Raw genomic sequence first — 114,402 nt, 5'->3', positions numbered from 1 at the left:
GTCTCTTCGTAGCGTGCGGATCGCGCCCGGGGTCGGGAGCGAAGCTGTCCCAGGCCGCCACGAGATGCGGGTCGACATGCTCCTCGTGGGTCCCTTTGCCGTAGAGGTAGTTGAGCAGACCGAACGTGGTCGAGCCGCGTTTGTGGACGCGCGGGATCATCCGGTTCGCGTTTCGGTGTCGAGGTAGTGCTGGATGAAGGAGTCCACGCGCTGGGTGACGCGCTGGACGGCGCCGAGTACGGCTTCGGCGTACGGGACGTCGGCACCAGAGTTGATGGCTTTGGCTACCTGGTTGAGGTTGTTACCGATGTGGCCGAGGTGCCGGCGCACAGCGAAGAGTTCGCTGTGGACTTCTCGTTGGGTGGCGATTTCCGCTGCTGTGCGGTCGAGGTCGCGGGCGGCATTGAGAGCGGCGTGGGCGAGGAAACTGGCGACGCTCATGTTGCATACGGCGGCTGCTCGGGTGAGGAGTTGGTACTCGTCGTCGTTCATGCGGCAGCTGGGCTGGCGTATGCGTTTGTTCTCATCGCGCAGGCGTTCACGCTGCTGCACATGCGGCTTGGAAGGGGCGGTGTGCGTGCAGTGCGCACTGTGGCAGGTGTGTTGGTCCTGCTTCCCAGGATGCGAGCCGCCCTCGGTCGCATCCTCACGGGTCGGCGCCCCCCGGTGCCGGTCCGCTCCCGCCGCTTCAGGAGCGGGGGACGCAAGAGCATTGCTCCCGACGGGAGCAATGCTCTTGCGATAACTTGCTCGCCCCGAGACCGAGTTGGAGCCGGGATCAGGTTCCGGGGTGGTGCCGTTCTTGCGTGCGTTCGTCATCGGGATTCGGGCCTCGTAGAGCGGGTGCGGTGCTGGATGGTTGCGGCCAGCGCGAGGACATCGGCTGGGCTGGCAAGGACGCGGACCGGTCTGCTGGGACGGTCCTGGACGAGCCACTGCCCGGTCGGCGTGAGGACGACGGCGTGGAGGAGTTGCCGGCGGACCAGGACGTCCGCCCAGGCATTGGCCTCGGCGGTGGCGGGCTGGGAAGAGCGAGGGGGACGCGGGGTCACGGGGTACCTCCTTAAGAGGGGCGGTGGCCCCGCGTGGGACCGGGCCACCTTTACGGGTACAGGCTTTGCTCAGAAGTTTTGCCAGCTCAGCCACACTCGGGGCAGCGCCCGACATGGCTGTTGAGCGCGCGAGCCATCCGCTGTTTCGCCGAGGCAGCCTGCTTCGCACTGGACTTCGCCGCCGGCCTGCCCGCATGCCGCTCGGAGTGAGCGAGCATGAATCCGATCTCTCGCTCGTACTCCGCACGGACGATCTTGAACTGGTGGCAGGTCTTCATCGGGCGGTGCTCCTCGTCGTTGTGATGTCCCCGTTCCGCAGCTCCTGAAGGACGAGGCCGAGTCGGTCGTTACCGACACCCGTCAGGCCCTGGCGGCGGATGATTTCGCGCAGCTGCACCCGAGTGATTGCGCCATTGCCGTCCCGTTCAAGCAGGGCGGGAACATGGGGGCGCACCTCACGGACAAGCTGGCGCTCGGACTCACCCAGCTCGCGTGCCTGGCGCTCCGTCTGCGGAGAGCGGGACCGGGCAGGCTTGTCCTTGTTCTTTGCCCGGGACGTCCTGGCTGGCTCCCGGCGAAGCGGGACCTTGTGTCCTCGGTCCTGGGTGGTCTCGGTCCCGGACTGTGGGGTGGCCGGTCCTCGGTCCTGGGTGGTCTCGGTCCCGGACTGTGGGGTGGCCGGTCCTCGGTTTTCGGTGGCCTCGGTTCCCGACTTTGCGATGCCCGGCCCCCGATGAGAATACGGGCCCTGAGCTGCTACTTCTTGCGTGTTGTGGTCGGTCCTCATGGCCGCTGCGTCCCGCGCTGCGGCTTCCGGACCGGCGAGTTCGGTCCCCGGGACCGCACCGTCTTCAGAGAGCTTGGTTCCCGCGGCCGTTCCCGTTGCGCCGGCCTTGGTCCCCGCGCCGACCTTGGCTTCAGGGTCCGCCTCCTCGGGGACCGGTCCCCGAGGAGTCCTCGGTCCTCGGTCCCGGACCGGCTCGTCGGAACCGTCGGGACCGGGGACGGGGACCGGCACATTCGATGTCGGCTGTGCGGGGACCGTGGCCGCCGATGCGCTGCTGTGCGTCGGGGACCAGGGAGAAGGGAGCGGGACCGTGGCGAGCGCGAGCGCGTGTCGCCGAGCGGCAAGTTGGTCGAGCATCTGCGCCCGCTGGAGGGGATCGGTGCCGACCGAAGCCCTGCCGACCGCCTTCGACAGGCGTCGCGTCAGCCGTCGGCCGCGACGGCTCTGCTGCTGCTCGGGTGTGTGTTCGGCGAGGCGGGCGGCGAGGGCGACCGCACGGGCGGTGGCCCGGTCCCGGGTGATCTGCGCGGCGTCGCGGTCTCGCGCGGCGATGCCCAGGCGGGACAGCAGCCGTTCGCGTGCCTCCCGGCCCAGGACAGCGATCAGTCCGTGCGAGGCTGCACCCGGGGTGCGCAGGCGCAGTTCGATGCCCATGGCCAGGTGCCACAGCATCGCCGCCATGACCGGTCCGACGAAGGCGCGGACCGTGCCGCCGACAGGGCCGCTCTCGGCGTAGGCGGGGATCACTTGCACCGTGGTGATCACCCAGACCAGCGTGCCCGGCAGGCCGGGAGCGCCCTGGACGGCGAGGTTCTGCCGTGCCATCAGCGCGGTGGCGAACAAGGCGAGTTCGGCGGCGGCGAACATGCCGGCGCGCTCGGCGGTACCGGCCATGTCCAGGTAGTCGGCGGCGAAGCGCCAGCTTGTGTCGGCGCTGTAGGCGGTGCAGCCCAGGGCGGCGACGGCGGCGACCTTGACCGCAGGGCCGCCGAGACGTTTCTGCGGGCGGGTTCCCCGGCGCCGGATCGCCCAGGCGGTCAGCATGAACGCGAGGGCGGCGGGCACGACGGCGGCGAGGAGGAGAGGGAGGTCCGAAGTAGCACCGAAGGCGAGGACGGGGTGGGTCATGCTGCCTTTCCGAGAGGGGCGGGCGCCGGGTTCGACGCTGCCGGGCGGCCTGTCGGCTGCTGAGCACCGGGAACTGCGGGCGCGGGGGTGCCCTTGGCCTTGGAGGTCTTCTTCCGCTTCTTCTTGGAGCGGGGCACGCCGTAATTGCGGTCGCGGTCGAAGACCTTGTTGGCCGCTTGCCGGAGCAGGTCGCGGGCGTGCTTGTGGCTGATCTGCAGGGCGGCGGCGAGCCGGTCGGGCTGCCAGCCCCGGACGTAGGCGTGGTCGATGACCACCTGCCGCTCGGCTTCCGTCAGGTGCACGTCGCGTCCATGGAAGAAGGCGGTCACACGCCGGTAGTCCAGGCGCCGGTGCAGGTTGTCGTGCAGCGGGCGCCGCTCGGCTTCGGTGAGCCCGCCCCAGACGCCCTCCTTGAGGACGTTCTCCAGGGCGAAGTCCAGGCACGCGCGGCGGACGGGGCACCAGCCGCACAGCTCCTTCGCCTCCGCGATCTCCTCGTGATCGCGGGGCCCGGGGAAGAACACGGCGTCGGCGTCCTCGACGTCCATGCCGTGGCACGCTCCGCGGGTGTGCCAACTGGTGTCTCCGATGCCGCGCAGGCCGGTGGTCGGCGCGTCGAGGGTGGTGATGTGGCGCAAGGCGAGTCTCCGATGTGCTGCCGCACCGGCCGGCTAGCGCGGTGCTCGGTGGGTGCGGCGTCGGGTGCCGGCTGCGGCGCGTGGGCGTGCGCCGCAGCCGGTGCGGGACGGTGATGTTGCGGCGGTGCAGTGGACGGGATGCACGCGCCGGAGGCGCCGGTCAGGCCAGGGCGGGTTGCTGGTCCTGTTCGGTGTGCTGGGCCTGCTGGGCGGCGAGGTCGAGGCGGCCGGGGTGCGGGGTGGCGCGCGGCGTGATGGCGCGTACCCCGTCGTTAGGGCCGATCCGGCGGCGGCGACACGGCTCGCCGACCGGGGCCAGGCACCACTCGCATCGCACGCTCAGGGCATCAGGCAGCCCCTGCGCGACAGCGGCTTCGCGTGCTGCCCGGGCGGGCCGGAACGGTATGAGAGCAGCTCGGGCGGCGGGCGGTATGCAGGAGCCGATCTGGTCCAGCCGAGCCTGCAGCCTGGGGTTGACCCCCTCCTGGCTGCTGGTGATGGCCCGGGCCTGCGTGGGCTGCGCTATGCCGGCGGCGACAGCGCGGCGGGTGCCGACCAGCTCTGCGGTCCAGGCGGCCTGGTCGTCCGGGTCCGCGGACGGTGTGGGGTCGGAGTGGAGGGCCAGGCGGTTGCGCCGGTAGCTCTCCCAGGGGCGGACCACGTCCGCGGGCTGGATCTGGTACGGCGAGGTGCGGTAGTGCTGGCGGGCGGCGGCGAGGGCGTCCCAGCCGTGCGGGGTGGCCATCGGCACATCACCGAGCAGCTCGTGCCACTGTGCGAGTTGATCGCGGGCCTCGCCCTCGTCGGTGCGGATGCTACGGGGGTCGAGTCGGCCGATGTAGGCCAGCAGGGCGGCGATTTCACGGCGGTCCACGGTCAGCCCTCCGTTCCGGTCGGCTCGTCCAGGGCGGCGAGAAGGGCGGCGGTGTGCTTCTCGGCCCGCGTCATGCCACCGGGCGCGGTGGTGTTCTGGCCGGGCACGGCGTAGAGGTTCGGGCGGCTGGGGGCATGCTCCCGGGTGATCCAGGAGCGCCAGTCGGCAGCCCAGGCTTCCGCCGGCCTCGGGGCGTGGGCCGCCCGGTGGGCACGCCACTTCGCGTCGGCGGCCTGCAAGCCCTGCTTGCCGAGGCGGTCGAGGTGTCCCTGCTGGCGGGCCCAGGTGTGGGTGGCGGGGTCGACCTGCCACTCGGCAGCCGAGGTGACCGCAGCACCACCACTGCTGTACCTCCGGTTCACATCAGGTTCACTACGGTTCTGTGTGCCGGTGGCCGGTACATCGCTGTACCGGTGGCCGGTACGCCGCTGTGCCGGTTTCCGTCGCGACCTGCCGGTTTCCGGTACTGCCGGATTCCGGATCCTCGCGGGGGATTCCGGCACCTCACGCGGGCGGATTCCGTACCGCCGCAGGGCCGACAGCCGGAGCTTCGCAGGGCCGGCGGGCTCGTCCGACACTGCCGTGTCGCCCGTTTCCTCCCGCTGCTCTCGAAACGCCTGGGCGACCGCTTCGGCGGCGAGAGGCAGGCGATAGACCGTGCTGCGCTGCGGGCCCACCAGGTCGTCGAGCTGTTCCAGCTCGCCGGCCAGGAGCAGACGCTCGATGGCTTCGCGCACCGTGGAGACCGAGGCGTGCGTGCGCTTGGCCAGGCCGGACAGCGAGGCCCAGGAGATGCACTGATCGTCGGCCACCCGGTCGGCGATCGACAGCAGGACCAGACGCGCGGCCCCTCGGCTGGAGCTGTGCTCCCACACCCACTCGCGGGCTTCGCTGCTCATCGGCCGCTCCCTGCAAGCGGGCGGGAGCGTCGGCTCGCCGGGGTCAGGGTGGTGCGGTCCGACTCGGGGCGCTGAGGCGCCGAGGCGGAGCTAGCTGCCGCGCAGGCCGGACGGAAGGGCCTTTTACGCAGGGCGGAGCGCATGCAAGAATCTCCTTTGGTGTTGCCACGCTGAGACGCCCCGTGGAAGGGATCAGCGTGGTGATGGTGGCGATCTCCGCCCTTGCCGGGGCGGTACAGCCGTTAAGCGTCCGGCGTCCGGGAGTTGCAGCTCTCGGGCGCCGTCGCTGTATCCAGGGACCTATGAGGCCCGGAGGTTGTGCACGTCATTGCTCCTGTGCTCGTCCATGCGGGCGGTCTGCCCGGCGGGGGACGACGAACATACGCACGGCTCCGCGTCAAGGTCGAGAGTTGGTTCTTAAACCCTGTAGAAGTCGCGTGAGCTGCTGCGACGAGGGTGGAGCGAGCATGGGCGAGTCCTAGCGCGTACGTATGCCGCGAAGGCCGGGCAAGGAGCGCTTACCGCGCCTTGTCGACGTCGCAACACTTCAGTGAAGCTGTGATCGAGAACCTACGCCAAAGTGATCCCTGTCTGTCAACACTGAAGTGAAGCTCCTCAGGCTTTGGTCTTAGGAACTACACTGCAGTACAGTCCAGGCTTCAACGTCTAGATGGGAGGAGTCGGTGATGGTGGAGTCCAGCGGACCGGCGCAGGCACCCGGTGGCGCCGCCGGCGCTCGGCGCTCATTTGCCGACAAGCTCAACCACCTGTTTCAGACCGTGACGAACCCGGAGACCGGTAAGCGCTACACCAACGCCGAGGTCGCCCGGGCGATCTCCGTGTCCGAGAGTGCGATCTCGCAGTTGCGGACCGGCGCTAAGCCCAACCCCACCTACACGACGGTGGAACGTCTTGCCGGCCACTTCCACGTCAAAGAGCAGTACTTCTTCTCTGACTACGACCTCGAGGAGGCCGAGAAGGTGCGCGCTTCCATGGAGCTGATCGAGGCCGTGGCCGACAGTGACGTGCGCGGCCTTGCGCTTCGAGCCAACGGCCTCTCGGCGGAGAGCTTGAAAATGATCACCGACGTGATCAATCAGGCGCGCCGATGGGAAGGGCTCGACAAGCCCAAGCAGTGATGTGACTGCTCTCACCGGCTGGGTGGATATGACTGGTATGCCGCACCCGGTCCTTCAAGATCGTCTTGGGTAACCGTCTATGCGTGTGCAAAGCTCTGCTGGAGCCACTCGGAGTGGCGGATTCCGGTTAGCGCAGGCCGTGTCAGCGCTCATTCGGGGGCTACAGCAAGGATCTCGTCCATGTTCAATCGGCAATTTGCGCGCAGAGAGGCGCAGCTGAGGCGACTGTGCGAGGAGCAGCTGCGGGGGATCGAGATACCTGATCCCTACGCGGTGGACGAAATATGTCGGCAGCTCGCCATCAAGCGTGGCCGCCCTCTGCACCTCCACGAATTGCCTGAAACCGGAGGGGCCAACTCTCCCTGTGGAATGGTCCTCTCTTTCGACCACGAGGACCACATCTTCCACGTCGCGGCTACCAGCGAACGGCATCGCGCGCAGATCGTGCGCCACGAGCTGGCGCACCTGCTACTCGGGCATGCCGGAAATAACGAGAGCGTCGTCAACTCCCTGCTGGCGATCCTCCCCGACGGAGTCGATCCCTCCGCCGTGCTCTCCGCTTTCGGTCGGACGAGCTACGACAGTGAAACCGAGTACGACGCCGAGATGGCTGCCTCTTGCCTGGGGGAGCTGTTTCAGGATCTCGCCCACTCGATCCGGGAACGAGGCCGGTCCGGCGTGGTGTCGCGGCTCGACGACGCTCTGGTCCACCCCCGGAGGAACCGCCGCTCATGAGTACATCCACCATCGTCGCCGGCGTCCTCTGGCTGGTGGCTCTGTGGCGACTGCCGTCCATCCGGCACTCCCACAAGCAGCGAAGCCTGGCGCTGACCCTGGTGACTCTCGCGGTTGCCATGACGTTCGAGGTTCCGCAGGTCAAAGAGGCAGTCGATGCCGCCGTCGGTACAGACGCCAGGCTGTCGCCGCTGCTGAAACACATGCTCGGCGTTACCTCGGCGGCGTACCTGCTCGACTTCGTCATCGCAGTTGTTCGACCGCAGGGCCTGGCGCGTCGCACCCGGCTGGTGGCAGCCAGCGTGACGCTGCCCCTCATGCTCGCCTTCTACGCCTTGGCCAACTGGACGCCGGGAGGGCCTGTCAGGCTCGGAGAGGGCCATGGTGCCCTTTTCCCTGTCCTCTACATGGCGGTCTTCACGCTCTACATCGGCATCGCCATGGTCGTAGCGACATGGCTGTTCCTCGGCGGCGTACGCCACAGCCGAACTCTCCTCGGGAAGGCCGGCCTCGGATTTCTGGGCTTGGGAACCCTGCTCGGAAGTCTGTACGCCCTCCAACGCATCGTCTTTGTGACGGTTCAGCTCGCCTCGGGCACCAACTACCCAGGCTTGGAGAACCTTCTCTCCACGACACTCAAGCAGGCCACGGTCCTGTCGGTCGCGCTCGGCGTCTGCTTGCCTCCTCTCTCCGTCGCCGTTGAGTACGTCGCGGCGTGGAGCACCCTGCGCAGGCTGCGGCCCCTGTGGGCGCAGCTCACGGAAGCAGCCCCGTACGTGGTGCTGGCGACCTCCGTGCGTAGAAGGCGCGTCCCCTTCCGGCTGGAGCGGTGCGTTATCGAGATCGAGGATGCCTGCCTGGCGCTTCGCGAGTACGTGTCAGTCGACACGCACGCAAAGGCTCGGAAGTTCGTCCGCCAGAAAGGGGTCGATGCGCAACACTCTGATGCAGTCGCGGAAGCCTGTTGGTTGCGTGCAGCCGTCCAGAGCGCCCGAAATGGGGAACGTTTGCGGGGAGTTGAATACCCATCCCTCGGCGTCACTGGGCGGGACAGAGTGAGTGAACTGTCATGGTTGCGCACCGTTGCCGATGCATACCTCTCCTCTCCAATCGTTTCGGAATTCGTCCGGCAAGAGCAGTCGACCATTTCCCACGGGCAGGGCGATTCGGAAAGGATCTCCTCACATGACAACTGATGTCCGCCGCAGCGAGTCGCGGCTGGCGCGCCGCATTACGGACTGGCTCGAGCCGAAGAACTGGATCATCGCTGTCACCCTGCTGGTCGGTTGGCACACCGCGCAATGGACAGGCGTTGCCTGGGGAGTGGTCGGCGCCCTTTTCGCCGCCGTCATCCCGATCGCCTTCATCAAGTCCGGCATTCGCAAGGGCCACTGGGGCGACAGACATGTCGGGGAGAAGCCGGCACGGCTTGTCGTGATGGCCGTCATTCTGCTCTCAGTAGCCACCGGCATCGTCCTGATGCTCGTTGCGGGGGCGCCGCGCACCATGGTTGGCCTCATAGTCTCGATGCTGGTGACGCTCGCGATCCTCACCGCAATCACCTTCGCCTGGAAGATCTCCGTTCACCAGGCCGTGTCCGCAGGCGCCTGCGCGATGCTCGTGCAGACCTACGGCCCGTGGATGGCCCTCGGCTTCCTTCTGGTCATCGTCGTCGGATGGTCCCGCGTTGAATTGCGCGACCACACGCGCAACCAGGTGATCGCAGGCACCATCCTCGGCACCATTGTCGCGGCGGCCGTCTTCCACCTGGCGCGCTGATCCGACTTCGGGGCGTAACCGAGGGAGCTGCCGGGACAGTGATCTCAGCGGCGGACATTACTGACGCGCGAGCGTGACATCCGTAGTTGGGGAGGTTACCTACAGTAATGGTGGGGCGCGGAGCCGTCGGCGTCAGCGTTCGGGCTTGGGCGGACGCTGCATCAGCGCGGCCGTGGCCTGCTCCAGCGTGACTTTGCCACTCAACAGTGCCGTAACGACGTAGGTGATCGGCATGTCGACGCCGTGGGCCTGCGCCAAGCCGAGAATCGCCTCGGCGCTCTTGACACCCTCGGTGGTCTGCCGGGTGGCGGCGGTCGCTTCTTCGACGCTCAGCCCTTTGCCGAGGTGCGTGCCGAAGGTGCGGTTGCGGGAGAGCGGGGATGAGCAGGTGGCGATGAGGTCGCCGAGGCCGGCCAGTCCTGCGAGGGTGGCGGGGTGCGCGCCCAGCGCCATGGCCAGCCGGGTGGTCTCTGCGAGGCCGCGGGTGATCAGCATGGCCTGCGCGTTGTGGCCCAGGCCCATGCCTGAGGCGATGCCGACGGCAAGCGCGATGACGTTTTTCACCGCGCCGCCGAGCTCGCAGCCGGTCACGTCGGTGCTGGTGTAGGGCCTGAAGCAGCTGGTGTGGCACACCTGCTGGACGCGGATGGCGGTGGCTTCGTCGGGGCAGGCGACGGTCGCGGCGGCGGGCTGTCCGGCCATGATTTCGCGGGCGAGGTTCGGCCCCGACAACACGGCCACCCGCTTGGCGGGGATGCCGGTCACCTCGGTGATGACCTCGCTCGCCCGCAGGTCGGTGTCGCGTTCGATGCCCTTCATCAGCGACACGATTACGGTGTCGCGTCCGATGTGCGGCGTCCACAAGGCGAGGCTTTCCCGAAGGGACTGCGCAGGGATGGACAGTACGAGGAAATCCGCACCGTCCAGGGCGGTGGCCGGGTCGGTCGTGGCCGTCAGCGTCTGGGGCAGGTCCACGTCCGGGAAGTAGCCGGGGTTGCGGTGCTCGCGGTTGATCGCGTCGGCGATCTCGCCACGACGGGCGTGCACGATCACGTCGGTGCCTGCGTCGGCCATGATCTTGGCAACGGCGGTGCCCCAGGACCCGGCAGAGAACACCGCCGCGCGGGCGAGACGGAGCTGGCTCACTGCGAAGTCCTTCCAAGAAGGGTGGACCTACCGCCGGGGCAGCGGTGGGGTCTGGCCACCCTATCGATTGGGCCCGATGTCTCCGGGCTCGCAGTGGGGCGGCGCCGAGTGAGCAGGACAGCCCGGCGGCCAGAGAGGGTGGGCAGCATCTCGTGTGCCTCCCCGAGGATGGCCAAAGCGCGTCGAGACCACCATCAGCCATCTCGTAGCTGTCCACGTGCACCAGGACCTCGACCGCCGCTGCTGCACCTGGACGCCGATCGCTGAGATCCTGCTCCGCGCCACCGAGACCGATTCTGTGAAGTCGCACTGTAGAGATACCGCTCAAGCGCTATAGGCGGCGGGCATGGCGATGCTGCTGCCTGCGGCTGTACGCAGGCGGCAGGTGTTCCAGAGATCAGGCCGGGCGAAGGAGCATCGCGTCGTACACGGGGGATTCGGGGGCGTGCTTGATGCGTCCCATGATCTGGTAGCCCCAGAAGAGATACGCACCGTGCGCCGCCAGCACGCGCTGCTGCATGTGGAGGTCTTCGACCCGCAGCCGCACGGCGAGCTGGTGGCCGCGCGGCCGGGCCCGGACGCCGAGGACGACCGCGGCCTGGAGATCGTCGAGGCTCTGTGCCTGCGCTGGGGCCGTCGGCCCGATGCCGATCGCGGTGGGTCGGTGACATGGGCCTGCCTGCCGGTCCCCGGCGCCGAACTGGCTCAGCACGATCGTGGCGCCGACCCGGAACAGTCCTGCGAGGCCGGTAATCTGCCTCGGCCCGTGGCCACGATGCCTGTGCACCCCGCACCTGTGCCGTTCGAAGGAGACCTCGTGCCGCCCTCCCTGACGTCCCCGCCTACGCTCTACGAGTCATGGGAGGTACTCGCTGACGGCCTTCACGTCCAGCGCCTCGCCCTGCACCTGCCGCAGTTGCACGAGCAGCTCACCGTGCAGACGGCGGGGACCGGCATCACGGTTGCTGCCGTGGTCGCCCGTCCTGCCGAGGCGCCCACCGCACAAACCCTGGCGCTCATCGACGCGGCTGGCTTGAGTGCCTGGGTAGATCTGCCCGCCGAGCACGGCCGGTCCGATGCCGCGGTCAGCCCTTTGGCCAGCGCCGCCGAGGACGTCCACGCCCTGCTTCTGCCCGGCGTCACCGACGACGCGCTGCGCGGCGCCGTGCGAGTGGTCGCCGCTGCCTCGGCCTGGTGGGTCGGTGCCTTCGCCGCCATCCGGCACCTCGGCGTGCACCACAGCAGCCTCACGCCCGTCAAGGACACCGTCGGCTCGGACACACTGCACGAGGCGGTCCGCGTCGTCGCACTCGGCACCGCTCAACGCGTTCTCGCCCAGCAGCTGCGGCACGACGCGAGTGAGGAAGCGGTTCGGCTCGCGTACTGCCGGGCCGTCACCGAAGGAATCGTCATCGAGCCGACGCTGCCGGCGCTCCTGGAGAAGCTGGGCGAGCTGCGGCTCGTGGACCTGGTGACCACGTCGATCCCCTGGCGCGGCCGGTTCGCTAAGTACGCCGGAGGCACCGGCGCCGGGGAGGTGGAGTGAGCCGATGCAGAACGCGCGCAACCCGTTCATCGTCGTCGAGGGCCTGGACGGCACCGGCAAGACCACCTTGCGCAAGGGGCTCTTCCGCCTCTTCGAGGGCCTGTACCGGGTCACCCCGCTCGCGGTGCTGACCACCAACTTCCTCGACGCATCGGTGGCCGCCGACCTGGTCGAGGGCAAATACCAGCCGTCCGCCGACAACCGGTACCGCTATCTGGCCGCGATTGCCGCGGACAAGCAGGCCACCGCCACCCGACTGATCGCGCCGTCGCTGCCGGCACGCCCGGTGATCGCGGACCGGTGGCTGCTGTCCGAACTCGCCTTCTTCGCGGTCAAGCACGACCGGAGCCCGAAGGAGACCTATCCCCACCTCGCCGAACACCTCGACGTCATCCCCGACCTCACGCTGGTCCTCGACATCTCACCCGAGGCCGCCATGGAGCGGGCCGCCGCTCGCTCCGGCGACGCCACCCGCCCGGACTGGGACGTCCTGGACATCCAGGCCCGCGTCCGCGAGGTCTATCAGACGGTCACCGACGAAGCCGCCGCCTACCCGGCCCTGGGCCCGGTGGTCCGCATCGACGCCGCCAACGACCGCGCCACCGTCCTGCACACCGCCTGGCAGGCCCTCGACCAGCGTGGCCTGTTCCCTGAACTGTCCGAATGAGCCCAGTGAGCACGCACACGGACGCGGACGCACTGCCGCCGCGCTGACCCTGCTCGACCCCGGTTCCGTCTTGCCGCCGGACGACGAGGACCTGCCCTTGGCCTACGCCCTGGCGCACCAGCGGCTTGAAGGCGCCGAGAACGCCGCATACCGCCGCGACGCGACCACCCTCGACTGGTACCACAATGCTGCCGGGCCCGCCCTGGCTCGCCTGGCCCACTCCTCTCGCCTTGGCCTGCGCAGCATCAGCCGCTACCGTCCAGGACGGCAACCTCGTCCCATCATGAGCCCGAAGTTGGAGATCTTCTTCCCAAGAAGATCTGGAGGGCGGAGTCCCTTCCCGCGCGCCCTCGTGCTCCTCGGCGGATACCCAGAGTTCCACGAGTACGCCCGCGCCCACTTTTGTCTCCTTCGACGGGAAGGCTGAGGTGGCGCGACAGGTACGTCGGTGCCGGCGTTCAGATCGGGCCGTTGCCCGGCGTGGCCGCTGGTCCGGATGCGAAACGCGTGAAGTGCGCGGGCGGGTGGTCGATGGGCAAGTCGGGCCGCCATGCGGTGAGGATCTGGGCGCTGCACACGAACAGGCCGTCGGGGAGCTGGTCGAGCGGGTACCACGCCCAGTCGCCGACGCTCTCGTCCGGTTGCGTGGTCGGCTGTTCTTGCCAGGCGTGGACGAGCGCGCCGACGGTGACCCGCAGGACACCTTCGACGTGATCGACGAGCGTGCCCAGGAGCCCCACATCCTCGGCGTGAGCGACCAGCCCGGTCTCCTCGGCGAGTTCGCGGATCACCGCGTCTTCGAAGGATTCCCCGGCCTCCACGCTCCCGCCGGGCAGTTCGAGGGTGCCGCGGCGGTGCCGGCCCAGCAGGATGCCCTGTTCGCTGAGCAGGATCGCTCCGACGCCGACGGCCGCATGGGTGGCTGGCGCCCGGGTGCTGCGGGGGCGGCTGGAGACGCGCGCCGGCCGGTCGGGCAGGCGCCGGGCGCGGATGAGCTGCTGGATGACCGAGGCGCTCTCATCGGGGTGTGGCAGCAGGTCGATGGCTTCGACGCGGAAGCCGTACTCGGTGAGCAGGTCCTCCCACAGCTGCGGTGCCAGGACCCACATCTGTGTCGGCAGGGGCGGGTCGTCGCGCAGCAGGATCATCTGCTCGCGCGGCGCCACCTCCGTGGACGGACCGCGGCCGTGCAGGTCGGTGTGCAGGAGCGAGAGGATCAAGGGGGTGCCGGGACGCAGTCCGTCGCGCAGTGCCGGCAGCGAGCGGTGCGGGTCGATGAAGGCGAGCGTCCCGATGGCGTACGCGGCGTCGAACGGCTCGGCTCCGGCCAGGTACTCGGTCACGTCTGCTTGGACGAACTCCACGCCGTCAACGTCCGCGTGGGCGGAGATGGCGCGTTCGTGCTGGGTCGGGGAGAGCTCGATGCCGGTGACGCGGGCTCCGTGAGCCTGGGCAAGGTGGACGGCGTGGTGGCCGGCTCCGGAGCCGATGTCCAGGACGCGGCGGCCGGTGACGTCGCCGAGGACTTCTGCTCCCGGTCCGATTCCTTCCCAGGGCGTCCAGCCGAGCCGGTCGGGGATGGGCGGGGTGTAGGCGCGGGCCAGTTGGCGCCGGCCGTAGATCTGCCAGGCGCGGGTGTTGGTGTCCTCGGCGGGCACGGTTGTCTCCTGGTGGGTGTGCTGGGGGTCAGGTGTGCGTGATCAGGTAGGCGGGGCCTTCGCCGCGCCGGGCTCGTTCGATGGCGTCGAGGCGGGTGAAGGCGCGCGGCGCCATCAGCTCCTGCCAGGTCGCGAGGTCGTGGACGGTCCGCATGTCGTGCTCGGCGGGATCAAGGCGGATCCGGCCGAGCTGGCCGGCGGTCAGCCGGCCTCCGTCGAAGATGAGCCTTCACCTTGTTCAGTGGCAGGCGCGGCCCGGCGTGCAGGAAGTGCGTCAGGAGCAGCCTCGGCGTTCCCAGGCCGAGTTCGAGGCCCGTCTCCTCGATCGCCTCGCGCCGGGCGGTCTGCAGGGGGTCCTCGCCTGGGGCGTCCAGGTTGCCGCCCGGGAACTGCCAGAGTCTCGAGCCGTAGACCGAGCGGAGCTGGATGGGCCGGTCGTGCTCGTCGCGGATGTACAGGCAGCCGTAGACCGTGTGGTGGGGGACGGTCTGCGTGTACTCCTCGGCCGTCAGCGGCATGGGGTGGCCGGGCCGGGCGGGGCGGTGATCGAATGCCAGGGCGAGAGCGCCGAGGGCTTCCTTGGCCGGCGGGTAGATGCTGCGGAGGTTGGCGAGCAGTTCTCCGGGCGGCGCGTCCGGGTCGATGCGCGCGGTGTCCTCCGAGCTGAGCAGGTCCTCGAAGGAGGAGTACGGGGTGATCCGCTGCACGATGACGTCGAGTTCCCGCCCGGTGTCCCGGTCGTGGAAGACGACCGTGTCACCGACTGCGACGGCGCGCTTGTTCGGGGTGGCCACCCTCACTTCGATCGTCTTGCGGCCTGCTTCCACTTGGAGGTAGTACCGCCCGAGCAGGTGCATGTGGTGCTCGTGTGGTTCGTCTCCGGCCGCCGGGCTCGGGACGGCTGGGATCGCCTGCTGGGTGTTGTCAGGCATACGTGCCTCCGTTCGATGCGTTCCGTCCGTTGCGGTCTTGGGATCGCCACCGGGCCAGGGTGCGGTGGTCACGCTCCTGTGTTTCCGGAGCGGCGTGGGTGGCGAGGAAGTGGACGAGGATGCCGGCGCGTTAGGGCAGTTCGATCGGTCCGTAGCGCGCGTGCGGCTCCTGCCGCATCAGCGCGTCGTACCGGTCCGCTGCCGAGAAGTGCCAGAACTCGGTTCCATAGTTCGTGAAACCTGCGTTCTCCATGGCGTTGAGCAGCAGCGTGCGGTGGTGGCGCGCGCGATCGCTGAGGTTCGGGGCGTGAGTGAAGCAGGCACCGTTGCTTTCCTCGGGGGAGGCATTGACGCGGGTGCCGAGGTCGAGTTCGTGGCCGTTCTGGTCGACGAGGGTGACGTCCACGGCCGCGCCCGCGCAGTGGGGCGCGATCTCCGGTGGTGACACGTACCGGCTGGCGGCCTGGTGCAGCTGCTCAGCCGTCCAGCCGGGGTGAGCGGCGGCCAGCTCGTCCCGGTACTTGGTGAAGTAGCGCTGCTGCAGGGCCGGCGGCCGGTAGCCCTCGATGAACAGCAGGTCGGTGCCGGCGGGCAGGAGCGAGCGGGCGTGCTCCAGCCGGGCCAGGACGCCCTCGCGGACGTGGGCGAACGCGCCCAGCGGATCGTGCTTGCGGGGATCGACGCGGAAGCCGTGGTCACGCACGTCGACGAGCGGCTTCCCGCACTCGCGCACCGGGACCGCGGCGACCCGCGGATCGGACATCAACACCGAACTGCTCATCAACACCGAACTGCTCATCGAGTCTCCCTGTGACGGCTTGCACTGCGGTGGCGGGATGGGGGAGGCAGGGGCCAGGTCGGTTTCGCGCAGGATGCGTGCGATGGTGTCCTGCAGCGTGCTGTCGGCCGGGATCACGGTCTCCAGACCGCCGGGCAGCAGATCCAGCCCGCGGTACCAGGAGGTGAGGTGGCTGTTGGTGACCTGGGCCAGGTACGCGGCATCCGCCTTCGACGCGTGGCGGACAAACGTCGTTTCCAGCGGCACGTCCAGGTAGTAGCAGCGAGAGACGCCGCGGTGGTCCCGTACCAAAGACGTGATCATGTGACTGTAGCGATCGGCGTACAGGATCCCCTCCAGCACTACGTGAAAGCCGGCGTTCAGTGCTTCGCGTGCGATTCTGCCCAGCAGGGCGATGTTGGCGCCGCGCGCGGTGTCGTGTTCCCTGAGCACGTTCCGGCGGATCACGTCCTGGCCGATGATCGCGATACCGCGGCCGTAGTGATCTCGCAGGCCCTGAGCCACGCTTGACTTGCCTGACGCCGAGTTGCCGCGGATCACCACGAGGCGGGTGTCCTGACGGCCGGCCGTGGTCGCAGTGGACACACGGCGGTGTGTGCCGCTTGGGGTGCCGGTCATGCGGACGCAGCGCCGAGCCACGCGGCATGCCGGGAAGCGGCGTACTGCCGGGCGGGCGGAGCGGGACGCGGGGTGACGTGATCTGAAGCGGAGACGGGAGAGGTCACGTGGCTCTGCCTTTCGGGCGGTGGACGGGTGGGGGTTCAGCGCGGACCAGCTAGGGAGAGCGGGAGGTACCGTTGTTCATCCGGTGCTGCGGCTCCCCGCCCTACCGGAGACGATCGGCCAGTCCACGGTGATGCGGGTGTGCTTCTTGGCGAACACGTGCGGCTCATGGTCCGTGTCCGCCGAGTCACGGCCGGCTGCTTGGGCGGGCGGTGATGAAGGGGTAGCGGGCGCCGCGGTGGTTGCGCTGCCAGTACGCGACCTGCTCGGCTGCCTCCTGCGCGGCGAGGTGTCCTTGGTCGCCGTAGCCGTGGACGACGAACTCGTATCGGCCCTTGCCGTCGTCTCCGTCGCCGATGCGCTCATGGGTCAGCCGGCCGAGGGAGGCCCCACGGACGATGGCGGCGGCGGGCCAGTGCTTGGGCGGCGGGTTCAGGACTCCGTTGTCGCCGTCGGGGTCGACTTCCAGGCGGCAGAAGCCGGGCGTTGCTCAGGCTGTCTTTGGGGGCGCCGTCGTAGCGGTAGGTGACGTCGCGGATCTCGAAGCGCTCCGGTACTGCGGTCACGGGCGTGGTGCCGCGGGAGTCGGTCATGGCCTGGCCGTGGGCGTTGTCGAGGAAGTTCTGCCAGTCCTGGACGTACCAGCCGGTGCGCACGAGGCGGGCTCCGCCGTTGATGATGCCGCGCACCGAGCCGGTGGCGGTCTGGAGGGCGAAGACAGCGCCGCCTCCGGCCGCCAGGCTCATCCGGCCGGAGGCCAGGAGCCACAGCAGCGCTGCCCACACCGCGGTTGAGGCGATGCCGCCGGCCACTGCTCCGGCCAGCCCCATCCAGGCACCGGTGTTGGCGGCCTTGCGTTCGGCGGCGTTGACCGAGGCGGCCAGTCGCCGGTACCGGCCGATCAGGAAGGGGCCGGCGAGGCAGGCGCGCATCTCCTCGCTGGACTCCTGAGAGGCCATGTGCCAGCGCTGCTTGCCCAGCATCCGGCGGCGCCCGGAGGTCTCCAGCCCGGCGAGGTAGATCACCCGCGCGGAGCGGACGTAGGCGGCGGCCTGCGGCAGGCACGCGAGGAAAAGCAGGGGGAGGAGCAGGGGGTGCAGGACGGTCAGGACGGTGGCGCCGGCGGTGAGCGTGGCGGTCGCCGCGAGAACGTCTTGGGCTTCTTCGACGAGGTCGGGGGTGACCTGGGCTCCGCGGTCGGCGATGTCGTAGGCGTCGTTGTAGCCGGGCTTGTTGTTGGCGGCCAGTTCCGCACCGAGCGCGGCCTCGATCATCGTCAGCTCCGCTGCCCGGCCGAGTACCGGGCGCAGACGGCCGGTCAGCCAGGCGACGGTGATGCCCAGCAGCGCGCGCAGTCCGGTGGCGGCGGCGATGACGGCCAGCTGCGGGGCGGCGTCCCACAGCCGCTCCGTGATGTCACCTGCGGAGATCAGTGCGTTGATCGTGCCCGTGACGGCCAGGAGGCCGAGCGCGGCGAGGACGCCGGTCCCGATCTGGCAGACCAGCAGGCCGATGGTCGCGCCGCGGTCGACGCGCCAGGCCATCTGCACCGAGCGCCGCACGAGCGAGGGCAGGCGCCGTGCCATGGTGCGGGAGGTCAGCTGTGAGCCGGCCTGGAGCCTCGACTCGTCGCGGTAGAGGTACTCCTCCTCTCGAACACTGGCCTGTTGCGGTTCGTCGTCCGGCACGGTTCCTTTGGGTGGTTGCGGCGGCTGGTCCTGTGTAACGGCCGAGGTCATCGTTCCCCCTAGGACGGTCGCTGCGGCAGAGTCGTGAGGTTCAACGACGCGGCTGCGATTTCGAACACACGTCATTCGGTCGTGCTGGATATCCCGCTGTTTCCTGCGTCGAGGAACCCCGAGGGCGCCGGAGCCCTGGTCTGGCTTTGGGCGGCTGCGAGCAGGAAATGGCCGAAACGCCGACACCGACAAACAGCATCCGCAGTACGGCGCGGCGCCCCAGTCGTGCCCTCCTAGTCGGGATCGGGTTCAGCCTGCAGCAGCGTTTCCAGCTCTGTCTCGGCGTGGTCGACCGCGCCCGTCAGAGCCTCGTGGTGGCGGGCGGACAGGACGCCGGATCCCAGCCCGGCCGTGGTGATCACTCTGTGGAGCGCGTCTGCCGCGCAGTCGTCCAGGGCGGACCCGGCGAGGGGGTGATGCAGCGCTTCTCGTGCGGCGTAGGCGTCGAGTCGGGCGACGCCGACGAGGCAGTCGAGGATGCGTGCGGTATGGCGTCCGGTGGGGTCGAGTTCCAGGGCTGACAGGCCCACCCGGGTCTGGAAGGCTGCGGTCGGAGGATCAGGGAGGTCAAGGAGCTGGAGGGCGGCTTCCAGGGTGCGGTCGAGGTCGGGTTCAGGCATGGGGGCGGCTGTGGGCCGGCAGTGGGCGTGCAGAAGGAGGGCGACGGTTTCCTCCCACGGCTCGGTGGGCTGGCTGGTGTCGATCAGGTCGCGGGCCTGCTCGTCCAGTCCCTGCTCCATCAAGGCCATGATCTTGATCTGGCGGCCGTCGAGGAGCCGGTTGCCGATGCCGCGGTGCTGGGTCATGGCGTCGGCGGCTTCGGTCCACCGTCCGATGCGTGCGAGGGCGCGGGCGCCGTCCACGAGCAGAGCGATGTACAGCTCCTGGCATACCGCACGGTGGTCCTCGTCCGTGCCGGTCAGGGCCGCGAGGTCGACGGTGCGGCCGTCGATGTCGGTCTTGTTCCGGTGCCGGGCGGCGTCGTTGAGGCAGTGCAACAAGCTGTAGGCGAGTTCGCCGTGGCCTGCGCGGGTCTCCAGCCGGGCGAGGTTGACGAGCGGCATCAGCGACATGAGAGCGACCCGTCCGCTCAGGCGGCCAGCGTCGGCGAAGACCTGGTGCTGGCGCCAGCACAGGTCCTTGGCCAGGCGGGGCAAGCCGACGTCGGAGGCGATCAGCGCGGCGTAGTTGAGGACCCCGCAGGCGCGGGCCACCAGGTCGTGGTGGCTCACACCTGCGGGCGCGACGGTCAGCCCGGTGAGGTGGTTGATGCGCTCCTCCAAAGGCAGCGCGGGCGCCTTGGTGCGGCGGACCAGTGGAATGCGGCTGGCTATCGCGGGGATCATCGGCTCAGCCCTGGCGCGCCCAGTCGACGACCAGTCGGCTGTAGGGCTTGTCGACGACGAAGCGCGGGTCGCCCGCAGTCAGCCGGTCACGCGAGTCGGCGACAGCCATCCGGAAGTCCGGCTCGGGGGCGTCGTTGCCACCGGTCGCGTCCCAGGCGCGGATCTCGTCCACGACGCGCTCGGCGAGGCCGGCGCCGCCCTCGCCGTGGCCGATCACGCCGACCTCCCAGTACCGGCCCTTCTCGTCCTCGCCCTCACGGATGGTCAGGTACGCGAGCGATCCGCCGTCGAGGGCGGCCATGGAGCCCCAGCCGAAGTGCGGGGTGAACCCGGGGCGCTGGCCCGGCAGGCGGGACAGGCCGTTGGGCAGCACGCAGGCCAGGTACAGGTACAGCCACTCCCACGCGGAGCCCTGGCGGAACTTCACCCCGGTGTAGAGCTTGGTCTGTTGCTGGTCGAGGACGGTACGAAGGCTGTCGCGGTCGACGTCCTGCTCGCTGAACGTCTCCAGGCGGACGTTGCCGTCGCCGGCCATGGGGACGAGGGTGTAGACGTCGTCGCAGACGCCCTTGCGCAGCGGGATGAAGGTGGCCATCTCGCAGGAGACGGTCTTCCACATGTCCCCGTCGCGTTCGAAGGCGAAGGAGCGGGAGATGCTGCCGCGGATGCGCATCGGCAGGACCAGGCGTCCGCCGGGGGTGAGCTGGTCGAGGATTTTCACGGGGACGTCGCCGGCGCCGACGGTGAAGATGATCCGGTCGTAGGGGGCGTGCTCGGGCAGCCCGGCCGCGCCGTCGGCCATCACCGCGGTGGCGTTGTCGACGCCGGCATCGGCGAGGTGCTTGCTCGCGCCGGCGACGAGGTCCTGGTCGACGTCGAGGGTCCACACCTGCCCGCCGGGCGAGACGATCTTGCCGAGGAGGGCGGCGTTGTAGCCGGTGGCGGCTCCGGCTTCCAGGACTTTGTGGCCGGGGTGGGCGCCGAGCTGTTCGAGCTGGGTGGCGACGATGGACGGCGCGGAGATGCAGGAGATCATCTCCCCGTGCTCGTCGTGCTTGATCGGGACCGCGTCCTCCTTGTACGCGGCCTCCAGGTCGATGCCGGGCAGGAAAGCGTGCCGGTTGATGGTGCGGAACGCGTTGATGGCCGCCTTGCTGCGCAGGTGGCCGCTGTCGACGAGTCGCTGGGCGAGGGCTTCGTGCAGCTGGTTGGGGTCGGTTACGGGTGGCATGGTGGTCTCCATTCGAGGGAGGTTAGGGTCCGCGGAGGCGGACTTGGGGATATACACGTCGGCTCCTTCCTGGGCGGAAAAGGCGACGTGACGGCCGAGCCACGCGGTGGCCGCCTGCGCGTCGGCTGGCACGCCCGCGCGGTTGAACGCGAAGATCGCGTGATGGGTGATGACGCCCCGGATTCCGCGTATCAGCCGGCCGTCGGCGGCGAGTCGGCGCAGGCGGCGGCCGGCGTCCTCGAACGCGGCGACGCGCTCGACCCAGCCGGCTTCCGCGTCGGGCCGGAGGACGGCGTCCGCGTTCATCAGCCGCCGCATCGCGGAGACGGCTTGCTCCAGTGCGGGGCCCTGGGGTGGGGTGACGGGGGGCCGCAGGGCGGCCCACTGGGCGTACACGTCTCCGGCTTCGAACGGGTCCAGCCCGGCCTCGCGGATCATGGCGGACAGCAGCATCACGCTGCGCTCGCGGGCGCCAGGGGTGCCGGTCTCGGCGAGCGCGGCCGGGCTGTCGGAGCAGAACACGTCGTGCGCGACCGCCATGCCCTCGGGGCCGCCGAAGGCATGGGTCTCCGGCTCGTAAATCCCGCCCATCCAGCTGGTGATCACGCGGTCGGCGACGAGCTGGTCCAGAAGACCAGTGGTGGGCTGTTCGGTGCGTAGGCGCACGCCGGCGTCCTTGCGCAGGAAGTGAAAGCGGTGGTTGGCCAGCGCGGTCGCCAGGGCTCGGGCGGCGTCCCTGTGCGGGGCGAGGAAGGCCACGGATGCGTGCCACCAGGACGTGGCCGGAGGGATCGGCAGGTTCTCGTCGTCGAAGGTCATAAGTAGGAAACTCCTTGCAGGGCGGCAGGTTTGGGGGTCAGGTGAGCAGGAGGGCGCGGCTCCAGCCGGTGGTATCGGCGGCCTGCAGGGCGAGTTGGGCGCCGGCGCGGCCTTCCATGAAGCCGGGCTTGGGCAGGTGCTCCCAGCTGATGGCCAGCCGTCGGTGCAGGTCCTGGATGATCGGGGTGAAGCGGTCGGGTGCGGGGCTGTCGGCGGCGACCGCGCGGGTGAGCATCAGCAGCCCGGCCCAGCCGTGGCAGAGCGTGGAGTCGGTGATCCGGGCGAGCCGCAGTGGGTCGGTCAGGATGGTCGCGACGGTGTCCTCGGCCGCTTGGCGCCGGGCAGGGTCGCCGAGGACGAGCGCGGCGAGCTGCTGTGCGCGGGCGATGCCGGGCTGGCCATAGCACCAGGACTGGCGGGCCGGCTCCGACGCGGGTGGCTGCTCGGCGTCCAGGTGCGCTGTAGTGGACCAGTAGTGGACGCCGTGCCGGTCGAGCCAGGTCGCGAACGTGCCGACGGCTTCCTCCTGACCGGGGACGCTGACGCCGGCGCGCAGGGCGAGGGAGAGCACGGCCAGGGGCCCCGCGATGCCGTGAGCCATGCCGTTGTTGCCGTGCCCGCCAGCCATCTCCTTCCCATCCGGGCCGACCGCCGACCACCACCCGGGCAGCATCCGGCCGTCACCGCGGGCAGGGTGTGCGAGCGAGACGAGGCATGCGAGCACGTCAGGCAACCGGGGCGCGGGCGGTTGGCGGGACAGCAACAGGGCGGCGAGTCCGGTCAGACCGCGGATGAGGTCCCATTCGGTGAGGTGGGGCAGCGCGCCGGCCGCCTGACGGCGGTGTGCGGCGGCGAGTCGGGCATCCACGACGCGGTCTACGGCCGAGCGGACGTCGTCGCCGGCCCCGTGGACGCGTGCCAGGACGAACTCCAGGGCGGGCGCGCCGTGGAAGAGGCTGGCGTTGCTTCCGGTGCTGACCCCGCGGGCGGTGGCCTGGGCGAGGTGGCGGCGGGCGGTGGCCAGGTTACGGCGCTCGAGGTCGAGCAGGGCCATCCCCAGGGGCCCCTCGGACAGGTCCTGCGTACGGGGCACGGTCGTCGTGGTCATGAGCGCCTGGCCAGGGGGACGACGATGCTGTGGGCCCGGCCGCCGATCCACCCGTCGGCGTCCGGCGGGGGCGCTTCATGCAGGGTGGCGATGCCGAAGGGGCTGGCGTCCAGGTGCGCGCGCAGGAGGTCCAGGTCGACGTCGCGGCTGAGGTCGAGGGGCAGCTGCTGGTCGTCCTCGGCGAGTAGAACCCGCTCCGGCACCCGGAACCGAAAGCGCCAGGCATGGAGGTGGTCCGCCCACTGCTGGATGGGGGCGGTGCGGGCGGGCAGCGTGCGGCTGCGGATCTTCCACCGGGCGGCGGTGAGGATGGTGCGCCGGTAGGTGAGGGCCGGGGTGAAGGGCAGGGTCCAGGCGGCGCCCCAGTCGAACCAGGTCACCTGAGGGGAGGCGGCCCGGCTGATCTCGCCGAGGAAGCGGGCCATCGGCGGGGTGTAGTTGTTCCACAGGAAGTTGATGGCTGTGGGGGCCAGCAGCTCCAGCGGCTTGCCCGTCGCCGTCTCCACCAGCTGGGGGCGACCGTCCGCGAGGGTGACCGACAGGTCGCGGGGGAAGAGGACGTGCGGGGCGGGGCGGCGTAATTCGCCGACGCTGACGACGCGGAGCAGGGCCTGGGGCGCGCGGGTGAGCAGGTCGGCCGGCACACGCCCGGCGTGGAAGGAGAGCTGCGCGAGTTCCGCCTGCGGATCGACCGTGGGCAGGTTCGCGTACGCCGTCTCGATGCCGGGGAACAGGTGCCAGAACCGGCCGGTCATCGATCCGGCCGAGCGGGAGACGGTCAACACGCACAGCCGGAAGTCGCCCCGGTCCAGGGCCGGAACAGAGGGCGCGTGGACCTGCGCGGCCAGTTCGAGGTGGGGCGCCAGGTCGTGAGGTTTGGCGCCGGCCGCTGCTTCCAGTTCCTCGATCATCGCCCCGGTCACCGTGACGGTGCGGCTGCCTTCGGCGGCGGCGGTGCCAGCCAGCTCCAGCAGCAGACGGTCACGCCGGGACATCGGCCGAGGCGGTTCGCTCGCCGTCACGAACCCGGCCGGGAAGCCCACGCCCCGATCGGGATCCGTGGCCACCTCCACCGGCACCGTGGTGTTCTCGCCGTAGCGTTCGGATAACTGTTTGATCCACCGCCGCCAGGTCGGTGTCCCGTTCGGATGGGTGACCAGGCGGGCCAGGATGGTTGCCGCGGTCTCCGCTTCGGTCAGCACCTGTTCGTGCAGCCGCACGTCGGCGTCCAGCCGCAGGTCGCACGCGGTCCGCAGGCTGGCTGCCTGAGTGCGTGCTGCGGGCGGTAAGACGTCGGTGGGGTCGGCGACGGTGGCGGGCGCGCGCAGCGAGGAGCGCAGCAACCGCACCCGCAGCAGTTCACCGAGAAGCTGATCACGCGCGGTGCCGCTCACGGCGGGGAACTCCGCGGCCAGCTTGGCGGACAACTGGCGGTACCCGATCGGTGATCGGGCCAGGTCGAGTACGAGACGCAGCGCAGGGTTGAGGGCAAGGCGGAACTCGGCATCACCCTCGGACGGCACGTGGATGTGCTGGTCGCGTTGCCGGATCAGGGTGTTGACGCACACCTCCGCGTCGGCCATGCGCGCAGTGTCGCTCTCCCAGGTGCTGAGCATCTCCTCGAGTTCTACCGGTTCGGGGCGCGCCACAGCTTGGTGCTCGTCGCCGATGCGGACGGACGTGGCCTGGTCGAAGTCGAGCGGGGCGACGCCAGCGAACAGGCCGTAAGGGGTGGAGCGGCGTGCGTAGCGGATCGCATAGCGGGCGGTGGACAGCGCCGCCCGGCGCATCCGGCGCACCTTCGGTGTACGGCCGTCGATGATGGCCTGCACCTGCTCGACGAGGTGAGGGCTCGCCTGCGACACGGTCCGGCGGAAGTCGGTGTCGGACCAGACCGTGCTCAGCCACGCGCGCCACTCTTCCGCAGGCGCCGTGTGCGTCGGCCAGGGTGGCATGGCGGGTTCGGTCGTGTGTACCGCGGCGCGCAGCATGGCCTGCCCCGCGGCCTCGTACAGGCTGGGCCGGTGCCGTGTCATCAACGCTCTCCTCAACTTCTGGCGTGACGGGCGGGGGCGGGCCGGACGAGGGGAAGCCTCGTCCGGCCCGCGTTGCCGGGGTGATCCGGCTTATGAGGTGGTGCAGGCGCTGGGGCAGGAGCTGCCGCAGGTGTCGCCCGTGCTGCACATCAGGACCGTCTCGGTCGCCGGCGTGCCCTCGATGAAGGTGATGTCGAGCCCGAACGGGTCGTCGTCGGTCTTCACGAGGTCCGTCTGCGCGGGAGCGGTCGGCCTCTCGGCCTGGATGGCGGTCATGCATGCCTCCTGGGAGTGGTGGATGGTGCAGGATCCCGGAGCCCGGTAGGGCCCGGAGTTTGCTGCCAGACGGCGAAGGCCGGCGAAATTTCCTGAGCAGTCGCGTGTCCGGAGGTTGGCGTGCCGTGTCGTCAGGCTGCCGCGGGCTGCGCCCGCGAGCGGTTCTTCGCGGCCTGGTCCAGTACGCGGGTGAAGTGTTCGGCCCGCTCGTCGCCTTCGGCTTCCTGGGCGCGGAGGTCGCCGAAGCGGGCCCAGTACCGCCGGCAGACATCGCTCTCCATCAGCTTCGCGGCGTACCACGGCAGATGTCCGGCACGGACGAAGCCGAGGCGGTCGCGCAGGCTGAGCATGCAGATGAGCTGGTTGGCCTTCAGCAACTGCATGTACTCATCGGCGTCCATGTCCTCGGGCGCCCAGAGCTTGGCGAAGTCGGAGTTGGTGGACAGATGGTTAAGCCAGTCGAGTTGGTTCCGGGTGAGGACCACCTCGTTCCGCTCGGCCTGGTGCCGCGCGTCCTGCCGGAGCCGGGCGGCTCCGACCACGGCAGTGGTGAGGGAGACGGCTGCACCGGCAGCGAGGACGGCGTTGGTGAGCTTCATCTGTCAACAACCCTTTCGGAGAGTGAAGTCGCTGCCGTAAGCCGACTGGTGTTGAAGCTTGAGTACTGCTTCTTCACGTGGCCCCCGCGAGGACGATGGTCGGGGCTTTATCGGCAGAGCCGTCGGGCGTGTACCGACGGCGCACGGCCTTCAGAGCGACAGCGATCGGCGGCAGACCGACGGTGGCCCTGCGTGCGTCGACTGACTCCGGCGCGCGCAGTGGGCACAGCTCGATGCCGTCGGCGCACAGCAGGAGCTGGGTGCCGTACTCCTGGTCGCGCCCGCTGGTGACGAGGGCGCGGTCGTGCAGGTGCGCCCAGTGTTGGACCAGGGCGTCGTCGGCCTGCACCGCACGCCCCAGCAGGGTGGTGGCGGCACGCTGGAAGGCGGGATCGTCGTCACTGTGCAGGGCGATGCTCCACGCGGCACGGGCCGCGTCGGGGCCGACGAGACGGTGGCCGGGCCAGTCGTGCTCGGCCAGGATGCGGCGCAGCACTTTGGTGTTGGCGTGGTCGGTATGCCGACCCTGTCCGAGTTGGACGGCGTCGAGCTGGTCGCGTACGCGCTCGGCCCGGTGCGCGGCCGATTCCGTGGCGCGGGCGATCAGCTCGCGGGCGAGGTCGAGCCGCTGCGGCTCGTCGGTTGTCATGCGTTGCTCCGATCGTCCGGGGCCGGCTGAGGCGCATGGACCTGGCAGCTGATCAGCGCGCGGAGCCCGGGGCGGTGCTCGGCGAGGAGTTCGAGGCGGGCAACTCGATCGCCGTCGCGTCCGGGGCCGGATCCGCCCACGTCCCAACCGGTGTCGGTGAGCCGACGCAGGAGGGCAGCGAGGGGTTCGGCTTCAAGGGCATGGCGAGCCAGGGTCTCGGCCCGTACGACGTGGAGGTCGAGTCGGGCGGCGAAGTCGGACGCCCACAGGGTGATCAGGCGGGTGATGTCGTCGGACTGGCCGGGAAGGGTGTGGACGCAGCCCAGGAAGAGGCAGGGCCCCTGGCCCCATCCGAGGTCGGGGGTGTGCTCGAGGATCATGCAAGACAGCAGCCTCCCGTCCTCGAACAGCCCGGCGGACAGGGTCTGGGCCTCGCGGAACTGCGCGGGGATGTTGGCTCGGGCGGGTACGGGCAGGCCGTGCAGGGTGAGCCAGCGTTGGCGGTCCTGGACGAGGGCGGCGGCTTCCTCACGCTCGGCCGCGGTGCTCAGCATGCGCATCTCGTAGATGGCGGCCGGCGGCGCCTGCGTGAACGGGACGGGGGCGGAGCGGTCCTCGCTGGCCGTGGGGGTCGCGGGCCGGGTCACTGGGTCGCCCCGCTTCGCGTCGCGTGGGCGGCTTGCTCGGCCGACAGCAGCTGCCAGCTGTGCGCCAGCACCACCAGCTCGGTGCTGTCCTGTGCGTCCGTGTCGGCGAGGAGCTGGTCGAGTGCGTCGCGCACGTCGGCCGGGGCGAGGGCGGCGGCGAAGGCGATGTCGCGGGGCAGGGTGTGCTCGGCGGCGGCCTTGAGCAGGCTGATCTGCTCGGGGCTGAGATCCGGAGCGGGCCGCTGCGGTGTCGGGGCGGTGATCTGGCCGGAGGCGAGGAGGCGGTGGGCGACGACGGCGAGGGAGCAGCGTTCGGGACAGGCCAGCTTCCAGCGCACGGTGCGCAGCGTGGAGTGGACGGTGTTCGGCTTGAGCTGGGTGGCGGCTGCGATCTCGCGGGCGTCCAGCCCTTTGATCACGTGCTGGGCGATGCGCTGTTCGGACGGGGTGAGGGGCTGTGTTAGGGCGAGGGCGGTCATGGCAGGGTTCCTCGTTGAGGGCCGGTCAGTCGGTTGTCGTGGGGCGCAGCAGGACGGGGACGCTGGTGTGCCCGTTGCTGATGAGGCTCGGCAGGCGCTGCAGGTCCTCGCGCCGGGTGGTGAGCTGGGCGTTGGGGAAGCGCTCGAAGAACAGGCGGAGGGCCGTGGCGACTTCGAGGCGGGCCAGCGGGGCACCGAGGCAGAAGTGGACGCCGTGCCCGAAGGCGAGGTGCTCCTTGCTGATCCGGGTGGCGTCGAACTGGTCGGCGTCCTGGTGCAGGCCGGGGTGCCGGTTGGCGGCGGCGTAGGAGGCGAGGACGGCGTCGCCGGAGTGGATGATCTGCCCGTCAGGGAGCGGGATGTCGGTGAGGGCGTAGCGCAGGGGCAGGTGCTTGACTGCGGGCTCGTGCCGCAGGGTCTCCTCGACGATGTCCTGCCAGGTGCACCGTCCGTCCCGTACGTGGGTGAGCTGTTGCGGGTCGGACAGCAAGGTGGTGAGGGCCTGGTCGATTACGTTGACGGTGGTCTCGTATCCGGCGCTGATCATCAGCAGGAGCGTGTCGCGCAGTTCGGCGTTGTTGAGGGTGGAACCGTCGCCTTCCTCGTCGCGGGTGGCGATCAGCAGCGAGGTCATGTCCTCGCCGGGTTCGGTGCGTTTGGTGGCGATGAGGGCGTCCAGCTGACCGTAGAGGGCGGCGGCGTTGGCAGCCTGTTCTTCGGCGGTGAGGTGGGTGGCGAACACGTTGTCGACCACGGTGCGGAACTCGGCGCGCTGGTCGCCGGGGACGCCCATGAGCTGTCCGATGACGGCGATCGGCAGCGGGTAGGCGAGGTGCTCGCGCAGGTCGGCACTTTCCCCGGCCGGGATGGCGTCGAGGTCGTCGAGCAGCCCGGTGACCAGGGTCTCGATGTCCGTCTGGAGGGCGGCGGTGCGGCGGGCGGAGAGGGCGGGGGCGACCATGCGGCGCAGGCGGCTGTGGTTGGCGCCGTAGGCGGTGAACATGTTCTCCACCGCGACCCACAGGGCCAGCGGCCAGGTGGGGACGGTCTCGGCGAAGGCCGGCCAATGGGCGCGGCCGTCCTTGGAGACGTCCTTGCTGGTGAGCAGTTGCTTGAGGAGGGCCGGGTCGGAGACGGACCAGGCGCGCACGCCGAGGATGTCTACGAGGGTGGCAGGGCCGCGCTCGCGTAAGGCCCGGTGTTCGGCGCCCGGGTCGCTGCCGGTGGGGTCGAGGACGAGTATCTGCTGTTCGGGCACGTCGGGGTCTCTTTCAGATGGCGGGGAAGGTGACCGGCAGGGTCACCAGGGAGCGGTGGAAGGGGCCGGGGCGCCAGGTGAGGTCCTCGCGGCGGGTGGCGAGGTCCATCTCGGGCAGCGCGTCGAGGATGTGGAGGATGGCGGCCTCGGCGATGAGGTAGGCGTGCGAGCTGGCCGGGCAGCTGTGCGGGCCGGCGCCCCACGCGAGATGGGCGCGGTTGCCCAGCGGCGCGCGCCCACCGAGGTCCGGGTCGTTGTTGCAGGCGGCGTAACTGATGACCACCGGCTCGTCGGCCGGGAGGAGGTAGCCGCCGACGTCGGCGGGCCGGGGCGGATAGCTCATGGAGAAGTTCGCGAGCGGCGGGTCGCGGTACAGGACCGTGTCCAGGGCTTCGCGGACGGAGGCGTCGCCGGCGTGCAGGTCCCCGGAGAAGTCGGGGTTGGTGAGCATCTCCAGGAGGGTGTTGGTGATCAGGTTGGTCAGCGGTTCGATGCCCGCGCCGTAGAGGGTGATGAGCTGCTGGCCCATCTCGTTGTCGTTCAGTCGCGCGACGTGGACGAGGAGCCTGCTGGTCACGTCGTCGCCGGGATGTGCCCGGCGCAGGGAGACGAGGTCGGCGACGGCTTGGGCGAGGATCTGGTTGCCGCTGGAGGCGTTGACCCCGTCGAAGATTTTCGACATGCCGTCCGCGATCCGCCGCCCGACCTCGTCGGGGCAGCCGAGCAGGTGGCTGAGCGTGTTGAAGGCGAGCGGCCAGGCGTACTGGGCCAGCAGGTCGGCCTTCCCCTCGGCAGCGAAGGTGCTGATGGTCCGGGCGGCTACCTGTTCGACGTGATCGCGTAGCGCGTGCTGGTCGACGGTCTGCAGGGCGGCGGTGTTCGCGGCCCGGTAGCGGGCGTGCTCGGCGCCGGCGGAGCGCAGGGCGTTGGGCCGGTACTCCATCATCGGCCGGATGGAGCAGGTATCCGGGACGGTGGTCTGCCACCGGCGCGGGTCGGCGGGGAAGCGCTGCGGGTCGCCGAGGATGTGGCGGGCCGCCTCGTAGCCGACGACCAGCGTGGCGGGCACGCCGGGCGCCAGGTCCACCGGGACCAGGGGCCCGAACTGCTCGCGCATGCGCCGGTAGGAGGCGTGCGGGTCTTGGGCGAAGTCCGCCTCGTACAGGGAGATGCGAGGGGGCGCGGTGCTCACGGTCGGGGCTCCAGACGGTGCGCGAGGTGGGCGAGGTATTCGGTCAGATGGATCAGGGTCTGCATGCACGACGCCCGCTCGCGGGCGTCGCACACGCTCAGCGGGGTGTGTTCTTCCAGGGCGAGCGCCTCGTGGATTTCGGTGAGCGGGTAGCGGGGTGCGCCGTCGAACTGGTTGACCGCGACTGCGTATGCCACTTCGGTCTCTTCGAGAAGGGTGAGGATCTCGTGGGAGGCGTCCAGGTCGCGAGGGTCGACAAGGACCAGGGCGCCGAGGGCACCGACGATCAGCTCCTCCCACAGGAACCGGAACCGGGCCTGGCCCGGGGTGCCGAACAGGTACAGCACCAGGTCGTCCCCGAGGTGCTTGCGCCCGAAGTCGATGCCGACGGTGGTGGTCGACTTCTCCGGCGTGCGGGCCAGGTCGTCGACCAGAGCGCTGGCCCGGGTGATGGTCTCTTCCATGTGCACGGGCGGCACTTCGGAGACGCTGCCGACGAAGGTGGTCTTGCCCACGCCGAAAGCTCCGGCGACCACGATCTTCGCGGTCGCCGTCACCGTCGGTGCGACGAACCGGTCAAGCGTGAGCGCGGAGGCCATGAAGGACCCTTTCGATCAGTGAGGCGGGAGGGCGTTCGTCGTCGTGGCCTTGGGCGAGAGTCATCAGTCCGAGTCCGATGAGGTCGGCGACGAGGATGCGGGTGGTCGAGGGCGGCAGGGCGAGTTCGGAGGCGATCTCGGCGACGGCCAGACCGCCGCCGCGGGAGCCGGCGAACAGAGCCAGCAGGCGGCGAGCGTCGGCATTAAGTCCGGGGTGGGTGCCGGTCGCGGCGAAGACCACGCTCTCCAGACGCACGTCCGTGCTGGGGCGGGTACGTCCGCCTGTGCGGACGTAGGGCCTGACCAGGTCGGGATCCTGCCGCGGCCTGCTCATGCCGGCGGTGCTTCCACGCCGCTGGTCACCCGGGTCTTGACGCCCAGTTGGTCGCCGACACTTCCCGCCAGCCGCAGGGCGGCCTCGCTGATGACGCCGATGTCGACGTGGGGGCTGCTGGTGCGGACGGCGAGCATCGTGTTCTCCCCGGCCGGGATGAGCAGGGAGATGTGGTCGACCGACTCCATGACGAACTGGCGCACGCCCCCGCCGCCGGTCTCGTGGTCGTAGGCCCGCGACGCCGCCCACAGTGTCGAGGTGATGGCGGCGATCTTCTCCGCCTGCTCCTGCGGGAGGCGGGGCGTGTAGTCCGGGCTCATGCCGTCGGCCGCGACGAGCACGGCGTACTCCACTCCGTCGGTCTCCTCCAGGCGCTCCAGGAGCCAGCCGATGTTCTTCTCGCTCATACCTCGTGTCCTTGCTCGTCAGGGGTCGGGGAGGGGGCGGCGTCAAGTTCGGCGCGTGCCGCCTGAGTGCCGTGGGCCCAGGAGACGATCACGCTTGCGCGTCCCGGCTCCGCGTTGACCGGGCGGCGGGCTGGAGCAGGTGCCGGGGTGCCGCGCCGGTTACGCCGTGTCAGCCCGCTGGCTGTCGTCCCGGCAGCGGCCGACGCATCGAGGCGCTCCTCTGCCGGCGGGTGTGCCGGCACGGGGACGGGCTGCGGTCCTCGCGCGGGCTGGGCCAGTGCGAGGCGGCTCTCCGGGACGGGGGCGAGCGCGCCTTGCGGGACGCTGTGCGCCGCAGGGGCGGGTGCAGGTGCGGCCTCGGCCACGGTGGTGAGGAGGTCCTGGGGAAGGGTGAGGAGCGCGCGGGTGCCCAGCAACGCGTTTGGGGCCTGGACGTCGATCCGGAAGCCGTAGGCGCGAGCGAGAGCGGCGGCGACCCGGAAACCGGTCTTGGGCAGGGCGCCGAGCTGTGTGATGTCGTCGGCGCGCTGGCCGGTGAGGATGTCCCGGGCCTCATCGAGCTGCTCCGGCGTCATCTGCAGGCCGCTGTCGTCCACGATGACGGTGACCCCGTGGTGGCCCTGCTCGAAGGAGACGTGGACGCGGGACTGCGGCGGGGAGAACCGCAGCGCGTTGTCCAGCAGAAGAGCGAGGGTGTGTACCACGGGCCCGACGACATGGGTCTTCACCGCCAGGGGCAGCTCCTGCGGCGCCACGCGCTGGTAGTCCTCGACGTAGCCCATCGCGGCCCGCACCACATCGGTCAGGGTCGTGGTGGTCCAGTGCCGGGTCAACTTGCCGCCGGCCAGGACGGTCCAGCCCTGCGCGACCAGCAGTGTCTGCTGGACGGTGCGATCGATCCCGGTCAGTGTCTCGAAGGCGGCGTCGTCCTGGTGCGCCCTGACCCCCTCGCTGACCCTGCGGCTGGTCCGGGCGGCCATGCCCACCAGCGCCGACGATACGCTGCGCACCGCGGCCTCGGTCGACCGCACAGCGTTCGCCTGCACGCGGGCGATCTCCGCTTGCGCGTCGGCGTGCGCACGGCGCAGCTCCTCCGCCCCGTGCGTCTTGATCTGTTCGATCTCCTGGTGCGCGGCGTACCGGATGTCGTGGACGATGGCCTGGGCGAGGCCGGCGGTGGCCTTGGCCGCGAGCTCCAGCCGCTCGCCGACCGTGGTGCCGGTCAGCTCCGGTGCCGGAATTGGCGGAGCAGCCCAGCCGCCGGACGTGTGGATCTGTGGCAGCACCTCTTGGACCAGCCGGTCCAGGGCCTGCTCGGTGGCCCGCTGTTCTCGGCCCAGGAGATGGGCCTGATGCCGTGCCGCGAGCCAGCGGCGACGGGTGACCCAAGCTGCCGCTCCGGCGATGACGGCCGAGAGGGCGAGCAGGACGAGGGTGGTGATGGCGAGTGTGTTCATCAGACGCTCGCCGCCACGAGAACGTCCGCCTCGGCCGCAGACGCACCCGCGCCGAGCTGCTGCAACAGGAGCGCGGATCCGATGACCCCGATGTGGCTGTACGCCTGCGGGAAGTTGCCCAACTGCCGCCCGCTGGTGGGGTCGTACTCCTCGGCGAGTAGGCCGAGGTCGGTGCGCAGGGCCAGCAGCCGATCGAACAGTGCACGGGCTTCGTCCAGGCGGCCGGTCAGAGCGAGCGCGTCGACCATCATGAACGAGCAGAGGAGGAAGGTCCCCTCGTTCCCGGTCAGGCCGTCGATCCCAGTGCGCTTCCCGGCGGTGCGGTACCGGTGTACGAAGCCCTCGGGGGTGGACAGATCCCGGCGCACCGCTTCCACGGTTCCGATCACGCGCGGGTCGTCCGGCGGCAGGAAGCCCACCCGGGGGATCAGCAGCAGGGCGGCATCGACCTCCTGTGATCCGTAGGACTGGGTGAAGGTGTTGCGGACCGGGTCGAAGCCGCGCGTGCACACCTCGTGGTGGATGGCCTCACGCAGCTCGATCAGCGCGAACAGATCGGCTTCCATGGCACCGGCCTCGACCAGGCGGATGGTGCGGTCGACGGCCACCCAGGCCATGATCTTGGAGTGGACGAAGTGCCGCCGCTCTCCACGCACTTCCCAAATCCCCTCGTCGGGCATCTGCCACCGCTCGGCCAGGTGCTCAACGAGCCGCTGGTGGAGAACCGTGGTGTCCCCGCACGGGGCGACGCCGCTCTCGTGCGCGAGGCAGAGAGTCTCGATCACGTAGCCGTAGACGTCGAGCTGCACCTGGTCGGCCGCGCCGTTGCCGATCCGGACCGGCGCGGAGTTCTCGTATCCGGGCAGCCACCCCAGCTCCCGCTCCGACAGGTCCCGCTGGCCGGTGATGCCGTACATGATCTGCAGGTTCTCCGGATCGCCGGCCACCGCTCGCAGGAGCCATCGGCGGAAGGAGCCGGCCTCCTGGCGGAAGCCCGACCCGAGCAGCGCGGCCAGGGTGGTGGAGGCATCGCGCAGCCAGGTGTAGCGGTAGTCCCAGTTCCGTTTGCCGCCGAGTTCCTCGGGCAGCGACGTGGTCGGCGCGGCGACGATGCCCCCGCTGGGCGCATACGTCATCGCCTTCAGGGTGATGAGCGAACGGAGGACGGCGTCGCGGTAGGGCCCGGTGTAGGTGCACTGGCTCGTCCAGTTCTCCCAGAACGCCAGGGTCGCCTCCAGCGCGGCTTCGGGCTCCGGAATCTCGGGCGGGCAACCGTGTGACGGGCTCCAGCTCAGTACGAAGGCCACGCTGTCGCCGGCGGCGACCGTGAAAGAGCAGACGATCGCCCCGTCCTTCTCCCGCTGCTCGGTGGCCGTGTCCAGCCACAGTGCGTCCTCGCCGCCCTCGGCCACCATGCGCCCGCCCGCCTCGTGGACCCACGGACTGATGCGGCCGTAGCCGGGGCGGGCGCGCAGCGCGGACACCATGGAGACTTGACCGGCCGTGCCTTCCACGATCCGGATCACCTGCGGGGCTCTGTTACGTGGCGGCATGAAGTCGGTGACCGTCACGCTGCCCGAGGAGGTCGTCCACACCGTCTCCAGTACGAGGGACTCACCGAGGTAGCGCCGCTCGGCACTTGCTGCTGCGCCCTCCTGGTAGGCGGCGGCGGGGGCTATGCGCCATGCCCCGTGCTTCTCCGAACCGAGCAGGGCCGCGAACGGGGCCGGCGAGTCGAAGCGGGGCAGGCACAGCCAATCGATCGAACCGTCATCGCAGACGTGGGCGCTGGTCTGCATATCGCCGATCAGGCCGTACTGCTCGATGCGCGGAAGCCGTTTCATCGTGTGGATCTCCGTGAACCCCGCGGGTCCGGGGCGGTATCGGGGCCGCCGCAGCGGCCGGGAACGGTGGGCAGAAGGCAGGTCGGTGGTCACCGGGGTGAGGGAGGAGCGTTGCCGGGCGGCGGCAGGTCGTCGACGGCTCGTGCAGGACCGGCCGCCCGCTCACCGCGAAGCACCAGCCAGGCCGTCGGCCCGAGGACCAGAGCGATGACGACGGCACCGGTCACCGTCATGTCCGCGGCACCGAAGCGGCGAAGACCAGGCAGGCCAGGGCGAGGGCGAAGACGGCCCCACGCAGCACGTTGACCGTGGGCTTCCGCCAACGCCGCCCGCTCTCCACGCTGATCGGCCCGGGACCGCCGCGTTCCACGTGTGCCATCAGCTCCTGGGTGGCCTCGGCGAGCCTGACCAGGTACACCCGGCTGGGAATGAAGCCCTCGGGGAGGCTGTCAGAGCAGAGCTGCTGCGTGCGCAGCAGAGCGGGGGTGCCTGGAGGAGTCCGAGCGCCCAACTGGGCGACGTGGCCGCGCAGAAGGCGAACGAGGTCCTCCACATCGGCAGCGCTCCCGGGCAGTGGTGAATCCTCGCCCAGTACCAGCGTCACCGTCTCCGACGCGGCCACCACGTGATCGCGCTCCGGCGCCGGCGCCTCAGTGACGGGTGCTCGCCGCCCGCGCACGCTCGCGAGCTGGTTGCCGTCTCGGCGAGGGTCCAGCGAAAGGCGCATGACACAACTCCTGTTCGGATCAAGCCAAAGTGAGCCGAGACCACCGGTCGGAGCCGACGGCTGGCGTGCGAAGTGAGTGATCTGGCAGCTACGTTGAGCGAACCGCGAATCCCGCCCGAGGGGTATGCCTACGCGGACGGGAAGGCCGCCAAAGGCGCCAAAGATCATTTCGGAACCGAGGGGCAGTCCATGGCCCGTGAACGAAACGCCGCCCTCGCCGCACTCCTGCGTGAAGCAGGCTGGTCCCAGCCGCAAGCAGCCTCTGCCGTCGCCAGGGTGGCCGCGGAGTGCGGAGTGCATGAGCTGGAGGCGATCTCCCGCTCGCACATCTCCATGTGGGTGCTCGGCACGAAGCCGAGTGGCGGAGCGCCGCATATCCTGCGCGAGACGCTGTCCCGCAGGCTCGGCCGCCGCCTCTCCCTGGCCGACCTCGGGCTGGAAGAAGAGCCGACAGGCACGACCGACACCGGATCCGACTGGAGCGTCGACCCTCTGACCGCACTGGCCGAGCTGGGAAGCGACGATCTCGACATGCACCGACGCAAGCTGCTGGCTACCGCCGCCTACTCCGCAGCCGGTCTCGCCCTGCCCACCACCTCGTGGTGGGCAGCTGCCCCCGCCGCAGCGGCGAGCCGCCGACCGGCCTCGTCGCGCTCGGTGACCCAAGCCGACGTTGACGACGTCCGCGACCTCACGGTCTACTACTCCGCGCGCGACCAGCAGCGAGGCGGCGCATCCGGCCGCAAGGCCCTGGCCAGCCACCTGCTCGACGAGGCGGTACCGCTGCTCGGCGGCCGATTCCGTACAGATCAGCTCCGCCGCGACACGTACTCCTCCGTGGCGGAGATGACGTACCTCGCCGGCTGGATGGCCTTCGACGCCAGTGAACACCGCACCGCCCAGCGCTACCTCACCATCGCCGCCAGGATCGCGGCGGAAGCCGGCGACGGACCGCTCGGCGGCCACGTCCTGCGCGCCCTCGCCCACCAGGCCGTCGACCTCGGGCATTCGCGCAGGGCGCTCGCCCTGGCGGACGCCTCGATGTCCCGCGACCGCTACGGCCAGGCCAGCCACCGCGAGAAGGCGCTGCTGGCGATCGTCCACGCCCGCGCACTCGCGGCCGACGGCGACCGAGCCGGCACCCTCGCGGCCATCAGCCGCGCAGAGCGAGACCTCGCTCGGGCCGACACCAACGAAGCGCCCGCCCGCGTCGGCTTCTTCCAGGAAGCCTCCCTCGCCCACGAGACGGCCTGCGCTCTGCGCGATATAGGTCAGCCCCTCGACGCGGAGGTCCACTTCAAGCGGAGTGTGGCCACGCGCCGGCGTCAGCAGTTCGCCCGTACCCACAGCGTGACGCTCGGCTACCTCGGCGCAGTCCAGGTCCAGCGGGGAAACCTCGACGAGGCGTGTGCAACCTGGAACGAGGCACTCGACGCCATGACGGGCGTCCAGTCCGGCCGGACGCGTGACGTCATCGTCCGAATCCAGAGCGATCTCTCGCCTGTCCGGCAACGCGGAGGCCGCCATGTCACCGCGCTGGACCGCCGAGCACGCGGCATGCTCCGGGCCATAGGCTGATCGCGACGCGGACGTTCGATGCTCCATGGCAGCCCGCGGACCAGCTTCGTCCGAGGAAAGGAACCAATACCGGTGACGACGTACGAGGTCGAATCGATCGCAACGGTCGTCGGCGGCCACACCCGCGTCCAGGACGATTACCAAGGCGGGGTCCAGTCGGTGATCCGACTCAACGAGGCATACCCCCTCGAAACCCTGCAGGGAATCGACGAGTTCTCCCACCTGACTGTGACGTGGCGCTTCCACCTGGCACAGCCCGAGGACGTGCAGCTCCACGCCCGCAGCCCCAGGGGCAACGTGCGGTGGCCGGCGACCGGAACCTTCGTCCACCGAAACCATCGACGTCCCAACCAGTTGGCTGTCAGCTACCCGAGGCTGCTGAGCGTGGACGGCCGCGACCTTCTGGTGACCGACCTCGACGCGGTCGACGGGACGCCGGTGATTGACCTGGCCCCCTACTTTCAGGAAATGGGGCCTCGGGGTTCCGTCCGCCAGCCGGCCTGGCCGGGCGAGATGCTCACCGACTACTGGCGCGACGCAGCGGAGCGCCCGTAGGCAGGCCTGCCGTAACTCCACGACGCTGCAGCCACTGCGGGTGTACACCACGCTCTGCCCGCGGGGACGCGGAAGGCAGACCAGGAAGTACGAGCGGCCTCGCTGACGCCGCCCTCCCAAAAGAGGTCTCGCGTGAGGGCCGTGCCTCAACTCGAAGCTGTCATTCGATTCTTCCGAGCGCAGCATCGCAGACGATGAACCGCCGTCGGCCTTCGTGTCGGCCCCGGGGAACGCCGTCGAATGCCGGCACATGATGGTGGTCCTTTCGGGTCTCGTCAGAGGCAGGGGAAGCGACTACGCAGAGTGCAGGATCGTGACCCAAACGTCTTTGCCGTGGGCAGTGGACGAGCAGCCGTATCTGTCGCTGAGCGTCTTGATCAGCATCAGGCCGCGACCGCCCTCGTCGTTTTCGCCTGCCGAGACGGCGGCTGGGAGCCAGGGGTCCGGGTCACTGACGCACAGGAAGAGCCCGTCGGGGGTCCGGGTGAGGACGACCTTCACCGGAACTGAGGACTCATCCTCCTTGCGGGCGTGCTGAAAGGCGTTCGTCAGTAGCTCGGACGCAGTGAGAGTGACCCGCCAGTCGAGTTCGGTCAGGCCCCACAGACGGAGGCACGCGCTGACGAGGTCACGCACGCCCGAGACGGCAGCGTCTGTCAGAACGACGTCGATTTCGCATGCTCCGGAACGCGTCCGGACCGCAGCGCTTGTGCCATCTGAAACGGGCTGTTGAGCCCCCATCAGGTCTGCCTTCACGGGGAGTCCCTCGTTCGACGAAATCTCTCCAACCGGCGCCGGATGCGGTGTGTACTGGGGTGGCGGCCGTGAGCAACCATTGAGCCAGGCCGACAGGACCGCGTGCAGATCTTGATTCGGAAACCTCGATCTTCCGTTTCGCGAGCGAGGGACAGCCCATGCCAAGACCCGAGAAGCAATTGACTCCGGACGCGTCCCCGCGTGACTGGTTCGGTCATGAACTGCGGACCTGGCGTAAGGAGCGCAGCCCTCTCACGCACGCCGAGTTGGGCGTGAAGGTGCAGGTCAGCGGTTCACTCATCGAGAAGATCGAGAAGGGGACTGCTACCTGTTCGAAGGACTTGGCTGAGCGCTTGGACGAGGTCCTGCAGACGGGCGGAGTCCTCACCCGGGCGTGGGGGATGGTGTTCGGGCAAACGGAAAAAGCCCGCCCCGAAACGGAAAGTGCACCCCCCCGGCAGGGCGGAGGTGCCGGTTCAGATCCATGAAGGCCGCATCCTGGGTAGAGGTAGCACAACACCTCCGAGCGGGAGCCCTGCCCCTGTGGACCGTCGCGCCTTCCTCGCCACGAGCGGCCTTGCCGCCATCGCCCCCATAGACCTCGTCCACCTCGTGACGCCAGCAGCCCCCCGGGAGATCCCGACTCAGATCCGCCCACGCGAGATCAGGCAGTTGAAGTCGCTGGCCGATGTCATCCATCGTCAGGACAACGAGTACGGAGGCGGCGGCGCGGTGCGAGAACTGGCCCGCGGTGCCATCATGTGGGGTGCCTCCCTGCTGCCGGTGCCCTGCCCCGAGTCCCTGCGGCCTGAACTCCTAGCCTCTGTCGCTCGGTTGGGGATTGTCGTCGGCGCCTCGCAGTTCGACGCGTACGCCCACGACGATGCCCGAGTCAGCTTCCGGCTGGCCGCTGAGTGCGCGGAAGAAGCCGGGGAGTGGCACCTGCGCGCCAAGACGTACTCGTTCATGGCCCGGCAGGAAATCTGGGTCGGAGATCCGGATACTGGCCTGACCCACGCAGAGAAGGGTCTGGTGCGTTCCGACCGACTGACCGCGACCGAGCGTGCCATGCTGCACGCGGCACGCGCCCGAGCCTTCGGCAAGATGCGCGACGTAGCCAACACCCTGCGCGCGGTCGGAGAAGCCGACGCCGCGTTCGAACAATCCGACCCGGCACAGGATCCGCCGTGGATGGCCTACTACGACCACGCGCAGCACCACGGCGACACCGCCCACGCGTTGTTCGACCTCGCGGTCCACGCGGACCAGGACCCCGGGCAGGCGGCCCGCCGATTCGAAATCGCGGTGAAAGGACACGGCAACGCCTTTGCCCGCTCGCGCGCCATCTCCGAGACGAAACTCGCTTCCCTGGTAATGGCCAAGGGCGACGATCCGCGGCACGCGGTCGTACTCGGCCACCGAGCGCTGGATGACGTCGGCAAGCTGACCTCCTACCGGGCCGCCGAGGACCTGCGGGAACTCGCCCGGTTCGCAGGCCGGCACCGGAACCTCTCCGAGGCCAGCGACCTGCGCGAGCGCATCGCGGCTACGGTGCGGGCGTGACTACTTCGCCCACGCCGACCCAAGCCGTACTTGAGGAGGCGTGCCTCGCAGCCGGCCTCGACGCGACCAACGCCCAACCGATACGGATCGCCGAGAACGCCATATGGCGTCTGCCCGGGGGAGTGGTGGTGCGAATCGCCCGGCCCGGACAGTCTGCCGCCGCAGCGCGCGAGGTTCAGGTCGCCCGCTGGCTGGCCGCCGAAGGCGTGCCCGCCGTACGCGCCCTTGACCTGCGGCAGCCGGTAGTAGCCAGCGGGCACCCGGTGACGTTTTGGCAAGAGCTGCCACCACACGAAATCGGGACCGTCACCGACGTCGTCGTTCTCCTCAAGCAGCTGCATGCCCTGCCGAAGCCAGGCCTGCCACTGGGTGAGTTGGACCCGTTCGTCCGGCTGGTTGAGCGCATCGACGCAGCGATCACAATTTCTGACGATGACCGGCTGTGGTTGAAGGGCCGGCTTGAGGATCTCAAGCAGCAGTGGGCTTCGAGGCCGAAGGGCCTGCCGGAATGTGTAGTCCACGGGGATGCATGGGTCGGCAACGTGGCGCGCACGGAGGCCGGCCCGATGTTGCTCGACTTCGAGCGCGCTTCATTCGGCCCCCCGGAGTGGGATCTCGTATCGACCGCGGTGAAGCTCACCACGACCGGCGCGGTGTCTGCGGAGGAGTACGCCGCGTTCTGCGAGACCTATGGCGCTGACGTCACGGAGTGGGAAGGGTATGAACTCCTGGCTAAATCACGCCAGTTGCGTATGGTGACTTACGCCGCGCAGCACGCTGCCAGCCGCCCGAAGTGGCGGCGCGAGGCGCAATACCGCATTGACTGCTTGCGCGGCCGGGCCGGGGCGCCGCCGTGGCGATGGAAGGGGATCATGTAGCCCACTACCAGCTACTCGCGAGCAGCAACTCGTTTTGTGGCGCAGCTTTGACGCTCGTGCCCCATCAAGGTGGGGCACGGAAACGCTGCACTTCCAGTGGCGCCCACCGGACTAGAGGATCCTTGGATGACGAACCCGAGCATGTCGAGAACGGACGGCAGCCCGATGAATCGTGATGCGGGCAAACAGCCTTTAGCTGCCGATGAGCCAGGCGGTGCCCAGTGGTGCGCACCAGGGGCCTCGTGCTGCACGGGGCCTGCGTTGCCGTCGAGCACCCTCAGCGTGCCAGCAGGAGCGTCAGTGACACAACAGGGGCGGAAGGCATAGCCGACGATCGCCGGTTAGGAAAACCGGCGATCGTCCGGATGCTTGTACCCCGTTGGTCGAATGAAGCCACAGGATCTCAACGCCGGCATCGAACAGAGGGCGTCAGCGAAGTGTGGACTGCTCGCTCCCCGGCTCAGAGGAGACCAGACCTGGCGGAGGAAGGTGGCATGTGCCGTGGCCGCTGGCTTGAGTTGCACTCCTTGACAACAATGATTGCGCTGCACGCCAAGGACACAGTGATGTGAGTCTGGCACAGTGAAGCGATGGCATGTGAGTGAGCTCGGACCGGCCGGGCTGTGTCCTTGCAGATGGTGTACGTGCAGCCTGCATGGCAAGGCATGGCGCGCCGCCCCAGGCGCACGGCTTGTCGGCGTGAGCACCGGCCGGTCGTCTCCCGGGCTCAGCTGTGGATTTGGTGCGGAGTGGACGGAGGGGGACGTTGTCGACTGCGCTCGGTCCGGATGACCCGGAGCGCCTTGGCGGATACTGGCTTGCCGCTCGGCTCGGTTCAGGTGGCCAGGGAGTGGTGTACGAGGCGTATGACGCACAGGGGGCCAGGGTCGCGCTCAAGGCCCTGCACCGCGGCGCCGAGCCGTTCGTGCGGCAGCGTTTCGGTCGCGAGGCCACGGCAGCGCGTCAGGTCCCGCCGTTCTGCACGGCTCGTATCCTCGACGTCCACGTTCCCGGCACCCCAGTCGGTCAGGGGAGCGATACGACAGCCGGGAGTGCCGGCGAAGCCGTTCCCTTCATCGTCAGCGAGTACGTGGCAGGTCCCACACTCGCCGCCCAGGTCCGGGACAACGGTCCGCTGGACCCTGATGCCGGGCTGCGTCTTGCCACTGGAGCGGCAACTGCGCTCGCCGCGATCCACAGTGCCGGTGTGGTCCACCGTGATCTCAAACCGGGCAACATCCTGCTCGGCCCGGACGGCCCGCGCATCATCGACTTCGGTATAGCCCTCGCACCGGACATGTCGGTCACGGCGCCCGGCGCCCTGATGGGAACGTTCGGCTATATGGCTCCCGAGGTTCTCTCAGGACAACGGGCCACACCGGCGTCCGATGTCTTCGCCTGGGGCGCGGTCGTGTTGTACGCCATGAGCGCTGACGAGCCGTTCCGTGGTGCTCATATCGGGGAGGTCGCTCACCGTACCGCTTCCCTCGATCCCGACTTGTCCAAAGTGCCCGTGCGTTTCCGCCCCCTCATCGCCTCCGCCCTCGCAAAGGAACCACAACATCGGCCTACCGCACAGGAGCTGCTGCTCGGTCTGATCGGTGAACTGCCGAAGGCTGCCGATCCGCGCCGTGCCTTGCTGCGGGAAGGTGCGCGCCAGGCAGTGGCAACGGACACGCTCACCGACACCGGGACGGCTGTTCTCCCGCTCGGCGACCGTGCCGAGGCGGCGTTCTCCGCTCTCGGCTCCGCCGCGCAACTGGCGGCTCGGGAAGTGCTGTTGCGCACGGTCGTCCCCGGTGACGCGTCCGACGGCTCGCAGGACTCCGTACGCACGGTCGACCGGCCGGAACTGTACGAGCGGCGCCCGGAGTCCGAGCAGAGGTCGGTGAGGGAGGCAGCGGACGTCCTGACGGCGGAGGGCATCCTGGAGACCGACGAGGAGGAATCGGTACGTCCCGTCAGTGCGGCCCTGATACCGGCCTGGCGTCGGCTGCGGGAATGGGTCGACGACGAACGCGCCGGTCTGTCGGTCCACCGCAGGCTCGGCGAAGCGGCCCGCGGTTGGCAGGCTCATGGTGAACACCCTGACGACCTCCTGCGTGGCACCACACTGCGCACCTGTCTCGACTGGCTGGCCACGGCGCCTTTCCACCTGCGCCCCAACCCCTTGGAAGCGCGCTTCATCGTGACGGCCCGCACCGCGGCCGCGCGCTCGGTCCGCCGTCGCCGCCAACTGCTCGCCGGCCTCGCCATGTTGACCGTGTTCGCTCTGCTTGCCGGCCTGTTCGGCTGGTTCCAGGCACGGGAGAGCCGGAACCAGCGGGCCGCAGCCGAACTGCGTCGTGCTCAGGCGGCCGCGCGATCGGTCGCGCAGTCTGCGGAGAGTCTGCGCGGCAGCCGGCCCGACACGGCGCTCCTGCTCAGCCTCGCGTCGTGGCGGGTCGCACATACGCCGGAGTCCCGGGCGGCGCTCACGGCGGCCGCGTCCCAGCAGCAGACGGCCGTGATCGATCTGCCTCAGCCCGCCCACGGCATCGAGGCGACACAGGTCCTGCTCGGTGGAGGTCGGAGCCAGGTGACCGTGACCCCGACCGGGTCCAGCATCTGGGATCTCAGCAAAGGCAGGGAAGGGGCGAGGAATCCTGTCGCCACCTTCGACGGAAGTGTGGGCATCGGGCCGGCCGAACCGCCCAAGGTCGTGGCCAGCCGGGACGGCCGTCTGCTGGTGGTGCCGACGAAGTCGGGGAAAAGGACCGCGTACCGGATCGTGTCCACCCGGGACGGGCGTCCCCTTGGGAAGCCGGTGGCCGACCCGGGCGGAAGCTTCCTCCCCGACCAGTTGACGGACAAGGGGGACGTGCTCTTCAGCAGCCCGAGTGGAGATTTCCGACTCGTCGGCAGTTCCGGTGAGCCGATCGCCTCCTGGTCCGAGGAGGGGAGCATCTCGGTCGTCTCTCCCGACGGGAGGTACTACGCGACATGCGTCCCCGAGAGCCAGGAGTTCACGGAAGTATGGGCGATCCGCCCTGGGACTCCGGACGGCGTTCGCTACGCCTTCAGCGTCGACGCCGACCCGTCCGAGGCCATCGACTGCTCATCGGACATCGACTTCAGCTCCGACGGCGGCCGCGTGGCGCTGAAGTACAAGGGCCGCGTGACCGTGTGCCCCACGGCCGTCGGCGGCGAGAAGTGCAGTGACGTGGACATCGGCGATTCGGACGTCACAGGGCTGAGCAGCAGCGGCACATACGTCCTCGCCTACTCCTACAACGGTCGGATCGAGGTCTTCAGCAGTGACGGCGGGCCCGCCCTCTTCCGCCGGGCGGGCGTGGCACAGGACGACGACGAGGGATGGCTGACCGATCAGGTGATCCTCGACGAACGGGCCAAAGCTCTCGTGTACCGGTCGCTGCAGGGGAATCAGATACTCCGGTTCGATCTGACTGCGGCTCTGTCCGCAACGGGACGGCCTCCCACTGGTGAAGGCGCGACGGTATCTCCCGACGGGAGTGTAGGCATGTACCGCACCGGTTACCCGAATCCCAGGTTCCAGCACCTGGTCGACATGCGCACCGGTGCGAAGCTCGGCCCGGTGATCCGCCAGCGCATCCCGGAGTTCGATGTGCCGGACGTGGACCAGCGCAACGCGCTGTCGGCCGATGGCCGCCGTCTCGCCTTCATCGACTTCGAGGGGCCTGGGCTGAAAGGGCTGTCCGTCGTGGTGTGGGACATCGACCGCGACCGGGAGCTGTACCGCGTTCCCGTGCCCGAGGGTCGCGTCGTGCTCGGTCTGTCGATCGCTCCCGACGGCCGCCACGTGGCGGTGGGGCACCACGATCCAGGTGTCGCGTCCGGGAAAGGCGGCACCATCGAAGTCTGGGACGCGCAGGAACACCGACGTGTACACCAGTTCGCGAACCTGGACGGCCATGGCGTCTTCAGCCCTGACAGCCGGCTTCTGGTCACCACGCGCGGAGACATCCTCGACCTGACGACCGGCCGTACCCGCCGCGTGGGCTTCGACCAGGAACGGACCAGCGACCTCGCCTTCTCGCCGGACGGCGGGCAACTCGCCGTGCTGAAGGGATCCGGCTGGGCGGAGGTGTGGGACGGCGCCGTCCGCAGACGCCTCGCACGCATGCCGCGCGGCACGGTGCAAGACGGCGTCAACCCCCGTGGCGACTTGTATCACCCGACCTTCTCGGCCGACGGCACACTGCTCGCTGCTTCCATCAGCGACAGCCACGTGCAGATCTGGGACGTATCTGCACATCTGGCCTTGGGCGGCCCGATCGATCCGACCGCTACACAGATCGACGCCATGGCCTTCGACGGTGATGTGCTACGGGTTCTCAGCGGTACCCGCGCCCACGCTCTGGATCTGAACCCCGACCGTCTCATCAGCACTGTCTGCCGCAAGGCCGGCCGTGACATCACGCGTGAGGAATGGCGGAGCTACGTTCCGGATGTGCCTTACCACAGCGTGTGCTGAGGCAATCGCCGGGGGCTGGGATGCGCCGGGGACGGACCTAGGGGTGGACACCGACGCCTCCTCCGGCGAAGAAGGCGCCGTGATGGCCGTGCTTGGGCTTGCCATCACGCTTGAACGCGGAGAACGGGCGAGGGTAATGACGCCCCGAAGGCCTTGGATCGTTCGGCTGTCAACGGTGAGCTGGAGCAGCAGCCCAGCGGGTCATCGGTCCCGCGCGGGCAGTTTCAGTGGCACACCTGCGGATTCGATGTTCCGGTCCTCAGTCATCGCGGCTAGTTGGAGCCGGCTCGGCGGGCGAAGTGACGTTCCCGGACATTCGCGGAGATGGAGGTAGTGTCCAACAGGGCCTGCTTCGAGCAATGCTCAAGACCTGTGGATCATCTCGGGGAGGACGTACCTTCCCGTGTGATTGATCGATAGGTCACCGAGCAAGACCGGTGTTCGCAGCACCGGCCGGGAAGGCACGTCCGTGCTCAGCGTAGTGAACGACGACGGCACCACCAACGGCTCCTCCCTGATCGACGAGATCGTCCGGGAGGGTGCGAGAAGGATGCTGGCCGCCGCATTGGAGGCCGAAGTCAACGCCTACATAGCCGAGTTGGCTGATGAGCGCGACGACAAGGGGCGCCGCCTGGTGGTCCGGAACGGCTATCACCAGCCCACACAGGTCACCACCGCAGCCGGCGCGGTCGAGGTGAAGGCGCCGCGGGTCAACGATAAGCGCGTCGATGAGGCCACGGGCGAGCGCAAGCGGTTCTCCTCCGCGATCCTGCCGCCCTGGTGCCGCAAGAGCCCGAAGATCAGCGAGGTTCTTCCGCTGCTCTACTTGCACGGCCTGTCCTCGGGCGATTTCGTACCCGCGCTGGAACAGTTCCTTGGAAGCTCGGCCGGGCTGTCCCCTGCCACGGTCACCCGGCTGACCCAGCAATGGCAGGCCGACCACGCCGCCTTCATGGACCGCGACCTGACGGAGGTTGACTACGTGTATTTGTGGGCCGACGGCATCCACCTCAACGTTCGCCTGGAGGAGGCCAGAGCCTGCGTGCTCGTCCTCGTCGGGGTGCGGGCCGACGGCAGCAAGGAGCTGGTCGCGCTCAAGGACGGCTACCGTGAATCGGGCGAGTCATGGGTGGACCTGCTGCGCGACTGCGCCCGCCGGGGAATGCGTGCCCCGGTCCTGGCGGTCGGCGATGGGGCTCTCGGCTTCTGGAAGGCTTTGTCCGAGCTCTTCCCCGCCTCCCGGCATCAGAGGTGCTGGGTTCACAAAACGGCCAACGTGCTCAACGCTCTGCCGAAGTCGGCCCAGCCCGGCGCCCGCAAGGCACTTCAGGACATCTACAACGCCGAGGACCTTGACCTCGCAGCCAAGGCGATCAAGACGTTCGCCCAGCTCTATGGCACGAAGTTCCCCAAGGCCGTCAAGAAGATCACCGACGACGAGGCCGAGCTGCTGGCGTTCTACGACTTCCCTGCCGAGCACTGGATCCATCTGCGGACGACCAACCCGATCGAGTCCACCTTCGCCACCGTCCGCCTGCGCACCAAGGTCACTCGCGGGGCCGGCTCCCGCACCGCCGCCCTGGCCATGGTCTTCAAGCTCGTCGAGTCCGCTCAGCAGCGGTGGCGAGCCGTGAACGCACCCCACCTCGTCGCCCTCGTCCGTGCCGGGGCCCGCTTCGAACGCGGACAACTGGTCGAGCGCCCCGCCACCGTCGCGGCATAGGGTCTGGTGCACCATGACCGACCACCACACCTACGGCACCAGCACCCACACCGCCGACGAGCTGGCCTGGCTTGTCAGCGACCGCCTCGGGCTGGTCTTCACCGAGCGCGACAGCGATTACCGGGGCGTCTACCATCTCGCCAGCAGCCCCAACGGACGGATCGAGATCCAGCCCAACCCCATCCCCGGCGACGACGGCGAAGACGACCTCTACGCTCCGGAACACTCGTCGGCCCAGGTGCTGTTGCTCACCACCACCACCCCGACCCCGGACCCCGCCCTGCACGCCCGCCTGGGCTCCCTCGAAGGGCTCATCCACCTGAACCACGAGACTGCGTGAACAGCTACTGATCCACAGCTTTTGACAATTGCTCACATGTGTGTGTCGACGGGCAGTGGTTCCCTCATGGATCTCACCCTAGCCGGTATCCCGTTGGTGACCAGGGTCTTCGATAGCGTCCGTGAACTGGCCCGGGCGCAGGGGCGCTGGCCCTGAACAGAGGCGGTTCGTCATGAACCTAGTGGTTTTCGGAGCCGGCGGTCGGGCGGGGCGACAGGCTGTCGCGGAGGCACGATGACGCGGACACGAGGTCACCGCGGTGGTGCGCGACCCTGCGGGCCACCGTGACCTGGCCGACGTGAGGGTCGTGGCGGGCGACGTCACGGACATGGCGAGTATCAAGCATGCGGCCGCTTCGCATGACGCCGCCGTCAGTGCCGCCGCGGACCTGTCCGTGCCACCGCACGAGTTCTTCACCGCGTCGTCCCGTGCCTTGGCGGCCGGTCTGGCCGGTGCGGGCGTGCACCGCCTCGTGGTGGTCGGGCTCACACCGGTCTTGCTCGGTGCGTCCGGCGTTCCCCTGATGGACGAGCCGGGCTACCCGAATGAATACCGCTCCTTCTTCCTCGGCCGTGCGGCAGGCCTCGACGAACTGCGGAAGTGTGATCTGGACTGGGTCTATGCGGCCCCGGCGGGCGATTTCGACCATGAAGGCGTGCGCACCGGCCGGTACCGGATCGCCGAGCACGGTGATCAGGTCAGCCGGATCACGTACGCGGACCTGGCGGTCGCACTGATCGACGAGATCGAGGCGCCCCGCCATCACCGGGCCGCCATCAGCGTACGGGAGGCGTGACACCCGAGGTTCACGGCAGTCCGGACCGTGGGAGCTGTCGACACAGAGCAGTCACATCCGTGAACTCGCCGGGACGCGCGTCGCACAGCGAGCGGCCGCGGGAATGCCTGAGCCGAATGAAGGGGACATGCCGTCGTCGGGCGATACCCTCTCGGGGTGACTCAGCGACCCCTACCCGACGAGCGGCGGCCCGCGAACGACGGACGCCGGGTCGCCGCCCGTAATCGGGCCGCTCTCGTCGCTGCCGCGCGAGAGATCTACGCGGAGTACGGCCTCGACGTCCCGTTGTCGGCGATCGCACGTCGGGCCGGAGTGGGGCAGGGTGTTCTGTACCGGCACTTCCCCGACCGGGCCGCCGTCGCCACCGCGGTTCTGGACGAGAACGTCGGTCAGATCGAGCGGGCAGCGGCGGCGCCGGGCGCGGACATCGCCCGTGTCCTCGGTGTGCTGACCTGGCACCAGACCCAGTCGACAGCCTTCATCAACATCCTGCACGCCGACGGGACGGCCAACCGCTCAGGCATCCCCGCGTACGCTTCGGCGCTCTCCGGGCGGGTCGAGCGGGCCCTGCGGGCGCTTCTGCCGGACGGTCACCGGCTGGCGGCGGAGGAGGCCGATCTCATGATTGCTGTCGCCATGGTCTCGGGTGCCGTCACCGGCCCCACTCGTGAGCTGCGGGAACACCGGGCACGCGCCGCGTGGCGACTGCTGGGTGTCGAGGTGGGGCCGGTGCGGCCCTTCGACGGTGACGAGGGCGGTCAGCCGCCGTTGGACTGACGGACGCCCTTCGCCAGTGCGTCGAAGGTGTACAGATAGCCTCCGGCGGGACCGCTGACGGTCATGTACGCCTTGGTCCCTCCGGGCGTGATGGCCACGTTGGTCGCCGACTCGAGCCCCTCGGCGGCGCGGGCCGGGACCTCGATGGTCGCCAGGCGCTCGCCGTGCCGGTCGTACACCGCCATGGCGGGTCGGCCGTGCAGGGCCTGGTAGAGGTTGCCGTCCGCGTCCACGGCGATCGAGTCGGTCTGCGCGATGCCACCGTTCACCCGGATGGCGGTGTGCTGGGACGCCACCTCGCCCTTGCCGTCGAGGAGGAGGTAGGAGACTCGGTTCTGCGTGAGTTCGCTGACCCACAGTCCGCGGTACTCCGTGTCGAACGAGATGCCGTTCGGTGCCGCCAGTTCGTCCGCCAGGACGGTGGCGTTCTTCCCCTCGCGGTCGATCCGTATCACGCGTCCCTTCGCCTCGCCCTCGGACATGCCGCGCGAGTCGCTGACGTACAGGTTGCCGTCCCGGTCGAAGGCGAGGTCGTCGGGGTTCATCGGTGCTCCGTCGACCTCTCCCGAGAAGAAGGTCCGCGGGTCACTGCCGTCGGGGGCCAGGCTGACGATCTCGCCGTGGGAGAAGTCGGTCAGGTAGATGCGTCCGTCGTAGGGGCTGAACTGGGCCGAGGTGTAGGTGCCGCGGTCGTCGGTGTGCAGCGGACGCGACGTCTTCCTCCTGACATCGACCCGCAGCACCTTGGGCTCGCCGGCCGGTGCGGTGACATCGACGACGAGCAGGTTGCCGTCCGCGTCGAAGGCCGGGCCCTCCAGCAGGGTCATGCCGGTCTCGGGGTGCACCTTCGTCAGCCGCATGACCTTCTGGGCGCGGACGGTCCTGTCCGCGCCGCCGGCGGCCGCGGGGGCCACGCCGGCATTGCTTGTCTGTGTACCGCACCCGGTGAGGGCCAGCAGGCCGATCGCGGCAAGCCCGGTGAGGGATCGGATCGGGAGTCGTCGCATGGGGGTCACTCTTCCTGTCCGAGGTGTGCGGAAGCTCTCTCCGCCTCAACCGGACAACACTGTCCGGTACTTGCTACGGTAGTGCATGCCCGCCCAAGTCCGTTGACCACGAGACCACTTGGCGGACAGGGCGGCTTCCTGGCAGTGCACCGGAAGAATTGAGGTCCCCCCACATGACGAACCCGGCAACGTTGTCCTCCGAGGAACTGGCCGAGCTGAGGCGGCGCTACCGCATCGAACGGGAGCGACGGGTGCGCCCCGACGGCAGTCGGCAGTACCTTGCCGCCGACGCCGAGTTCGGCTACTACGCCGACGATCCGTACGCGCGGGAGACGGAAGAGCGGGAGCCCCTGCGCGACCGGGTGGACGTCGCGGTCATCGGCGGCGGATTCGGCGGCATCCTGGCGGGCGCGCGATTGCGCCGGCGGGGCATCGGGCGGGTCCGCGTCCTGGAGAAGGGCGGTGACTTCGGAGGGACCTGGTACTGGAACCGGTACCCGGGCATCCACTGCGACATCGAGTCGCACGTCTACCTGCCGATGCTCGACGAGACCGGGTACGTCCCGGAGTGGAAATACGCTCCCGGGGAGGAGATCCGCCGCCACGCGGTACGGATCGCGGAGAAGTTCGACCTCTACGCGGACGCCGTGTTCTCCACGGCGGTCACGTCCTTGACCTGGGACGAGACCTCGCAGGCGTGGATCGTCACGACCGACCGGGGCGACAAGTTCCGGGCCACCTACGTCGTCACGGCGACCGGCACCATGTCCGAGCTCAAGCTCCCCGGCATCCCCGGCATCGAGAACTTCAAGGGGCACACCTTCCACGCGTCGCGCTGGGACTACGCCTACACCGGCGGCACCCCGGACGGCGGGCTGACCGGCCTCGCGGACAAGCGCGTGGGCGTCGTCGGCACCGGCGCCACCGGCATCCAGGTCGTCCCGAAGCTGGCCGAGGACGCCGGACACCTCTACGTCTTCCAACGCACCCCTTCCACCGTGGACGTGCGCGCCAACCGCCGCACCACCGCCCGGGACGTCGGCGCCGACCACGACGGCTGGGCCCGCGAGCGTCGCGACAACTTCCTGCGCATCACCTCCGGCGAGCCCGCCGAGGAGGACCTCGTGGCGGACCGGTGGACCGCGTCGGCCGGCCTGCTGGAGAAGCTCCTGCCGAGCTTTTGCCGCCCGGCGGACCGGCAGGCCTTCGAAGCGGTCTACGAGGTCGCGGACGCCGTCAAGATGAACGAGGTCCGCGCCCGCGTCGAGCGGATCGTCGCCGACGCGGACACCGCGGAGAAGCTCAAGCCCTGGTACCGGTACGCGTGCAAGCGCCCCACGTTCTCCGACACCTACCTGCAGGCGTTCAACCGCGACAACGTCACCCTGGTCGACACCGCGGACACGCACGGCATCGAGCGGATGACCGAGCACGGCGTCGTGGTCGGCGGCACCGAATACGCACTCGACTGCCTGGTCTTCGCCACCGGGTTCTCCGTCGGGGTCTCCGGTGTTCATTCCGGCAGACTGCCCGTCAACGGCCGGGGCGGCGTCCAGTTGCTGCACGCCCTGGCGGAACGAGGACCGCGATCCCTGCACGGGTTCACCAGCAACGGCTTCCCGAACCTGATCCAGCTGGGCGCCACGCAGAGCGCCAGCAGCGTCAACTACACGCATGTGCTCGACGAGCACGCCGTGCATGCCGCGGCGCTCGTCGCGGCCGCCGAAGCCAAGGGCGCCGTCATCGAACCGTCCCGGGAGGCGGAGGACGCATGGCTCGCGGTCATGGCCGAGGACGCCCCCGACCACGAGTGGTTCCACGCCGAGTGCACACCCGGGTACTACAACGGTGAGGGGCGCGGCCGGCCGAACGCACCGCTCGCCTATCCCCATGGCGCGTTCGCTTTCCACGACCTCCTGAAGCGCTGGCGCGAGGAGTCCATGGACGACGTCCTCGTGGCACGGAAGGCCGCCGAAGCCTAGGGGCACACACCGCAACGCGGTGCGATCCGGGGTCCGGCCGCTGCCGGCCGGGCCCCGTCCGGAGCGTGGTCCGTCATCGGGTGAGGTGCCGCGCGCGCTCACGACGCGGCACCTCGGTACCCCGGTGAGCGTGACCGGCACCGTGTCAGACAGCGGACCAGCCGTCGTCGACGGGCAGGATCGCGCCGTTGATGTTGCTCGCGGCGTCCGAGGCGAGAAACAGGATCACTGAAGCCTGTTCCTCCGGCTGCGACACGCGACCGAGGTTGACGAAGTGCGGGCCGAGCGCCGCCGGACCGTGCGCCGTGCGGTCGGCTTCCACCGAGATGGCGGTGGCGGTGCCGCCGGGGCAGACGGCGTTGGCGCGGATGCCGCTCCTGCGGTACATCACGGCGAGGGACTTCGTCAGGCCCACCACGCCGTGCTTGGAGGCCGTGTAGGCGGCGCCCGCCGCGCTGCCGCGCAGGGAGGCCTCGGAGGCGGTGTTCACGATGGCGCCGCGCCCCGCGGCCAGCATGTGCGGCAGCACGGCGCGGGAAAGCAGGAAGGGCGCGGTCAGGTTGACCCGGATGACGCGTTCCCACTCGGTGTCGCTCACGTCGGCCAGGGCCGACATGCTGTCCATGATCCCGGCGTTGTTCACCAGGACGTCCACGCCGCCGAACCGCTCCACCGCCGTCGCCGTCACCCGGTCCACGACGGCCTGTTCGCTCAGGTCGCCCGTGACGGCCACGGCGGTGCCGCCCGCCTGCTCGATCTCCTCGACGACCGTGTCGGCCCTCTCGGCGTCGAGGTCCGCCACCACGACGCGGTCACCCTGCGCGGCGAAGGCGAGCGCGGCCGCGCGGCCTATGCCCGATCCCGCTCCGGTGACGATCACGCTGCGCCCGTTCAGATCGCCGGTCATGAAGTGCTCCGTCCAAGAAGTGCTGTGCTGCGGACTCGTGTCACACCGCGCCGGCACCCTACCGTTTTTGTCTCTGAGAGACATAAAGTCTTGGTGGAGAATGTGCAGGTCATTGACGACTGAAGCCGGAGGGGCAGATGACCGCAGCCCGCGGACGGACGGGGCGCCCGCCCCTGACCGAGGAGCGCAAGGCCGCCGTCCGGCTGGACATCGCCCGCGCCGCGGTCGACCTGTTCATCGCCCAGGGCGTCACCGCGACGACGGGGGAGCAGATCGCAGAGGCGGTCGGCGTCTCGGCACGCACGGTGTGGCGGTACTTCCCCACCAAGGAGAGCTGCGTACGACCGCTCTTCTCGTCCGGCATCGACACGATCGCCACCACGCTGCGACAGTGGCGCCCCGGCGAGCCTCTCCAGGAAGCCCTCGACCAGGTATGGTCCACCGGCGCGGTCCTGCCCGGCCCGGACGTGGGCGCCCTGCTGCGGCTGACCCGGACCGAGCCGGGCCTGCGCGCGGTCTGGCTGCAGACCCATGACGAGGCGGAACCGGCCTTCGCACGCGCCCTCGCCGAGCGGGCCGGACTGCCCGCCGACGACGTACGGCCGGCCGTCTGGGCCGCCATGTTCAACGCCGCACTGCGCGCGGCCGTCGAACACCACGCCTACCGGGCGACCGAGCCGGGTCCCGATCCCGCGGCCGCGCGGGCCGATCTCGCGGAGACCCTGCGCACCGCCCTGGCCATCGCGGCGGCGGGCCTCACCTGAATCGCCGAGGCCCGCCTCCGCTCTCCTCCCGCGCTTCCGACGGACGCGGTCAGCCTGCCGACGGCTTACGGCCCTCCAGCGGCTTCCAGCGGGAACGCAACGCGTGCGCGGCGGTCTTGGGACGTCCAACCCGCGCGCCCGCCTCCTGGACGGCCCCGACTGGGACGCGGTCGAGGAGGACGTGCCGGCCGGGCTGAGCCTGGACATGCCCGTCGAGCAGCGCTTGGCGGAGCCGGTACGTGGCCTGGACACCGGGTGGAAGCAGCTCGTCGAACGCCTGGAAGAGGCGGGGCCGGCGGCGAAGGCGTCCATCGAGGCGGCCGGTGACGGGCGGGTGAAGCCGAACGTCGACAAGCTCGGCGCGCTCGGCGAGCCGAAGTCGCTGACCCGGCTGCGGGGGCGGATCGAGAAGATGCTCCCGAAGATCGACCTGCCGGACCTGCTGTTCGAGGTGAACGCCTGGACCGGCTTCCTCGACGCCTTCGTCCACCTCGGCGACGGCACCACCCGGATGAAGGGCCTGCCCACCTCCATGGTCGCGCTCCTCGTCTCGAAGGCGTGCAACATCGGCCTGGCCCCGGTGGTCAACCCCGCCCACGAGGCCCTGACCCGGGCCCGGCTCGTGCACGTCGACCAGTACTACCAGCGGGCCGACACCATCGCTGCGGCGAACGCCGCGCTGATCGCGGCCCAGGCCGACGTCCCGATCGTGCAGTTCTGGGGCGAGGGGCTGCTCGCCTCCGTGGACGGGCCGCGCTTCCAGGTGCCGGTACGCACCATCAACGCCGCCCCGTCGTCGAAGTACTTCGGGTTCAAGCCGGGCATCACCCGGCTCAACGCCGTCAATGACCAGGTTGCGGGCATCGGGCAGATGGTCGTCCCCGGGACCCCGCGCGACTCCCCGGACATCCTGGACGCCCTGCTGAACCTCGACGGCGGAGTGAAGCCGTGCGGACACGTCGACCACCGCGACCGCGGATGCTCACACTCCTTGAGGAACGACTCCATCCCACGAACCAACGAATTCCGCCCCATGGCCGACCGACTCCCACGACTGATGCTGACAGTTTGCTGACCGCCAGGCATCCAGAACGTCACTGACGTGCGGAAACGCTGATGGAGTTCGCTGTGTGGCGGAACTTCATCGGACGCTCGCACGAGGACATCGTGCAGGCGCGCGAGGACTGGACGACGGGGACCCGCTTCGGCGAGGTCCACGGATACGACGGGGCCCCACTGCCCGCGCCGGAACTGCCGAACGCACCCCTGGAGCCGCGGGGAAGGGTGCGCCGACCCACGGAAACGCGGGTCCTGAACCACGGGGCCCACGATCGCTGCCGCGTCTGTTCGGCGGCGCGGACATCCCACGGATCGGGCCTTCGGCTCCTGCCTCCCGGGCTCCGCGTGACGGAGGGGCACCGGGGGCGGACCGCCGAGCCGCGTCAGCGCCACGGCCGCATCGGTCCGGTGCATCCGACTCCTCACCACCAGGTTCCGATCCGGCGTCGACCGGCGCAACAGCGGTGTGAGCACTGCGGGCGGTGGTCGTGACGCACCGCCCGCGGCCGGCCCCCTCCCGCGTGCGGTGCCTCACCACGGTGGGCCACTTGGCATCTTCACCCGACTTCACCGGAGCCCGTCCCGAGCAGCTGAGCTCGTTCCGCTTCGACGGACACCATCGGTGTGGTGGCCAGGCCGTGGGGGTGACCTCGTGGTCGGCGGGTGCGCGGTGGCCGAGACCGCTGTGCAGCCGCCGCAAGGTGGAGCGGCTCCCGGTCCACTCGAAATGTCGCGGTGCGAGCGGCGGCCCGGCCGGGCCGGGCCGGCAACGGACGTCGACCAGCTCGCTTCTCAGGGAGCGGAGAACGACTCGGCCGACGCGTTGCCGTAGCCGTCCGCGGCAGACCCGACCGACGCGGAGGCGCCGGCCTCGGCCGGTCGCTCCGTGCGGCGAACGGACATGTGTCGCCGAACACACGTCGACCCGTTTCCAGGAACGAATAAGGAAGTCGGGACTGCCACAGAGCTGCGGACGCATTGGATCATGCTTCGACGACGCCGCCGCGGAGAGCTTCCGGGCCCTGTTCAAGGAGGAAATCGGCACCCGTGCCCGGCCCGACCGGGCCGCCGCCCACGCCGAGGTCTCCTCTTCCTCGAGACCTTCCGCAGCCGCCGCCTGCGCAAGCACCGAGCTTTCGGCTGCCCGGTCCCGGCCGGAACCAGGCAGCGGCATCAGCACGTACCCGCGGCACAACGCTCACGTATCCGCGATCACGGGGAAACTTCCCGCTCGGCTTCCACCCGGTTCGCGATGTCCTCGCGCAACCGCTTCTTGTCGATCTTGCCCGTGCCGGTCAGAGGCAGTGCCGGCACCCTGACGACGCTCTCGGGCAGTTTGAACGGGGCCAGTCCGCAGTCTTCGAGGAAGCGGCGGATCTCCCGCAGCGTCGCAGAGCCCTCCTCGCCGTCGACGACGTACAGGCACACCGTTTCGCCCAGGACCCGGTGGGGCATCGGGACGGCGGCGGCGGCGCGCACACCGGGATGCCTCTGGACCAGAGCTTCCAGTTCGCCCGCCGGGATCTTCTCGCCGCCGCGGTTGATCACGTCCTTGACGCGTCCGACGACCACGAAGTCGCCCGAGGGACGGCGGTGGACCAGGTCACCGGTGCGGTAGAAGCCGTCGGAGGTGAACGAAGCGGTGTCCGTGTCGCCGTGGTAGGCCGTGATGACGCCAGGCCCCCGGGCCAGAAGCTCCCCCGTCTCCCCGTCGGCGACGGGGCGGCCCCGGCCGTCCACCACGAGAGTCTCGTCACCCGGTGAGACGGGTCGCCCCTGGGTGGAGAACACCACCTCCGGGGGGTCGTCGAGCCGGGAGAAGTTCAGCAGTCCCTCGCTCATTCCGTACACCTGCTGGATCCGGCAGCCGAAGGCGTCGCCGAGCTGCCTGGCCGTCTGCTCGTCCAGGCGGGCTCCGCCGACCTGCAATACCTCCAGGCTCGACAGGTCGGGCCCGTGAGAGGCGGCATGCACGGTGAGCCACTGGCGGGCGACCGCAGGGGTCAGCGCGCAGTGCGTGACGCGTTCCCGCTCGATCAGCGCCATCGCGCCGGCGGGATCGCCGGGTGCGCCGAGCACGGCCTTCCCTCCGTGGACGAGCGCGCCGAGGATTCCGGGGTGGCCGAAGGCGAAGCTGTGCGTCACGGGCAGGACCGCGAGGTAGACCGAGTCCGGTGTCAGCGCCGACGCAGCCGCCGAGGCACGGATGACATGGCCGAACGCCTCGTGCGTACGGGGGATGGGCTTGGGCGCGCCGGTGGTGCCGCTCGACAGCAGGAACAGGGCGGTGTCCGAGGGGCGCCGGGGCCCGCCCGCCACGGGGGCCGCCTCCTCGGCCGCGGCGAACTCGTCGAGGTCCAGATGGCCGCGCGCCGGGTCGACGCCGCCGGAGACCAGCAGGCTCCGCACGAACGGATGGCGCTCACGGAGTTCTTCGGCGAACCGGAGGTGGTCGAAACGGGCTTGCCGAACGGGCACGGCCATCGCTGCCGGACGTACCGAGGACAGCACGGGAGCGAGTTCGTGTTCGCGCAGCGTCGGCGGCGCGAGGACCGGACGGGCGCCGAGCCGTATCAGGGCGAGCACGAGGATGACGAGCTGGGGCTGGTTGGGGAGTTGTACGAGTACGTTCTCGCCGGGGCGCGTTCCGCAGCGCGCCAGACGGGCGGCGCAGCCTGACACCGCGGCGTCCAGTTCGAACCCGGTGAGAACCCGGCCGTCGCCGACGAGTGCCGCACGGCGGCCCCGGTGCCCGCGGGTGTCCAGGACCAGTTCGTCCAGCAGGTCCGGGGACCACCAGCCGCGGCTCCGGTAGTCCGCCGACAGCCGAGGGCCCGCCCCGTTCCCGCCCAAGGCGTCGGCGAGCTGCCGCAGCGTACGGTCGTGCTCGCTCCAGAGGTCGACGCGGGCGCCGAGTCGTTCGGAGAACTCGATCTCCAATTGCGTGATGTCGACCGAGTCGAGTCCGAGATCGGCGCGCAAGAGCGCGTCCTCGCGCAGAAGTTCCTGTGCGATGCCCAGCTCGGAGAGGACTCTTCGCACGTCGTCGATGTCCGGCAATCGGCTCTCCTCAGGGGGTCGAGAAAACCTTCCGGTGGGGGAACACGGCCGCCCTCTTGCGGGACCGCGAAGAACACGACGGGGACGGCTCGGACAGAGGGTGTCACCGGCGGCGGGACCGCTCGCGTCCCGAACCCGTGTCCGTGCGGCAGCCCCGGGGGCCGAGGGCTCAGGGCCGCCGCGTCCGGTGACCGGCCGCGGCCTCAGACGAGGGTGAGCGTCGTCGTTCCGGTCGCGTCCGTGACACCGGTGGACGGACACCGCAGCAGTCCCGGCTGCGGAAGGACGATGACCTGGGTCGCCGGGCGGCCCCGGAAGCGGCCCTGGACGACGGTCCCGGTGAACGTGGTGACAACCTGCCCGGCGATCGCGGTGCTGCTGCCTGCGGCCTCGACGACGCCGGTGTCGCCGGTGCTCCACGTGAAGGTCCGAGGACCTTGGAATCCGCCGAGGAGGTCGTTGCACCCCGCGTGGAGGGTGAACCGCTCCCCGTACGCACCGCTCATCACCTCACCCGCGCCGTCGACGCACGATCCGAGACGCCCGTCGGTGGTGACGTCGACGTCCCGCGGTGGGAAGGTGATCCCCGGACTGTAGGCGACGGACTCGGTTCCCTGGCACTGCAGCACCGCGAGTGATTCCGCGCGGGCGGGCCCGGCGGCCGGTGCGCCGGTGCAGAGTGCGGTGACGACGGTTGCCAGGACCGCCGGGCGTGCTCGTGATCTCATGACGGACATGAGGCGGCCTCCTTCGGGGTGAACCGTGTGATAGGGCTGATGCCCGGCAAGCCTGTGCGTGAGACGAGCGCGCAGGAGCAGTGAGGGGGTACGCGAAGCCCCGCGCGCCGCCCCGTGAGGACCGCGCGCCGGGCGACGCCCCCGCTCGTTCGGTTCGCCCCTTGCCGTCCGGGACGCGGACGTGAGTCAGTGGACCGTGCGTGCGCGCGGCGAGCGGGACGCGGGCGGTCTTCGCGACTCCCCGGAGCGCCGCGTCGGCTTCGGATCTGGAGGACGATGCATCCACGGGAGAGCGGCACTCTTGCGGTACCGGGCGCCAGGCTTCATTTCGAAGTGCGCGGGGAGGGAACGCCGGTGCTGCTCATCGCGGGCGGCAACTCCGACGCGGCCGTCTTCAAACGCCTGGCCGACGTCCTGGCCGCGGACCACCGCGTCATCACGTACGACCCGCGCGGCAATTCGCGCAGCCTCCTCGACGGTCCGCCGACGGACCAGCGGATCGAGGAGCACGCCGACGACGCGTACCGCCTGCTCGATCACCTCACCGGGCCCGGTGAATCCGCGTACGTCTTCGGGAGTTGCTCGGGCGGTCTCGTCGCACTCGAACTCGCTGTCCGCAGCCAGGACCGGGTCCGTCTGACGATCGCCCACGAACCGCCCGCGATGGGACTGCTGCCGGACGCCGAGGAGTATCTGGCGTTCTTCGACGACGTCCACGAGACGTTCCGCCGCGAGGGCGTGGCGGAGGCCCTGCGCAAGCTCCAGTTCGTGTTCGGCGACGGGCCCGCGCCGACGCTGCCCGAGGCCCACGACAACACCGCGTTCTTCCTGGCCCACACCGTCAGGCCGGTCACGCGCTTCGTCCCCGACCTCGGCAAGCTGGAGGGGGTGGCGGACCGGATCGTCGTCGCAGGCGGTCGCGACTCGCGCACCCACGCCGTCCACCGGCCGGCGGTCGTCCTCGCGGAGCGGCTCGGCTGTGAACGGAAGCTGTTCCCCGGCGGCCACGTCGGCTACGCGAGACACCCGGCCGAGTTCGCCAGGCGACTCGTCGGGCTGTTCACCGCGCCGTCCGGTGCGGTGACTTCGTTCCGCACCGGTGCGGGAGGCTGACATGCGCATCGTGATGGGGGCGCAGAACTGTGGTTTCGGTCCGGCCTCCGAACTCGTCGCGGTCTCCCGGCTGCTCTCCGACCACGAGCGGGTGTTCGTCGGCAGCGGTGTGGCGGCGACGTTCACGCGTCGCAACCCGGACGCCTTCGACACCATCCGCGAGATCGAGGCGACGCGCGGAAGGGCCGGGGCGGAGTTGGTCGACGACCTGCTGGAGACCGGCGACCAGGTGGTCTCGGTCATGGACGCCGACCTCGCCCTGCGGTCCGTCATCGCGCGGCGTCCGGTGGTCATGGTGGACAGCCTGTTCGGTTTCTGGCGGCTCGGAAGGCCGTTGGCCCGGATCCGCGACCTGTGCGCGACCCTGCCACGTTCCTCCTACGTCGCGGCGGACCGGCATCTGGCCGCGCTCTCCTCGCATGAGCGCGTCGTCGCGGCCCATCTGCTCGCCACGCACAGCGTGGTGCAGAACTTCCCGGGCGTCCCCGAGCGCGCGGCCGAGTTCGCCGCTCTCGGCGCCGGGTCCGCGATCCACCTGACCGGCCCGATCATCGACCTCGAAGCTCTGAGGAACACCCCGCTCGACGCCGAACCGGAGTACGACTTGCTGGTCAACGTCGGCGGGTTCAAGAACTTTCTCCTGGACTTCGACGTCAACAACGACTACCTGCGGCTGCTTCACCACTGGATCCCCGACCTGCTGCGGGACTGGCCCCGGTTCTCGCGCGTCCTGGTCTGCGGCGGCCCTTTCGACGGGCACCGCGAACGGAGTGTCTCGGTCGCCGGCCGGCGGGCCGACTGCCGTCTCCTGCCACAGCGCGACCTGCTGCGGGCGGTGGCGAGCACGCCCGACTACCTGCTCGCCCCAGGGCTCACGGCACTCCACGAGTCGATGGTCCTCGGCCGGTTGCCGCTGGGGATCCACGAGCAGCACTACGCGCACGTCTACACCCTGCGCCGTCTCGGCGGCACGCTCTTCGGCCGGAACGCCGGCCGGTTCGCGGACGTCCTGCCGCACCACCGGCTGCCCGAGGACGACCTCGCCGGGACGGCGGCCCTCGTGGAGATCGCCGGCCGCGTGCAGGAGGACGAGGAGCTCTACAGCGTGTTCCGCAGAACGTTCAACGAGCGGATCGAGCACTACGTCTCGCTCACCCCGGCGCGGCGGCGGCACGGCGTCGAGGAACTGCGCCGACTGCTCGGCGGTGAGCCGGTCCACGAGGTACTGGCCAGGATCCTTCCCCCTCGGGGCAGCGAGTGACCGGCCGACGGCGCCCGGCCCGGCAGTCGGCCTTCCCGACACCTGGAGACGGATTGCATGCCTCTGAGGAACCCGCCCACGCCGACTACCCCGCTCTCAGGAACCGGCTGCTCGGCCCCCTGCGCGACCGGTTCCTGACCACGGACCAGTTGTGCGAGGCAGGCCGCATCATGTGCGGCCGCCCCGAGTCCCTGTCCCTCTACGGCATCCCCGCCCCCGAGATGGACGCCCGGGGGATCCGCATCCCGGGCCGCACCGCCGTCGAGTGCACCAAGGACCCCCACCCCGTAGCCGTCGCCGGCGTCATCACCGACATCGAGGCCACCGCCCCCGCGGCCGACGGCGAGGCGATGGTCGTCGATCTGTTCTGCGGTTCCGGAAACATCGGTCACCACCTCGGCCGCTGCCTGGACCGCCCTGTACACGCCTCCGAACTCGACCCGGTCGTCCACGAGGCCGGCCGGCGCAATCTGGACCGTGTCGGCTCCACCGTTCGTCTCCGCCATGCGGACTACCGTGACTTGCTCGGCGCGCTCCCCGCCCGCAGCGAGCGCGACATCTACATCGTGGAGCCCTCCTGGGGCCAGGCCTTCACCCCGGAAGGTCTCGACCTGACCCGTACCTCACCCCCGGTCCCCGAGATCATCGGGCACATCCAGCGATCCCGCGACCACGTGCCGTGCCTGGTGGTGGTCGAGACCAGTGACCGCGTCGTTCGCGGTTCCCTCGACACCTGGTGCGGGAACGCGGTCCACCTGCGCACACTCGTCCCCAAGCCGTTTCCACCCCATCGCACTGGCTCACGTTTCCACCTCTACCGCCTCGGTGGGAGCCGGTCCCCGGCCGTGCGGGTCAGGGAGGACAACGGTCCGGACGCCCGGCAGCCGCGGGCGCAGGCCGCTGAGGCGGGCGACGGCGAGCATCGCCAAGAGCGGCTGCCTCTCGGGTGATATCGGCGTAGAGGCGGAAGAGGGCGGGGCGGGCCTCGCCGTGGTCGCGTTCGTGCAGGGCCGCCCAGCATCGGGCGATGAGCTTCCGGGCCTGGGCGCCGGGCCAGGGCTGTGGCAGGAGCTGAGGCGGCAGCAGCGGGTCGGGCTCCATGACGCGGGTGAGTTCGGCGGCCAGCTCGACGACGATGGTGAGAAGCGCGGCCGGGGAGAGTTCGACAGGGCCGGTGAGCCGGGCGAGGCGGGGCCGGGCGATGCGGCTGAGGCGGCGGTAGCGGTCGGCGATCTCCTGCAGAGGCCACAGACGGCGGGCGAGTCCGGCAGGCTCCCGGGTGTCGCCCCTGCGCAGGTCCGTCGTGGTGAGGAGGGTGAGCGCGTCGTGGGCGCCGAGGCGGTGGGCCGCTTCCTCGACGTACGGTTCCCATGTGTTGGCGCAGACGTACAGTCCGCCCTGGAGCGGGGCGCCGCCGAGGCGGACGAGCGTTTCGCGCAGGGCGTCCCGGGCAGTGCGCGCCGATTCGGGCACCGCGAAGGCGGCCAGGTGCCAGACCCCGTCCCAGGGTGCGAGCCCGGCGTCCTGTCGGAACGCGTGCCGCAGGAAGTCCGCGTTGGGGGCGAGGGCGCGCATGGTGTCCGTGGTCGCATGCAGTTCCGCCTTGCGGCCTCGGCCTTCGTGGGTGAATCGGCCTTCGGTCACGAGGCGTTTGACGCACAGCCGTACCTGCTGGTCGCTCATGCCCAGGGTGTTGGCGACGGTGTACAGCTCGTCCGCGCCGACGGTGCCGTCCTCGCGGATCAGCGCGTGGACGAGCATGCGGGTGGGGACCTCGACGTGGTCGGTGTCGGCGTTCACGGTTCCCTCACCCCTCCTGTTCCGACCGGGCGGTGCATGGTGGTCACCGCGCCGAATCCGAGCAGCCCGCGCAGGTAGGGCGTGTGCTCGGTCCGTACGGCCGTGAAGCCGCGCCGCTCGTACAGGGCCCGGGCACGCGGGTTGGTGTCGATCACGTCCAGTCTGATCTCCCGGCAGCCCTGCTCCGCCGCGACGGCGGCCACTTCCTCGATGAGCAGGCTTCCGACGCCGAGGCCGCGCATGTCCGGATCCACGGCGATGCCGTCCATGACGAGTTGCCCGGGCACCGGGTGACGTTCGAACAGGGCGAGGAGCAGGAGTCGGTGCAGTCCTCGCAGGTGCCCGTAAGCGCGCAGCACGGCGCCGGCCGATCCTCCGGTGAGGGCCCGCCCGTCGTGGTGGTAGCCGGCGAGGCCGACGAGCCGCCCGTCGAGGAGTGCGCAGACCGCTCGATCGGTGTTCAGGTGGGCGGCGATGAAGGGCACCGCCTTGTCCGCCGGGTTCAGGGCGGGACCGAGTTTGCGGCCGAAGGCGTCCCAGTACAGCTCGGCCGCCCGCCGCTCGGCTCCGGCCGGAACGTCCCGCTGCACCGTCACCGGTCCGGCCCCGGGGCCTGTCGCGTCCAGTGCCATGCCGTGCCTCCTTCCTCTCTGGAACCGGAACTTGAAACTATCAGATCCTCAACGGCCGTTCCCATCATGATAGTTTCGGTATCCGCTGCACACCCCGACAGAGGCGGCCCTCCCATGTGTCCGAAGACCCAGCCCCGACGGCGCGGGCTCCGCATCGCCGTGTGGTCACTCGTCACGGTCCTGGTCGTGGCCGTCGGCCTCGTCGGTGTGGTGCTGTGGCAGAACTCCTACGACATGGACGAGCAGCGGGTCACGATCCGCCACGGCGGCCACACCCTCAACGGCGTACTGGCCGTCCCCGCGGACGGCCGCAAGCGCCACGGCCTGATCGTGTACATCCACGGCGACGGCCCCGTCGACGCCACCCACGACGACGGTTACAAGCCCATGTGGGAGGCGAACGCCGAAGCCGGATACGCCTCCCTGTCCTGGGACAAGCCCGGCGTCGCGGGCACGCCCGGAAACTGGCTCGACCAGTCCATGGACGACCGGGCCGACGAGGCAGCCGCCGCCATCGCCTGGGCCCGCGCCCGCCCGGACATCGACGGCGACCGGATCGGACTCTGGGGCGCCAGCCAGGCGGGCTGGGTCCTGCCGAAAATCGCCGCCAAGACGCCCGTGAGCTTCGTCATCGCCGTCTCGCCCGCGATCAACTGGCTCCGGCAAGGCCGCTACAACCTCCTCGCCGAGCTGCGCGCCGACGGCGCATCAGCAGCCCGCACCAAGGCGGAGGTCGCCAAGAGCGACACCACCCGCCGACTGCTGGGACGCCACGCGACCTTCGAGGAGTACGTCAGGGCGATGGGCGGCGACGCGGGCGGCATGACCGCCGACCGCTGGGGCTTCGTCTCCAGGAACTACACCGCGGACGCCACGCAAGACCTCCGCGCCCTGCGCGGCGTACCGGTACTGCTGACCCTCGCGGGCCATGACATCAACGTGGACACCGCCGACACGGAGCGCACGTACCGCGAGGTGCTGGACGCAGGTGGCGCGTTGACGGTCAAGCGTTACCCGGACGCGACCCATTCACTGCTCAAGCAGTCCATCGAGCAGTCGGACCTCAAGATCACGCTCACCGCGCTCTTCTCCCCCCGCTCACTCTTCGCGGACGGATTCCTCGACGACCAAGGACGGTTCCTCGAAGAACTCTGAACCGTTCCGGATCCGGTATCCGTCCTGTCGGAGGGGGCTGATGGTGAAGTCGCGGGGAGCGGCCGTCACGCAGGGCAGGCCGCCGGCCCGGGTGGTGGAGGCGTCTTCGGCGAAGGTGGTGCCGCGGACGTGGTGGAGTCGGCTGTCGATCTTCCAGTGCCCTCGGAGCCGGCCGGCGATCCGCGCGCCCGTTCCTCCGCCCGGGCCAGGTGCCCGTGCACCATCGGCTCCAGGCCGTGGACGATGCGCAGCGATGTGCTCCGCAGGCGGGCCTCACGGGCCGCGACACCGACCGCGGTGAGGCTCGACGCCGAACCGTCCACCCCTACGATCGCCGGATCACTCACTGGGCTCTCCCTCTCCGGCAGGGCGGTCGTCCCGGCCGGGCCGGGACCCGGGCCGGTCGGCCCTGTCCCGGTTCGCCGAGAGACCGGAGGACCGTGCTCCCTCGGACGGACCACGCCGGGGCGCCCGTACGCGGGCGACCTGCCGCGCGTGCCGAAGGACCCGGGTGCGGGCGGGGCCACGGGGCGCGGCCCCGCCCGCACGGATCCGGACCCGGCCCGGGGCCGTCGTCACCGCCCACATGATGCTTCCGGCCGGGTCCGGCCCTCTCCTCCCGCGCCTGGCGCCCGCCCGGCCGTCGCCGCCACGGCGGACGACGGTCCCGCTCCGGCCGCCCCGGTCCGCCGCTCGCCGGGGCCGCTCCGGCGCCGCCGCGCCGACGGTGTCCGTCGAAGCAGGCGATGGTGCGCAGGAGGGTCCGGCCGGCCTCATGGGGTACTCAGCGGCCGGGGAGGGCGGGGGACAGGACCCGTACGCGCCTCCGCCGGCCGAACCCTCGAACCGCAAGGGAGCCCGCCATGTCCGTCGAACCGCAGCAGGTGTCCGGTGTGCTCACCGACGAGGAGTCGAGGACGCTGGACGCCCACTGGCGTGCCGCGAACTATCTGTCCGTCGGGCAGATCTACCTGATGGCCAACCCCCTGCTCACGGAGCCACTGCGTCCGGAACACGTCAAGCCGCGGCTGCTCGGCCACTGGGGCACCTCACCCGGCCTGAACCTCGTGTACACGCACCTCAACCGCCTCATCCGGTCCCGGGGTCTGGAAGCGCTCTGCGTCTGGGGACCCGGCCACGGGGGTCCGGCCGTGGTGGCCAATTCCTGGCTGGAGGGGTCGTACACGGAGACCTATCCGGACGTCACCCGGGACGCCGCCGGAATGGCGCGGCTGTTCCGGCAGTTCTCGTTCCCCGGAGGCGTGCCCAGCCACGTGGCCCCGGAGACGCCCGGCTCCGTCCACGAGGGCGGCGAACTGGGGTACGCCCTCTCGCACGCCTACGGCGCGGCCTTCGACAACCCCGGCCTGCTGGTCGCCTGTGTGATCGGTGACGGCGAGGCGGAGACCGGCCCGCTGGCCGCCTCCTGGCACTCCGACAAGTTCCTGGACCCGGTGCACGACGGCGCCGTCCTGCCGATCCTGCACCTCAACGGCTACAAGATCGCCAACCCCACGGTGCTCTCCCGGCTGCCGGAGCCGGAACTCGACGATCTCCTCAGGGGATACGGTCACGAGCCCCTCCACGTCACCGGCGACGATCCGGCCGCCGTCCACCGAGCGATGGCCCGGGCCATGGACACCGCCGCGGACCGCATCGCCGGTGTGCAGCGCGCCGCCCGCGAGGACGGGGCGACCGAGCGGCCCCGCTGGCCGGTGATCGTGCTGCGCACCCCGAAGGGCTGGACCGGCCCCGCCGAGGTCGACGGCCTTCCCGTGGAGGGGACCTGGCGAGCCCACCAGGTCCCCCTGTCCGCCGTCCGGGACAACCCGGACCACCTGCGGCAGCTCGAGGAATGGCTGCGCTCCTATCGGCCGCGGGAGCTGTTCGACGAGCACGGCGCGCCCCGCCCGGATGTGCTGGCCTGCGTCCCCGACGGCGCACGCCGGCTGGGCTCCACCCCGCACGCCAACGGCGGCCTGCTGCTGCGCGAACTGCCCCTGCCGCCGCTGGAGCGGTACGCCGTCCCGGTCGACGAACCGGGCGCCACCCTGCACGAACCCACCCGCGTCCTCGGTGATCTGCTGGAGGACGTCATGCGCGGGACCGCCGACCGGCGCGACTTCCGCCTCGTGGGACCCGACGAGACCGCCTCCAACCGCCTCCAGGCCGTCTACGGCGCCAGCGGCAAGGCGTGGCAGGCCGGCATCCTCGACGTGGACGAGCACCTCGACCGGCACGGCCGGGTGATGGAGATCCTCTCCGAACACACCTGCCAGGGCTGGCTGGAGGGCTACCTCCTCACCGGCCGGCACGGGCTGTTCTCCTGCTACGAGGCGTTCGTGCACATCGTCGACTCGATGGTCAACCAGCACATCAAGTGGCTGCGGGTGAGCCGCCGCCTGCCCTGGCGCGCGCCCATCGCCTCCCTCAACTACCTGCTCACCTCGCACGTGTGGCGCCAGGACCACAACGGCTTCTCCCACCAGGACCCGGGCTTCGTCGACCACATCCTCAACAAGAGCCCCGAAGCCGTACGGGTCTACCTGCCGCCGGACGCCAACACCCTGCTCTCCGTCGCCGACCACGCCCTGCGCAGCCGCGACTACGTCAACGTGATCGTCGCCGGGAAGCAGCCCTGCTTCGACTGGCTGACCATGGAACAGGCGAAGGCGCACTGCGCGCGCGGCGCCGGCATCTGGGACTGGGCCGGCACCGAGGACGGCACCCGTGAACCCGACGTGGTGCTGGCCTGCGCGGGCGACGTGCCCACCCAGGAGGTGCTGGCCGCCGCGCGGCTGCTGCGGGACCACCTGCCGGAACTGGCCGTCCGGGTCGTGAACGTCGTCGACATCGCCCGGCTGCTGCCGAGCGAGGAACACCCCCACGGCATGGGCGACTTCGAGTACGACGGCCTGTTCACCCCCGACAAGCCGGTCGTCTTCGCGTACCACGGCTATCCCTGGCTGATCCACCGGCTGGCCTACCGCCGTACCGGACACGGGCACCTGCACGTGCGTGGTTACAAGGAGGTGGGCACCACCACCACGCCGTTCGACATGGTGGTCCGCAACGACCTGGACCGGTACCGACTGGTCATGGACGTCATCGACCGCGTTCCCGGTCTCGCGGTGCGCGCGGCGGCCGTGCGTCAGCGGATGGAGGACGTCCGGCTGCGTCACCACCAGTACATCCGCGAGCACGGTGTCGACCTGCCCGAGGTCGCCGACTGGTCGTGGGACGGCTGACGGAGGGCGACGGGGCCCGGACCGGGGACGTCCGCTCCGCCGTCCGGGCCCCGTCGCCTCCCGGCGACCGGCTCCGGGTCCTCGGTGGCCGCGTCGTGGCGACGCGCCCGTGGGGCCCCCTCCACCGGCGTCGTCACCCGGCACGCCGAAGCCGCCGTACGGGAGCCCGCGGGCTCCCGTACGGCGGCTTCGGCCGCGGCGGCCGGTCCCGTGTTCAGCCGTGGTGGGCGGCGCGCATGATCCCCTGCATGTCGTCCAGCATCGGCATGCGCGGGTTGGCCGGTGCGCACTGGTCCTCGTAGGCGTTGAGGGCCTGCTGCGGCAGGGCGTCCAGGAAGGTCCGCTCGTCGATTCCCAGGGCCGCGAACGTCGGCTCGATGCCGACGGCGTCGCGCAGGCGTTCGATGGCCGTGGCGAGGGACTCCACGCCCTCGGCCGGGGTGGCGGCGGGCAGCCCCAGGGTGCGGGCGATGTCCTGGAAGCGTTCGGGGGCGCGGTAGTCCTCGTACTTGGGCCAGCCGGTGAGCTTCGTGGGGACGGTGCCGTTGTAGCGGATGACGTGCGGGAGCAGGATCGCGTTGGTGCGGCCGTGCGCGATGCGGAAGGTGGCGCCGAGGGTGTGGGACATGGCGTGGACGATGCCGAGGAAGGCGTTGCCGAAGGCCATGCCCGCGATGGTGCCGGCGTTGTGCATCTTCTCCCGGGCCTCCGCCGAGCCGTCGCGGTCGTTCACCGCCGCCTCGAGGTGGCCGAAGACCAGGCGGACGGCGTGGAGGGCGAGGCCGTCGGTGAAGTCGTTGGCGTAGACGGACACGTACGCCTCGATGGCGTGGGTGAGGGCGTCGAAGCCGCTGTCGGCGGCGAGCGCCGGGGGCAGGGCGGTGGTGAGGAGGGGGTCGACGATGGCCACGCTGGGGGTGAGCGCGTAGTCGGCCAGCGGGTACTTCTTGCCGGTGGCGGGGTCGGAGATGACGGCGAAGGGGGTGACCTCGGCGCCGGTTCCGGAGGTGGTGGGCACGCACACCAGGCGGGCCAGCCTGCCCAGGGTCGGGAAGCGGAAGGCGCGCTTGCGGATGTCGGAGAACTTCTGCCGCATGTCGGCGAAGTCGATGCCGGGCTGCTCGTACAGCAGCCACATCACCTTGGCCGCGTCCATGGGCGAGCCGCCGCCCAGCGCGATGATGGTGTCCGGGCGGAAGTCCCGCATGAGGCCGGCGCCGCGCTGCACCGAGTCGATGCTGGGCTCCGGTTCGACGGTGTCGATGACCTGGAGGGTGACCGGGGCGCGGCGCCGCTGCAGGACGCGGCTGATCCGGTCGACGAAGCCGAGGCGGGTCATGGTGGCGTCGGTGACGATCGTGACGCGGTGGACGTCCGGCATGGAGGTCAGGTAGCGGATGGCCTGCGGCTCGAAGTAGATCTTCGGCGGGACCTTGAACCACTGCAGGTTGTTGCGCCGGGCGGACACCCGCTTGACGTTGAGCAGGTGGGCGGCGGAGACGTTGTTGGACACGGAGGTGCTGCCCCAGGAGCCGCAGCCCAGGGTGAGCGAGGGCAGCAGACCGTTGTAGACGCCGCCGATCGCGCCCTGCGAGGAAGGGGAGTTGACGATGATCCGCACGGTCTTCATCCGCTTGCCGTACGCCTCGGCCATGGCGGGGTCCTCGGTGTGGATGACGGCGCTGTGGCCCTGGCCGTGGAAGGCGACCATGTCGGCGGCCAGGCCGAAGCCGTGGCGCTCGTCCTCGGCGCGCAGCACGGCGAGGACCGGGCAGAGCTTCTCACGGGTCAGCGGCTCGTCCGGGCCGACGCGTTCGGCCTCGACGAGGATGACCGAGGTGTCCTCCGGCACGGAGAACCCGGCCCGCTCGGCGATCCACGCCGGACTCCGGCCGACGGCGGACGCGTTGACCTTGGGCTCGCAGCCGGCGCCCGATCCGCCGGTGGCGGGGAACAGGAAGGTCTCCAGCTTCGCCTTCTCCTGCGAGGTGGCCAGGTGGGCGTGGAGGGCGCGGAACTCGGCGAGCGCCGCGTCGTAGACGTCGGTGTCCAGGATGACGGCCTGCTCGGAGGCGCAGATCATGCCGTTGTCGAACGACTTCGACAGCACCAGGTCGTTGACGGCCCGGCGCAGCTTCGCGCTCTTGTGCACGTATGCGGGGACGTTGCCGGCGCCGACGCCGAGGGCGGGCTTGCCGGCCGAGTAGGCGGCCTTGACCATGGCGTTGCCGCCGGTGGCGAGGATCAGCGAGACGCCCGGGTGCCGCATCAGCGTGCCGGTGGCCTCGACCGACGGTCGCTCGATCCACTGCACGCAGTGCTCCGGAGCTCCGGCGGCGACGGCCGCGTCGCGCACGACGCGGGCTGCTTCGGCGCTGCACCGCTGGGCGGAGGGGTGGAAGGCGAACACGACCGGGTTGCGGGTCTTCAGCGCCATCAGCGCCTTGAAGATCGTCGTGGAGGTCGGGTTGGTGACCGGCGTGACCGCGCACACGACACCCACCGGTTCGGCGATCTCGACCATGTCCTCGATGTCGTCGCGGGCGACGACCCCGACGGTCTTCATGTGACCCATGCTGTGCGTGACGTGCTCGCAGGCGAACATGTTCTTGGCCGCCTTGTCCTCGAACACACCCCGCCCGGTCTCCTCCACCGCCAGGAGGGCCAGCGCGGTGTGCTGGTCCAGGGCGGCGACGGAGGCCTTCTTCACGATGTGGTCGACCTGCTCCTGGGTGAGGTCCTCGTAGTCGACGAGCGCCTTGAGGCCGGCCGTGACCAGACGGTCCACGGCGACCGCGGTGTCGGACGGTGCGTCGGCCTCGACGCGGTCTTCGGTCCGCACGTCCTGTCGGGTCATGATGGTCCGCCTCCGTCGTCGGGGACCGCCGTGGTGTACGGCGGTCCGCTCTTCGCCTTCACTGTCCTCGGGGACCGGACGGCCGCGGGAGGCGCCGAAGGTCCCCTCCCGCGGCCGTCCGGCCCGGCCCGGCGGGGACCGCCGGCCCCGGCCCGGGCGAGCCGCGGCACGGGACCGCCCGCCCCGCTCCGGTCACGGGTTCCCGGCCCGGGCGAGCGGGGCGGGCGCCGCGCCGTCGCCGGCGCGCAAGCCGAGGCGGTTCACCACGCCGACCACGCCTTCGAGGCGCCAGACGGCGTGCAGGAGCTCCGGCGCCTGTCCGCGCCGTTCGACACGGCCGGCGAGGGTGACGACACCGTCGCGTACGGAGACGAGGACGGCGTCGGCCGGCAGTCCCAGCGCGCCGACGACGATGTCCCCGGTCACCTGGCGGCGGATGTCGTCGTCCGCGCGCAGGAAGACCCGCAGGAGGTCGCGGCGGGTGGCGATGCCGATGAGGCGGTCGGCCTCGTCGACCACGGGCAGCCGCTCGACGCCACGGCGCTCCATCAGCCGGGCCGCGTCCGGCACGGTCTGCTCCGGGTGGACGGTGATCGCGGGGCTCGACATCACGTCCCCCGCCGTCAGGGCGGGAGGCGGCGCGGAGCCGTCCCGGTGCGCCTGGAGGCGCACCAGGTCGCTTCCGGACAGGACGCCGAGGACCTTGTCGTCGGCGTCGACCACCGGCAGCCCGCTGATCCGGTGGTGGTCGAGCAGCCGCACGACCTCCTTGAACGGCGTCGTCCGGCGGGCCTGGACGACGTCCCCGGTCATCACTTCACCGACGGTGCGAGCGGTCATGGCGGATCCTCCTTCACGAGCGCGGACGGGGAGGGCCGGAGCCGGAGGCCGGCTCCGGCCCTCCCGCCGGGGCGGTCAGGCGCCGTGCGGCGCCTGCTTTTGCGGGCCGCCGCGCCACGGGGGCGGTGCGGCCGTCCGGCGGACGGTGTCATGGCGGTGGGCGACGCGTTCGACGCCGGCGCGCAGCCGGTCGTGGAGCCGGGCGGCGAGTTCGCGGGCGGTCGCCTCGCGGGCGTGGACGACGACGAGGTCGCCGCCGACCCGGATCTCGGCGCCGCCGGACCAGGGCAGCGTGACGTGGTGGGCCGAGGCCCGCAGGACGCGCACCTCACCGCTCACGGGCGGCAGTCCGGACCGGTCCAGGGCGGTGGCGACCTTCTCGCGGAGACGGGCGAGGGACTCCTCGTCCACCCCGCCGTCGGCACGCACCCGCACGGTGGCGGTGGTCTCACGGGCACCGGTGTCCTTGGCGGTCATGTGCTCCACTCCCTGTGATCGTTCTGCGACACCTCAGGACTGCCGCGCCTCCCGCCCGCGTCCCAGAGGCGGTCGGCCCTCGGCCCCAGGGCCGAGAGGTCCCAGGGCCCCGGGTCTCACCTGCTGTCGCTCCCCTCGGTCCCCTCCAGCGCCGCCCGGCCCGCCTCCAGTCGCGCCACCGGCACCCGGAACGGCGAGCAGGAGACGTAGTCCAGTCCCGCGGTGTGGAAGAAGTGCACCGAGTCGGGGTCGCCGCCGTGCTCGCCGCACACGCCGATCGTGAGGTCCGGGCGGGTGGCGCGGCCCTCGGCGACGGCGAGCGAGACGAGCCGGCCCACACCGTCCCGGTCGAGCGTCTCGAACGGGGACACCGGGAAGACGCCCTTGTCGAGGTAGGCGGAGAAGAACTCCGCCTCGACGTCGTCGCGGGAGAAGCCCCAGGTGGTCTGGGTCAGGTCGTTGGTGCCGAAGGAGAAGAACTCGGCCTCCTCGGCGATCCGGCCGGCCGTCAGGGCCGCCCTGGGCAGCTCGATCATGGTGCCGACGGGGCAGTCGACGGTGACGCCCGCCGCCCGCGAGACGTCGGCGAGCACCCGTCGCACCTCCTCGCGGACGAGGCGCAGCTCCCGCACGTCACCGACGAGCGGGACCATGATCTCCGCCCGGGGGGCGCCACCGGCCAGGAGACGCCCGGCGACGGCCTCACCGATCGCCCGGACCTGCATGGCGACCAGACCGGGGACGACCAGCCCCAGCCGCACACCGCGCAGCCCGAGCATCGGGTTCTCCTCGTGCATGCGGTTCACGGCGCTCAGCAGGTCGACGTCGTGGGCGTCCGGTTCCTCGCCCCGGGCCTCGGCGGCGGCGATCCGCACCGCCAGGTCGGTGTGGTCGGGCAGGAACTCGTGCAGCGGCGGGTCCAGCAGCCGGATGGTGACCGGCAGGCCGTCCATCGCCTCCAGGATGCCGGTGAAGTCCCGCCGCTGAAGGGGCAGGAGGTCCGCCAGGGCCCGGTCGCGCTCGGCGTCCGTGCCGGCCAGGATCATCTGCTCGACCAGCTTGCGGCGCTCGCCGAGGAACATGTGCTCGGTACGGCACAGGCCGACGCCCCGCGCTCCGAACCGGCGGGCCCGGGCGGCGTCCTCGGGGGTGTCGGCGTTGGCCCGCACCTCCAGGCGCCGGACGGCGTCCGCGCGCGACAGCGCCCGGGCCACCGCGTCGACCACGCCCCGCGCGCCCTCGTCCCCCCGGCCGCCCTCCAGGTACCGGATGACCGCCGAGTCCACCAGCGGGACCGGCCCCGCGTACACCGCTCCCGCGGAGCCGTCCACCGAGACGACGGCGCCCTCCTCGACGACGGTGCCGTCCGCGGCGGTGAAGCGGCGGGCCCCGGTGTCCACGGCGAGCTCCTCGGCGCCGCACACGCAGACCTTGCCCATGCCGCGGGCGACGACGGCCGCGTGGCTGGTCTTGCCGCCCCGGCTGGTGAGGACCGCCTGGGCGGCGATCATGCCGGGCAGGTCGTCGGGGGTGGTCTCCTGCCGGACGAGGACGACCTTCTCGCCGGCCGCGGCGCGGCGTACGGCCCGGGTGGTGTCGAAGACCACGGCGCCGACCGCCGCGCCGGGGGAGGCGGGGACGCCGCGGGCGAGCACGGCGCCGGTCGCCGAGGCGTCGAACCGCGGGAACATCAGCCGGGCCAGGCCCTCGCCGCTCACCCGGGCCAGCGCCTCGTCCGGGGTGATGAGCCCCTCGTCGGCCAGCTCGGCGGCGAGGACGAACGCGGCCTCGGCGGTGCGCTTGCCGACCCGCGTCTGGAGCATCCACAGCGTGCCGCGCTCGATGGTGAACTCGATGTCGCACAGGTCGCGGTAGTGCCGCTCCAGGGTCTCCGTGTGCGCCCGCAGCCGTGCGTACGACTCGGGGTCCAGGCGCGCCAGCTCGCTCAGGGACACGGTGTTGCGGATGCCCGCGACGACGTCCTCGCCCTGCGCGTCGGGCAGGTAGTCGCCGTACAGGCCGGGGCGCCCGGTGGCCGGGTCCCGGGTGAAGGCGACGCCGCTGCCGGAGTCGGCCCCGAGGTTGCCGAAGACCATGCGCTGCACGTTGACGGCGGTGCCGAGGTCGTCGGCGATGTGCTCGCGCCGCCGGTACAGGCGGGCGCGCTCGCCGTTCCAGGACTCGAACACGGCCAGGACCGCCCGGCGCAGCTGTTCGGCGGGGGACTGCGGGAAGTGCTCCCCGGTCTCCAGGCGGATCAGCTCCTTGTACGTCTCGACCAGCTCGGCCAGGTCGGACGCCGTCAGGTGCACGTCGTCCCGCACACCGCGCAGGTCCTTCATCGCGGCGAGGGAACGTTCGAAGGAGGCGGAGTCGACGCCCATGACCGTGCTGCCGAACATCTGGACGAGGCGGCGGTAGGAGTCCCAGGCGAAGCGTTCGCCGCCGGAGACCTTGGCCAGCCCGAGGACGGAGTCGTCGTTCAGGCCGATGTCGAGGATCGTCTCCATCATGCCGGGCATGGAGAACTTCGCGCCGGAGCGGACGGACAGCAGCAGCGGGTCGTCCGGTTGCCCCAGCAGCCGGCCGGCGGACGCCTCGAGGGCCGACAGGTGCGCCGAGACCTCCTCCCACAGGCCGGCGGGCTCGCTGCCCGTGGCCAGGAAGGCGCGGCACGCCTCGGTGGTGAGGGTGAAGCCCGGCGGCACGGGGAGCCCGAGCCGGGTCATCTCGGCCAGGTTCGATCCCTTGCCGCCGAGGAGGCCGGCCAGGTCACGGCCGCCCTCGGTGAAGTCGTACACATAACGGACCATGACGCTGCGCTCCTCAGCCGTGGGGGGCGTGATGGTTCCAGCGTGGGACGGGAGCGCGCCCGGCGCGAGGTGCCGGCCGTCCCGCCCGGGGGACCGGCCGGCCCAGGGCCGCGCCGTTCGTCCCGAAAGGGCCTCCGGGACCTTCGCCGGGGGCTCGGCCGGAAGGACGCTCCAGGGCGCCGGAAGCCGTCGGCCCGGGGCGCACGTCAGGCCGCACGGCAGCGTGGCGGGAACCGGCCGCGGGCCTCGCCACCGCGCACGGGGCGGTGCGGAAGGCCCGGCGGGGGACCGGGCCCGGTGCGATCCGCGTCCGGCGCCGCCGGCCCGCCCCGCGCCGTGCCTCCCCGGAACGGACACCGCGCACGACCGGGCCTGCGGACCACCGGCCGGCCCCTCTGCGACGCGACGGTCACCACTCCGCCGGCCGCCCCGGCCCGCCCGGCCCTCGGCCCCCGGCCCCGGGCCCGGGCGGATGCGTGACGGGCTCCGTGTCCCGGCGCCTCGCCGGCCGGCCCGTCCGCCCGGTCGTACCGGCCAGGGCGGGACGGGGAGCCGTCGACGAGCGTCCGCCGGCCACGGACGGCGCCGGCCCGGCGGGCCCGGGCTCCCGCACCGCACGACCGAGGTGGCGCGGCCCGCCGGCCGACCGCCGGTCCACCGGGCACGCAGGCGCGCCGGCGCCACGACGTCGTGGCCGGGCGCGCACACCGCGCCCCTCCCGCGGTCCGCCCTCGCCCCGACGGACCCGTCCCGTGGTGCGCGGTCCCCGGGACGGGGCCGAAGGTCCCGGCCGGCCGGGGACGGAGGGGCCCGCCCGGTGCCCTGTCCGGCACTCCTCGCCGCTGGCCCGCACGACGAGCATCGGCGGTGACGAGACCCTGCGAGGAGAGGACCCGCGATGACCGCGACGGTGACAGCCGCCCCCCGGACCGCCGACGCCTGGCGGCGGTTCGCCGGAAGCGCATGGCGTGAGCGCATCGACGTACGCGACTTCATCCAGGCCAACTACACCCCGTACGAAGGCGACGCCGCTTTCCTGACCGGCCCCACGGACCGCACCCGCGCGGTCTGGGAGAAGGTCAGCGCGCTCTTCCCCGAGGAGCGGCGCCGGGGCGTCCTCGACGTGGACACCGCCACCCCCTCCACGATCACCTCGCACGCGCCGGGGTACATCGACCGGGACCGCGAACTGATCGTCGGCCTGCAGACGGACGCACCGCTCAAGCGCGCGATCATGCCGGGCGGCGGGCTGCGCATGGTGGAGAACGGACTGAAGGCGTACGGCTACGAGGCCGACCCCTTCGTGACGAAGGTGTTCGGCGCCTACCGCAAGACCCACAACGACGGCGTCTTCGACGCGTACACCCCCGTGATGCGCGCCGCCCGCAAGGCCGGCATCATCACCGGGCTGCCCGACGCCTACGGCCGCGGCCGGATCATCGGCGACTACCGGCGCGTCGCGCTGTACGGAACCGACCGGCTCGTCGAGGCCAAGCGCGCCGAGCGGGCCCTGCTGGACGCCCGGCCGTCCACCGCGGACGTCATCCGCGACCGCGAGGAACTGGCCGAGCAGATCCGCGCGCTGGGCGAGCTGACCCGCATGGCGGCGTCCTACGGCTGCGACGTCACCAGGCCCGCGACCACCGCGCACGAGGCGGTCCAATGGCTCTACCTGGGCTTCCTCGCCGCGGTGAAGGAACAGAACGGCGCCGCGATGTCGCTGGGCCGCACCTCCACCTTCCTGGACGTCTACCTCCAGCGGGACCTGGACGAAGGGCTCCTCGACGAGAGCCGCGCCCAGGAACTCGTCGACGACTTCGTCATCAAGCTGCGGATCGTGCGGTTCCTGCGCACCCCCGAGTACGACGCCCTGTTCTCCGGCGACCCCACCTGGGTCACGGAGTCCATCGGCGGCATCGGCGCCGACGGCCGGCCGCTGGTCACCCGCACCTCCTTCCGCTTCCTGCGGACCCTGTACAACCTCGGCCCGGCCCCGGAGCCCAACCTGACCGTGCTGTGGTCGCCCCGGCTCCCGGACGGCTTCAAGGAGTTCTGCGCCCAGGTCTCCATCGACACCAGCGCCGTCCAGTACGAGTCCGACGACCTGATGCGCCCGCGCACCGGCGACGACACCGCGATCGCCTGCTGCGTCTCCGCGATGGCGGTCGGCAGGCAGATGCAGTTCTTCGGCGCCCGCGTCAACCTCGCCAAGGCGCTGCTGTACGCCGTCAACGGCGGCCGGGACGAGATGACCGGCGACCAGGTCGCCCCCGAGACGCCTGCGCTGACCGGCGAGTACCTCGACTACGACGAGCTGTCGGCCGCGTACGACCGCGTCCTGGACTGGCTCGCCCGAACGTACGTGGACACCCTCAACGTCATCCACTGCATGCACGACAAGTACGCCTACGAGCGCATCGAGATGGCCCTGCACGACCACCCCGTGCACCGCTTCATGGCCTGCGGCATCGCCGGCCTGTCGGTCGCCGTGGACAGCCTGTCCGCCGTCAAGCACGCCCGGGTCAAGGTGCTCCGCGACGCGACCGGACTGGCCGTGGACTTCGAGACCGAGGGGGAGTTCCCGGCCTACGGCAACAACGACGACCGCGTCGACGCGCTCGCCGTCGGCCTGGTGGAGTCCTTCATGGCCAAGGTGCGCGAGCACCCGGCCTACCGCGACGCCGAGCACACCCAGTCGGTGCTGACCATCACCTCCAACGTGGTGTACGGCAAGCACACCGGCAACACCCCCGACGGCCGCCGCGCCGGACAGCCCTTCGCCCCCGGCGCCAACCCGATGAACGGACGCGACCGGCACGGCGTGGCCGCCTCGGCCCTGTCGGTGGCCAAGCTGCCCTACGAGGCGGCGCGGGACGGCATCTCCCTGACCACCACCATCACCCCGGAGGGACTCGGGCACGTCCCCGACGAACGCGCCGGTCACCTGGTCGGCATCCTCGACGCCTACATGGCCTCCGGCGGCTTCCACATGAACGTCAACGTCCTGGACCGGGCGACCCTGGAGGACGCCATGGACCACCCGGAGAAGTACCCCGAGCTGACGGTCCGGGTCTCCGGATACGCCGTCAACTTCGTCCGCCTGACCCGCGAGCAGCAGCTCGACGTGATCAGCCGCACCTTCCACGGATCGCTGTGAGCACCACCGTCGAGCCGGTGACGGGCCGGATCCACTCCTGGGACCTGTCCACGGGAGTGGACGGTCCCGGGACCCGGTTCGTGCTGTTCCTCAGCGGCTGCCCGCTGCGCTGCCTGTACTGCGCCAACCCTGACACCTGGCACATGCGGGACGGCGAACCGGCCACCGTCGACGAGGTGATGGCCGAGATCGGGAAGTACCGGGCCTTCCTCACCACCGCCGGCGGGGGAGTGACCCTCACCGGCGGCGAGGCCCTCCTCCAGCCGGCGTTCACCGCCGCCCTCCTCCGCCGCTGCAGGGAACTCGGCCTGCACACCGCCCTCGACACCTCCGGCTTCCTCGGCGCCCGAGCCACGGACGAACTCCTCGCCGACACCGACCTGGTGCTGCTGGACGTCAAGTCCTTCGACGTCCGCGTCCACCGGAAGCTGACCGGCGGCGACCTCGCCCCCACCCTCGACTTCGCCACCCGCCTCGACCGGCTGGGCAAGCGCGTGTGGATCAGGTACGTGCTGGTACCCGGCTGGACCGACGACGAGGACGCCGTCGAGGGACTCGCCGGGTTCCTCTCCGGCCTGGACTGCGTCGAGCGGGTCGACGTCCTGCCCTTCCACAAGCTCGGCGCCCACAAGTACGACGCGTTGGGCGTTCCCTTCCCCCTGCGCGACACCCCGGCCCCCGACACGGCGCTCGTGGACCGGGTACGGGGCCAGTTCCGCGGACACGGCCTCGCGGCCCACTGAGGCGGGCGGGAACGGGGCCGACCGGTCCCGGACTCCGGCCGCCCTGGGAAGATGGGCAGTCCGACGGAGACCGAGGCACCACGAGGAGCGTTCGATGGCGCACAGCGAGCAGGACGGCGGCACGGGAAGCCCGATCAAGGTCTTCCTGCTGGACGACCACGAGGTGGTACGGCGAGGAGTGCACGACCTGCTGGACGACGAACCGGACATCACGGTGGTCGGTGAGGCGGCGACGGTGGAGCAGGCACTGGTCCGGGTCCCCGCCCTGCGCCCCGACGTGGCCGTCCTCGACGTGCGGCTGCCCGACGGGGACGGCGTGACCGTCTGCCGCGACCTGCGGTCGACGATGCCGGACCTGGCCTGCCTGATGCTGACCTCCTTCGACGACGAGGAGGCGCTCCTGGATTCGATCATGGCGGGCGCGGCCGGGTACGTGCTGAAGCAGATCCAGGGCTCGGACCTGGTCTCGGCCGTGCGGACGGTGGCCCGCGGCCAGTCGCTGCTGGACGCCGGCGCCACGGCCAGAGTGATGGCACGCCTGCGGAACGCCGGACAGCAGCCGGCCGAGGAGCCGGACGTCCTGCCCGGCCTGACCGGCCGGGAGCGCGATGTACCTGGCCGAGAAGACGGTCAAGAACCACATCTCCCGGCTGCTGGCCAAGCTCGGCGTGGAGCGCCGCGTCCAGGCCGCCGTCATCGCCACCCAGGCACGTGACCGCATGCGGTCCGAAGGCCGGTAGGGGGCGTGGCCCGCCGCTCGGCGACGTGTCCGGCCCCGGGCCCGAGGGCCCCGCGGCCCGTCCCCGCACGGCCGCCCGATCGGGAGGCCGAGGGCCTGCCGGGAAAACCTGTGGGTCGTGCGCGTCGGGACCGCGCCGACCGCCTGCCCGGCTCCCCTCCCGGTCCGGGGCGGCCCGGCTGCCCGGGGAGGGAGAATTCCGGCCAGTCGGCCCGCACGGCGGCGCCGATCCCTTATCGTCCTCCCTGTTCGAGCCGCTACCGCGGCAGCTGAACGGTACGGCCGCAGGCAGGCGGTGAGGCGTCGGAGGAGCAGCGTTGGAGAACGCCGAGGAGGCCCGCGAGGCACGGGTACGACTGCCGCAACTGCGGCTGGACGAGTTGCTGGAGGAGCTGCAGGCCCGGCTGGACGCGGCGCGCGGCACCCGGGACCGGGTGCACAGCCTCCTGGAAGCCGTGCTGTCGGTCGGCCGCGAACTGGACCTGGAGCAGGCACTGCGCGGCATCGTGGAGGCCGCGGCGGCCCTGGTCGACGCGGAGTACGCGGCGCTCGGCGTGATCGGCCCCGACGGCGAGCGGCTGTCGGCCTTTCACACGGTGGGCGTCGACGAGGAGCGGATCGCGCGGATCGGCCCCTACCCGGAGGGCCATGGCATCCTCGGCGAGCTGATCCGCCACCCCGAGCCACTGCGTCTGGCCAAACTCTCCGACCACCCCGCCTCCTACGGTTTCCCGGCCCACCACCCGCCGATGAACAGCTTCCTCGGCGTCCCCATCCGGGTGCGGGACCACGTCTTCGGCAACCTGTACCTGACCGAGAAGCACGGCGGGCAGCAGTTCGACGAGGACGATGAGTCGGTGCTGGCCACCCTGGCCGTGGCGGCCGGCGTGGCGATCGACAACGCCCGCCTGTACGAGGAGTCCCGGCTGCGCGAACGCTGGCTCCGGGCGAACGCGGAGATCACGCACACCCTCATGTCCGGCACGGACCAGGACGGGGTACTGCCGCTGATCGCCGAACGGGCCAAGGAGATCACCGCCTCCGCCCTGAGCGTGGTGGCCATGCCGGTGAGCGGGACGGACACACTCGCCGTGGAACTCGCGACGGGCCAGGAGGCCGGCGCATGGCGCGGGGTCGTCCTGCCCGTGGAGGGGACCCTCATCGGGCAGGCGTTCGTCCGGCGGGTTTCCGTCAACAGCCCGGACGTCTCGCACGACTCCAGGGTCTCGGCCGGATCTCCGCGCTTCGACGGGCTCGGGCCGGCCGTCGCCGTACCGATCGGCTCCGGCGACGAGGCCCGCGGTGTCGTCCTGCTGGTGCGGCGGTCGGGCGGCCGTGAGTTCTCCGAGAAGGAGACCGAGCCGCTCGAGGTCTTCGCCGCCCAGGCCGCCGTAGCCATGGAGCTGGCGGAGCGCCGCGAGGACGCCGAGCAGATCGCCCTGCTGGAGGACCGCGACCGGATCGCACGCGACCTGCACGACCTGGCGATCCAACGGCTCTTCGCCACCGGCATGACCTTGCAGAGCGCCGGCCGGTTCATCCGGCACGAAGGGGCCTCGGACCGGGTCCACCGGGCGGTGAACGACCTCGACGAGACCATCAAGATCATCAGATCGACGATCTTCGGTCTGCGCTCCCGGGAGGACGACGCGGCCCCCGGCCTGCGCTCCCGCGCGGTGCGCGCGGTCGGCGAGGCCACCTCGCTGCTGGGCTTCGCCCCCGGCGTCCGCATGGAGGGCCTGCTCGACACGCACGTGCCCGCGGAGACCGCCGACCACGTCCTGGCCGTCCTCACCGAGTCCCTGAGCAACATCGCCCGGCACGCCCGCGCGGACCGCGCCGACGTCGTGCTGGGGACCGACGGCAGGCAGGTCCGCCTGACGGTCACCGACAACGGCGTCGGCATCCCGGCCGGAGGCCGCCGCAGCGGTCTGGCCGGCATGGCCGAGCGGGCACGGAAACTCGGCGGCGGCATGGAGCTGGAGAGTCCGGGAGGAAGGGGGACACGACTCGTGTGGCACGCGCCGCTGGGGCGGCCCTCGGACGACGCGGAGGGCGGCCCGCCCGCCTCGTGACGCACGGCGTCAGTGGACGAGCGGTCCCCGCGACTCCTTAAGGCGCTGCCGGGCGGGGCCGGCCGGGCCGGTGGAGGACCCTTCCCCGCCTCGGCCCGCGCTCGCGCGGGCGGGAGGGGCCGTGCGGCCCCCGCGCGGCGCCGTTCGGCCCGGCCCGTCGACGGTGGCCGAAGGTCCCTGTCGTTGCGGGCCGTTGAGTCCTGGGGAGCGGACCTTCGGCGTCGGGTGCGGGGCGGCGGGGGCCGGGAGAGTGGGTGGTGTCAGGAACCGACCGGAGTTTCCCCGAAGGGATCACCGCCATGGCCGTGCACCAGCCCACGCACCGTAGTCCGGGTTTCCACCTGTCGTCGTTCCGCGGGAGCCGGGCCGCTTCCGCGCCGGAGACGGCCGTGTCGGCGGGCGCCGGCGCGCGTACCGCACGGGCCCACGTCTTCGCCGTGGCGCGTGTGCTGATGGGGTTCGTCTTCCTGTGGGCGTTCCTCGACAAGACGTTCGGCTTCGGCTACGCGACCGCGTCCGGGAAGGGCTGGATCGACGGGGGCTCGCCCACCGAGGGTTTCCTCGGGCACGTCGCCGTCGGTCCGATGGAGCCGACGTTCCATGCGTGGGCCGGTGCGGCCTGGGCGGACTGGCTGTTCATGCTGGGTCTGCTGGGGATCGGGCTGGCCCTGACCGCCGGAGTGGCGCTGCGCCCGGCGGCCTTCGCGGGGACGGTGATGATGGCGTTGATGTGGGTGGCGGAGTGGCCGCCCGCGAAGCACCTGTCGGACGGGTCGGCGAGCATGTCGACGAACCCGTTCGTCGACTACCACCTGGTCTACGCGGTGGTGTTGATCGCGCTGGCCGCGGTCTCGGCCGGTGACGCGTTCGGCCTGGGACGGCTGTGGGCCCGGCTCCCGCTGGTCCGTGACCACGGGTGGCTGCGCTGAACGCGGCGGGCGGGACGGGCCCTTTGAAGGACCCGCCCCGTCGGCCCGCCGGCGGGGACCGTCGGTCCCGTCCCGGGACCACGGGCCCCTGCCCCGCGGGGCCGCCGGAAGAGACGCTGGGAACGGATCGGACGACACAGGAGGTGGGCGGCATGACCCGCACGATCACCGTGGGAACCGACGGCTCGGCCGAGAGCCGGGCGGCCGCTGAATGGGCGGCCCGCGAAGCGGCGTTGCGCCGGCTGCCGGTACGGCTGCTCCACGTGTGGCAGCCGGTTCCGGAGTCCATGGCCAAGGCCCCGCCCCTCGGCGCCGAGACGCACCGGTACTGGACCGAGCGGATCCCCCGGGAGGCCGCCGAGGGCCTGGGACTGCGTCACCCCGGGGTCGAGGTGACCGTCGAGCAGCGGGCCGGAGCCCCGGCGGAGGTCCTGCTCGACGCCGCTCGCGACGCGGAACTGCTGGTGCTGGGCTCGCGCGCCCTCAGCGGACTCACGGGCTTCCTGATCGGGTCCGTCGGCCAGGCCGTGGTCGCCCGCGCCGAGGTGCCCGTGGTCCTCGTCCGGGCGGGCGAACAGGCCGCCGACGAACACCTCGAGGACCCCGCCGGCATTCCGTCCGCCGCCACCGGCTTCCGGCCCGTGGTCCTGGGCCTGGACACCGACAGCCCCGACGAGACGGTGATCGCCTTCGCGTTCGAGGAGGCCAGGCGCCGCGGGGCCACGCTGACCGTCGTCCAGGGCTGGAACCTGCCGCCCTACTACGCCTCCAGCCTGGCCGCCGGCGTCGACCTCGGCGAGGGCCTCGTCCGCGAGCAGGCCGCCGCACTCACCGGGGCGCTGCTGCCGTGGCGGGAGAAGTACCCGGACGTCGAGGTGACCGAGGAGTCCCGGCTCGGCAGCCCCGCCGGCCACCTCGTCGACGCGGCCCGCGACGCCTCCCTCGTGGTCGTCGGCCGCCGCGTGCGCCGCAGCCCGTTCGGCGGGCACATCGGCGCCGTCGCCCACGCGGTCATGCACCACGCCACCACCCCCGTCGCCGTCGTCGCGCACGACTGACGCGGCCGGGGAAACACCGAAGGAGCAGGCACCATGAAGGCAGCGGTCGTCCGGGAGTTCGGAGAACCCCTGGTCATCGAGGACCGTCCCGACCCCGAGCCCGGTCCGGGCCAGGTCCGCGTGCGCGTCGAGGCGTCCGGCCTGTGCCACACCGACATCCACGCCGCGCACGGCGACTGGCCGGTCAGGCCCACCCCGCCGTTCGTCCCCGGACACGAGGGCGTCGGCCTCGTCGAGGAGCTCGGCGACGGCGTGACCCACCTCGCCGTGGGACAACGCGTCGCCGTGCCCTGGCTCGGCAAGGCGTGCGGACGGTGCGAGCACTGCCGGTCCGGCTGGGAGACCCTCTGCGAGAGCCAGGTCAACACCGGGTACGGCTGTGACGGCGGGTACGCGGAGAAGATGCTCGCCTGGGCCGACTTCGCCCAGCCGGTGCCCGAGGGCGTGAGCGCCCTCGACGCCGCCCCGCTGACCTGCGCGGGCGTCACCACCTACAAGGCCCTCAAGGTCGCGGGCGTCCGCCCCGCCCAGCTCGTCGCGGTCTCGGGCGTCGGCGGGCTCGGTCACCTGGCGGTGCAGTACGCGAAGATCGCCGGCGCCACCGTCGCCGCGATCGACGTCACCGACGACAAGCTGCGACTCGCACGGGAACTCGGCGCCGACATCGTCATCGACGCCCGTACCCAGGACGTCGGCGCCGAGCTGAAGCGGCACGGCGGCGCGCACGCGGCGCTCGCCCTCGCGGTGAACCCGTCCGCCTTCGCGGCCGTCTACTCCGGTCTGCGCCGCGGCGGGAAGCTCGTCATGGTGGCCCTGCCGGCGCACGGCGCCCTCCAGGTCCCGATCTTCGACACCGTGCTCAACGGCACCTCGGTGATCGGCTCCATCGTCGGCACCCGGCAGGACCTCGCCGAGGTCTTCCGGCTCCACGCCGAGGGCCGCACGAAGGTCATCCGGGAGACCCGCCCGCTGGCCGCCGTCAACGACTGCATCGACGAGGTCCTGCGCGGTCAGGTCAAGGCCCGGATCGTGTTCGACCTCGACGCGGAGGGCTGAGGAGGAACGGACATGAGGAACCAGAAGGTCGGCTCCGTGATGACCACCGACGTGGTCCGAGCCGAGTACGGCACCCCCTTCAAGGCCGTCGCCAGGCTGCTCGCGGAACACCGCGTCGGCGGACTGCCCGTGGTGGACGACGACGAGCACGTCATCGGCGTCGTCTCCGAGACGGACCTGATGCTCCACCAGGCCGCGGCCCCACTCGCCCACGAGCCGTCCCCGCGGTTGCGCATCGCACGGCTGACTCCCCGTGCCCGCCGGTGGGCGGCGAAGGCGCGGGCCCGGACGGCCGGCGGTCTGATGACCGCCCCCGCCGTCGGCGTGCACGCCGAGGACACCGTCGTCGAGGCCGCCCGCACCATGGCCCGGCACCGGGTGAACAGGCTCCCGGTACTCGACGAGGAAGACCGCCTGGCCGGCATCGTCACCCGGCACGACCTGCTGCGGACCTTCCTGCGCCCGGACGCGGAGATCCGCGGGGAAGTGATCCGCGACGTGCTGGAGCGCGGACTGTGGCTGGTCACCGGCAGCATCGACGTCACCGTGACCGAGGGAGTCGTCACGCTGGACGGTCGGATGGAACGCAAGAGCGAGACCGAGATCGCCGTGGCCATGACCCGCAGGACCGACGGAGTCGTCGACGTCGTGAACCGGCTCACCCACCGCTTCGACGACTCCGGGTTCCAGAACGGCACGCGGGTGCCGGGCGACGTCGCGGACGACCGGCTGCGGCGGCTGTGAGAGGAGGACCACCACGCAGGGGGAGGTGTCGGTCGCCCACGGGGCGACCGACGGATCGACGAAGGGGATCGCCGAGGCCGCGGCCGGCGCGCTCCGGGCGGCAGGGCTCACGGCCGAGGCGCCGCCTCCCCCGGTCCGTGACGGAGCCGGCCCCCGAGGACGCCGTGGCGGTCGGCGGCGTCCACGGCGCCGACCGCCACGGCGACGACGCCCCGGCAGCGGGCGAGCCGATGCCGCCGACCCGGTGGGCCGCCCCGGTCCCGGCGCCGGTGTGGTGTCCTCCGTCAGTGGTGCGGCGATGCGACGGGGGGCGGACGCCCGACCGGTCAGGGGCGGACGTTCTCGCCGTCACCGGGACCCCGGGGACACAAAGGGGGCCGTTCGGCCCAGGACATCTCCGGGGGCGCGGCGGTGAACTGGAAGTGTCCGGCCGTCGCGGGGGAACCAGCCGACAGGGAGGCCGAAATGAAGATCCGAACGCGCTGTGGCCGCACCATCGACGTCACCCGCTTCGCACCGCGGGGACTGCCCGCTCCCATGGGACGCGTCGTGCTGGACACGTCCTTCGCACCCCATGACGAGGGCGAGCTGTGGGCCTCTCTCACCGCCGAGGAGGCCCGGCGCCTCGCCGGGCTGCTGCTCCTCCAGGCCGCCGCCGTCGATCCGGCCCCCGCCGGACGGCCCGGAGCGGCCGAGGTGGTGCCGATCGCGGGTGACGCCTTCGAGATACGGGTGCGCGGCCACGTCCTGACGGTGGACCAACCGCTGTCCGACGGAGGCGAGGACACCGCACCCACGCCCGTGGAGCTCTTCGTGGCGGCGGTCGCCTCCTGCGCGGCGCACTACGCGGGGCGCTTCCTGGACCGCCACGGGGTCGACCGGGACGGCCTGTCCGTCCGCGCGGAGTTCCGCATGGCCGACGACCGGCCCGCCCGTGTCGCCGCCCTCTCCCTGACCGTCCTGGCCCCCGCCCTGTCACCGCGACGGCTGTCCGCCCTGCGCGCGGTGGTCTCGCACTGCACGGTGACCAACACCCTGGCCCGGGCCCCGGAGATCGAGCTGGACGTCCGCGGCGCCCCCGCCGACGCGGTGGCCCCGGAGCCCCAGGCGAGCCCCGGCTGACCGCCCGTCGGCCGGCTCCGAGGCGTCGGGCCACCCGCTCGGCGGCACGGAACCGCCCGAGGGCGCCTCGCCCCCACCGTCGTACGCGGCAACGGCCCCGCCGCGCCCGGCCCCGACACGCGACCGCGGCCCGGCGGCGAACCCCTGCCCGTCCCGCACGGCGCGCGCGGGCGGGCGGGAGGCCACGCGGTCTTCCGGCGGGGCGGGTCAGCGGGCGGGATCGTCCTCCTGGCGGACCACGACGACGGGGCAGGCCGCGTGCTGGGCGCAGCGCTGGCTGACCGACCCCAGCATCGCCCGGGCGAAGCCGCCCCGGCCCCGGCGTCCCACGACGAGGAGCGCGGCCCCCTCCGAAGCACGGATCAGCACCTCCGACGGATCGCCCTCGACGAGGTGCTCCGTCAGCCCGGCGGGAGGACCGTCGGGGAAGACCGCGTGCAGCTCCTGCGTGAAACGCTCCCTGGCCTGCCCCAGGTCGAACTCGGGGTCGATCGCGGGTCCGCTCCAGCCCCTGGAGGACGGCGTGTCCCAGACGGAGACCGCCTCCACGACGCCGCCGACGCCCCGCGCGTAGCGGTCCGCCCACCGCAGGGCGGCGTACGACGAAGGGGATCCGTCCACGCCCACGACCACCCGTGGTACCTCGGAGGATTGCATGGCCACCTCACTCAGCAGTCGTCACTCCACGCACCTCCACGCTGCCGGGACCCGCGCCGCCGCGCCAGCGGAGGCGGTCAGGCGGGTACGGAGACGGCGGCTCCTCCCGGGCCGTCGCTCACGGGGCGAGGGAGAAGTAGTTCTCTTCCTCCTGGGCGAAGTGCAGGCGCAGCACGGTGTTCAGGCCGTAGAGGCACGAGCGCAGGTCGTCGAGCTGTTCGGGGGAGAGGCCCCCGTCCGCGCGGGCCAGTCCCAGGTGGGTGGCGACGCGGCGGGAGAGGCGTTCGATCTCGGTGTGGGCGCGGCTCATGGTGGCGGTCGCCTCGGGGCCGCCGAGCGTCGGCGCGAGGGCGGGATAGAGCTCGTGCTCCTCGGCGTACTCGTGCGGAAGCAGCCGTTCGGTCAGCAGCCGGTGGGTCTCCTCGACGGCCGCCAGGGCCTCGGGGCCGGGGCTGTCGGAGAGGCGGTCGGCGGTGTCGCGCACGGATTCGAGGACGTCCTGGAGGTCGTCGTGTTCGGCGGCGAAGCGGTGGACGAGGGCCTCGGCGGCGGGGGTGAGGGCCGGTCGTGCGGCCGGCCCCCCGCGCAGGGCGCGCAGGGCGTTGACGATGACGGCGACGTCGATGCCCTCCTGGAGCAGGGCGCCGACGGCGGGCGGGAGGAGGCCGACGGCGGCCGCGGCCATGGCGGCCAGGGACAGCAGCATGCCGCCGAGAGCGCTCTGGACGGCGATGCGCCGGGCGCGCTGGGCGATGACGACGGCGTCGGCCAGACGGTCGACGCGATCGGTGGTCAGCACGATGTCGGCGGCCTCGGAGGAGGCGGTGGAGCCGCGGGCGCCCATGGCGACGCCGACGTCGGCGGCGGCGAGGGCGGGGGCGTCGTTGACTCCGTCGCCGACCATGACGGTGACGGCGCGCTCGCGTTCGGCGCGTACGGCGGCGACCTTGTCGGCCGGATCGAGTTCGGCGCGCACGTCGTCCAGACCGAGGACGGCGGCGACCTCACGGGCGGACGCGGCGCGGTCGCCGGTGAGCATCAGCAGTCGGCCGATGCCCGCCGTGCGCAGGTGCCGCAGGGTGCGCGGCGCGTCGTGGCGGACGGGGTCGCGCAGCAGGACGGCGCCGGCCGGGTCTCCGTCCACGGTGAGCCAGGCGACGGCCGCGCCGTCGAGGAGGGCACGGTTGTCGACCGCCCCGGCCCAGGCCGGCCGCGCGTCCACGGGGTCCGTACGGCCGATGAAGACCCGGTGCCCGTCCACGGTGCCGGTGGCGCCCCGGCCGGGTTCCTCGGTGACGCCGGACGGGACCGACAGCGCCAGTCCGCGCTCCAGGGCGGCGTCGACGATGGCCCGGGCCAGGACGTGCGGCGAGTACTGGTCGAGCGAGGCCGCCAGCCGGAGGACCTCGGTGGGGTGGACGTCGGGAGCGGCGGCGACGTCGACGACGCGGGGGCGCCCTCCGGTGAGGGTGCCGGTCTTGTCCAGCAGGAGGGTGCGGGCCCGGCCGAGGTTCTCCAGCGCGCCGCCGTCGCGGATGACGACGCCGAGGCGTGAGGCGCGGGAGAGCCCGGAGACGACGGCGACCGGGGCCGCCAGGAGCAGCGGGCAGGGAGTGGCGACCACCAGGACGGCGACCGCGCGCACCGCGGAGCCGCTGATCAGCCAGGCCAGTCCCGCCACGGCGAGCGACAGGGGCAGGAACCAGGCGGCGTAGCGGTCCGCCAGGCGCACGACCGGCGCGGACTCGGCGCCGGCCTGCCGCGCCAGCCGCACGATCCCGGCGTACGTGCTGTCCTGCTCGGTGGCCGTGGCGCGCAGGTCGAACGCGCCCGAGGCGTTGACCGCGCCGCTGCGCACCGTCTCGCCCCGATCCCGCTCGACCTGGAGGGACTCACCGGTGAGCACCGATTCGTCGAGAACGGCGGCGGCGCTCTCCACCCGGCCGTCGACGGGAACCACCTCGCCCGGACCGACGACGAGGAGATCGCCGGGAGCGACGTCGGCCAGGGGCACCGTGGCCACTTCGGCGCCGGTGCGGCGGCGCGCGGAACGCGGCGCGTGTTCCAGCAGGGCGCGCAGATCGTGGGAGGCCCGCCGCTGGGCCGCGGCCTCCAGGGTGCGGCCGGTGGCGAGCATGAACGCGATCAGGGCGCCGGCCAGGTACTCGTGGACGGCCAGGGTGCCGCCGAGCGCGAGTACGGCGATGAGATCCACCCCCGCGTGCCCGCGACGCAGCGCGGCGAGCACCCACACCACCGCGGGGACGACGGCGGAGAGGGCGCCCAGGGCCCAGAAGAGGTCGGAGAGCGGTCCCGCACCGGCGAGCCGGGCGATGCCCCCGGCGGCCAGGGCCGCCGCGGTGACGGCCAGGAGAACGGGTTCGAGCCGTGGCCGCACGACCGCCGCGATCGGGCGGCGCGGCCGTGGGATGAACGCACGTCGGGTCATGGCGTACCTCGGTCCGTCCGGCGCGGAGGTCAGGAGCCGGACTCCTTCCATCACACCGCACCACCGGGCATGGTGCCAGGGACGCACGATCCCGCTTCAGGGACGTACGGGGCGATGCGCACGCGTGCCGCTCACGGCCGGTCCCGGTCGGTGCGCAGGGCCAGGCGGGGGCAGGCGGCGACGGCCCTGCGGGCGTGGGCGCGCAGGTGGCCGGGCACGGTCCGGTCCTTCAGGACCGGGTAGCCCCATTCGTCGAGGTCGATCAGTTCGGGGAGGAGTTCGGCGCACAGCCCCTGGCCGGTGCAGGAGATGCGGTCGACGCGCAGGTGGCGGGTGCGGTTCATCGCCAGGCCTCCGGGGGCGTCGCGGGCGGTACGGGGATACGGGGCGGCTCGTGGGCGGCGGGGCAGGGGCCCTCGGTGAGGTGGCGGTCGACGTCGTCGGCGAAGGCGTGCAGAGCGGACGCGGCGAGGCGGGCGGCGCCGTCGGGGTGGCGGCAGGCGCCCCGGTCCGGCAGCAGGGCGACGCGGTGGGACAGGCGGGACCACAGCACCGGGTCGGCGCGTCCGGCGGCCAGGGCGGCGAAGTCCTCGGCCACGGCGGGCAGCCCGAGGCGGCAGGGGCCGCACTGGCGGGCACTGTGGGCGGCCAGATAGGCGAGCATCCGCGCCGTCTCGGTCAGCGGGCAGGCCGAGCGGGGGAGCGCGACGACCACGCCCGCGCCGGGTGCGGCACCGAGCGGAGCGAGGTCGCGCCGGGCGAGGGGCGTGCGCAGATGTTCCGCCGGGAGCCAGGTGCCGGCGAAACCGCCGAGCAGGACGGCCCGCAGGGGTTCCGCGGGCCCTCCGGCACGGTCGAGGAGCGTGGTGAGCGGCGTGCCGGACGCGGCCTCCAGAACCCCCGGGGAGACGACGGCGCCGGAGACGGTGACGAGCAGGGTGCCGGGCTCCTCCCGGGTGCCCGACCGTCGGAACCAGTCGGGTCCGTAGCGGGCGATGAGCGCCAGGTGGGCGAGGGTCTCGGCGTTGCTCACGAGCGTGGGACGCCGGTCGACCCCGCGTTCGTGGGAGCGTGGCGGGCTGCCCTGGGGGCGGGCGGGGCCCCCGCCCAGCCAGCGCACCAGCGACGTCGACTCGCTGGAGACATAGGCGTGCGGAAGGGCGTGCGGCAGCAGCCGGACCCGGTCGAGGCCGGCGCGCCTGCGCTCCTCCAGGGCCGCGTCCAACCGCCGGTACCCGCCGGAGGGGTCGCGGGGCAGACACACGTGGACGGTGTCCGCGCCGACCGCGCCCGCCGCCAGCACCGCGCCGTCGAGGACGAGGTGCGGTGCGACGGCCAGCAGGAACCGGTCCTTTCGGCTGGCCGGTTCGCTCTCCACGGCGTTGACGACGACCACCGCGCGACGGCGGCGGTCCGCCACGGCGCGCAGCTTGCGGGCGGTGGGGAAGCCCGCGCCGCCGCGCCCGGTGAGCCCGGCCGCCTCGACGGCCTCGATCAGCCCCGCGGACGCGGGGCCGCCGGCCGCGGTGACGGGGGGCGGTCCGTAACGCCCGAGGTGATCGGCGAGGGTGGCCGGCCGGCCGGTGGCGTACCAGCCGGCCAGCAGCCGGACGCCGCTGGATCCGTCCGGCGGGGGAGCGCCGTGGCCGCCGGTGGGGGGCGCCGTGGTCGGGGAGTTCACCGTCCGCCTCCGAGGGGAAGGGCCGCGGCCGCCGCGCTCTGGGCCCAGCCGGGCTGCAGCGGGCCGGCGGCGAGGAACGCGCCGAGCACGACCGGTACGGCGGTCGCGGCCGTCGCGGCCAGCAGGCGTGCGGCGACCCGGCCCGGGCCCGCCTTGGCCAACCGCCACCACACGGCCGCGACCACCGCGGCGAGGCAGCCGGCGTAGAGCCACAGCTGGAGGGGGAGCCGGGTGTCGGTGCCGCTGCCGACGCCGTGGAACAGGGCGAGCGGCCAGGCCGCGTACGCCAGCCGGTGCACGGCCTTCCAGCGGCGCACGCCCAGGCGCAGGCGCAGGGCGCTGGTGAGCAGCACCGCGAGCAGCAGGTCGAGCGCGGCCGTGCCGAGACCCAGCCAGAGCGGCCGGTACGACGCCCCGAACGGCACCACGGACACCGCCCACCCGAGACGCGCGAACGGATCGAGCACCGCGGTCACCACGTGGACGACGAGGAACACCAGGGTGAGCAGGGAGAGGTCGCGGTGCAGCAGTCCGATCCCGAACCGGCCGGTCCGCCGCGGTGCGGCACGCCCGCCGGAGGCGATCCCGAGCACCACGGTGGCGGTGAGCAGGACCAGGGCGAGGGTGCCGCCCGCGCGGCTCGCGTACCACAGCGGGCTGCCGGTCAGGGCCAGGGTCGTCATCGGGAACCTCCGGGGGCGTCGGAGTCGGGCGGCCAGCTGCCGAGGCGTACGACGGTGCCGTCGGGACGCACCAGACGGGCGGGCAGCGCGAGGGAGCCCAGCAGGCCGGCGGCCCGGTCGCCGAGCACGATCGCCGCGGTGCTGACCGCGTTGGCGTCCACGCAGGTGGCCGCCGCGACGGTGACGGTGCGCCACACGGGTGCGGCCGGTTCGCCGGTGGCCGGGTCGACGATGTGGTGCAGGGTGCGCCCGGCGCGGCGCCAGGTGCGCACCCGGACACCGGAGGTCGCCAGCCCTCCCGAGGTCACCGCGACCGCCGGTCCGCGGCCGGCGGCGGGCCGGGCGTGGTCGTCGGCCAGGGCGATGCGCCAGCCGCCCTCCGGCGCCGGCCCGGCCGCCGCCAGATCGCCGCCGAGGCCGACCAGGACCCCGCAGCCGGTGGCCCCGGCGGCGAGCCGGGCGGCCCGGTCGGCGGTGCGGGCCTTGGCGGTGGCGCCCAGGTCGAGGCGGGTGTGCGGGGGCAGCCGCAGGACGCGGGTGCGCGGGTCGAAGACGATCCGCCGCCAGCCGGGCGCGGAGCGGGCCACGGGCACGGGACGGGCGTCGTCGGGGCGCAGGGAGGCGAAGGTGCGGTCGTAGCCGAGCGCGATCAGCGCGTTGCCCACGGTCGGGTCCACGGCGCCGCCGGTGAGCCGGGCGGCGCGCAGCGCGTCCTGGAGCGCTTCGGCGAACCTCCGGCCGACCGTCGTGGGGACGCCCGCGGTCAGGTTCACGCGGGTGAGTTCGGAGTCGGGCCGGAAACGGCTGCACGTGACGTCGACGGCGGCCAGTTCGGCGCGCAGCACCGTCTCGGCGTCCGGCAGGGCGCGCGGGTCGGTGACGAGCAGGGTGGCGGTGGTGCCGAGGGCGGGGAAGACGGCCCGGACCGGCGCCGGGGTGTGCGTGGTCATGACGCCCCCGTCGTGGTGTGCGGCTGCTGCTGGGTGGCGGTGGGCGGCTGGGCCGGGGGCTGCGGCGCCGCGGGAGCGTCGTCCTCGTCGTCCTCGTGGCCGCTCTGCTCGCCGTGCTCCTCGTCGCCCCCCGTGGTGGCGGGGGAGGGCGCCGACGGGTTCCCCGCGGGCGGACCCGGTGGCGCGGGAGCGGCCGTACCGCCCGGCAGCAGGTGGGCGTAGACGCCGCCCAGGGCCGCCGCGCCGGCCACGGCGGTGACGCCGGCCCACCGGGTGAGGCGGCGGGCCCGCCGCAGACCGCGATCGCGTGCGAGCGGGGAACCGGCCGCGGGGAGGGAGCGGTCGAAGTCGTCGGAAGAGGGAGACATGGCAGCGGCTCCTGGTGGGGTCGGCGGTCCGGATCGGCTGCGTGCACCTCCAGGCTGTGCGCACGGCACCCGGGAACCGGCTCACGTCCTCTTCAGAACCGGTAAAGATCTCGGGCCCGCCGTGCGGGCTCCGTCACCCTCCGGCTCCGGCGGGCCGCTCCCGGCCGCCCTTCGGGGACGGCACCGGCCGTCCGGGTGCGCGTCCCTGCCACGACGGCAGGTCCAGTACGGCGGTCAGCCCGCCGCCCGGGGTGTCCTCCAGCCGCGCCGTACCACCGTTGGAGGTGACCAGCCGGTGGACGATGGCCAGCCCCAGACCGGTTCCCCCGGCCTCGGGGTTGCCGAAACGGCGGAACGCGACCGCCTTCGCCCCGGCGCTCATCCCGGGACCGTTGTCCCGCACCCGCACCCTGACCGACGTCCCCGCCGCCTCGTGGGCGAGCGTCACGGTCCCGCCCTCGGCCACGGCCTCCACGGCGTTGGCGATCAGGTTGTCGAGGATCTGCTCCAGGTGGCCCGCGCCCAGCGCGGCGGTCAGGGCGGGCCCCGCGGACGCGGTCAGCCGGACGCCGCGTTCCTCGGCCACCGGAGACCAGGCCGCCACCCGTTCGGCCACCGCCTCGTCGACCCGGACGGCGGTGGGCAGGGGTGTCGCCTGCTCGGCCCGCGCGACCGCCAGCAGTCCGTCGACCAGCCGGGACAGCCGGGCGATCTCCTCCTGGGCGGAGGCCAGTTCCCCGGCGGTGTCGCCCTCGGCGCCGGTGGCCAGGACGTCGAGCCGCAACCGCAGCGCGGCCAGCGGGGTGCGCAACTGGTGGGACACGTCGGCGATCACGGCCCGGTGGCCGTGCACCAGGGCCTCCGTGCGCGCCGCCATGGTGTTGAACGTGGCGGCCAGCCGGCGGACCTCCGGCGGTCCGCCGCCGACGTCGGCCCGCTCGTCGAGGGCGCCCTCGCCCAGCCGTCGGGCGGCGGCGTCGAGCGTCGACAGGGGGCGGCTCACCCAGCGGGCGAGGCGGACGGAGAGCAGCACGGAGGCGGCGAGCGCGGCCGTGCCGATCACGGCCGACCAGCCCCAGAGCGCGGCGACCCGTGCGTCGAGCGGTGCCGCGGAGCGGGCCAGGACGACCGCGCCGGAGGGTTCGCGGACCTCACCGGCCGGTTCCACGGTCAGCAGCCGGCCCTCGCTCTCCGGCGGTTCCGGCTCGTGCCCCTCCAGCACCCGTTCCACCAGCTCCTCCGCCTCCTCGCCCCGGGCCGCGGTACAGGGCGTGCCGGCCACCAGGCGTGCGGAGGCGTCGTACACGGCGGCGCAGTCGCCCGCGCGGGCCGCGGCCTCCAGTTCCCGGCGCATGGCGGTCGCCGGCTCGCGGTCGGACAGGTGCTCCTCGGCCGCCGCGGCGATCACGCGGGTGTCCGCCCGCTGGCTGTCGCGGAAGGCGACGCGTTCCCGGGCCGTCAGCGACACCGCCAGCGGTACGACCGCCAGCACCAGCAGCACGGAGGTCAGGATCAGGAGCGTCCAGGTGATCCGGCGGGTCACGACGGCTCCCCGGCCGCCCCGAGCCGGAACCCGTGCCCGTAGACCGTCTCGATCAGCCCCGGCACGCCGAGCTTGCGGCGCAGCGCCGCCATGTGCACGTCCAGGACCTTGGTGGGGCCGTACCAGTGGGCGTCCCAGGCGCGTTCCAGGATCTGCTGCCTGCTCACCACCCGGCCCGGGTCGGCGGCCAGGCACTCCAGGATCCCGAACTCCTTCGGCGTCAGCGCGACCGCCCGCCCGTCGACGGACACCTGACGGGTGCGCAGGTCGAGCGCCAGCGGACCGTGCCGCACGAGCTCCGGCTCCGCGGGGCGCCTGCGGCGCAGCACCGCCCGGATCCGGGCCAGCAGTTCGGCCAGCCCGAACGGCTTGACCAGGTAGTCGTCGGCGCCCTCGTCCAGGGCCACCACCCGGTCCGCCTCCTCGCCCCGCGCGGTCACCGCGATGATCGCGGCGTCCGACCGGGTCCGCAGCATCCGGCACACCTCGACGCCGTCGATGTCGGGCAGTCCGAGATCGAGCAGGACGACGTCGGGGGACGCGGCGGCCAGGGCCGCCCGGCCGGTGCGCACGCCCTCGACCGTGTATCCGGCCTGCCGCAGACCGCGCACCAGGGACTCCGCGATGCCCCGGTCGTCCTCCACGACCAGCACCCGGGTGTCCTGCGACGGACCCGCGGCCTGCCCGCTCATGTACGTCACCCGCCTCCCGGACGGTTGCGCCGGCTCGTCCCCGTCCTCCAGCTTGCGACGTCGCCGGGCGGACGGGCAGGGGCCGTTCGTCCCCGGGTGTTTCCTTCGGCGCCGGCGGCGGAGGTGACGCCGTGGCCGGCCGGGCGGTCCGCGATCCGCCCGGCCGGTCTCACCGCGGTGCCCTCGGCACGGGGCGGTCAGCGCAGCCGGTCGAGCGCCTTCTGGAAGGCGGCGGCGTGCCGGGCCTCGTCCGCGGCGGTGTCGCGGAAGAAGCGGGCGGCGGCGGTGTCACCGACGGCGGCGGCCCGCTCGGCGAACTCCGGGTACATGACGGTCGCCTCGTGGCGTTCCCCGGTGACGGCCGTGCGGAGGTTCTCCGCGGTGCCGCGCACCAGGCCGGCCAGGACCGCTTCGCCGGCGAGGTGCTCCCGCAGCTCGATCTCGGCCGTGCCCTCCCACAGGCGGGCCAGCGCCGGATGACCGGTCTGCCGGGCGTGGGCGGCGAAGAGCATGTACTTGGCGTGGGCGAGCGCCTCGCCGTGCATGGCGGTGGCGAGGTTGGCCTTGGTGCGGGCCGCCTTCACCTTCGGCGGCCCGGCGGGCACCGGCACCACGTCGGCCTTCGGCGGCGCCGGGACGGTGCCGTGGCCGGTGGTCAGGGCCGTCAGCGCGGTGCGGAAGGCGTCGCGGTGGCGGCCCTCGTCCGCGGCGATCTCGCTGAACAGGTCGGCGGCCTCGAGGTCCCCGTCCTTGCGGGCCTGGTCGGCGAAGTTCCGGTACATGACCTGGTGTTCGTAGGTCTCGCCGTCGATGGCCTGGCGCAGGTTGGCGGCGTTCGTGCCGACCGTGCCGGCGAGGGCGGCGGCCTCGTGCAGGTGCTCGTGCAGCTCGGTCCGTGCCGTGGCGCGGAAGAGCCGGCCGACGTCCTGGTGGCCCTGGCGGTCGGCCTCGGCGGCGAAGAGCAGGTAGGAGGCGTGGGCGAACGCCTCGCCGTGCAGGGCGGTGTCCAGGTCGGCGAGCGTCTGCGCGTGCAGGGCCCGGGTGTCGGCGTGCGGGGCCGGGGGCGCTCCGCCGGCCGGAGCGGCGAGGGCCAGGGCCGGCGCCGTCTGCGAGGCCGCGGTCAGCGCACACAGACCTACCAGGAACGCACGTATTCGATGGCGGGACATGCTTCCTCCTTCAGGGGCTTCTCGGGTGACAAGGCCCTTGCCACATACGAACCCCTTCCGTGGCGCTCCGCTCCCTCGAGGTGACCCCTTCGGGTGTTTCACTACGTGTGACCACGTTTCGACGCGCCGTATGCGCCGGAGTGCGTTAAGGCGGCACCCCGCAAGCCCGGCCCTCCTCCACCGGGCCCCTGCCACGGCGCTGCCGCCGGACCCCTTCGCGACGGCCGTTCGGGTGACGGCCCGGGCGGCCCGGCGGCTCGGCGGCCCGGCGGCCCGGCGGTCCGGGCGGGGACGGGACCGAACCGGGCGGGCGCCACCGGTACCGCCGTCCCGCCCCGGCCCCTGCGCCGGCACCCCGCGGGACGCCTTCGCCCGGATGAGGCCGAGTCGCTGCCGCTGATCCCCGATCCGTGCGGGGAAAGCCGTTCGCGTGTGACCCGCCGCAAGCCGTGGCCCGGGAGGGAGGCAGGGCGCCTCCGGACCGTTGGAGCCGGACGACCGCGTCAGGTCCGTCGGCGACGAGAGGCCCGCCGTCGGCCTGCGGGACCAGGGGGACCGGCCGGCCCGGGCCGGCCCGGACCTCCTGGCGCGGGGTGCGCGTGTCCGTGACCTCGTCGACGGGACCACGCCGACCGGGGCGGTCCCCTCTCCACGGTCCGCTTCACGGTGATCGCCCTCGCCACGGCGCCCCGCTCACGTTCCGGCGCCGTCGGAGGGCCCTCCGCCCCGTCCCACCCCTGCCCGTAGTTCCTCGGCGATGCCCGCCGCCCAGGCGTCGACGGCCTCCCCGTCGCGGAAGTCGCCGAACCGTCCGCCCACCAGGCGGAACAGCAGACGTCCGGTGCGGGGCAGGTGATCCCGTTCGACGACGCCGGAGAACAGACGGTGGCTCCGGTACGCCAGACCCGGCGGCAGGTCCTTCTCGATCACCGGCACCTCTTGGGGAGCCATGCGCCGCCACGGTCCGCGCAGCGCCGCCGGCATCCCGACGCTGAAGATCCACACCGGACGGCGGACGAGGACGTCCAGGTGGTCTCGCGCGAAGTCCTTGGCCGGTCGCAGCCACCTCTGCCCGTGCACGGCGCTGCCGAGGACGAACGCCCGGTAGGCGCCGGCGTCCTCGACCTCGGTCACGGGCCTGGCCTCCGCCGTCAGCCCCGCGTGCCGCAGGACGGCGGCCGTCCTCTCGGCGATCGCCCGGGTGGAACCGTGGGCGGTCGCGTATCCGACGAGTACGTTCATGACGTCACCTCGCTTCCGTCCGCGGTGTCCTCCCGGAGGAGTGCGCGGGGCGGGTCGGTACGGGGACGGCGGCGCCGCCACCGGTGTCCGGCAGCACGTCCGGTGCCGGCCGCACCGGCGGGCGGGCGACGCCGTGGTGGAACGGGAGGACCGGCACGAGGACCGTCGTCAGGGCGCCGCCTCCGGTTCCCCGCCGCCCTGGTCGAGCCGGAAGGGCGGGTACACGTCGGTGAGCAGGGCCGCGTAGGCGGCCACCCGCAGCACCCAGCGGTCCAGTCCGACCACCAGGTCGAACAGATCCCGCGGGTAGCGTCCGGTGGCGGCCAGGGCGATCCCGGCGCACAGGGTGAGCAGGCCGATGAGTCCGCCCGCGAACCAGGTCGCCTGGACGTTCCCCAGGAGGAACCCCACGATCAGGTAGTGCGGGATCGCCAGCAGCCACCACTTCACCAGGACGAGTCCGCGGGACAGCTCCCCGGGATAGGCCAGGTCCCAGTGCGCGGGGTAGTCGGGGACGTCGGCGAGGGTGAACGGCGGGTAGCGGTCGGTACCGAGAGCGCCGTAGGCGTAGTAGCCCACGCGCCAGCTCCACCGCAGCACGCCCGTGCCGAAGCCGAACAGCGGCCGGGGGTAGCGGCCGGTGAGGAGGATGGCGAAGAACGCCACCACGCTCGTCCCCAGGAACGCCGCCCACAGGAAGGACAGGACGACGTAGTGGGGGAACGCCAGCAGCCACTTCACCAGCCACAGCCAGCGGGACAGCGGTGCGTCGAGGACCGCGGTCAGCCGCGCGGGGTGGGCCGGCGGCGTCATGGCGGGAGGCACCGCCGGGGGCATGGTCTTCGTACTCATGGGGCCGGTCCCTTCGGATCCGGTGACGACCACGGGGCGGAGCGCGGGCGGTCGTCGTACTGCGTGTCCTGCTTCCAGTGTTCGTCGGACGGCGCGCACGGCCCAGGGCCGAACGGTGCACGCAGCCGCCGGGCGGCCGTCGGTCCGCCCCCGGGCCACGGGTGAACGCGTGCCCGGCCGTGTGCCCGGCGGGCCGTGGCGTGGCGTCACCCGGCGGCGGGGGTGAGGCTGGAGGGACGGAGAACGAACGGTGCGGAGATCTTCTGGAGGCGCCATGACTGGTGCGGACGGGCGTCGGCCGATCGTGGTGGGCGTCGATCCCGATCCCTCGAAGCGGCTGGCACTGTCCTGGGCCGCCGACGAGGCGGACCGGCGTGGTCTGCCGCTGCGGCTCGTCCACGCCCAGGGCACGCCGACCGGCGGATACCGGTCCGGGGAGGTGCGGCCGTCCTGGGAGGAATGGAACCGGGCGCTGCACGGCCTGGGCGATCAGGTGCTCAAGGAGGCGGCCTCCTTCGTGCGGTCCCGGCGGCCGACGGTGGAGGTGTCGACGCTGCTGGCGGAAGGGGAGCCGGCGTGGGTCCTGCACGAGGAGGCGGGGAACGCCTCCCTGGTGGTGGTGGGCTCCTGGCACCTGGGCAAACGGCGTGGGGCGTTCTCCTCCGCCTCCGTGGCGCTCCCGCTCACCGCCCACGCTCCCTGCCCGGTCGTGGTCGTACCGGAGCCCGAGCACGTCGCCCAGCGGCCCGCGTACTTCGTGGTCGGCGTCGACGGCAGTGAGCACGCGGCGGCGGCGGTGGACGTGGCGTTCGAGGAGGCGGCCCTGCGCGGAGCGCTCCTGCGGGCGCTGTACGTGTGGCATACGCCGCTCCTCGGCGTCCTGGACGAGGACGCCGCGGTGGGGGAGTGCCGCCGTGTGCTGTCGGAGACGGTCGCCGGCCGCACCGCGGCGCACCCGGACGTGGAGCTGCACCACGAGGTCGTCCGGGGCCATCCGGTGCAGGTGCTGACGGAGGCCTCGCAGCACGCTCTGGGCCTGGTCGTGGGAGCCCGGGGGCACGGAGGTTTCACGGGCATGCTGCTGGGCTCGGTGAGCCAGGGGGTGCTGCAGCACGCCCACTGCCCCGTCATCACGGTCCCGACGTGAGGCGGCGGACGGCCCCGAGCCCGTGCCCGGGCGGCCCTGTCCGTGCCCGTCGGGCCGGACACCGGACGAGGGAACGCCCTCCGGCTGCGGGCGGCGGGCCGGCGAGGCGGCCGTCGAGTTCCCCGGAGTCCGCCGTGACGCCCTCACCCGAGGCCCCCCGGGCGCCCCGGTCGGCCGCGCCGGTGACGAGGGCGCCGGCACCGTACGGGGGCGGCTGATGGGCACCGGTACGGAACCGCCGGCGCCGGGCCGGGGGAAGGACGGGGCGGCCGGCGCCGCGTCCGGCTCCGGTCCGCCTCCCCGGGTGCCGGAACTCCCCGCCGGCGAGGTCTTCGCCGCGCTGGGCACGTCACGGCGCGGCCTGTCGGGGGCACAGGCCCGGGACAGGCTGGAGAGGCACGGGGCCAACGAACTGCCCCGTGCGGGACGCCGCACCGTGTGGCGGCAGCTGGGGGCGCAGTTCACGGACCTCTTCGCGGTGGTGCTGATCGTCGCTTCGGGGATCACCTTCCTGGCGTACGCCCTGGAGGAGCCGCGGGACGCGGGCACCGCGCAGCTGGCGGTGGCGATCCTGGGCGTCGTGGTGCTGAACGCCGCGATCGGTTTCGCCCAGGAGTACTCGGCGGAGCGGACGGCCCAGGCGCTGGAGGCGATGGTGCCCCACGCCTGCCGGGTGCTGCGCGACGGTGAGCGGCTGGAGCTGCCGGCCCGCGACGTGGTGCCGGGAGACGTGGTGGTGCTGGAGGCCGGCGACGCGGTGCCGGCGGACTGCCGGGTGGTCGAAGCGCACGAGCTGTCCGTGAACAACGCGTCGCTGACCGGGGAGAGCAGCGCCGCGGGCCGCACCGCCGATCCGGTGGCGGCGGGGCCGCCGCTGGAGGCCCGCAACTGCGTCTTCATGGGAACCGACGTCGTCGCCGGGGCCGGGCGGGCCGTGGTCTTCGCCTCCGGCGCGGCGACCGAGTTCGGGCGGATCTACCGGCTGGCCGCGGCCGCCCCGCGGCAGAAGACCCCGCTGCAGCTCCAGGTCGCCTCCATGGCCCGTCGGGTGGCGGGGGCCGCCCTGGCGATCGGCGCCCTGATGTTCGCCGTGCGGCTGCCCACCGGGGAGTCCGTGGTGACCCTCTTCGTGTTCGCGCTGGGGGTGATGGTGGCGCTGGTGCCGGAAGGACTGCCCGCCACCCTCTCGGTGTCCCTGTCGATCGGGGTGCGGCGGATGGCACGCCGCCACGCCCTGATCAAACAGCTGCTGGCGGTGGAGGCGCTCGGGTCGACCACCGTCGTGTGCACGGACAAGACCGGGACGCTCACCCAGGCGGAGATGACCGTCACCGAGGTGTGGGCGGGAGGCGCGCCGCACTCCGTGAGCGGTGTGGGGTACGAGCCGAGCGGCGAGGTCGCCGACGCCGCTCCGGTGCGCGAGCTGCTGCGGGTGGCGGGCCTGTGCTGCAACGCCCGGCTGGTCGCGCCCACGGGCCCCCGGGAGCACTGGCGGGTGCTCGGCGACACCACGGAGGGGGCGCTGCTCGTCGTCGCGGCCAAGGCCGGTCTGGATCCGGGAGCGGAGGAGGCGGCCGCGCCGCGGGTGACGGAGTTCCCCTTCGACTCGGACCGCAAGCTGATGACCACGGTGCACAAGACCGGCGGGGGCTACCTGGCATGCGTCAAGGGAGCGCCCGGAGAGCTGCTGGCGCGGTGCACCGGCGTGGAGTGGGACGGGCGGCGCGGACCGCTGACCGGGACGGACCGGGCGGCGGTCGTCGCGGCGGGTGACGAGCTGGCGTCGCGGGGACTGCGGGTGCTGGCCGTCGCGCGGCGGGCGCTGGACGGCCCCCGCCCGGCGCAGGAGGAGGCCGAGGCGGCGCTGACCCTGCTGGGCCTGGTCGGCATGCTGGACCCGCCGCGCCCGGAGGTCACCGACGCGGTCGCCGCCTGCCGCCGGGCGGGCATCCGGGTCGTCATGGTCACCGGCGACCACCCGCTGACCGGGGAGGCCGTGGCCCGCCGGGTGGGGATCGTACGGCGGCCGGATCCGGTCGTGGTGACGGGCGCCCGGCTCGACGCGATGGACGACGAAGGACTCGACTCGCTTCTCGCCGAGCCGTCCGAGCTGCTGCTGTGCCGGGTCAGCCCGGAGCACAAGATGCGCGTGGTCACCGCTTTCCAGCGGCGTGGCGAGGTGGTGGCGGTCACCGGGGACGGAGCGAACGACGCCCCGGCGCTCAAGCACGCGGACATCGGCGTGGCGATGGGGGCGTCGGGCACCGACGTCGCCCGGGAGGCGGCCTCGATGGTGCTGCTGGACGACTCGTTCGCGTCCATCGCCGCCGCGGTGAGACTCGGACGGGCGGTCTACCAGAACATCCGCAAGTTCCTCGTCTACCTCTTCAGCCACAACATCGGGGAGCTGGTCCCGATCCTGGCGGCGACCTTCGCCGGGTTCCCGCTGGTTCCCATCAGCGCGGTGCAGATCCTGGCGATCGATCTGGGATCCGACGTACTGCCCGCCCTGGCCCTGGGAGCGGAGCCCCCCGAATCCGACGTGATGGACCGCCCGCCGCGCTCCCGTCACGAGCGACTGTTCTCAGCCGCGGTGGTGGGACGGATCCTGTTCCTCGGCGGCATCCAGGCGGTCTGCGTGAGCGCCGTGTTCTTCTGGCACGTCGGTTCCTCGGGCATTCCGTTCGACGACTTCACCGAGGACACCCCCGCCTATCAGGAGGCGGTCACCATGGTCCAGGCCGGGATCGTGCTCAGCCAGTTCTTCAACGCGCTCACCGTGCGCACCGACCGCCAGAGCATCCTGACGGCAGGTCCGCTGTCCAATCCCGCCCTGCTGGCGGCGGGCGGCGTCGGCGTCGCCCTCATGGCCGCGATCAGCTACCTGCCGCCCCTGCAGGCCGTCTTCAACACCGCCCCGCTCGACGCCGCCGACTGGGCGGTCCTGGCCGGGCTCGGCACCCTTCCCCTGCTCGCGGACGAGGCCCGCAAGGGGTGGCTGCGCCGCCGCGCCGACCGCCCGAGAGGAGACCCACGGTGAAGGTGATCGTCATCGGCTGCGGACGGGTGGGCTCCGCCCTCGCCGGTCTGCTCGCCGCCGAAGGACACGACGCGCAGGTCGTCGACCGGCGTCCCCGGGCGGCCCGGCGGCTGCCCGACAGCCCGCGCATCCGCTTTCACGAGGGCAACGGCTACAGCCGCGCGGTGCTCCGGGCCGCCGGCATCGAGCACGCGGACGCCTTCGTCGCCGTCACCTCGAGCGACAACAGCAACATCGTCAGCGCGCGGACGGCGAAGGAGACCTACCGGGTGCCCATCGTCCTCGCCCGCGTCCACGATCCCCGGCGTGCCGACCTCTACCGGGAACTCGGCATCCCCACCATCGCCGGCATCCACTGGACCGTGCACCAGATCCACCGGATGCTGCTGCACCGCCACCTCAGTCCCGAACTCAGCTTCGGCAACGGGGAGACCCTGCTCGTCCGCTCCGACCTGCCCGACTACCTCGCCGGGCGGCGGCTGACGGAGTTCGACGTCGACGGCGAGATCCGCGTCGTCGAGGTCACCCGGGCGGGCCGCTCCCTCATCCCCGCGCACAGCACGCCCGCGCGCGCCGGCGACCTGGTCACCTTCGCCGTCGCCGCCACCGCGCTCGGCAGGCTGCGCGCCTTTCTCGACAAGGAGCTGGGGACGTGAACGTGCTCGTCGCCGGCGCGGGACGCCTCGGCACCCAGATCGCCCAGGTGCTCTCCGCGGCCCGCAACCAGGTCACGCTGATCGACAGCGACGACGACCGCGTGGCCGAACTGGAGGGCCGCGTCCCGGGCGTGCTGCTCGTCACCGGGGACGCGTGCGCACCGGCCCTCCTGGAACACGCCGGCGCGCTGACCGCCGACCTGGTCGTCGCCACCACCGGTGACGACGAGGACAACCTCGTCATCAGCCTGCTCGCCAAACGGCGGTTCTCGGTGCCCCGCGTGGCCGCCCGCGTCAACGACGCCGACAACGCCTGGCTGTTCGACGCCCGCTGGGGCGTCGACGTCGCCGTGCCCGCCGCCACCCCGCTGATCTCCCTCATCGAGGAGGCCACCGGAGCCACCGACACGGTCGCCCTGCTGCGGCTCAGCAAGGCCGGCGTCGACATCATCGAAACGGCCATCACGCCGCGGTCCGGGGCGGTGGGCCGGGCCCTGGGCGACATCGGGCTGCCCGAGGGGACGGTCGTCGCGACGATCGTCCGTGACGGACAGCCCACCGTGCCGGATCCGGCCGTCCGCCTGCGGGCCGGGGACGAGCTCCTGCTCGTCTCGCATTCCGCGACCGAAGACGAGATCCACGCGGCGTTCCAGTGAACCGCCCCCCGCCGGGCACACCGGGCCGTGCGCCACGGGGGCGGGGCTTTACCGTGCGGCGGGCGCCTCAGTGACGCCCTCCCGCTCCCCGCACCACCGCGACCGGGCCGTGCGCGTGATGCAGCAGCGCCTGGCTGACCGACCCCAGAAGCAACCCGGCGAAACCCCCGCGCCCCCGCGCGCCGACCACCACCAGCCGAGCGGAGCGGCTGGCCTCGATCAACGCCTCCCGCGTCCCGCCGTGCACCACCCGGTGTTCCACCACGACACCCGGGTGGCGCTCCCGACGTCCGGCGAGCGCCTCGGACAGCAGCCTCTCCTCCTCCTCGGCCAGTGCTCCGGGCGGGTTCGCGTACGGCGTCGACGGGTCCTGCGGGGCGGGCATCGGCGCGTTCCACGTGGTCCAGGTGTGCAGCGCCACCAACGGCGCGTTCCACAGGGCGGCCTCGGCGAAGGCGAAATCCACGGCCTTCTGTCCCGCGGCCGAGCCGTCGACGCCCAGCACGATCGGACCGTCGACGAGGGGCCGCTCGCGCACGACCAGCACCGGGCACCGGCCGTGCGCCGCCAGATGCACCGCCGTCGACCCCACCAGCAGCCCGACGAACCCGCCCATGCCCCGGCAGCCGACCACCACCAGCTCCGCGGCCCGCGACTGCGCCTCCAGAACGGTCAACGGCTCACCGGTGACCACGACATGACCGACCTCGACCTCCGGCGCCGCCGCCCGCGCCCGCTCGACCGCCTCGGCCACCAGGCGATCGACCATGGTCTGCAGTCCGCCCCCCGGCGGTCCCAGCGGTGACGGCCCCAGGGGCACGTGCATCGCGGGCCAGACGAACGCGTGCACCACCCGCAGCCCCGCCCCGCGCAGCCGCGCCTCCCGCGCGGCGACCTCCACCGCGGTGAGACTCGACGCCGAACCGTCCACGCCCACGACCACGAGACCGCTCACCATGCCTCCCGCACACCGGCGCCGTCACCTCTCACGTCTCACGTCCAGGTTCACCCCGGCCGCGCTCCACCGCACGGGGACGGGCGGCCCAGCGCCGCCGGACGCCGTCCTCGTGCTCGGCCTGTTCCAGGGCGAGGCCGCTGCGGTCCAGGGACTCCCGCAGGCGGGGGATCCAGTGGCGCCGCAGGGCACGGACCCGGTGCCGGGTGCCGCTGACCTCCGCGCCCACCAGCCGGGCGGCGGCGTGGGCCGCCGCGTACTCGGCGGCGGCGCGCACGGCACGGCCGTAGACCGCCTCGGCGTGTACGAGGGCCGTGTTGGCGGGGGCGGCGGCGGTCGGCGGACGGGCCGGCACGGACAGGGAGACGGCCGCCGGACGGCGTACGCCCATGGAGGTGGACCAGCGCACCGTCACCTCGGCGGCGCCGATGCCCGCGGCAGCCGAGTCCAGGGCCTGCTCCCCGCCCAGGAGCAGCCCCCGCAGCAGCCAGCTCTCGGCCTCCGCCAGGAGCTCCCGCCAGGCGCGGGCGGCTTCCCGCTCCGCGCGCAGCAGCCGCTGGTGCTCGGAGCGCAGGATGCGCAGCTTCTGCTCCAGCAGGTCGGCTCCGCGCTCGGCGACGTCGAGGCTGTGCCGTAGCCGCAGGCGTCCCGCACGGCCGGGCGGTGTACGGCGTGCGCCGGTCATCGAGGCGCCTCCGCGTCCGGGGCGTCCTTCGCCCCGTGGGCGTCGAGGAGGTCGACGGGGAGCATGGAGAGCTCGCTGCGGGGCAGCGCGAGCAGGGCCCGCCAGCCGCGCTCCAGGGCGGTGTCGAGGTCGCGCGGTTCGTCACTGCGCTGGTCGGCGAAGTCCCGCAGGAACGCCTCGTCGAAGTCCAGGTAGCGGCGGTCGGTGGGGCTCAGCGCCGACCGGCCGACCAGGTCCGCGAGATCGCGCACCTGCCGCGCGCGGGCCAGGGCGGCCAGCAGCTGGGCCGCGACGTCGAGGTGGTCGTCGCGGGTACGGCCGGGCCCCGCGCCCTTGCGCATCAGCCGGGAGAGGGAGGACAGGGCGTCCAGCGGCGGGTAGACGCCTCGCGCGTGCGTCTCGGGCGAGAGCACGATCTGGCCCTCGGTGATGTAGCCGGTGAGGTCGGGCACGGGGTGGGTGATGTCGCCCGCGGGCATGGTGAGCACCGGCAGCACGGTGACCGAGCCCGGCCGCCCCCGGATGCGTCCGCAGCGTTCGTACAGGGACGCCAGGTCGCTGTAGAGGTAGCCGGGGTAGGCACGGCGGGCGGGGATCTCCCCGCGGGCGGCGGAGACCTCGCGCAGGGCCTCGGCGTACGTGGTCATGTCGGTCATCACCACCAGGACGTGCCGTCCTTCGGCGAAGGCGAGGTGCTCGGCGACGGTGAGCGCGATGCGCGGGGTGAGGATCCGTTCGATCACCGGGTCGTCGGCGGTGTTCAGCAGCAGGACGAGTTCCCCGGCCGCGGACCGTTCCTCCAGGGCGTCGCGCACGAAGGAGGCGTCGGCGTGGGTGAGCCCCATGCCCGCGAAGACGACGCTGAACGCCTCACCGGCGGCGGTGGCCTGCGCGGCGATCTGGGCGGCCAGTTCCAGGTGCGGCAGGCCGGCCACGGAGAACACCGGCAGTTTCTGCCCGCGCACCAGCGTGGTCAGGGCATCGACGGCCCCGACGCCGGTGAGCACCGGCTCGGACGGCGGTTCGCGCCGCACCGGGTTGATGGGCGCTCCGCCCACCTCGGCGTCCTGGAAGCCGAGGACGGGCGGGCCGCCGTCCAGGGGCTCGCCCCGGCCGTTGCAGACCCGGCCGAGCCAGTCCGTGCCGACCGGGACGCGCAGCGGGCCGCCCGCGAAGGCCGCCCGGACGCCCTCCGGGTCCATGCCCGCGGTGCCCTCCAGCACCTGGACGACCGCCAGGTCGCGGTCGGCGTCCAGGACCACGCCGTGGCGGAGCTCGCCCGAGGCGAGGGTGATGCGTACGTACTCGTCCCAGCCGATCCCGGTCACGCCCGCGACGATCGCGAGCGGTCCCCGCAGTTCACGCACCGACGTGTACTCGATCGCACCCCTCGGGCTCATGGCCGCACGTCCTCCAACCCGGCGAGCATCGCGTCCCCCCGTGCCGTCACCCCGGCGGCGTCGCGCGGGCCGGTGTCCTCGCGGGCGCGCAGCAGCGGGCCGAAGTCGACCTGTTCGACCGAGGCCGCCGGGACACCGGAGTCCACCAGTGCGCGGCAGCGGTCGGCGACCGCGAGGACGGCGTCGGCCAGGGCGGCCGTCTTCTCCGGCCCGCAGTACGCGTCCCGCTCCGACAGCGCGCTCTGCTGCAGCACGCCCTCGCGGACCAGCCTCCCGGCCAGTACGCTGACACGCTCCCGCGCGGGCAGGGCGGTGATGCCGATCAGGTCCACCAGGTCGGCGAGCCGGTCGGCCTCCGCCAGCACCGCTCCCACCCGGTCGCGGCGCCGGGCCCACCCCGGGTCGCCGGCCGCCCGGTGTCCGGCGGCGAGGACCGGTACGTCCCGGGAGAAGGAACCGGCCCAGGAGACGGCCGGGTAGTGGCGGGCGTAGGCGAGGTCGCGGTCGAGGGTCCACAGGCAGCGGACGAAGCGCTCGGTGTGCGCGGTCACCGGTTCGGTCATGTCGCCGCCGGGCGGGGACACCGCGCCGATCACGGTCACCGATCCCCGGTCGCCCCCGAGGGTGGTCACGGCCGCGGCCCGTTCGTAGAAGGCCGCGACGGCGGAGGCGAGTCCGGCCGGGTACCCCTCCTCGGCGGGCAGCGCGCCGGTGCGGGAGGCGAACTCCCGCAGCGCCTCGGCCCACCGGGAGGTCGAGTCGGCGATCACGACCACGTCCAGGCCCATGTCCCGGAAGTACTCGGCGACCGTCACCCCCGTGTACACGCTCGCCTCACGGGCCATCATCGGCATGTTGGAGGTGTTGGCGATGGTCACGGTGCGGTCCGCGAGGCGTCCGCCCGTGCGCGGGTCCCGGAGCTGCGACAGCTCGGTGATGACGTCGGCCATCTCGTTGCCGCGTTCGCCGCAGCCGACGTAGACGATGACGTCCGCGTCGCACCACTTGGCGATCTGCTGCAGCAGTACCGTCTTGCCGGTGCCGAAGCCACCGGGCACGGCCACCGTGCCGCCCCGGGCCACGGGGAAGAGCAGGTCGATCACCCGCTGGCCGGTGTCCAGGGCCGTGTGGCCGGCCACGCGCTCCCGCACCGGGCGCGGCCGGCGCACCGGCCACAGGGCCCCGACCGTCACCTCGGCGCCGCCCACCACGGCCACCACCGCGTCACGCGGTCGGTCCCCGGCGCCGGCGATCTCCTCCACCGTGCCTCCGCCGCCGGGCGGCACGAGGACCTTCACCGGCACCGGCCCCGCGTCGCGGATCTCCCCGAGCGCCCGGCCCCCGGCCACCCGCTCGCCCCGCGTCACCGAGGGCGAGAAGGACCAGGTGCGTTCCTTTGCCGCGGCCCGCTGCGCGCCGGGCGGCAGCCAGTCACCGGCGCCGGACAGGGGACGCAGCAGACCGTCGAAGACCCCGCCGAGCAGCTCCGGACCGAGCGGCACCGACAGCGGACGGCCCCGGGGCAGCGCCGTCTGTCCCGGGGCGAGCCCCCCGGTGTACTCGTACGCCTGGACGGTGACCACGTCACCGCTGATGGCCACGACCTCGCCGGGCAGCCCGGCCGGGCCGATCGAGACCAGGTCGTACATCGCGATGCCGCTCGTGTACTCCATCTCGACCAGCGGTCCGGTGACCCGCAGGAGCCGCGGGACCGGCTGCCCGGCAGCCGGCCGTCGAGGCGTCCCGCCGGCTTTCGTCACGGCTCCCACAGGCTCCGCGCCTCCGCTCCCGTCCGGTCCAGGGCACGGTCGGCCAGCGCCGTCAGCGACAGGTCGGCCCGCCTCCCCGGCGCCCGGGCCACCACACCCCCGTCGGCGTGCTCGCGCACCTCGGCGCCGGGCCCCAGCAGGGCACGGGCCCGGTGCTCCAGCCGCTTCCGCAGGGACGCGTAGCCACCGGTCGCGCGCAGCTCCCGCACCCGTTCGGCGGCCTCCCGGCGCAGTTCCTCGTACGCCTCCCGGCGAGCGGCGAGCGTGCGGGACCTGGCCTTTCGCCGGGCTTCGACGAGCAGGTCGCGGGCGGCGTCCGCGCCCTCGGCCTCGCCCTGCCGCCGGGCCTCCTCGAGGAGCGCGCGGGCCTCGGCGCGCGCCCGGCCGAGCAGGGCGTCGGCCTCCCGCCCGGCGCGGGACAGCAGCGCTTCCGCGTCGGCGTGAGCCTCCCGCAGCAGCCCCGCCCGGACCGGGTGGAGCGCGTCCGTGGTCCGGTCGAGGGCCTGGGCCCGGCTCGTCATGACGGCATCACCGCGGTCAGCGGGCGGAGGGCCCCGCCGGTCGCGGGGCCCGACTCCAGTGCCCGGGCCGCGGCCGGGGTGAGGATCACCAGGTCGATGCCGTCCGGCAGGCTCCGCCAGGCCCGGCGCACGGCGTCCGGGTCGTCGGCGACGAGGACGACGGCTCCGGCCAGGGCCAGACCGGCCACGCGGGCCCGCTCGCCGAGGGCGGCGACGCCTCCCACGGCGGTTCAGGCCTTCCCGATCAGGATCACGGCGACGACCAGACCGTAGATGGCGATGCCCTCGGCCAGGCCGACGATGACCATGGCACGGCCGAAGAGCTCGGGCCGTTCGCTGAGCGCCGCGAGGGCCGCCGCACCGGTGTAGGCGACCGCGACGCCCGCGCCGATGGTCGACGCGGCCACCGCGATCGCGGCGCCGATCAGCGCGGCGGATCCGGAGCCGGAGTCCTGTGCCGCCGCGGTCGCGGCCTGCGCGGATCCCCCGCCGAGCGCCAGGGCCAGCACCACGGTGGCGACCGCCAACAGCACGGCGTCGGCGGCGACCGTCCACCACAGGGCCCTCCGGCCCGCTCTGCGCAGCACGAGCCGTAGGGCGACGAAACCCGCCACGACGACGGGCAGGGCCAGGATCCAGGTGATCACGGTTCCTCCTCCCTCACCGGGCCGCCGTGCCCGACGGCCTCCCGGGGCGCGGACGGCCCGGCCTCCCGGACGGGCGCCGCCGTGAGGTGCTCGACGGGCAGCCGCCAGGGCCTGAAGGGGCGGCCCTCACCCTCGAAGAGCCGGGAGAACAGCTCGTAGAACTCCAGCCGCAGCGCCTGGACGCCCGCCACCAGCGCCTCCAGCGAGAAGGCCAGCGCGTTGCCGAGCAGGAGGACGAGCACCGCCGCGACGGCGCCCGCCGGACCCCGGCCCGCCAGAGCCGTCGCGCCGTCCCAGACGATCGCGCCGAGCGCCGCGTGCGTCAGCCCGAAGGCCGCGAGCCGGGCGAAGGACACGACGTTCGAGCCGATCCGCACCACCACGTCGAAGAGCTGGACGCCGATCTGCACGGCGCCGCCCGGACCGCCGGCCGTCGTCGCGTACAGGCCCGTCCCGGCCAGGGCCAGACCGGCGAGGGCGATCAGGGCCCCCGCGACGCCGTACGCCGGCCGTCCGAGCCACACGTACCCGGCGAGGACGGCGAGACCGAGGTAGAGCGCCGCTCCGGCGATCCCGGTCGTCGCGTACAGGGCCGCCGACGGCCCTCCCTCCCGCCACCGGTTCACGATCCCCGCGGCGTAGGCCAGGGCGAGCAGCACGGCGCCCAGCTCGACGGCCGAGGCCAGCAGCCGCATGGGCTCCTCCAGCGGTTCCAGCCACAGCACGGGCAGCACCCCCGTCGGGCCGAAGAACTCGCCGTACGCCACCCCGGCCAGGGTGGCGGCCAGACCGGCCCCGGCGACGAAGGGCCACAGCGGCCGCAGCGCCGCCGTTCGGCGCGGCCGTCCCGCCCGCAGCAGAAGGGCGAGGGCGACCAGCAGCAGCCCGTGCCCGGCATCACCGAACATCAGGCCGAACATCACCACGTAGACGACTCCGGCCGCCATGGTGGGGTCGAGGTCGGCGTAGGGCACGGTTCCGTACGTCGTGACGAGAGGGGTGAAGGAGCGGCGCACGGACGTCGCCCCGTCCGCCGGGGACGCGGGCTCCGCTCCGGTCAGCAGAGTCGGCGGATCGACGCCACGCGGGGTCCGCAGCGGTACCAGAGCGCCTCCGGCGCCGGCGATGCGCGCGGCCGTGGGGCCCACCTCCGTCTCGGGGCACCAGCCGGCCAGTGCCGCGACCGCGCCGTGCCGGACCGCGCCGCCGAGCCGTTCCTCCACCTGCGCCTCGCCCGCGAGCAGGTCCGTCCGGCCCTCGCGCTCCAGAGCGTCCAGGTCGGGGCGGACCCCGCTGAGAACGGGCCGTACCGGCTCGGACCGCAACCGCCGCAGGCGCGTCGCCGCGGGTCCGCGGACATCGGGGCCCCCGTCCCCGGCCAGGTCGATCTCGACGCAGCCCGCCTCGGCGATCCGCACCAGGCTCTCCCGCAGCGCCTGCTCGGGGGCCACGACGGCCACCCTGCGCATCCGGACCGGGACCGCCGCCTCAGCCCGGGGCATCGAGCACCTCCGTCGGCCGCCCCCCGGGGCCGCCGCCCCGGGAGGCCAGCTCCAGCGCGCCGCGGGTCCGCCACGCGTCGACGGACAGCAGTGCCACGGCCCCCACCACCGGCCGCGGACCGAAACGGGACCGGCGCAGCAGCGCGCGGCCGTCCCGCTCGACGGCGTCCCACCACCGGGCCTCGGCCCGCCACAGGTCCGCCGCCCGGTCGACGTCCTCCAGCAGCCACCCCGCGGCGGCCGGCAACGCCCGCCGGAAGTCGGCGTACGACCCCGCGCCCACCGCTCGCGAACCGAGCAGGCGGGCCGCCCGGCGGGCGGAGACATCCGGCATCCGGCGGCCGACGACGAACCCCTCACGGCCCACCAGCAGGGCGAGCCGGGCCGCCGCCCAACGCTCCGCGTCGGGAACGGCGCCGGCGAGGCGTACGGCGGCGGAGACCCGCATACCGGTGGCGACCGCGGCCGCCGAGTCACCTCCGGGGTCGCCCCAGAGGGAGGCCGCCAGCACGGTGCGCAGCTCCGACGGCGTACGGGTCCGGGCGATTCGCGTCCAGGCGGTCGCCAGCGCGCCCAGACGGTAGGGCGGAGGGCGGAAGTCCTCCGTGCCCGGCCGGCGCGGGCCGGCCGCGAGAGCCCTCAGGTGGTGTTCGGTGTTGGAGATCTCGAATCCCGCGGCGAGCGCCCGGACGGCGTCGGCGCCGGTGGCGGGCTGCCAGCCGGCGAGGATCCGCAGGTGCCACAGCAGCGTCGCCGAGACCGCGCGCTGGGCCTCGGCCGGGGTGAGGCCCGGCGCGACGTCGCGCCGGTAGGGGGAGGCCGACAGGGAGCGCAGGGCGTCGTCGAGGGCGGGGGACGCGGCCGCCTCCCCGATCCCCCCGGTCCCCAGGCACCTGGTCCGCAGGGCGCGTGCCCGGGTCACGCCGGCCGCCCATCCGGCGCCCATCACGGACCCTCCTCCCGCGGCCTCCCACGGCCCGGGGGCGGCGGGGGAGAGGCATCCTCCGTCGCGAGGTCCTCCAGCACCAGCGCGACCACACGGTCGGCGAGGGCCGGGGTCCGGCTCCCGGCACGCTCGCGCACGGCGACGGCCTCGCGTTCCGCCGCGGCGAGCAGCGCGGCCGCCTCGTCCTCGGCGGCGCGCAGCACCCGTCCGGCGGTGTGCGCCCGTAGCCGGCCGGCCTCCTCACGCGCCCCGGCCACGATCTCCTCGGCCCGCCGTTCGGCTTCCCGCCGACGTGACGCGGCGGCCTCGGCGGCCCGCTCGCGTACGGTGCGGGCTTCCGCCTCCGCCTGTTCGAGCAGGGCCAGGGGCGGTGCGAGTTCCGCCCGGAGTTCGGCGGAGCGGTCCGCGGGCACACCACCCGGCGTCGCCCGGCCGGGCGACGCCGCCGGCCGGAACCGTGTCAGGAAGTCCCGGAAACCCGTCACGCATCCTCCTCCGGTGGACCCAGGCCCCCGCTCCCCAGTCTCCCCGGTGGGCGGGCGGATGTCGCGCCGCTCCGGCCCGGAGGCCGCGCCGGCCGATCGATGCGAGACTGACCCCGTAGGCGGACGGCACCCCGGGAGGCAGCCGTGAGCGACGTCGAGCACAGCTCCGCGCAGCAGGAAGCCCGCCACGTCATGCCGGGCCGCCCCTGGACACCCCGGGAGGAACCGCGACAGGACGCGCTGGGCCGCTACCTCGCGGCGGTGGCCACCACCGCGTCGGCGAGGAGCACCGAGGAGCCGCACCCCGCTGCCGGGCGGCACATGACCGGGCCGCCCGCCGAGGAGCCGGCCACCCTCCGCGTACGGGACGTCATGCGGGTGCCGGCGACCTCCGTCCCCGCCGACATGCCGTTCCTGGACGTGGCTCGCACCCTCGCCCGCGAGCGGGTGAGCGCCGTACCGGTGGTGGACGCGGACGACCATGTGCTCGGTGTCGTCTCGGAGTCGGACCTGCTGGCCAAGGCCGCCGTCACGGCGGGACCACGCCGGCACGGACCGGTCGGCAGGCTGTGGCGGCACCGCCTGTACGACAAGAGCCACGGCGAGACGGCGGCCACGTTGATGACCTTCCCGCCGGTGACCGTCCACCCGGCCGAGCGCGTGGCGGACGCCGCGTGGACCGCCGCCCGCGCGCGGCTGAAGAGGCTTCCCGTGACCGACCACCGCGGCCGGCTCGTCGGCGTGGTCGGCCGGAGCGACCTGCTGCGGGCCCTGATCCGCGACGACGACGAGATCCGGACCGAGGTCGCGTCCCTGATGGCCCGGTACCTGCCGGGCCCGCGCTCCGTCCGGGTCGCCGTGGAGAACGGCGTGGTGACGCTGACGGGACGACTGGACGCGTCACTCGTCCCCGAACTGCTCGCGGCGGTGCGGGACATCGAGGACGTGGTCGGTGTCGTCGACGAGATCGGGGCGGACTGAGCCTTCGTCGGCCGGCCGGCGCGGCGGGAGCGGCGTCGAGGGACGCCCGCCGCGCGTCGTGCCGTCCGCGCGGGCGCCCGGCGGGTACACCGGGACCGGCTCGTCCGTACGATCCCGGAGACCTGGTGTCCTGCGACCGCGCCCTCCGCCTCGACACCGGCTTCGGCGCGACCGTCGCCGCAGGGCGCCGGCGGGCCGGAGGGCTTCGGCATCCTCACCGGGACCGACGTCGGGGCCACGCCGACGGAGAAACCCGGCGCCGCCGTGGAGGACCGTGTGATCCCCGGCGCCCGCGGCCCGCCGCGGCGTCGGCCTGCTGCTGCCGTGCGACGTCGCCGTCCGCCGGGACGGCGACCGGACCACCGTCCGGGGCCCGGGCCCGAACACCCCGGTCACCCTCACGGGACCGCCCGCTCCGGCCCCCCCGGGAGCACTCGCCTCACCGCGTGCGGGCGACCAGGAAGTCGGCGCTGCCGGACAACGTGGTGAGCCGGGGCGTGTCCTCGTCCTCGATACGGATGCCGGACCGTTCGCTGAGGACCTCCACGAAGCTCAGGAAGTCCAGCGAGTCCATGTCGAGCGCCTCGCGGAACGCGTCGTCGGGCGCGAGGGCGGCGACGTCGGCGCCGGGGATCACGGAGGAGATCGATTCCCTGACCATGTCGAGCGCGTCGGTTCTGT

100 protein-coding genes and 5 pseudogenes (2 of these 105 running past the window's edge) are annotated in these 114,402 nt (G+C 72.2%); 39 read left to right on the top strand and 66 right to left on the bottom strand.

All coding sequences use genetic code 11. The features are described from left to right. From ADK41_RS08135 to ADK41_RS08100, 8 genes are all read right to left on the bottom strand, one after another. Positions 1-160, bottom strand: the beginning of a protein-coding gene (locus tag ADK41_RS08135) for a relaxase/mobilization nuclease domain-containing protein (RefSeq protein ID WP_078661961.1). 1,406 nt of this gene lie to the left of the window's left edge; the window shows 160 of its 1,566 coding nt (coding positions 1-160); it begins with the start codon at positions 158-160; the stop codon falls past the left edge of the window. Beyond that, on the bottom strand, positions 157-552 hold the full coding sequence (locus tag ADK41_RS42955; RefSeq protein ID WP_078661960.1) for a plasmid mobilization protein: 396 nt from the start codon (positions 550-552) through the stop codon (positions 157-159). The genes ADK41_RS08135 and ADK41_RS42955 overlap by 4 nt, the downstream gene beginning before the upstream one ends. A 263-nt stretch (positions 553-815) precedes the next feature. Continuing rightward, positions 816-1,052, bottom strand: a complete 237-nt coding sequence (locus ADK41_RS08125; protein ID WP_030827525.1) for a hypothetical protein — start codon at positions 1,050-1,052, stop codon at positions 816-818. A gap of 86 nt (positions 1,053-1,138) precedes the next feature. Then, entirely contained in the window at positions 1,139-1,330 is a 192-nt protein-coding gene (locus ADK41_RS08120) for a hypothetical protein (RefSeq protein WP_030827515.1), read from the bottom strand. Continuing rightward, positions 1,327-2,967: a hypothetical protein gene (locus ADK41_RS08115; RefSeq protein WP_030827512.1), complete on the bottom strand. Its 1,641-nt coding sequence runs from the start codon at positions 2,965-2,967 to the stop codon at positions 1,327-1,329. Before ADK41_RS08115 ends, ADK41_RS08120 begins: the two co-directional genes overlap by 4 nt. Then, a complete protein-coding gene (locus tag ADK41_RS08110) occupies positions 2,964-3,605 on the bottom strand; it encodes a WhiB family transcriptional regulator (protein ID WP_030827509.1) in 642 nt (213 codons plus the stop codon). The genes ADK41_RS08115 and ADK41_RS08110 overlap by 4 nt, the downstream gene beginning before the upstream one ends. Positions 3,606-3,765: 160 nt before the next feature. Next, complete coding sequence (locus tag ADK41_RS08105; protein WP_030827497.1) at positions 3,766-4,479, bottom strand: zinc finger domain-containing protein; 714 nt, start codon at positions 4,477-4,479, stop codon at positions 3,766-3,768. A 2-nt stretch (positions 4,480-4,481) separates the two neighbouring features. Beyond that, the gene (locus ADK41_RS08100; RefSeq protein WP_030827495.1) at positions 4,482-5,378 is read right to left on the bottom strand and encodes a helix-turn-helix domain-containing protein; all 897 of its coding nucleotides are present in this window, start codon (positions 5,376-5,378) and stop codon (positions 4,482-4,484) included. A 686-nt stretch (positions 5,379-6,064) separates the two neighbouring features. On the opposite strand from ADK41_RS08100, the gene ADK41_RS08095 reads away from it, so the two are divergent. The 4 genes from ADK41_RS08095 to ADK41_RS08080 all read left to right on the top strand — a co-directional run bounded on the left by ADK41_RS08095 (position 6,065) and on the right by ADK41_RS08080 (position 9,031). Beyond that, complete coding sequence (locus ADK41_RS08095) at positions 6,065-6,517, top strand: helix-turn-helix domain-containing protein (protein WP_030827492.1); 453 nt, start codon at positions 6,065-6,067, stop codon at positions 6,515-6,517. 180 nt (positions 6,518-6,697) lie between these two features. Continuing rightward, on the top strand, positions 6,698-7,252 hold the full coding sequence (locus ADK41_RS08090; RefSeq protein ID WP_030827487.1) for a hypothetical protein: 555 nt from the start codon (positions 6,698-6,700) through the stop codon (positions 7,250-7,252). Further along, positions 7,249-8,448 carry an MAB_1171c family putative transporter gene (locus tag ADK41_RS08085; RefSeq protein ID WP_030827477.1) on the top strand — a complete coding sequence of 400 codons (1,200 nt, stop codon included), beginning with the start codon at positions 7,249-7,251 and terminating at the stop codon, positions 8,446-8,448. Before ADK41_RS08090 ends, ADK41_RS08085 begins: the two co-directional genes overlap by 4 nt. Further along, the gene (locus ADK41_RS08080) at positions 8,438-9,031 is read left to right on the top strand and encodes a hypothetical protein (RefSeq protein WP_030827474.1); all 594 of its coding nucleotides are present in this window, start codon (positions 8,438-8,440) and stop codon (positions 9,029-9,031) included. The genes ADK41_RS08085 and ADK41_RS08080 overlap by 11 nt, the downstream gene beginning before the upstream one ends. A 132-nt stretch (positions 9,032-9,163) precedes the next feature. On the opposite strand, the gene ADK41_RS08075 is transcribed toward ADK41_RS08080, so the two are convergent. Continuing rightward, on the bottom strand, positions 9,164-10,177 hold the full coding sequence (locus tag ADK41_RS08075; protein ID WP_030827471.1) for an NAD(P)H-dependent glycerol-3-phosphate dehydrogenase: 1,014 nt from the start codon (positions 10,175-10,177) through the stop codon (positions 9,164-9,166). A gap of 346 nt (positions 10,178-10,523) precedes the next feature. On the opposite strand from ADK41_RS08075, the gene ADK41_RS41600 reads away from it, so the two are divergent. Further along, entirely contained in the window at positions 10,524-11,723 is a 1,200-nt protein-coding gene (locus ADK41_RS41600) for a hypothetical protein (RefSeq protein WP_158717674.1), read from the top strand. Between the two features lie 4 nt (positions 11,724-11,727). After that, complete coding sequence (locus ADK41_RS08060) at positions 11,728-12,390, top strand: dTMP kinase (RefSeq protein ID WP_030827462.1); 663 nt, start codon at positions 11,728-11,730, stop codon at positions 12,388-12,390. 458 nt (positions 12,391-12,848) lie between these two features. Here the strand turns inward: ADK41_RS08060 and ADK41_RS08055 are convergent, their stop codons facing one another. The 23 genes and pseudogenes from ADK41_RS08055 to ADK41_RS07955 form a co-directional block, all read right to left on the bottom strand. After that, a complete protein-coding gene (locus tag ADK41_RS08055; RefSeq protein WP_037804304.1) occupies positions 12,849-14,048 on the bottom strand; it encodes a bifunctional class I SAM-dependent methyltransferase/NUDIX hydrolase in 1,200 nt (399 codons plus the stop codon). 28 nt (positions 14,049-14,076) lie between these two features. Next, positions 14,077-14,202, bottom strand: coding sequence for a hypothetical protein (locus ADK41_RS43885; RefSeq protein ID WP_267883147.1), 126 nt, complete (start codon positions 14,200-14,202; stop codon positions 14,077-14,079). Positions 14,203-14,218: 16 nt separating this feature from the next. Then, the gene (locus tag ADK41_RS08050; RefSeq protein WP_234318809.1) at positions 14,219-14,980 is read right to left on the bottom strand and encodes an NUDIX domain-containing protein; all 762 of its coding nucleotides are present in this window, start codon (positions 14,978-14,980) and stop codon (positions 14,219-14,221) included. Between the two features lie 130 nt (positions 14,981-15,110). After that, complete coding sequence (locus tag ADK41_RS38920; RefSeq protein ID WP_078661968.1) at positions 15,111-16,322, bottom strand: M15 family metallopeptidase; 1,212 nt, start codon at positions 16,320-16,322, stop codon at positions 15,111-15,113. A gap of 656 nt (positions 16,323-16,978) precedes the next feature. Next, positions 16,979-18,241, bottom strand: a pseudogene (locus tag ADK41_RS08040) (ABC transporter); the annotation flags it as partial. A 233-nt stretch (positions 18,242-18,474) separates the two neighbouring features. Further along, positions 18,475-19,587 (bottom strand): hypothetical protein, encoded by a 1,113-nt coding sequence (locus ADK41_RS08035; RefSeq protein WP_037804302.1) that lies wholly within the window; start codon positions 19,585-19,587, stop codon positions 18,475-18,477. A 4-nt stretch (positions 19,588-19,591) separates the two neighbouring features. Further along, complete coding sequence (fxlM, locus tag ADK41_RS08030; protein WP_030827448.1) at positions 19,592-21,637, bottom strand: methyltransferase, FxLD system; 2,046 nt, start codon at positions 21,635-21,637, stop codon at positions 19,592-19,594. Positions 21,638-21,674: 37 nt separating this feature from the next. Beyond that, positions 21,675-22,745 carry a lanthionine synthetase C family protein gene (locus ADK41_RS08025; RefSeq protein ID WP_030827445.1) on the bottom strand — a complete coding sequence of 357 codons (1,071 nt, stop codon included), beginning with the start codon at positions 22,743-22,745 and terminating at the stop codon, positions 21,675-21,677. Continuing rightward, positions 22,742-24,781: a lantibiotic dehydratase family protein gene (locus tag ADK41_RS08020; RefSeq protein ID WP_234318806.1), complete on the bottom strand. Its 2,040-nt coding sequence runs from the start codon at positions 24,779-24,781 to the stop codon at positions 22,742-22,744. Before ADK41_RS08020 ends, ADK41_RS08025 begins: the two co-directional genes overlap by 4 nt. 90 nt (positions 24,782-24,871) lie before the next feature. Next, complete coding sequence (locus ADK41_RS08015) at positions 24,872-25,057, bottom strand: FxLD family lanthipeptide (protein WP_030827439.1); 186 nt, start codon at positions 25,055-25,057, stop codon at positions 24,872-24,874. Positions 25,058-25,188: 131 nt separating this feature from the next. Beyond that, the gene (locus tag ADK41_RS08010; RefSeq protein ID WP_030827437.1) at positions 25,189-25,656 is read right to left on the bottom strand and encodes a DUF6082 family protein; all 468 of its coding nucleotides are present in this window, start codon (positions 25,654-25,656) and stop codon (positions 25,189-25,191) included. Between the two features lie 73 nt (positions 25,657-25,729). Next, a complete protein-coding gene (locus ADK41_RS08005; RefSeq protein WP_030827435.1) occupies positions 25,730-26,305 on the bottom strand; it encodes a DUF6624 domain-containing protein in 576 nt (191 codons plus the stop codon). Continuing rightward, a complete protein-coding gene (locus ADK41_RS08000) occupies positions 26,302-26,874 on the bottom strand; it encodes a hypothetical protein (protein ID WP_030827431.1) in 573 nt (190 codons plus the stop codon). The genes ADK41_RS08005 and ADK41_RS08000 overlap by 4 nt, the downstream gene beginning before the upstream one ends. 74 nt (positions 26,875-26,948) lie before the next feature. Then, positions 26,949-27,431: a LuxR C-terminal-related transcriptional regulator gene (locus tag ADK41_RS43880; protein ID WP_030827425.1), complete on the bottom strand. Its 483-nt coding sequence runs from the start codon at positions 27,429-27,431 to the stop codon at positions 26,949-26,951. 25 nt (positions 27,432-27,456) lie between these two features. Then, positions 27,457-28,689: a cytochrome P450 family protein gene (locus tag ADK41_RS07990; protein ID WP_030827423.1), complete on the bottom strand. Its 1,233-nt coding sequence runs from the start codon at positions 28,687-28,689 to the stop codon at positions 27,457-27,459. 13 nt (positions 28,690-28,702) lie between these two features. After that, complete coding sequence (locus ADK41_RS07985; protein WP_030827419.1) at positions 28,703-29,881, bottom strand: cytochrome P450; 1,179 nt, start codon at positions 29,879-29,881, stop codon at positions 28,703-28,705. After that, on the bottom strand, positions 29,878-30,480 hold the full coding sequence (locus ADK41_RS07980) for a GTP-binding protein (RefSeq protein ID WP_030827416.1): 603 nt from the start codon (positions 30,478-30,480) through the stop codon (positions 29,878-29,880). Before ADK41_RS07980 ends, ADK41_RS07985 begins: the two co-directional genes overlap by 4 nt. After that, positions 30,458-30,814 carry a DUF742 domain-containing protein gene (locus ADK41_RS07975; RefSeq protein ID WP_030827413.1) on the bottom strand — a complete coding sequence of 119 codons (357 nt, stop codon included), beginning with the start codon at positions 30,812-30,814 and terminating at the stop codon, positions 30,458-30,460. The genes ADK41_RS07980 and ADK41_RS07975 overlap by 23 nt, the downstream gene beginning before the upstream one ends. Beyond that, positions 30,811-31,221 (bottom strand): roadblock/LC7 domain-containing protein, encoded by a 411-nt coding sequence (locus ADK41_RS07970; protein WP_030827410.1) that lies wholly within the window; start codon positions 31,219-31,221, stop codon positions 30,811-30,813. Before ADK41_RS07970 ends, ADK41_RS07975 begins: the two co-directional genes overlap by 4 nt. Beyond that, positions 31,218-32,678: a sensor histidine kinase gene (locus tag ADK41_RS07965; RefSeq protein ID WP_051843185.1), complete on the bottom strand. Its 1,461-nt coding sequence runs from the start codon at positions 32,676-32,678 to the stop codon at positions 31,218-31,220. The genes ADK41_RS07970 and ADK41_RS07965 overlap by 4 nt, the downstream gene beginning before the upstream one ends. Next, positions 32,678-34,522 (bottom strand): glycoside hydrolase family 15 protein, encoded by a 1,845-nt coding sequence (locus ADK41_RS07960; RefSeq protein ID WP_030827404.1) that lies wholly within the window; start codon positions 34,520-34,522, stop codon positions 32,678-32,680. Before ADK41_RS07960 ends, ADK41_RS07965 begins: the two co-directional genes overlap by 1 nt. 89 nt (positions 34,523-34,611) lie before the next feature. Beyond that, positions 34,612-34,755 (bottom strand): hypothetical protein, encoded by a 144-nt coding sequence (locus ADK41_RS41595; protein WP_158717673.1) that lies wholly within the window; start codon positions 34,753-34,755, stop codon positions 34,612-34,614. Further along, positions 34,752-35,249, bottom strand: coding sequence for a DUF6415 family natural product biosynthesis protein (locus ADK41_RS07955; protein ID WP_234318805.1), 498 nt, complete (start codon positions 35,247-35,249; stop codon positions 34,752-34,754). Before ADK41_RS07955 ends, ADK41_RS41595 begins: the two co-directional genes overlap by 4 nt. A gap of 189 nt (positions 35,250-35,438) precedes the next feature. Here ADK41_RS07955 and ADK41_RS07950 point away from each other — a divergent pair, with 189 nt between their 5' ends. Continuing rightward, positions 35,439-36,827, top strand: coding sequence for a Tat pathway signal protein (locus ADK41_RS07950; RefSeq protein ID WP_199821777.1), 1,389 nt, complete (start codon positions 35,439-35,441; stop codon positions 36,825-36,827). Between the two features lie 72 nt (positions 36,828-36,899). After that, positions 36,900-37,382, top strand: a complete 483-nt coding sequence (locus ADK41_RS07945) for an SAM-dependent methyltransferase (RefSeq protein ID WP_030827389.1) — start codon at positions 36,900-36,902, stop codon at positions 37,380-37,382. Between the two features lie 294 nt (positions 37,383-37,676). Here the strand turns inward: ADK41_RS07945 and ADK41_RS07940 are convergent, their stop codons facing one another. Then, positions 37,677-38,138, bottom strand: coding sequence for an ATP-binding protein (locus ADK41_RS07940; protein ID WP_030827385.1), 462 nt, complete (start codon positions 38,136-38,138; stop codon positions 37,677-37,679). Positions 38,139-38,296: 158 nt separating this feature from the next. Here ADK41_RS07940 and ADK41_RS42945 point away from each other — a divergent pair, with 158 nt between their 5' ends. The 8 genes and pseudogenes from ADK41_RS42945 to ADK41_RS07905 all read left to right on the top strand — a co-directional run bounded on the left by ADK41_RS42945 (position 38,297) and on the right by ADK41_RS07905 (position 48,710). Then, positions 38,297-38,626, top strand: coding sequence for a helix-turn-helix domain-containing protein (locus ADK41_RS42945; RefSeq protein WP_234318804.1), 330 nt, complete (start codon positions 38,297-38,299; stop codon positions 38,624-38,626). A gap of 55 nt (positions 38,627-38,681) precedes the next feature. Next, on the top strand, positions 38,682-39,701 hold the full coding sequence (locus ADK41_RS07935; protein WP_030827383.1) for a hypothetical protein: 1,020 nt from the start codon (positions 38,682-38,684) through the stop codon (positions 39,699-39,701). After that, positions 39,698-40,579 carry an aminoglycoside phosphotransferase family protein gene (locus tag ADK41_RS07930; protein ID WP_030827380.1) on the top strand — a complete coding sequence of 294 codons (882 nt, stop codon included), beginning with the start codon at positions 39,698-39,700 and terminating at the stop codon, positions 40,577-40,579. Before ADK41_RS07935 ends, ADK41_RS07930 begins: the two co-directional genes overlap by 4 nt. Before the next feature lie 766 nt (positions 40,580-41,345). Then, positions 41,346-45,074: a protein kinase domain-containing protein gene (locus ADK41_RS07925; RefSeq protein WP_158717672.1), complete on the top strand. Its 3,729-nt coding sequence runs from the start codon at positions 41,346-41,348 to the stop codon at positions 45,072-45,074. 469 nt (positions 45,075-45,543) lie between these two features. Then, positions 45,544-46,797 carry an IS256 family transposase gene (locus tag ADK41_RS07920; RefSeq protein ID WP_030827374.1) on the top strand — a complete coding sequence of 418 codons (1,254 nt, stop codon included), beginning with the start codon at positions 45,544-45,546 and terminating at the stop codon, positions 46,795-46,797. 13 nt (positions 46,798-46,810) lie between these two features. After that, the gene (locus tag ADK41_RS07915; RefSeq protein WP_030827371.1) at positions 46,811-47,137 is read left to right on the top strand and encodes a hypothetical protein; all 327 of its coding nucleotides are present in this window, start codon (positions 46,811-46,813) and stop codon (positions 47,135-47,137) included. 253 nt (positions 47,138-47,390) lie between these two features. Then, positions 47,391-47,933: pseudogene (locus ADK41_RS07910) on the top strand (NAD(P)-dependent oxidoreductase); the annotation flags it as partial. 156 nt (positions 47,934-48,089) lie between these two features. Further along, on the top strand, positions 48,090-48,710 hold the full coding sequence (locus tag ADK41_RS07905; RefSeq protein ID WP_030827369.1) for a TetR/AcrR family transcriptional regulator: 621 nt from the start codon (positions 48,090-48,092) through the stop codon (positions 48,708-48,710). Here the strand turns inward: ADK41_RS07905 and ADK41_RS07900 are convergent. Beyond that, positions 48,692-49,717, bottom strand: a complete 1,026-nt coding sequence (locus tag ADK41_RS07900; RefSeq protein WP_030827366.1) for an SMP-30/gluconolactonase/LRE family protein — start codon at positions 49,715-49,717, stop codon at positions 48,692-48,694. The two genes, ADK41_RS07905 and ADK41_RS07900, sit on opposite strands and share 19 nt — an antisense overlap. A 173-nt stretch (positions 49,718-49,890) precedes the next feature. Between ADK41_RS07900 and ADK41_RS07895 the strand changes: the two genes are divergently transcribed. Continuing rightward, positions 49,891-51,699: a flavin-containing monooxygenase gene (locus ADK41_RS07895; RefSeq protein ID WP_030827363.1), complete on the top strand. Its 1,809-nt coding sequence runs from the start codon at positions 49,891-49,893 to the stop codon at positions 51,697-51,699. A gap of 145 nt (positions 51,700-51,844) precedes the next feature. On the opposite strand, the gene ADK41_RS07890 is transcribed toward ADK41_RS07895, so the two are convergent. Beyond that, a complete protein-coding gene (locus ADK41_RS07890) occupies positions 51,845-52,606 on the bottom strand; it encodes an SDR family NAD(P)-dependent oxidoreductase (RefSeq protein WP_030827360.1) in 762 nt (253 codons plus the stop codon). Positions 52,607-52,743: 137 nt separating this feature from the next. On the opposite strand from ADK41_RS07890, the gene ADK41_RS07885 reads away from it, so the two are divergent. From ADK41_RS07885 to ADK41_RS42940, 3 genes and pseudogenes are all read left to right on the top strand, one after another. After that, complete coding sequence (locus ADK41_RS07885; protein ID WP_030827356.1) at positions 52,744-53,370, top strand: TetR/AcrR family transcriptional regulator; 627 nt, start codon at positions 52,744-52,746, stop codon at positions 53,368-53,370. A 124-nt stretch (positions 53,371-53,494) separates the two neighbouring features. Beyond that, positions 53,495-54,319, top strand: a pseudogene (locus tag ADK41_RS07880) (Tn3 family transposase); the annotation flags it as partial. Between the two features lie 170 nt (positions 54,320-54,489). After that, a pseudogene (locus ADK41_RS42940) lies at positions 54,490-54,660 on the top strand (pirin family protein); the annotation flags it as partial. 981 nt (positions 54,661-55,641) lie between these two features. Here the strand turns inward: ADK41_RS42940 and ADK41_RS07875 are convergent. Together ADK41_RS07875 and ADK41_RS07870 are read right to left on the bottom strand one after the other, a co-directional pair. Beyond that, positions 55,642-57,489: an AMP-binding protein gene (locus ADK41_RS07875; RefSeq protein ID WP_234318803.1), complete on the bottom strand. Its 1,848-nt coding sequence runs from the start codon at positions 57,487-57,489 to the stop codon at positions 55,642-55,644. Between the two features lie 203 nt (positions 57,490-57,692). Beyond that, the gene (locus ADK41_RS07870; protein WP_030827349.1) at positions 57,693-58,226 is read right to left on the bottom strand and encodes a hypothetical protein; all 534 of its coding nucleotides are present in this window, start codon (positions 58,224-58,226) and stop codon (positions 57,693-57,695) included. A 354-nt stretch (positions 58,227-58,580) separates the two neighbouring features. Here ADK41_RS07870 and ADK41_RS07865 point away from each other — a divergent pair, with 354 nt between their 5' ends. From ADK41_RS07865 to ADK41_RS07855, 3 genes are read left to right on the top strand one after another with little or no spacing between them, the layout of a single operon-like run. Then, entirely contained in the window at positions 58,581-59,339 is a 759-nt protein-coding gene (locus ADK41_RS07865; protein ID WP_234318802.1) for an alpha/beta fold hydrolase, read from the top strand. Position 59,340: 1 nt separating this feature from the next. After that, positions 59,341-60,600 (top strand): hypothetical protein, encoded by a 1,260-nt coding sequence (locus tag ADK41_RS07860; RefSeq protein WP_030827343.1) that lies wholly within the window; start codon positions 59,341-59,343, stop codon positions 60,598-60,600. Positions 60,601-60,653: 53 nt separating this feature from the next. After that, positions 60,654-61,550, top strand: coding sequence for a class I SAM-dependent methyltransferase (locus ADK41_RS07855; protein WP_051843184.1), 897 nt, complete (start codon positions 60,654-60,656; stop codon positions 61,548-61,550). Here ADK41_RS07855 and ADK41_RS07850 read toward each other — a convergent pair. Together ADK41_RS07850 and ADK41_RS07845 are read right to left on the bottom strand one after the other, a co-directional pair. Then, positions 61,453-62,361, bottom strand: coding sequence for a PaaX family transcriptional regulator C-terminal domain-containing protein (locus tag ADK41_RS07850; RefSeq protein WP_234318819.1), 909 nt, complete (start codon positions 62,359-62,361; stop codon positions 61,453-61,455). The two genes, ADK41_RS07855 and ADK41_RS07850, sit on opposite strands and share 98 nt — an antisense overlap. Positions 62,362-62,396: 35 nt before the next feature. Then, positions 62,397-63,032, bottom strand: coding sequence for a GNAT family N-acetyltransferase (locus ADK41_RS07845; protein ID WP_030827333.1), 636 nt, complete (start codon positions 63,030-63,032; stop codon positions 62,397-62,399). Between the two features lie 114 nt (positions 63,033-63,146). Between ADK41_RS07845 and ADK41_RS07840 the strand changes: the two genes are divergently transcribed. Together ADK41_RS07840 and ADK41_RS07835 are read left to right on the top strand one after the other, a co-directional pair. Next, positions 63,147-64,187 (top strand): alpha/beta hydrolase family protein, encoded by a 1,041-nt coding sequence (locus tag ADK41_RS07840; RefSeq protein ID WP_030827330.1) that lies wholly within the window; start codon positions 63,147-63,149, stop codon positions 64,185-64,187. An 863-nt stretch (positions 64,188-65,050) separates the two neighbouring features. Then, entirely contained in the window at positions 65,051-67,435 is a 2,385-nt protein-coding gene (locus ADK41_RS07835; RefSeq protein WP_030827327.1) for a phosphoketolase family protein, read from the top strand. 214 nt (positions 67,436-67,649) lie between these two features. Here the strand turns inward: ADK41_RS07835 and adhE are convergent, their stop codons facing one another. The 4 genes from adhE to ppdK all read right to left on the bottom strand — a co-directional run bounded on the left by adhE (position 67,650) and on the right by ppdK (position 74,422). Beyond that, positions 67,650-70,292, bottom strand: coding sequence for a bifunctional acetaldehyde-CoA/alcohol dehydrogenase (gene adhE, locus ADK41_RS07830; RefSeq protein WP_030827323.1), 2,643 nt, complete (start codon positions 70,290-70,292; stop codon positions 67,650-67,652). 192 nt (positions 70,293-70,484) lie between these two features. Then, positions 70,485-71,132, bottom strand: coding sequence for a CBS domain-containing protein (locus ADK41_RS07825; RefSeq protein ID WP_030827320.1), 648 nt, complete (start codon positions 71,130-71,132; stop codon positions 70,485-70,487). Between the two features lie 75 nt (positions 71,133-71,207). Continuing rightward, positions 71,208-71,609, bottom strand: coding sequence for a hypothetical protein (locus ADK41_RS07820; RefSeq protein ID WP_030827311.1), 402 nt, complete (start codon positions 71,607-71,609; stop codon positions 71,208-71,210). Between the two features lie 116 nt (positions 71,610-71,725). Next, a complete protein-coding gene (gene ppdK, locus ADK41_RS07815; RefSeq protein WP_030827307.1) occupies positions 71,726-74,422 on the bottom strand; it encodes a pyruvate, phosphate dikinase in 2,697 nt (898 codons plus the stop codon). A gap of 898 nt (positions 74,423-75,320) precedes the next feature. On the opposite strand from ppdK, the gene pflB reads away from it, so the two are divergent. The 9 genes and pseudogenes from pflB (at position 75,321) to ADK41_RS07770 (ending at position 86,045) form a co-directional block, all read left to right on the top strand. Then, on the top strand, positions 75,321-77,579 hold the full coding sequence (gene pflB, locus ADK41_RS07810; RefSeq protein ID WP_030827304.1) for a formate C-acetyltransferase: 2,259 nt from the start codon (positions 75,321-75,323) through the stop codon (positions 77,577-77,579). Then, a complete protein-coding gene (pflA, locus tag ADK41_RS07805; protein WP_030827299.1) occupies positions 77,576-78,322 on the top strand; it encodes a pyruvate formate-lyase-activating protein in 747 nt (248 codons plus the stop codon). Before pflB ends, pflA begins: the two co-directional genes overlap by 4 nt. A 94-nt stretch (positions 78,323-78,416) precedes the next feature. Next, positions 78,417-79,062 (top strand): annotated as a pseudogene (locus ADK41_RS07800) (response regulator). A 316-nt stretch (positions 79,063-79,378) separates the two neighbouring features. Further along, entirely contained in the window at positions 79,379-81,136 is a 1,758-nt protein-coding gene (locus ADK41_RS07795) for a GAF domain-containing sensor histidine kinase (protein ID WP_030827296.1), read from the top strand. 299 nt (positions 81,137-81,435) lie between these two features. After that, entirely contained in the window at positions 81,436-82,065 is a 630-nt protein-coding gene (locus ADK41_RS07790; protein ID WP_030827294.1) for a DoxX family membrane protein, read from the top strand. Positions 82,066-82,217: 152 nt separating this feature from the next. Further along, complete coding sequence (locus tag ADK41_RS07785) at positions 82,218-83,123, top strand: universal stress protein (protein WP_030827292.1); 906 nt, start codon at positions 82,218-82,220, stop codon at positions 83,121-83,123. 33 nt (positions 83,124-83,156) lie between these two features. Next, positions 83,157-84,179: an alcohol dehydrogenase AdhP gene (gene adhP, locus ADK41_RS07780; protein ID WP_030827289.1), complete on the top strand. Its 1,023-nt coding sequence runs from the start codon at positions 83,157-83,159 to the stop codon at positions 84,177-84,179. Between the two features lie 12 nt (positions 84,180-84,191). Beyond that, positions 84,192-84,923: a CBS domain-containing protein gene (locus tag ADK41_RS07775; RefSeq protein WP_030827287.1), complete on the top strand. Its 732-nt coding sequence runs from the start codon at positions 84,192-84,194 to the stop codon at positions 84,921-84,923. 465 nt (positions 84,924-85,388) lie between these two features. Beyond that, positions 85,389-86,045 (top strand): OsmC family protein, encoded by a 657-nt coding sequence (locus ADK41_RS07770; protein ID WP_030827282.1) that lies wholly within the window; start codon positions 85,389-85,391, stop codon positions 86,043-86,045. Between the two features lie 207 nt (positions 86,046-86,252). Here the strand turns inward: ADK41_RS07770 and ADK41_RS07765 are convergent, their stop codons facing one another. The 12 genes from ADK41_RS07765 to ADK41_RS07705 form a co-directional block, all read right to left on the bottom strand. Beyond that, positions 86,253-86,702 carry a universal stress protein gene (locus tag ADK41_RS07765; protein WP_030827279.1) on the bottom strand — a complete coding sequence of 150 codons (450 nt, stop codon included), beginning with the start codon at positions 86,700-86,702 and terminating at the stop codon, positions 86,253-86,255. A gap of 118 nt (positions 86,703-86,820) precedes the next feature. Further along, a complete protein-coding gene (locus tag ADK41_RS07760) occupies positions 86,821-89,151 on the bottom strand; it encodes a heavy metal translocating P-type ATPase (protein WP_030827276.1) in 2,331 nt (776 codons plus the stop codon). Positions 89,152-89,282: 131 nt separating this feature from the next. Then, the gene (locus ADK41_RS07755) at positions 89,283-89,495 is read right to left on the bottom strand and encodes a ferredoxin (RefSeq protein WP_030827273.1); all 213 of its coding nucleotides are present in this window, start codon (positions 89,493-89,495) and stop codon (positions 89,283-89,285) included. Beyond that, positions 89,492-90,832, bottom strand: coding sequence for an NADH-ubiquinone oxidoreductase-F iron-sulfur binding region domain-containing protein (locus tag ADK41_RS07750; RefSeq protein WP_051843183.1), 1,341 nt, complete (start codon positions 90,830-90,832; stop codon positions 89,492-89,494). The genes ADK41_RS07755 and ADK41_RS07750 overlap by 4 nt, the downstream gene beginning before the upstream one ends. Continuing rightward, on the bottom strand, positions 90,829-91,515 hold the full coding sequence (locus tag ADK41_RS07745; RefSeq protein WP_030827267.1) for a ferric reductase-like transmembrane domain-containing protein: 687 nt from the start codon (positions 91,513-91,515) through the stop codon (positions 90,829-90,831). The genes ADK41_RS07750 and ADK41_RS07745 overlap by 4 nt, the downstream gene beginning before the upstream one ends. After that, entirely contained in the window at positions 91,512-92,465 is a 954-nt protein-coding gene (locus tag ADK41_RS07740; RefSeq protein ID WP_030827263.1) for an FAD:protein FMN transferase, read from the bottom strand. The genes ADK41_RS07745 and ADK41_RS07740 overlap by 4 nt, the downstream gene beginning before the upstream one ends. Continuing rightward, entirely contained in the window at positions 92,462-92,833 is a 372-nt protein-coding gene (locus ADK41_RS07735) for a hypothetical protein (protein ID WP_234318800.1), read from the bottom strand. The genes ADK41_RS07740 and ADK41_RS07735 overlap by 4 nt, the downstream gene beginning before the upstream one ends. A 133-nt stretch (positions 92,834-92,966) precedes the next feature. After that, positions 92,967-94,376, bottom strand: a complete 1,410-nt coding sequence (locus ADK41_RS43875; RefSeq protein ID WP_051843182.1) for a sensor histidine kinase — start codon at positions 94,374-94,376, stop codon at positions 92,967-92,969. Then, on the bottom strand, positions 94,373-95,068 hold the full coding sequence (locus tag ADK41_RS07725; RefSeq protein ID WP_030827255.1) for a response regulator transcription factor: 696 nt from the start codon (positions 95,066-95,068) through the stop codon (positions 94,373-94,375). Before ADK41_RS07725 ends, ADK41_RS43875 begins: the two co-directional genes overlap by 4 nt. A gap of 197 nt (positions 95,069-95,265) precedes the next feature. After that, positions 95,266-96,237, bottom strand: a complete 972-nt coding sequence (locus tag ADK41_RS07720) for a ferritin family protein (RefSeq protein WP_234318799.1) — start codon at positions 96,235-96,237, stop codon at positions 95,266-95,268. Positions 96,238-96,930: 693 nt separating this feature from the next. Continuing rightward, entirely contained in the window at positions 96,931-97,479 is a 549-nt protein-coding gene (locus ADK41_RS07710; RefSeq protein ID WP_051843181.1) for a flavodoxin domain-containing protein, read from the bottom strand. A gap of 168 nt (positions 97,480-97,647) precedes the next feature. Continuing rightward, entirely contained in the window at positions 97,648-98,331 is a 684-nt protein-coding gene (locus ADK41_RS07705) for a DUF4389 domain-containing protein (protein ID WP_234318798.1), read from the bottom strand. 274 nt (positions 98,332-98,605) lie between these two features. Here ADK41_RS07705 and ADK41_RS07700 point away from each other — a divergent pair, with 274 nt between their 5' ends. The 4 genes from ADK41_RS07700 (at position 98,606) to ADK41_RS07685 (ending at position 103,830) form a co-directional block, all read left to right on the top strand. Continuing rightward, positions 98,606-99,478 (top strand): universal stress protein, encoded by an 873-nt coding sequence (locus ADK41_RS07700; protein WP_030827238.1) that lies wholly within the window; start codon positions 98,606-98,608, stop codon positions 99,476-99,478. 217 nt (positions 99,479-99,695) lie between these two features. Continuing rightward, a complete protein-coding gene (locus ADK41_RS07695; protein WP_030827235.1) occupies positions 99,696-102,518 on the top strand; it encodes a cation-translocating P-type ATPase in 2,823 nt (940 codons plus the stop codon). After that, entirely contained in the window at positions 102,515-103,174 is a 660-nt protein-coding gene (locus ADK41_RS07690; protein ID WP_030827231.1) for a potassium channel family protein, read from the top strand. The genes ADK41_RS07695 and ADK41_RS07690 overlap by 4 nt, the downstream gene beginning before the upstream one ends. Then, positions 103,171-103,830, top strand: coding sequence for a potassium channel family protein (locus ADK41_RS07685; RefSeq protein WP_030827228.1), 660 nt, complete (start codon positions 103,171-103,173; stop codon positions 103,828-103,830). The genes ADK41_RS07690 and ADK41_RS07685 overlap by 4 nt, the downstream gene beginning before the upstream one ends. Positions 103,831-103,897: 67 nt before the next feature. Here ADK41_RS07685 and ADK41_RS07680 read toward each other — a convergent pair whose 3' ends face one another. Genes ADK41_RS07680 through ADK41_RS07635 form a run of 10 tightly spaced genes read right to left on the bottom strand, consistent with a single transcriptional unit; the run spans position 103,898 to position 112,740 of the window. Further along, positions 103,898-104,785, bottom strand: a complete 888-nt coding sequence (locus ADK41_RS07680; protein ID WP_030827225.1) for a universal stress protein — start codon at positions 104,783-104,785, stop codon at positions 103,898-103,900. Positions 104,786-104,816: 31 nt separating this feature from the next. Continuing rightward, on the bottom strand, positions 104,817-105,470 hold the full coding sequence (locus ADK41_RS07675; protein WP_199822387.1) for a V-type ATP synthase subunit D: 654 nt from the start codon (positions 105,468-105,470) through the stop codon (positions 104,817-104,819). Further along, the gene (locus ADK41_RS07670; protein ID WP_030827216.1) at positions 105,467-106,870 is read right to left on the bottom strand and encodes a V-type ATP synthase subunit B; all 1,404 of its coding nucleotides are present in this window, start codon (positions 106,868-106,870) and stop codon (positions 105,467-105,469) included. The genes ADK41_RS07675 and ADK41_RS07670 overlap by 4 nt, the downstream gene beginning before the upstream one ends. After that, positions 106,867-108,630, bottom strand: a complete 1,764-nt coding sequence (locus tag ADK41_RS07665; RefSeq protein ID WP_234318797.1) for a V-type ATP synthase subunit A — start codon at positions 108,628-108,630, stop codon at positions 106,867-106,869. Before ADK41_RS07665 ends, ADK41_RS07670 begins: the two co-directional genes overlap by 4 nt. Next, positions 108,627-109,160 carry a V-type ATP synthase subunit E gene (locus ADK41_RS07660; RefSeq protein WP_037804298.1) on the bottom strand — a complete coding sequence of 178 codons (534 nt, stop codon included), beginning with the start codon at positions 109,158-109,160 and terminating at the stop codon, positions 108,627-108,629. Before ADK41_RS07660 ends, ADK41_RS07665 begins: the two co-directional genes overlap by 4 nt. Beyond that, the gene (locus ADK41_RS07655) at positions 109,157-109,384 is read right to left on the bottom strand and encodes a hypothetical protein (RefSeq protein WP_030827208.1); all 228 of its coding nucleotides are present in this window, start codon (positions 109,382-109,384) and stop codon (positions 109,157-109,159) included. Before ADK41_RS07655 ends, ADK41_RS07660 begins: the two co-directional genes overlap by 4 nt. 6 nt (positions 109,385-109,390) lie before the next feature. After that, a complete protein-coding gene (locus ADK41_RS07650; protein ID WP_030827561.1) occupies positions 109,391-109,807 on the bottom strand; it encodes an ATP synthase subunit C in 417 nt (138 codons plus the stop codon). Further along, complete coding sequence (locus ADK41_RS07645) at positions 109,804-111,309, bottom strand: V-type ATPase 116kDa subunit family protein (protein ID WP_063756536.1); 1,506 nt, start codon at positions 111,307-111,309, stop codon at positions 109,804-109,806. Before ADK41_RS07645 ends, ADK41_RS07650 begins: the two co-directional genes overlap by 4 nt. Then, a complete protein-coding gene (locus ADK41_RS07640; RefSeq protein WP_030827202.1) occupies positions 111,296-112,255 on the bottom strand; it encodes a hypothetical protein in 960 nt (319 codons plus the stop codon). The genes ADK41_RS07645 and ADK41_RS07640 overlap by 14 nt, the downstream gene beginning before the upstream one ends. After that, positions 112,255-112,740 carry a hypothetical protein gene (locus ADK41_RS07635; protein WP_030827200.1) on the bottom strand — a complete coding sequence of 162 codons (486 nt, stop codon included), beginning with the start codon at positions 112,738-112,740 and terminating at the stop codon, positions 112,255-112,257. Before ADK41_RS07635 ends, ADK41_RS07640 begins: the two co-directional genes overlap by 1 nt. Positions 112,741-112,884: 144 nt before the next feature. On the opposite strand from ADK41_RS07635, the gene ADK41_RS07630 reads away from it, so the two are divergent. After that, positions 112,885-113,721 (top strand): CBS domain-containing protein, encoded by an 837-nt coding sequence (locus ADK41_RS07630; RefSeq protein ID WP_030827197.1) that lies wholly within the window; start codon positions 112,885-112,887, stop codon positions 113,719-113,721. 439 nt (positions 113,722-114,160) lie between these two features. Here the strand turns inward: ADK41_RS07630 and ADK41_RS07625 are convergent, their stop codons facing one another. Beyond that, positions 114,161-114,402: the 3' portion of an acyl carrier protein gene (locus ADK41_RS07625; RefSeq protein ID WP_030827193.1), read on the bottom strand. Its footprint extends 4 nt past the window's final position; the window shows 242 of its 246 coding nt (coding positions 5-246); its start codon lies beyond the right edge, outside the window — the gene reads right to left on this strand; its stop codon occupies positions 114,161-114,163.

It is taken from the genome of Streptomyces caelestis, from assembly GCF_001279005.1.
Lineage (GTDB): Bacteria > Actinomycetota > Actinomycetes > Streptomycetales > Streptomycetaceae > Streptomyces > Streptomyces heliomycini.
Note: the sequence above shows the minus strand (reverse complement) of the source record. Positions and strands in the feature narration are given on the sequence as shown.

Bases quoted from the DNA above. Each gene is read 5' to 3' on its own strand.
- ADK41_RS08095 (WP_030827492.1), top strand. From the start codon at position 6,065: ATGGTGGAGTCCAGCGGACCGGCGCAGGCACCCGGTGGCGCCGCCGGC.
- adhP (WP_030827289.1), top strand. From the start codon at position 83,157: ATGAAGGCAGCGGTCGTCCGGGAGTTCGGAGAACCCCTGGTCATCGAG.
- ADK41_RS07760 (WP_030827276.1), bottom strand. From the start codon at position 89,151: ATGACCCGACGTGCGTTCATCCCACGGCCGCGCCGCCCGATCGCGGCG.
- ADK41_RS08060 (WP_030827462.1), top strand. From the start codon at position 11,728: ATGCAGAACGCGCGCAACCCGTTCATCGTCGTCGAGGGCCTGGACGGC.
- ADK41_RS07890 (WP_030827360.1), bottom strand. From the start codon at position 52,606: ATGACCGGCGATCTGAACGGGCGCAGCGTGATCGTCACCGGAGCGGGA.
- ADK41_RS07790 (WP_030827294.1), top strand. From the start codon at position 81,436: ATGGCCGTGCACCAGCCCACGCACCGTAGTCCGGGTTTCCACCTGTCG.
- ADK41_RS07695 (WP_030827235.1), top strand. From the start codon at position 99,696: ATGGGCACCGGTACGGAACCGCCGGCGCCGGGCCGGGGGAAGGACGGG.
- pflB (WP_030827304.1), top strand. From the start codon at position 75,321: ATGACCGCGACGGTGACAGCCGCCCCCCGGACCGCCGACGCCTGGCGG.
- ADK41_RS08035 (WP_037804302.1), bottom strand. From the start codon at position 19,587: ATGATCCCCGCGATAGCCAGCCGCATTCCACTGGTCCGCCGCACCAAG.
- ADK41_RS07820 (WP_030827311.1), bottom strand. From the start codon at position 71,609: ATGACCGCCAAGGACACCGGTGCCCGTGAGACCACCGCCACCGTGCGG.
- ADK41_RS07710 (WP_051843181.1), bottom strand. From the start codon at position 97,479: ATGAACGTACTCGTCGGATACGCGACCGCCCACGGTTCCACCCGGGCG.
- ADK41_RS07955 (WP_234318805.1), bottom strand. From the start codon at position 35,249: ATGCGCCTTTCGCTGGACCCTCGCCGAGACGGCAACCAGCTCGCGAGC.
- ADK41_RS08085 (WP_030827477.1), top strand. From the start codon at position 7,249: ATGAGTACATCCACCATCGTCGCCGGCGTCCTCTGGCTGGTGGCTCTG.
- ADK41_RS41600 (WP_158717674.1), top strand. From the start codon at position 10,524: ATGGCGATGCTGCTGCCTGCGGCTGTACGCAGGCGGCAGGTGTTCCAG.
- ADK41_RS07845 (WP_030827333.1), bottom strand. From the start codon at position 63,032: ATGGCACTGGACGCGACAGGCCCCGGGGCCGGACCGGTGACGGTGCAG.
- ADK41_RS07735 (WP_234318800.1), bottom strand. From the start codon at position 92,833: ATGTCTCCCTCTTCCGACGACTTCGACCGCTCCCTCCCCGCGGCCGGT.
- ADK41_RS07725 (WP_030827255.1), bottom strand. From the start codon at position 95,068: ATGAGCGGGCAGGCCGCGGGTCCGTCGCAGGACACCCGGGTGCTGGTC.
- ADK41_RS07860 (WP_030827343.1), top strand. From the start codon at position 59,341: ATGCGCATCGTGATGGGGGCGCAGAACTGTGGTTTCGGTCCGGCCTCC.
- ADK41_RS07970 (WP_030827410.1), bottom strand. From the start codon at position 31,221: ATGAGCGAGAAGAACATCGGCTGGCTCCTGGAGCGCCTGGAGGAGACC.
- ADK41_RS08120 (WP_030827515.1), bottom strand. From the start codon at position 1,330: ATGAAGACCTGCCACCAGTTCAAGATCGTCCGTGCGGAGTACGAGCGA.
- ADK41_RS08090 (WP_030827487.1), top strand. From the start codon at position 6,698: ATGTTCAATCGGCAATTTGCGCGCAGAGAGGCGCAGCTGAGGCGACTG.
- ADK41_RS07915 (WP_030827371.1), top strand. From the start codon at position 46,811: ATGACCGACCACCACACCTACGGCACCAGCACCCACACCGCCGACGAG.
- ADK41_RS08005 (WP_030827435.1), bottom strand. From the start codon at position 26,305: ATGACAACCGACGAGCCGCAGCGGCTCGACCTCGCCCGCGAGCTGATC.
- ADK41_RS07675 (WP_199822387.1), bottom strand. From the start codon at position 105,470: ATGACCGGCGCACGCCGTACACCGCCCGGCCGTGCGGGACGCCTGCGG.
- ADK41_RS07980 (WP_030827416.1), bottom strand. From the start codon at position 30,480: ATGGCCTCCGCGCTCACGCTTGACCGGTTCGTCGCACCGACGGTGACG.
- ADK41_RS07900 (WP_030827366.1), bottom strand. From the start codon at position 49,717: ATGCGACGACTCCCGATCCGATCCCTCACCGGGCTTGCCGCGATCGGC.
- ADK41_RS07765 (WP_030827279.1), bottom strand. From the start codon at position 86,702: ATGCAATCCTCCGAGGTACCACGGGTGGTCGTGGGCGTGGACGGATCC.
- ADK41_RS07745 (WP_030827267.1), bottom strand. From the start codon at position 91,515: ATGACGACCCTGGCCCTGACCGGCAGCCCGCTGTGGTACGCGAGCCGC.
- ADK41_RS07950 (WP_199821777.1), top strand. From the start codon at position 35,439: ATGGCCCGTGAACGAAACGCCGCCCTCGCCGCACTCCTGCGTGAAGCA.
- ADK41_RS07825 (WP_030827320.1), bottom strand. From the start codon at position 71,132: ATGACCGCTCGCACCGTCGGTGAAGTGATGACCGGGGACGTCGTCCAG.
- ADK41_RS08020 (WP_234318806.1), bottom strand. From the start codon at position 24,781: ATGACACGGCACCGGCCCAGCCTGTACGAGGCCGCGGGGCAGGCCATG.
- ADK41_RS07770 (WP_030827282.1), top strand. From the start codon at position 85,389: ATGAAGATCCGAACGCGCTGTGGCCGCACCATCGACGTCACCCGCTTC.
- ADK41_RS07840 (WP_030827330.1), top strand. From the start codon at position 63,147: ATGTGTCCGAAGACCCAGCCCCGACGGCGCGGGCTCCGCATCGCCGTG.
- ADK41_RS08025 (WP_030827445.1), bottom strand. From the start codon at position 22,745: ATGACCACGACGACCGTGCCCCGTACGCAGGACCTGTCCGAGGGGCCC.
- ADK41_RS07965 (WP_051843185.1), bottom strand. From the start codon at position 32,678: ATGAACACACTCGCCATCACCACCCTCGTCCTGCTCGCCCTCTCGGCC.
- ADK41_RS07895 (WP_030827363.1), top strand. From the start codon at position 49,891: ATGACGAACCCGGCAACGTTGTCCTCCGAGGAACTGGCCGAGCTGAGG.
- ADK41_RS07705 (WP_234318798.1), bottom strand. From the start codon at position 98,331: ATGAGTACGAAGACCATGCCCCCGGCGGTGCCTCCCGCCATGACGCCG.
- ADK41_RS07740 (WP_030827263.1), bottom strand. From the start codon at position 92,465: ATGACCACGCACACCCCGGCGCCGGTCCGGGCCGTCTTCCCCGCCCTC.
- ADK41_RS42945 (WP_234318804.1), top strand. From the start codon at position 38,297: ATGCCAAGACCCGAGAAGCAATTGACTCCGGACGCGTCCCCGCGTGAC.
- ADK41_RS08015 (WP_030827439.1), bottom strand. From the start codon at position 25,057: ATGACCGCCATCCAGGCCGAGAGGCCGACCGCTCCCGCGCAGACGGAC.
- ADK41_RS07700 (WP_030827238.1), top strand. From the start codon at position 98,606: ATGACTGGTGCGGACGGGCGTCGGCCGATCGTGGTGGGCGTCGATCCC.
- adhE (WP_030827323.1), bottom strand. From the start codon at position 70,292: ATGACCCGACAGGACGTGCGGACCGAAGACCGCGTCGAGGCCGACGCA.
- ADK41_RS07755 (WP_030827273.1), bottom strand. From the start codon at position 89,495: ATGAACCGCACCCGCCACCTGCGCGTCGACCGCATCTCCTGCACCGGC.
- ADK41_RS07975 (WP_030827413.1), bottom strand. From the start codon at position 30,814: ATGAGCAGGCCGCGGCAGGATCCCGACCTGGTCAGGCCCTACGTCCGC.
- ppdK (WP_030827307.1), bottom strand. From the start codon at position 74,422: ATGGTCCGTTATGTGTACGACTTCACCGAGGGCGGCCGTGACCTGGCC.
- ADK41_RS43885 (WP_267883147.1), bottom strand. From the start codon at position 14,202: ATGCGGACCGTCCACGACCTCGCGACCTGGCAGGAGCTGATGGCGCCG.
- ADK41_RS07660 (WP_037804298.1), bottom strand. From the start codon at position 109,160: ATGACGAGCCGGGCCCAGGCCCTCGACCGGACCACGGACGCGCTCCAC.
- ADK41_RS07720 (WP_234318799.1), bottom strand. From the start codon at position 96,237: ATGTCCCGCCATCGAATACGTGCGTTCCTGGTAGGTCTGTGTGCGCTG.
- ADK41_RS41595 (WP_158717673.1), bottom strand. From the start codon at position 34,755: ATGACGGTGACCGGTGCCGTCGTCATCGCTCTGGTCCTCGGGCCGACG.
- ADK41_RS07885 (WP_030827356.1), top strand. From the start codon at position 52,744: ATGACCGCAGCCCGCGGACGGACGGGGCGCCCGCCCCTGACCGAGGAG.
- ADK41_RS08010 (WP_030827437.1), bottom strand. From the start codon at position 25,656: ATGAAGCTCACCAACGCCGTCCTCGCTGCCGGTGCAGCCGTCTCCCTC.
- ADK41_RS08100 (WP_030827495.1), bottom strand. From the start codon at position 5,378: ATGAGCAGCGAAGCCCGCGAGTGGGTGTGGGAGCACAGCTCCAGCCGA.
- ADK41_RS07850 (WP_234318819.1), bottom strand. From the start codon at position 62,361: ATGCTCGTCCACGCGCTGATCCGCGAGGACGGCACCGTCGGCGCGGAC.
- ADK41_RS08115 (WP_030827512.1), bottom strand. From the start codon at position 2,967: ATGACCCACCCCGTCCTCGCCTTCGGTGCTACTTCGGACCTCCCTCTC.
- ADK41_RS07645 (WP_063756536.1), bottom strand. From the start codon at position 111,309: ATGCCCCGGGCTGAGGCGGCGGTCCCGGTCCGGATGCGCAGGGTGGCC.
- ADK41_RS07670 (WP_030827216.1), bottom strand. From the start codon at position 106,870: ATGAGCCCGAGGGGTGCGATCGAGTACACGTCGGTGCGTGAACTGCGG.
- ADK41_RS08080 (WP_030827474.1), top strand. From the start codon at position 8,438: ATGACAACTGATGTCCGCCGCAGCGAGTCGCGGCTGGCGCGCCGCATT.
- ADK41_RS07835 (WP_030827327.1), top strand. From the start codon at position 65,051: ATGTCCGTCGAACCGCAGCAGGTGTCCGGTGTGCTCACCGACGAGGAG.
- ADK41_RS43880 (WP_030827425.1), bottom strand. From the start codon at position 27,431: ATGACCGCCCTCGCCCTAACACAGCCCCTCACCCCGTCCGAACAGCGC.
- ADK41_RS07785 (WP_030827292.1), top strand. From the start codon at position 82,218: ATGACCCGCACGATCACCGTGGGAACCGACGGCTCGGCCGAGAGCCGG.
- ADK41_RS07640 (WP_030827202.1), bottom strand. From the start codon at position 112,255: ATGGGCGCCGGATGGGCGGCCGGCGTGACCCGGGCACGCGCCCTGCGG.
- ADK41_RS07775 (WP_030827287.1), top strand. From the start codon at position 84,192: ATGAGGAACCAGAAGGTCGGCTCCGTGATGACCACCGACGTGGTCCGA.
- ADK41_RS07870 (WP_030827349.1), bottom strand. From the start codon at position 58,226: ATGTCCGTCATGAGATCACGAGCACGCCCGGCGGTCCTGGCAACCGTC.
- ADK41_RS07960 (WP_030827404.1), bottom strand. From the start codon at position 34,522: ATGAAACGGCTTCCGCGCATCGAGCAGTACGGCCTGATCGGCGATATG.
- fxlM (WP_030827448.1), bottom strand. From the start codon at position 21,637: ATGACCTTCGACGACGAGAACCTGCCGATCCCTCCGGCCACGTCCTGG.
- ADK41_RS08050 (WP_234318809.1), bottom strand. From the start codon at position 14,980: ATGCCTGACAACACCCAGCAGGCGATCCCAGCCGTCCCGAGCCCGGCG.